The 114,442-nt window shown below is 72.7% G+C and carries 106 protein-coding genes, 1 pseudogene and 1 riboswitch (2 of these 108 only partly in view); of the genes and pseudogenes, 49 read left to right on the forward strand and 58 right to left on the reverse strand.

The genetic code is table 11. The annotated features are described in order from the left end of the window. Positions 1–839, reverse strand: partial view of a pyrroline-5-carboxylate reductase gene (gene proC, locus EDF21_RS05520; protein WP_123570540.1) — the 5' portion only. 13 nt of this gene lie to the left of the window's left edge; only the first 839 of its 852 coding nucleotides appear in the window; its start codon is at positions 837–839; the stop codon falls past the left edge of the window. A gap of 46 nt (positions 840–885) precedes the next feature. Here proC and EDF21_RS05525 point away from each other — a divergent pair, with 46 nt between their 5' ends. Then, positions 886–1,848, forward strand: coding sequence for a cation diffusion facilitator family transporter (locus tag EDF21_RS05525; protein WP_123570541.1), 963 nt, complete (start codon positions 886–888; stop codon positions 1,846–1,848). Between the two features lie 39 nt (positions 1,849–1,887). On the opposite strand, the gene EDF21_RS05530 is transcribed toward EDF21_RS05525, so the two are convergent. Next, entirely contained in the window at positions 1,888–2,334 is a 447-nt protein-coding gene (locus EDF21_RS05530; protein WP_123570838.1) for a nucleoside deaminase, read from the reverse strand. A gap of 93 nt (positions 2,335–2,427) precedes the next feature. Here EDF21_RS05530 and upp point away from each other — a divergent pair, with 93 nt between their 5' ends. From upp to EDF21_RS05555, 5 genes are all read left to right on the forward strand, one after another. After that, a complete protein-coding gene (upp, locus tag EDF21_RS05535) occupies positions 2,428–3,060 on the forward strand; it encodes a uracil phosphoribosyltransferase (RefSeq protein WP_043593011.1) in 633 nt (210 codons plus the stop codon). Between the two features lie 499 nt (positions 3,061–3,559). Continuing rightward, positions 3,560–4,336 (forward strand): winged helix-turn-helix domain-containing protein, encoded by a 777-nt coding sequence (locus tag EDF21_RS05540; RefSeq protein WP_123570542.1) that lies wholly within the window; start codon positions 3,560–3,562, stop codon positions 4,334–4,336. 311 nt (positions 4,337–4,647) lie between these two features. Beyond that, positions 4,648–5,100, forward strand: a complete 453-nt coding sequence (locus EDF21_RS05545) for a MarR family winged helix-turn-helix transcriptional regulator (protein WP_056046607.1) — start codon at positions 4,648–4,650, stop codon at positions 5,098–5,100. After that, a complete protein-coding gene (locus tag EDF21_RS05550; RefSeq protein ID WP_123570543.1) occupies positions 5,097–6,470 on the forward strand; it encodes a deoxyribodipyrimidine photo-lyase in 1,374 nt (457 codons plus the stop codon). Before EDF21_RS05545 ends, EDF21_RS05550 begins: the two co-directional genes overlap by 4 nt. Positions 6,471–6,496: 26 nt before the next feature. Beyond that, on the forward strand, positions 6,497–7,921 hold the full coding sequence (locus EDF21_RS05555) for a serine hydrolase (protein WP_158612858.1): 1,425 nt from the start codon (positions 6,497–6,499) through the stop codon (positions 7,919–7,921). A gap of 83 nt (positions 7,922–8,004) precedes the next feature. On the opposite strand, the gene EDF21_RS05560 is transcribed toward EDF21_RS05555, so the two are convergent. Together EDF21_RS05560 and EDF21_RS05565 are read right to left on the reverse strand one after the other, a co-directional pair. Continuing rightward, positions 8,005–8,937 carry a carbohydrate kinase family protein gene (locus tag EDF21_RS05560; protein WP_158612859.1) on the reverse strand — a complete coding sequence of 311 codons (933 nt, stop codon included), beginning with the start codon at positions 8,935–8,937 and terminating at the stop codon, positions 8,005–8,007. A gap of 117 nt (positions 8,938–9,054) precedes the next feature. Beyond that, positions 9,055–9,504, reverse strand: a complete 450-nt coding sequence (locus tag EDF21_RS05565; RefSeq protein ID WP_123570546.1) for a DoxX family protein — start codon at positions 9,502–9,504, stop codon at positions 9,055–9,057. Positions 9,505–9,783: 279 nt separating this feature from the next. Here EDF21_RS05565 and EDF21_RS05570 point away from each other — a divergent pair, with 279 nt between their 5' ends. Both EDF21_RS05570 and EDF21_RS05575 read left to right on the forward strand, forming a co-directional pair. Next, the gene (locus EDF21_RS05570; protein ID WP_123570547.1) at positions 9,784–10,569 is read left to right on the forward strand and encodes an NAD(P)-dependent oxidoreductase; all 786 of its coding nucleotides are present in this window, start codon (positions 9,784–9,786) and stop codon (positions 10,567–10,569) included. Between the two features lie 52 nt (positions 10,570–10,621). After that, positions 10,622–11,065: a GNAT family N-acetyltransferase gene (locus tag EDF21_RS05575; protein ID WP_123570548.1), complete on the forward strand. Its 444-nt coding sequence runs from the start codon at positions 10,622–10,624 to the stop codon at positions 11,063–11,065. A 37-nt stretch (positions 11,066–11,102) separates the two neighbouring features. On the opposite strand, the gene EDF21_RS05580 is transcribed toward EDF21_RS05575, so the two are convergent. Continuing rightward, the gene (locus EDF21_RS05580) at positions 11,103–11,573 is read right to left on the reverse strand and encodes an Lrp/AsnC family transcriptional regulator (protein WP_056046623.1); all 471 of its coding nucleotides are present in this window, start codon (positions 11,571–11,573) and stop codon (positions 11,103–11,105) included. A 170-nt stretch (positions 11,574–11,743) separates the two neighbouring features. Between EDF21_RS05580 and ald the strand changes: the two genes are divergently transcribed. The 3 genes from ald to EDF21_RS05595 all read left to right on the forward strand — a co-directional run bounded on the left by ald (position 11,744) and on the right by EDF21_RS05595 (position 14,392). After that, on the forward strand, positions 11,744–12,853 hold the full coding sequence (ald, locus tag EDF21_RS05585) for an alanine dehydrogenase (RefSeq protein WP_123570549.1): 1,110 nt from the start codon (positions 11,744–11,746) through the stop codon (positions 12,851–12,853). A 133-nt stretch (positions 12,854–12,986) separates the two neighbouring features. Beyond that, positions 12,987–13,550, forward strand: a complete 564-nt coding sequence (locus EDF21_RS05590) for a TetR family transcriptional regulator (protein ID WP_056046627.1) — start codon at positions 12,987–12,989, stop codon at positions 13,548–13,550. Between the two features lie 44 nt (positions 13,551–13,594). Further along, positions 13,595–14,392 (forward strand): dienelactone hydrolase family protein, encoded by a 798-nt coding sequence (locus tag EDF21_RS05595; protein ID WP_123570551.1) that lies wholly within the window; start codon positions 13,595–13,597, stop codon positions 14,390–14,392. Positions 14,393–14,485: 93 nt separating this feature from the next. Here EDF21_RS05595 and ribH read toward each other — a convergent pair whose 3' ends face one another. The 6 genes and pseudogenes from ribH to EDF21_RS05625 form a co-directional block, all read right to left on the reverse strand. Further along, entirely contained in the window at positions 14,486–14,986 is a 501-nt protein-coding gene (ribH, locus tag EDF21_RS05600; RefSeq protein ID WP_056046630.1) for a 6,7-dimethyl-8-ribityllumazine synthase, read from the reverse strand. 115 nt (positions 14,987–15,101) lie between these two features. Next, positions 15,102–15,672 (reverse strand): annotated as a pseudogene (gene ribB / locus EDF21_RS05605) (3,4-dihydroxy-2-butanone-4-phosphate synthase); the annotation flags it as partial. 50 nt (positions 15,673–15,722) lie between these two features. Next, positions 15,723–16,412, reverse strand: a complete 690-nt coding sequence (locus EDF21_RS05610) for a riboflavin synthase (RefSeq protein WP_056046632.1) — start codon at positions 16,410–16,412, stop codon at positions 15,723–15,725. 180 nt (positions 16,413–16,592) lie between these two features. Continuing rightward, positions 16,593–16,727, reverse strand: a riboswitch (FMN riboswitch). A 90-nt stretch (positions 16,728–16,817) separates the two neighbouring features. After that, on the reverse strand, positions 16,818–17,510 hold the full coding sequence (locus EDF21_RS05615; protein ID WP_056046634.1) for a pentapeptide repeat-containing protein: 693 nt from the start codon (positions 17,508–17,510) through the stop codon (positions 16,818–16,820). Positions 17,511–17,580: 70 nt separating this feature from the next. Beyond that, complete coding sequence (locus EDF21_RS05620) at positions 17,581–19,005, reverse strand: L-serine ammonia-lyase (protein ID WP_123570552.1); 1,425 nt, start codon at positions 19,003–19,005, stop codon at positions 17,581–17,583. Positions 19,006–19,102: 97 nt separating this feature from the next. Continuing rightward, positions 19,103–19,618: a MarR family winged helix-turn-helix transcriptional regulator gene (locus EDF21_RS05625; protein WP_123570553.1), complete on the reverse strand. Its 516-nt coding sequence runs from the start codon at positions 19,616–19,618 to the stop codon at positions 19,103–19,105. A gap of 88 nt (positions 19,619–19,706) precedes the next feature. Here EDF21_RS05625 and EDF21_RS05630 point away from each other — a divergent pair, with 88 nt between their 5' ends. Further along, a complete protein-coding gene (locus tag EDF21_RS05630; RefSeq protein ID WP_123570554.1) occupies positions 19,707–21,902 on the forward strand; it encodes an MMPL family transporter in 2,196 nt (731 codons plus the stop codon). On the opposite strand, the gene EDF21_RS05635 is transcribed toward EDF21_RS05630, so the two are convergent. Continuing rightward, on the reverse strand, positions 21,827–22,423 hold the full coding sequence (locus EDF21_RS05635) for a thermonuclease family protein (protein ID WP_123570555.1): 597 nt from the start codon (positions 22,421–22,423) through the stop codon (positions 21,827–21,829). The two genes, EDF21_RS05630 and EDF21_RS05635, sit on opposite strands and share 76 nt — an antisense overlap. Beyond that, the gene (locus tag EDF21_RS05640; protein WP_123570556.1) at positions 22,420–23,778 is read right to left on the reverse strand and encodes an MFS transporter; all 1,359 of its coding nucleotides are present in this window, start codon (positions 23,776–23,778) and stop codon (positions 22,420–22,422) included. Before EDF21_RS05640 ends, EDF21_RS05635 begins: the two co-directional genes overlap by 4 nt. Positions 23,779–23,965: 187 nt before the next feature. Between EDF21_RS05640 and EDF21_RS16835 the strand changes: the two genes are divergently transcribed. The 12 genes from EDF21_RS16835 to EDF21_RS05695 all read left to right on the forward strand — a co-directional run bounded on the left by EDF21_RS16835 (position 23,966) and on the right by EDF21_RS05695 (position 34,057). Further along, entirely contained in the window at positions 23,966–24,103 is a 138-nt protein-coding gene (locus tag EDF21_RS16835; protein ID WP_173151413.1) for a hypothetical protein, read from the forward strand. Positions 24,104–24,299: 196 nt separating this feature from the next. Continuing rightward, on the forward strand, positions 24,300–26,333 hold the full coding sequence (locus EDF21_RS05645) for a carboxypeptidase-like regulatory domain-containing protein (RefSeq protein ID WP_148053637.1): 2,034 nt from the start codon (positions 24,300–24,302) through the stop codon (positions 26,331–26,333). Positions 26,334–26,473: 140 nt separating this feature from the next. Next, on the forward strand, positions 26,474–27,460 hold the full coding sequence (locus EDF21_RS05650) for an aldo/keto reductase (RefSeq protein ID WP_123570558.1): 987 nt from the start codon (positions 26,474–26,476) through the stop codon (positions 27,458–27,460). Between the two features lie 184 nt (positions 27,461–27,644). Beyond that, positions 27,645–27,923 carry an acylphosphatase gene (locus tag EDF21_RS05655; protein WP_056046650.1) on the forward strand — a complete coding sequence of 93 codons (279 nt, stop codon included), beginning with the start codon at positions 27,645–27,647 and terminating at the stop codon, positions 27,921–27,923. A gap of 265 nt (positions 27,924–28,188) precedes the next feature. Beyond that, on the forward strand, positions 28,189–28,707 hold the full coding sequence (locus tag EDF21_RS05660; RefSeq protein ID WP_056046652.1) for a methylated-DNA--[protein]-cysteine S-methyltransferase: 519 nt from the start codon (positions 28,189–28,191) through the stop codon (positions 28,705–28,707). Position 28,708: 1 nt separating this feature from the next. Continuing rightward, complete coding sequence (locus EDF21_RS05665) at positions 28,709–29,263, forward strand: RNA polymerase sigma factor (RefSeq protein ID WP_123570559.1); 555 nt, start codon at positions 28,709–28,711, stop codon at positions 29,261–29,263. After that, a complete protein-coding gene (locus EDF21_RS05670; protein ID WP_123570560.1) occupies positions 29,260–29,886 on the forward strand; it encodes a methylated-DNA--[protein]-cysteine S-methyltransferase in 627 nt (208 codons plus the stop codon). Before EDF21_RS05665 ends, EDF21_RS05670 begins: the two co-directional genes overlap by 4 nt. Positions 29,887–29,906: 20 nt before the next feature. Further along, positions 29,907–30,587 (forward strand): DNA-3-methyladenine glycosylase I, encoded by a 681-nt coding sequence (locus EDF21_RS05675; RefSeq protein WP_370274455.1) that lies wholly within the window; start codon positions 29,907–29,909, stop codon positions 30,585–30,587. Then, on the forward strand, positions 30,584–31,546 hold the full coding sequence (locus EDF21_RS05680; RefSeq protein WP_123570841.1) for a DNA-3-methyladenine glycosylase: 963 nt from the start codon (positions 30,584–30,586) through the stop codon (positions 31,544–31,546). The genes EDF21_RS05675 and EDF21_RS05680 overlap by 4 nt, the downstream gene beginning before the upstream one ends. A gap of 35 nt (positions 31,547–31,581) precedes the next feature. After that, the gene (locus tag EDF21_RS05685) at positions 31,582–32,256 is read left to right on the forward strand and encodes a hypothetical protein (RefSeq protein WP_123570561.1); all 675 of its coding nucleotides are present in this window, start codon (positions 31,582–31,584) and stop codon (positions 32,254–32,256) included. A gap of 77 nt (positions 32,257–32,333) precedes the next feature. Then, complete coding sequence (locus tag EDF21_RS05690; protein ID WP_123570562.1) at positions 32,334–32,666, forward strand: hypothetical protein; 333 nt, start codon at positions 32,334–32,336, stop codon at positions 32,664–32,666. A gap of 104 nt (positions 32,667–32,770) precedes the next feature. Beyond that, positions 32,771–34,057, forward strand: coding sequence for a M18 family aminopeptidase (locus tag EDF21_RS05695; RefSeq protein ID WP_056047805.1), 1,287 nt, complete (start codon positions 32,771–32,773; stop codon positions 34,055–34,057). Between the two features lie 96 nt (positions 34,058–34,153). Here EDF21_RS05695 and EDF21_RS05700 read toward each other — a convergent pair whose 3' ends face one another. Further along, on the reverse strand, positions 34,154–34,771 hold the full coding sequence (locus EDF21_RS05700) for an alpha/beta hydrolase (protein WP_123570563.1): 618 nt from the start codon (positions 34,769–34,771) through the stop codon (positions 34,154–34,156). Positions 34,772–34,819: 48 nt separating this feature from the next. On the opposite strand from EDF21_RS05700, the gene EDF21_RS05705 reads away from it, so the two are divergent. Then, on the forward strand, positions 34,820–35,356 hold the full coding sequence (locus EDF21_RS05705) for a DUF1990 family protein (RefSeq protein WP_052505354.1): 537 nt from the start codon (positions 34,820–34,822) through the stop codon (positions 35,354–35,356). Between the two features lie 60 nt (positions 35,357–35,416). On the opposite strand, the gene EDF21_RS05710 is transcribed toward EDF21_RS05705, so the two are convergent. Further along, positions 35,417–36,127: an SRPBCC domain-containing protein gene (locus EDF21_RS05710; RefSeq protein WP_056046667.1), complete on the reverse strand. Its 711-nt coding sequence runs from the start codon at positions 36,125–36,127 to the stop codon at positions 35,417–35,419. A 150-nt stretch (positions 36,128–36,277) separates the two neighbouring features. Between EDF21_RS05710 and EDF21_RS05715 the strand changes: the two genes are divergently transcribed. Further along, positions 36,278–37,387: an alpha/beta fold hydrolase gene (locus EDF21_RS05715; RefSeq protein WP_123570565.1), complete on the forward strand. Its 1,110-nt coding sequence runs from the start codon at positions 36,278–36,280 to the stop codon at positions 37,385–37,387. A 93-nt stretch (positions 37,388–37,480) separates the two neighbouring features. On the opposite strand, the gene EDF21_RS05720 is transcribed toward EDF21_RS05715, so the two are convergent. The 3 genes from EDF21_RS05720 to EDF21_RS05730 all read right to left on the reverse strand — a co-directional run bounded on the left by EDF21_RS05720 (position 37,481) and on the right by EDF21_RS05730 (position 41,312). Beyond that, positions 37,481–38,761, reverse strand: coding sequence for an Nramp family divalent metal transporter (locus EDF21_RS05720; protein ID WP_123570566.1), 1,281 nt, complete (start codon positions 38,759–38,761; stop codon positions 37,481–37,483). A 219-nt stretch (positions 38,762–38,980) separates the two neighbouring features. After that, entirely contained in the window at positions 38,981–39,700 is a 720-nt protein-coding gene (locus tag EDF21_RS05725) for a hypothetical protein (RefSeq protein WP_123570567.1), read from the reverse strand. Between the two features lie 115 nt (positions 39,701–39,815). Beyond that, positions 39,816–41,312: a CvpA family protein gene (locus tag EDF21_RS05730; RefSeq protein WP_123570568.1), complete on the reverse strand. Its 1,497-nt coding sequence runs from the start codon at positions 41,310–41,312 to the stop codon at positions 39,816–39,818. Positions 41,313–41,479: 167 nt separating this feature from the next. Between EDF21_RS05730 and EDF21_RS05735 the strand changes: the two genes are divergently transcribed. The 4 genes from EDF21_RS05735 (at position 41,480) to EDF21_RS05750 (ending at position 45,319) form a co-directional block, all read left to right on the forward strand. Further along, entirely contained in the window at positions 41,480–42,403 is a 924-nt protein-coding gene (locus EDF21_RS05735) for a CoA ester lyase (protein ID WP_082460322.1), read from the forward strand. Between the two features lie 165 nt (positions 42,404–42,568). Then, positions 42,569–43,243 carry a PadR family transcriptional regulator gene (locus EDF21_RS05740; RefSeq protein WP_123570569.1) on the forward strand — a complete coding sequence of 225 codons (675 nt, stop codon included), beginning with the start codon at positions 42,569–42,571 and terminating at the stop codon, positions 43,241–43,243. A gap of 140 nt (positions 43,244–43,383) precedes the next feature. Then, entirely contained in the window at positions 43,384–44,265 is an 882-nt protein-coding gene (locus EDF21_RS05745) for a DNA/RNA non-specific endonuclease (RefSeq protein ID WP_056046674.1), read from the forward strand. A 67-nt stretch (positions 44,266–44,332) separates the two neighbouring features. After that, entirely contained in the window at positions 44,333–45,319 is a 987-nt protein-coding gene (locus EDF21_RS05750) for a hypothetical protein (protein WP_148053638.1), read from the forward strand. A 36-nt stretch (positions 45,320–45,355) separates the two neighbouring features. On the opposite strand, the gene EDF21_RS05755 is transcribed toward EDF21_RS05750, so the two are convergent. Next, positions 45,356–45,715 carry a hypothetical protein gene (locus EDF21_RS05755; RefSeq protein WP_056046678.1) on the reverse strand — a complete coding sequence of 120 codons (360 nt, stop codon included), beginning with the start codon at positions 45,713–45,715 and terminating at the stop codon, positions 45,356–45,358. Between the two features lie 221 nt (positions 45,716–45,936). On the opposite strand from EDF21_RS05755, the gene EDF21_RS05760 reads away from it, so the two are divergent. Next, entirely contained in the window at positions 45,937–46,674 is a 738-nt protein-coding gene (locus EDF21_RS05760) for a trypsin-like serine protease (RefSeq protein ID WP_123570571.1), read from the forward strand. Between the two features lie 167 nt (positions 46,675–46,841). Here EDF21_RS05760 and EDF21_RS05765 read toward each other — a convergent pair whose 3' ends face one another. From EDF21_RS05765 to EDF21_RS05775, 3 genes are all read right to left on the reverse strand, one after another. Then, positions 46,842–47,366 (reverse strand): GNAT family N-acetyltransferase, encoded by a 525-nt coding sequence (locus tag EDF21_RS05765; protein ID WP_233568366.1) that lies wholly within the window; start codon positions 47,364–47,366, stop codon positions 46,842–46,844. 28 nt (positions 47,367–47,394) lie between these two features. After that, entirely contained in the window at positions 47,395–48,759 is a 1,365-nt protein-coding gene (locus tag EDF21_RS05770; RefSeq protein WP_148053639.1) for a peptidoglycan DD-metalloendopeptidase family protein, read from the reverse strand. 353 nt (positions 48,760–49,112) lie between these two features. Further along, a complete protein-coding gene (locus EDF21_RS05775; protein ID WP_123570572.1) occupies positions 49,113–49,553 on the reverse strand; it encodes a MarR family winged helix-turn-helix transcriptional regulator in 441 nt (146 codons plus the stop codon). 107 nt (positions 49,554–49,660) lie between these two features. Here EDF21_RS05775 and EDF21_RS17015 point away from each other — a divergent pair, with 107 nt between their 5' ends. Further along, positions 49,661–50,836, forward strand: coding sequence for a hypothetical protein (locus EDF21_RS17015; protein ID WP_233568367.1), 1,176 nt, complete (start codon positions 49,661–49,663; stop codon positions 50,834–50,836). Between the two features lie 98 nt (positions 50,837–50,934). Beyond that, positions 50,935–52,212 carry an FAD-binding protein gene (locus tag EDF21_RS05780; RefSeq protein ID WP_233568368.1) on the forward strand — a complete coding sequence of 426 codons (1,278 nt, stop codon included), beginning with the start codon at positions 50,935–50,937 and terminating at the stop codon, positions 52,210–52,212. A 107-nt stretch (positions 52,213–52,319) separates the two neighbouring features. On the opposite strand, the gene EDF21_RS05785 is transcribed toward EDF21_RS05780, so the two are convergent. From EDF21_RS05785 to EDF21_RS05795, 3 genes are read right to left on the reverse strand one after another with little or no spacing between them, the layout of a single operon-like run. Then, positions 52,320–52,988, reverse strand: a complete 669-nt coding sequence (locus tag EDF21_RS05785; protein ID WP_123570843.1) for a histidine phosphatase family protein — start codon at positions 52,986–52,988, stop codon at positions 52,320–52,322. A gap of 41 nt (positions 52,989–53,029) precedes the next feature. Beyond that, a complete protein-coding gene (locus EDF21_RS05790; protein ID WP_233568369.1) occupies positions 53,030–53,749 on the reverse strand; it encodes a nucleoside/nucleotide kinase family protein in 720 nt (239 codons plus the stop codon). After that, positions 53,746–54,480, reverse strand: coding sequence for a DedA family protein (locus EDF21_RS05795; RefSeq protein WP_233568370.1), 735 nt, complete (start codon positions 54,478–54,480; stop codon positions 53,746–53,748). The genes EDF21_RS05790 and EDF21_RS05795 overlap by 4 nt, the downstream gene beginning before the upstream one ends. Before the next feature lie 164 nt (positions 54,481–54,644). On the opposite strand from EDF21_RS05795, the gene EDF21_RS05800 reads away from it, so the two are divergent. The 4 genes from EDF21_RS05800 (at position 54,645) to EDF21_RS05815 (ending at position 60,478) form a co-directional block, all read left to right on the forward strand. Next, a complete protein-coding gene (locus tag EDF21_RS05800) occupies positions 54,645–55,607 on the forward strand; it encodes an ABC transporter ATP-binding protein (protein ID WP_043593111.1) in 963 nt (320 codons plus the stop codon). After that, positions 55,604–56,482, forward strand: coding sequence for an ABC transporter permease subunit (locus EDF21_RS05805; RefSeq protein ID WP_056046690.1), 879 nt, complete (start codon positions 55,604–55,606; stop codon positions 56,480–56,482). Before EDF21_RS05800 ends, EDF21_RS05805 begins: the two co-directional genes overlap by 4 nt. A gap of 120 nt (positions 56,483–56,602) precedes the next feature. Further along, positions 56,603–58,126, forward strand: coding sequence for a DHA2 family efflux MFS transporter permease subunit (locus EDF21_RS05810; RefSeq protein ID WP_207114414.1), 1,524 nt, complete (start codon positions 56,603–56,605; stop codon positions 58,124–58,126). Positions 58,127–58,993: 867 nt separating this feature from the next. Beyond that, the gene (locus EDF21_RS05815; RefSeq protein ID WP_370274450.1) at positions 58,994–60,478 is read left to right on the forward strand and encodes an MFS transporter; all 1,485 of its coding nucleotides are present in this window, start codon (positions 58,994–58,996) and stop codon (positions 60,476–60,478) included. 197 nt (positions 60,479–60,675) lie between these two features. On the opposite strand, the gene EDF21_RS05820 is transcribed toward EDF21_RS05815, so the two are convergent. Then, positions 60,676–61,647, reverse strand: coding sequence for a glycyl-tRNA synthetase (locus EDF21_RS05820; protein WP_123570576.1), 972 nt, complete (start codon positions 61,645–61,647; stop codon positions 60,676–60,678). 452 nt (positions 61,648–62,099) lie between these two features. Beyond that, the gene (locus tag EDF21_RS05825) at positions 62,100–62,945 is read right to left on the reverse strand and encodes an NAD(P)H-hydrate epimerase (RefSeq protein ID WP_123570577.1); all 846 of its coding nucleotides are present in this window, start codon (positions 62,943–62,945) and stop codon (positions 62,100–62,102) included. Positions 62,946–63,432: 487 nt separating this feature from the next. On the opposite strand from EDF21_RS05825, the gene EDF21_RS16665 reads away from it, so the two are divergent. After that, positions 63,433–64,230, forward strand: coding sequence for an alpha/beta fold hydrolase (locus EDF21_RS16665; RefSeq protein ID WP_158612860.1), 798 nt, complete (start codon positions 63,433–63,435; stop codon positions 64,228–64,230). A gap of 175 nt (positions 64,231–64,405) precedes the next feature. Continuing rightward, complete coding sequence (locus tag EDF21_RS05835) at positions 64,406–65,917, forward strand: FAD-dependent oxidoreductase (protein ID WP_123570579.1); 1,512 nt, start codon at positions 64,406–64,408, stop codon at positions 65,915–65,917. Here the strand turns inward: EDF21_RS05835 and EDF21_RS05840 are convergent. Continuing rightward, on the reverse strand, positions 65,848–66,612 hold the full coding sequence (locus EDF21_RS05840; RefSeq protein WP_056046700.1) for a Pr6Pr family membrane protein: 765 nt from the start codon (positions 66,610–66,612) through the stop codon (positions 65,848–65,850). The genes EDF21_RS05835 and EDF21_RS05840 overlap by 70 nt on opposite strands. Before the next feature lie 174 nt (positions 66,613–66,786). After that, a complete protein-coding gene (locus EDF21_RS05845) occupies positions 66,787–67,626 on the reverse strand; it encodes an aldo/keto reductase (RefSeq protein ID WP_056046702.1) in 840 nt (279 codons plus the stop codon). Positions 67,627–67,958: 332 nt separating this feature from the next. On the opposite strand from EDF21_RS05845, the gene EDF21_RS05850 reads away from it, so the two are divergent. Then, the gene (locus EDF21_RS05850) at positions 67,959–68,237 is read left to right on the forward strand and encodes a hypothetical protein (protein WP_056046704.1); all 279 of its coding nucleotides are present in this window, start codon (positions 67,959–67,961) and stop codon (positions 68,235–68,237) included. Between the two features lie 205 nt (positions 68,238–68,442). Here EDF21_RS05850 and EDF21_RS05855 read toward each other — a convergent pair whose 3' ends face one another. From EDF21_RS05855 to EDF21_RS05875, 5 genes are all read right to left on the reverse strand, one after another. Next, positions 68,443–69,135 (reverse strand): endonuclease/exonuclease/phosphatase family protein, encoded by a 693-nt coding sequence (locus tag EDF21_RS05855; RefSeq protein ID WP_307785101.1) that lies wholly within the window; start codon positions 69,133–69,135, stop codon positions 68,443–68,445. A gap of 112 nt (positions 69,136–69,247) precedes the next feature. Next, the gene (locus EDF21_RS16670) at positions 69,248–70,954 is read right to left on the reverse strand and encodes an Ig-like domain-containing protein (RefSeq protein WP_158612861.1); all 1,707 of its coding nucleotides are present in this window, start codon (positions 70,952–70,954) and stop codon (positions 69,248–69,250) included. A gap of 676 nt (positions 70,955–71,630) precedes the next feature. Further along, on the reverse strand, positions 71,631–74,828 hold the full coding sequence (locus EDF21_RS05865; RefSeq protein WP_123570580.1) for a S8 family serine peptidase: 3,198 nt from the start codon (positions 74,826–74,828) through the stop codon (positions 71,631–71,633). Between the two features lie 229 nt (positions 74,829–75,057). Then, positions 75,058–76,365, reverse strand: a complete 1,308-nt coding sequence (locus EDF21_RS05870; RefSeq protein ID WP_148053640.1) for an esterase family protein — start codon at positions 76,363–76,365, stop codon at positions 75,058–75,060. A 109-nt stretch (positions 76,366–76,474) separates the two neighbouring features. Further along, positions 76,475–77,584: a helix-turn-helix transcriptional regulator gene (locus EDF21_RS05875; RefSeq protein ID WP_123570582.1), complete on the reverse strand. Its 1,110-nt coding sequence runs from the start codon at positions 77,582–77,584 to the stop codon at positions 76,475–76,477. 70 nt (positions 77,585–77,654) lie between these two features. Here EDF21_RS05875 and EDF21_RS05880 point away from each other — a divergent pair, with 70 nt between their 5' ends. Then, entirely contained in the window at positions 77,655–79,094 is a 1,440-nt protein-coding gene (locus EDF21_RS05880; protein WP_123570583.1) for a mannosyltransferase family protein, read from the forward strand. A gap of 168 nt (positions 79,095–79,262) precedes the next feature. On the opposite strand, the gene EDF21_RS05885 is transcribed toward EDF21_RS05880, so the two are convergent. The 5 genes from EDF21_RS05885 to EDF21_RS05905 form a co-directional block, all read right to left on the reverse strand. Beyond that, on the reverse strand, positions 79,263–80,276 hold the full coding sequence (locus EDF21_RS05885; RefSeq protein ID WP_123570846.1) for an LLM class flavin-dependent oxidoreductase: 1,014 nt from the start codon (positions 80,274–80,276) through the stop codon (positions 79,263–79,265). A 50-nt stretch (positions 80,277–80,326) separates the two neighbouring features. Then, the gene (locus tag EDF21_RS05890) at positions 80,327–81,448 is read right to left on the reverse strand and encodes a ThiF family adenylyltransferase (protein WP_082460331.1); all 1,122 of its coding nucleotides are present in this window, start codon (positions 81,446–81,448) and stop codon (positions 80,327–80,329) included. Further along, positions 81,445–83,910, reverse strand: a complete 2,466-nt coding sequence (locus EDF21_RS05895) for an ABC transporter permease (RefSeq protein ID WP_158612862.1) — start codon at positions 83,908–83,910, stop codon at positions 81,445–81,447. The genes EDF21_RS05890 and EDF21_RS05895 overlap by 4 nt, the downstream gene beginning before the upstream one ends. After that, positions 83,870–84,553 (reverse strand): ABC transporter ATP-binding protein, encoded by a 684-nt coding sequence (locus EDF21_RS05900; RefSeq protein ID WP_199736216.1) that lies wholly within the window; start codon positions 84,551–84,553, stop codon positions 83,870–83,872. The genes EDF21_RS05895 and EDF21_RS05900 overlap by 41 nt, the downstream gene beginning before the upstream one ends. 86 nt (positions 84,554–84,639) lie before the next feature. Continuing rightward, positions 84,640–85,398: a lysophospholipid acyltransferase family protein gene (locus EDF21_RS05905; RefSeq protein ID WP_158612863.1), complete on the reverse strand. Its 759-nt coding sequence runs from the start codon at positions 85,396–85,398 to the stop codon at positions 84,640–84,642. 476 nt (positions 85,399–85,874) lie between these two features. On the opposite strand from EDF21_RS05905, the gene EDF21_RS05910 reads away from it, so the two are divergent. Continuing rightward, positions 85,875–86,483 carry a response regulator transcription factor gene (locus EDF21_RS05910; protein ID WP_123570587.1) on the forward strand — a complete coding sequence of 203 codons (609 nt, stop codon included), beginning with the start codon at positions 85,875–85,877 and terminating at the stop codon, positions 86,481–86,483. Between the two features lie 158 nt (positions 86,484–86,641). Here EDF21_RS05910 and araA read toward each other — a convergent pair whose 3' ends face one another. The 7 genes from araA to chvE all read right to left on the reverse strand — a co-directional run bounded on the left by araA (position 86,642) and on the right by chvE (position 95,999). Next, the gene (araA, locus tag EDF21_RS05915) at positions 86,642–88,171 is read right to left on the reverse strand and encodes an L-arabinose isomerase (protein WP_123570588.1); all 1,530 of its coding nucleotides are present in this window, start codon (positions 88,169–88,171) and stop codon (positions 86,642–86,644) included. Next, positions 88,168–88,881: an L-ribulose-5-phosphate 4-epimerase gene (locus EDF21_RS05920; protein WP_043595113.1), complete on the reverse strand. Its 714-nt coding sequence runs from the start codon at positions 88,879–88,881 to the stop codon at positions 88,168–88,170. Before EDF21_RS05920 ends, araA begins: the two co-directional genes overlap by 4 nt. Further along, positions 88,878–90,695: a ribulokinase gene (gene araB, locus EDF21_RS05925; protein WP_123570589.1), complete on the reverse strand. Its 1,818-nt coding sequence runs from the start codon at positions 90,693–90,695 to the stop codon at positions 88,878–88,880. Before araB ends, EDF21_RS05920 begins: the two co-directional genes overlap by 4 nt. 92 nt (positions 90,696–90,787) lie before the next feature. Further along, positions 90,788–91,777: a LacI family DNA-binding transcriptional regulator gene (locus tag EDF21_RS05930; protein ID WP_056046729.1), complete on the reverse strand. Its 990-nt coding sequence runs from the start codon at positions 91,775–91,777 to the stop codon at positions 90,788–90,790. Positions 91,778–91,935: 158 nt separating this feature from the next. Next, positions 91,936–93,204, reverse strand: coding sequence for a multiple monosaccharide ABC transporter permease (gene mmsB, locus EDF21_RS05935; RefSeq protein ID WP_082452220.1), 1,269 nt, complete (start codon positions 93,202–93,204; stop codon positions 91,936–91,938). Then, positions 93,191–94,720: a multiple monosaccharide ABC transporter ATP-binding protein gene (gene mmsA / locus EDF21_RS05940; protein WP_370274456.1), complete on the reverse strand. Its 1,530-nt coding sequence runs from the start codon at positions 94,718–94,720 to the stop codon at positions 93,191–93,193. The genes mmsB and mmsA overlap by 14 nt, the downstream gene beginning before the upstream one ends. Positions 94,721–94,844: 124 nt before the next feature. After that, positions 94,845–95,999 carry a multiple monosaccharide ABC transporter substrate-binding protein gene (gene chvE / locus EDF21_RS05945; RefSeq protein WP_123570591.1) on the reverse strand — a complete coding sequence of 385 codons (1,155 nt, stop codon included), beginning with the start codon at positions 95,997–95,999 and terminating at the stop codon, positions 94,845–94,847. A gap of 468 nt (positions 96,000–96,467) precedes the next feature. Between chvE and EDF21_RS05950 the strand changes: the two genes are divergently transcribed. Further along, entirely contained in the window at positions 96,468–96,770 is a 303-nt protein-coding gene (locus EDF21_RS05950; protein ID WP_123570592.1) for a hypothetical protein, read from the forward strand. Positions 96,771–96,854: 84 nt separating this feature from the next. Here EDF21_RS05950 and EDF21_RS05955 read toward each other — a convergent pair whose 3' ends face one another. The 3 genes from EDF21_RS05955 to EDF21_RS05965 form a co-directional block, all read right to left on the reverse strand. After that, complete coding sequence (locus EDF21_RS05955; RefSeq protein ID WP_123570593.1) at positions 96,855–97,907, reverse strand: aldose 1-epimerase family protein; 1,053 nt, start codon at positions 97,905–97,907, stop codon at positions 96,855–96,857. After that, positions 97,900–99,156, reverse strand: a complete 1,257-nt coding sequence (locus tag EDF21_RS05960; RefSeq protein WP_123570594.1) for an FAD-binding protein — start codon at positions 99,154–99,156, stop codon at positions 97,900–97,902. The genes EDF21_RS05955 and EDF21_RS05960 overlap by 8 nt, the downstream gene beginning before the upstream one ends. A gap of 65 nt (positions 99,157–99,221) precedes the next feature. Continuing rightward, a complete protein-coding gene (locus EDF21_RS05965) occupies positions 99,222–100,292 on the reverse strand; it encodes an LLM class flavin-dependent oxidoreductase (protein WP_123570595.1) in 1,071 nt (356 codons plus the stop codon). Positions 100,293–100,544: 252 nt separating this feature from the next. Here EDF21_RS05965 and EDF21_RS05970 point away from each other — a divergent pair, with 252 nt between their 5' ends. Next, positions 100,545–101,024 (forward strand): hypothetical protein, encoded by a 480-nt coding sequence (locus EDF21_RS05970; RefSeq protein WP_123570596.1) that lies wholly within the window; start codon positions 100,545–100,547, stop codon positions 101,022–101,024. An 83-nt stretch (positions 101,025–101,107) separates the two neighbouring features. On the opposite strand, the gene EDF21_RS05975 is transcribed toward EDF21_RS05970, so the two are convergent. The 4 genes from EDF21_RS05975 to EDF21_RS05990 form a co-directional block, all read right to left on the reverse strand. After that, complete coding sequence (locus EDF21_RS05975; RefSeq protein ID WP_370274451.1) at positions 101,108–102,550, reverse strand: NtaA/DmoA family FMN-dependent monooxygenase; 1,443 nt, start codon at positions 102,548–102,550, stop codon at positions 101,108–101,110. Between the two features lie 187 nt (positions 102,551–102,737). Then, positions 102,738–103,373, reverse strand: a complete 636-nt coding sequence (locus EDF21_RS05980) for a hypothetical protein (RefSeq protein ID WP_123570597.1) — start codon at positions 103,371–103,373, stop codon at positions 102,738–102,740. Between the two features lie 113 nt (positions 103,374–103,486). After that, positions 103,487–104,434 (reverse strand): aldo/keto reductase, encoded by a 948-nt coding sequence (locus EDF21_RS05985; protein ID WP_123570598.1) that lies wholly within the window; start codon positions 104,432–104,434, stop codon positions 103,487–103,489. 159 nt (positions 104,435–104,593) lie between these two features. Next, positions 104,594–105,574 carry a D-isomer specific 2-hydroxyacid dehydrogenase family protein gene (locus tag EDF21_RS05990; RefSeq protein ID WP_123570599.1) on the reverse strand — a complete coding sequence of 327 codons (981 nt, stop codon included), beginning with the start codon at positions 105,572–105,574 and terminating at the stop codon, positions 104,594–104,596. Positions 105,575–106,145: 571 nt separating this feature from the next. Here EDF21_RS05990 and EDF21_RS05995 point away from each other — a divergent pair. After that, on the forward strand, positions 106,146–107,204 hold the full coding sequence (locus EDF21_RS05995) for a magnesium and cobalt transport protein CorA (protein ID WP_056046751.1): 1,059 nt from the start codon (positions 106,146–106,148) through the stop codon (positions 107,202–107,204). A 130-nt stretch (positions 107,205–107,334) separates the two neighbouring features. Here the strand turns inward: EDF21_RS05995 and EDF21_RS06000 are convergent, their stop codons facing one another. The 3 genes from EDF21_RS06000 to EDF21_RS06010 all read right to left on the reverse strand — a co-directional run bounded on the left by EDF21_RS06000 (position 107,335) and on the right by EDF21_RS06010 (position 109,013). After that, positions 107,335–107,775 carry an OsmC family peroxiredoxin gene (locus tag EDF21_RS06000; RefSeq protein ID WP_056046752.1) on the reverse strand — a complete coding sequence of 147 codons (441 nt, stop codon included), beginning with the start codon at positions 107,773–107,775 and terminating at the stop codon, positions 107,335–107,337. A gap of 87 nt (positions 107,776–107,862) precedes the next feature. Continuing rightward, positions 107,863–108,348: a MarR family winged helix-turn-helix transcriptional regulator gene (locus EDF21_RS06005; protein WP_123570600.1), complete on the reverse strand. Its 486-nt coding sequence runs from the start codon at positions 108,346–108,348 to the stop codon at positions 107,863–107,865. 89 nt (positions 108,349–108,437) lie between these two features. Continuing rightward, the gene (locus EDF21_RS06010) at positions 108,438–109,013 is read right to left on the reverse strand and encodes a CGNR zinc finger domain-containing protein (RefSeq protein WP_082460336.1); all 576 of its coding nucleotides are present in this window, start codon (positions 109,011–109,013) and stop codon (positions 108,438–108,440) included. Between the two features lie 93 nt (positions 109,014–109,106). On the opposite strand from EDF21_RS06010, the gene EDF21_RS06015 reads away from it, so the two are divergent. Next, complete coding sequence (locus EDF21_RS06015; RefSeq protein ID WP_370274452.1) at positions 109,107–110,156, forward strand: EamA family transporter; 1,050 nt, start codon at positions 109,107–109,109, stop codon at positions 110,154–110,156. Between the two features lie 53 nt (positions 110,157–110,209). Beyond that, positions 110,210–111,715 (forward strand): serine hydrolase, encoded by a 1,506-nt coding sequence (locus tag EDF21_RS06020; protein ID WP_123570601.1) that lies wholly within the window; start codon positions 110,210–110,212, stop codon positions 111,713–111,715. A gap of 48 nt (positions 111,716–111,763) precedes the next feature. On the opposite strand, the gene EDF21_RS06025 is transcribed toward EDF21_RS06020, so the two are convergent. Then, entirely contained in the window at positions 111,764–112,333 is a 570-nt protein-coding gene (locus EDF21_RS06025; RefSeq protein WP_056046758.1) for a manganese efflux pump MntP family protein, read from the reverse strand. A gap of 206 nt (positions 112,334–112,539) precedes the next feature. Further along, positions 112,540–113,469 (reverse strand): acetamidase/formamidase family protein, encoded by a 930-nt coding sequence (locus EDF21_RS06030; RefSeq protein ID WP_123570602.1) that lies wholly within the window; start codon positions 113,467–113,469, stop codon positions 112,540–112,542. A gap of 348 nt (positions 113,470–113,817) precedes the next feature. Here EDF21_RS06030 and EDF21_RS06035 point away from each other — a divergent pair, with 348 nt between their 5' ends. Together EDF21_RS06035 and EDF21_RS06040 are read left to right on the forward strand one after the other, a co-directional pair. Beyond that, a complete protein-coding gene (locus tag EDF21_RS06035; protein ID WP_123570849.1) occupies positions 113,818–114,351 on the forward strand; it encodes a transcriptional regulator in 534 nt (177 codons plus the stop codon). Next, a protein-coding gene (locus tag EDF21_RS06040; protein WP_123570603.1) for an MFS transporter crosses the window boundary here: on the forward strand, positions 114,348–114,442 show its start. It continues 1,240 nt past the right edge of the window; the window shows 95 of its 1,335 coding nt (coding positions 1–95); the start codon lies at positions 114,348–114,350; its stop codon lies beyond the right edge, outside the window. Before EDF21_RS06035 ends, EDF21_RS06040 begins: the two co-directional genes overlap by 4 nt.

Consider the following 114,442-nt stretch of genomic DNA (forward strand, 5'->3'; position numbering starts at 1 on the left):
GCGATCTCGCGGTTGCGGGCCAGGGCCGCCTGGGTCGCCCGCTCGAACAGCTCGAGCAGACCACCGTCGGCGAGTTCGGCCACGGCGCGCTCGGTCGTTCCGCCAGGGCTCGTGACACCGCGACGGAGTTCGGCGGGTGCGGCGTCGGCCGGCAGGACGTCGCTCGTCGCGAGCAGCTCGCTCGCGCCACGGAACGTGCCCTGCACCAGGGTGGCGGCCTGCGCGCGGGTGAAGCCCAACGCGACCGCCGCCTCCTGCAGTTGCTCGACGAGGTAGAAGACGTACGCGGGGCCCGAACCCGAGATCGTGCTGAGCGCGTCGATCTGCGCCTCGGGGACGACCACGACGTCGCCGACGACGGCGAAGAGCGACCGGGCCAGGGCCAGGTCGGCGTCGGTCGAGCGCGACCCGGCGCTCAGGCCGGTCACCCCGAGACCGACGTGCGACGGCGTGTTCGGCATGGAGCGCAGCACCGACACGGACTCGGGCAGCGCCGCCTCCATCGTGGCCGTCGTCACGCCGGCGGCCAGGCTCACGACGACGGCGCCCGCGTCGAGCACGGGACCGATCTCGTGCAGCAGGTCGACCACCATGTGCGGCTTCACGCCGATCAGCACCAGCCGCGCACCGACGACCGCGGAGGAGTTGGCGCTCGGGTCGGTCTCGGTGGCGAGGGAGGTGACCCCGCCGTGCCGCAGCGCGCGGGCCTTGACCTCGGTGCGGTTCGTCACCCGCACGCCCCCGTCGACGGACACCTCGGGGCGCAGCAGGCCCTGCAGGATCGCGCCGCCCATCGAGCCGGCTCCGAGAATCGCTGTGGTGGGGAGGGTGGTGACCATCCGGCCATCCTAGGATCGACCAGGACCACACGAGGGGATCGAACCGATGAGCAGTCACGGCGGCAACAAGGCGATCATCGCCGCACTCAGCGCGAACCTGGGCATCGCGGTGACGAAGTTCATCGCCTGGGCGTTCTCGGGGTCGTCGTCCATGCTCGCCGAGGGCGTCCACTCCCTGGCGGACTCGGGCAACCAGCTCCTGCTGCTGCTCGGTGGCCGCAAGGCGAAGAAGGCCGCCGACGCCGACCACCCCTTCGGCCACGGGCGCGAACGCTACGTCTACGCGTTCGTCGTCTCGATCATCCTGTTCAGCGTCGGTGGCGTGTTCTCGCTCTACGAGGGCGTCGAGAAGCTGCGCGAGCCGCACCCCCTCGAGGTGCCCTGGCTGCCCGTCCTCGTGCTCGCCATCTCGCTCGCCCTCGAGGGGTTCTCGCTGCGCACCGCGATCCGCGAGTCCCGCCCGAGCAAGGGTCAGCAGAGCTGGGTCGCGTTCGTGCGCCGGGCCAAGGCCCCCGAGCTGCCGGTCGTGCTGCTCGAGGACGCCGCCGCGCTGCTCGGCCTGTCGTTCGCCATGATCGGCGTCGTGCTCACCTGGATCACCGGTGACGGCGTCTTCGACGCGATCGGCACCCTCGCGATCGGCGTGCTGCTCGTCGCGGTGGCCGTGATCCTCGGCATCGAGACGAAGAGCCTGCTCGTCGGCGAGGGCGCCTCGGCCGAGGACGTCCAGAAGATCCGCGCCGCGATCACGGGCGGGCCCGAGGTCGAGTCGATCATCCACATGAAGACCCTCTACCTCGGTCCCGACGAGCTGCTCGTCGGCGTCAAGGTCGCGATGCCCGGCCGCACGGTGCTGGCCGACGTCGCGAGCGCCATCAACGCCGTCGAGTCGCGCATCCGCGAGGCCGTGCCGATCGCCCGCGTCATCTACGTCGAACCCGACGTCTGGGTCAAGCCGGGCCAGGTCGACCCGCCGACCGACGCGATCGTCATCCGCGCGGCCGACTGACCCGAGGAGGCGCGGATCGGCCCTCGGGGTCGGCCCGCCTCAGTGCCCCTCGACGACGCGCCGCGCGGCGAAGAAGTCGTCCAGCCGAGCCCGGCACTCGGCCTCGCGCACGCCGGCGTACACCTCGGCGCGGTGCGGGAGCCTGCGGTCGCGGACGATGTCGTAGACGCTGCCCGCGCCTCCTGCCTTGTCGTCCCAGGCCCCGTAGACGAGCCGCGGGACCCGGGCGGCGAGCAGGGCCCCGGCGCACATGGGGCACGGTTCGAGGGTGACCACGAGCGTCGTGCCGGTGAGGTGCCAGTCGCCGGTGTGCGCCGCGGCGGCCCGCAGCGCGATCACCTCGGCGTGGGCGGTCGGGTCCTGCCGCAGCTCGCGTTCGTTCCGACCGGTCGCGATGACCAGGCCGTCGGCGTCGACCACCACGGCACCGACCGGCACGTCGGCCGAGACGCGGCACGCGTCGGCCTCGGCGAGGGCGAGCGACATCCAGTCGTCGAACTCGGGCGGGACGGCGATCACGGGGCCTCTGCGGGGTCGGGACGGCTCACGGAACCGGTCGGCTCCGCTACCGTTGAGCCTATGCGAGTGCACGTAGCGGACCACCCCCTGATCACCCACAAGCTGACCGTGCTCCGCGACAAGAGCACACCCTCCCCCACCTTCCGGGCGCTGACCGAAGAACTCGTCACGCTGCTGGCCTACGAGGCCACGCGCGACGTCCGCACCAGCCCCGTCGACATCGAGACCCCGGTCGGTCCGACCACGGGTCTCGAGATCAGCCAGCCGCGACCCCTCGTCGTGCCGATCCTGCGAGCCGGCCTCGGCATGCTCGAGGGCATGACCAAGCTCGTCCCCACGGCCGAGGTCGGATTCCTCGGCATGGTGCGCGACGAAGAGACCCTCCAGCCCACGACCTACGCCGAGCGTCTGCCCGACGACCTCTCGAACCGTCAGTGCTTCGTGCTCGACCCGATGCTCGCCACCGGCGGTTCGCTCATCGCGGCGATCGACTACCTGCTCGACCGCGGCGCCGTCGACGTCACGGCGGTCTGCATCCTGGCCGCGCCCGAGGGCCTGGCCGCCGTCGAGAAGGCGATGGAGGGCCGCGACGTCCACGTCGTGCTGGGCGCCGTCGACGAGAAGCTCAACGAGCAGGGCTACATCGTGCCGGGCCTCGGCGACGCGGGCGACCGCCTCTACGGGCTCGCCTGACCCCCGTCGCCCCGACGCCCCGGACCGCGCCTCCTCGACCGCAGGAGGCGCGGTCCGGCGTTTCCGGGCCGCTCACGGTGCCGGAACGCGAACGTCGCTTGACATCGCGACGCGGGGTGTAACAAGATCGACCCCATGACTAACAGTGTGCTCACCCCGACCTCTCGTGAGGCCCTCGGGAGCACCGGCATGATGATGCCGATGCACGCTGTCATGTGTCGAATGTGTGCCTGATCCGGTCACACACCTCGCCGAGTCGAAGCTGCTGACACCGCCAGCTGAGCTCGTGACCCCACCCGGTCACTGAGCCACCGACTCCAGGATGCCCCGCGTCGCCACCCTCGACGCGCATCCCGAACGGTGCATCGCACCGACTGCTCGTGACGTACGGCACCATCGCCGGCGGGATCGAGCACCGACACACATCGAGCAGTCCCTCCGCACCCGGCGACCCGTCGGCCAGAGGGACCGCCGCCGTCACGCAAGGACCCCGCCTGTCATGTCCCTCATCCTCGACCGCCCCGTCACCGCCACCCGCACCGTCTCGCCCGCCCGTTCCGCCGCCCCGACGCCCCTCCGCGAGGTCGCGCCCGCCCTCTCGGCCGCCCCCAGCGACGCGTCCGTCGTCGCGAGTTCCGTTGCTCCCGCGGCACCTCGACCCCGCGCCGTGCCCGAGGGCACCGAGGCCCGCGGCTTCGTCCTCTACGTCGGGCTCGACGAGCTCAAGGCCGCCGCCGACGGCACCTCGCTCGGCGACGTCGTCTCGCAGATCAAGGAGCTCGTCGGACGGATCGCCCCGTCGGCCGAGACGCACGCCGCCGTGGCCCTCGCCCCCGAGGGGGCCGGCGGCCGAGACGTCGAGGTCGTCCGCCTGGCCCTGCAGGACCCGGCCGCCCTGGCGAAGCGCCGACAGGTCAGCGAGGACGACGAGCCCGGTGCCCGTGGCGGCGTCGTCGTCGACATCTCGCGCAAGCGCCTGCTGCTGGACGGCGACGTGGCTCCCCTGACCTACAAGGAGTTCGAGCTGCTGCAGTACCTCGTCCTGCGCGAGGGCCGCACCATCGAACGAGCAGAGCTGATCTCGAGCCTCTGGGCCGACGGCGACGACGAGGTGCCGAACGAACGCACCATCGACGTGCACGTCCGTCGACTGCGGTCGAAACTCGGCGCCTTCGAGGACATCGTCCGCACCGTCCGCGGGGTCGGCTACCGGTTCGACCGCCACGCGGACGTCTCGATCCGTCACGCGTCGACCCCGTCGCCCGACGTGTTCTGAGCCCCGTCCGGCACACGCGCCGGCCGCGAGGCGGCTCGGTGCGAGTTCCCAGGAATTCCTCGGGTCCACCCCTGGACCACCGTTACCGATCCGTTATAGATTGTGTCTCGCCGACGTCGTTTGCTGTGGCGGCCGAGGCGGAATGTGATTGCAGGACACTCCTGGTGCAAGGGAAGAGGGCCGGTCGCCATCGGGCGACCGGCCCTCTGTCGTGTACCCCCGGGTACACGCTCGCTCGTCGCCGCCCCCGCGCGTCGGCCCGAGGTCGGTGGCCTTTCGTAGACTCGACCTCGACGAACGTGAGGGACGACATGAGCGAGACATCGATGGCCGTGGGGGCCTGGGAAGCCCTGTTCCGGGCCCAGGTCAGCGTCATGCGTGAACTGACCGAGTGCTTCCCGACCCACGAGATCTCGTTCAACGAGTACGACGTGTTGTTCAACCTGTCCAACCAGCCCGATCGGCGGGCCCGCATCCGCGACCTGACCCGCCACCTGTTGCTGACGCAGCCGAGCATCAGCCGTCTCGTCGACCGACTGGCGTCGAAGGGCATCGTCGAGAAGGCCTCCGACCCCGGCGACGGCCGGGGCATCATCGTGACCATGACGGACGAGGGCTACGACCTCTACCGGCGCACGGCGGTCAGCCACGCCGAGGCCATCCGTCGTCGCGTGGGCGGAGCACTCGACGACGACGAACTGGCCTCGCTCGCCGATCTGTGCACCAAGCTGCGGCTCGGCACGCCGGTCGGGACGAACGCATGACCTCTCCCTCCATCGTCTGGTTGCGCGACGACCTGCGCCTCGCCGACAACCCCGCCCTCGTGGCCGCCGTCGAGCGCGGCGAGCCGGTCGTCGTCCTCTTCCTGCTCGACGACGAGACCGACGGCCTCCGCCCCCTCGGCGGGGCCTCACGCTGGTGGCTGCACCACAGCCTCGCCGCCCTCGCCGAATCGCTGCAGGCCGTCGGTGGGCGACTCACGCTGCGCCGGGGTCCCCAGGCACGCGAACTCCCCCGTCTCGTCGACGAGGTGGGCGCGGGTGCCGTCTTCTGGAACCGCCGGTACGGTCTGGCCGCCCGCGACGCCGACGCCGGGCTCAAGTCGTCGCTGCGCGAGCGTGGGCTCGACGTGCGCAGCTTCCAGGCGAACCTCATGTTCGAACCGTGGACCATCCAGACCGGGCAGGGCCAGCCCTTCAAGGTCTTCACGCCGTTCTGGCGCGCCTGCCTCGACCGACCCGAACCCCGCCACCCCGAGGCGGCCCCCGACGAGCTGCACGTCCCCCACGCGACGCCCGACAGCGACGACCTCGACTCGTGGGCGCTGCTGCCCACGACCCCCGACTGGTCGGCCGGCCTGCGCGACGCCTGGACCCCGGGCGAGGCGTCGGCCCTCGACACCCTCGAACGTTTCGCCACCGGCCACCTGGCCGACTACGGCCTGCGCGACGAGCCGGCCCAAGAGGCGACGAGCCACCTCTCGCCGCACCTCCGCTTCGGCGAGGTCAGCCCGTTCCAGGTCTGGCACCGCATGCGCGGCGACCTGGCACCCGACGCCCGAGAACAGGCCTCGGGCTTCCTGCGCGAACTCGTGTGGCGCGAGTTCAACCACACCGTCCTCTTCGCGAACCCGCACCTCGCCACGAAGAACTACCGGCCGGAGTTCGACGCGTTCCCGTGGCACGAACTCGAACCCGGCGAACTCGAGGCGTGGCAGCAGGGCACGACCGGCATCCCGCTGGTCGACGCGGGCATGCGAGAGCTGTGGACGACCGGGTACATGCACAACCGGGTGCGCATGGTCACGGCGAGCTTCCTGGTCAAGAACCTGCTGGCCGACTGGCGGGTGGGCGAGCAGTGGTTCTGGGACACCCTGGTCGACGCGGACGAGGCGAACAACCCCGCGAACTGGCAGTGGACGGCCGGCTCGGGCGCGGACGCGGCCCCGTACTTCCGCGTGTTCAACCCCGTCCTGCAGGCCGACAAGTTCGACAAGCACCGCGACTACGTGCGGCGCTGGGTCCCCGAGGTCGACACCGACTCGTACCCCGAGCCCATGGTCGACCTCAAGGCCTCCCGCCGGGCCGCGCTCGACGCCTACGAAGCCATGCGCCGCACCACGCGCACCGAATGACCCCGCCCCTCGAGAGGACCGCCTCCGTGACGACGTCATCACGACCCGACCGCACCGAACCACCCACGGGGATCGACGCCGTGTTCGCCGCACGCGCTCCCGAGCGGCGCGGCCCGAGCGCCGTGTGGGCGACCTTCGACCGTTCGGGCGTCACGCACGACGGCTCCTACGGCCAGGTCGCCCCCGGCACCGCGCCCGGTGTCGACACGGCGTACCGCATCGCCTCGTGCACGAAGAGCTTCACCGCCACAGCCCTGCTCGCCCAGCGCGACGCCGGGCTCGTGTCCCTCGACGCACCGATCACCGACTTCGTGCCCGCCTTCGCCGACGTGGCCCTGCCCACCGCCGACTCCCCCGTGCCGACCCTGCGCATGCTCCTGACCATGTCGGCCGGCTTCCCCACGGACGATCCGTGGGGCGACCGGCAAGAATCCCTCACCGACGACGGACTCGACGCCCTGCTGCGGGCCGGGCTCAGCTTCGACAGCGTGCCGGGCACCACCTTCGCCTACTCCAACCTCGGCTTCGCCCTCGTGGGCCGGGCGATCGCGGCCGTCGCCGGCAAGCCCTACCGTGAGGTCGTCGAGTCGACGATCCTCGAACCGCTCGGCCTGACGGCCACCGGCTTCGAGGCGACCGTGCGAGCGACGGGCGGCGTCGCGATCGGCCATCGCCGCACCTCCGACGGGGGTGACCCCCTGCCGTTCTCAGGCCCGGGCGCGTTCTCGCCGATCGGCGGCTTGTTCAGCACCGTGACCGACCTGGCGCGCTGGGCGCGCTGGCTGGGTTCCGCCTTCGACCCCGAGGGCCGCGGCGACCTCGACGACATCCTCTCGCGCGCCTCCCGACGCGAGATGCAACAGGTGCAGCGTTTCGTCCCCGCCCGGGTCGGGCACCCCGGCGGCTACGGGTTCGGCCTGTTCGTCGAGCACTACCCCGACCACGGCCCCGTCGCGTCGCACAGCGGGGGCTACCCCGGGTTCTCGGCCCACATGCGCTGGCAGACCGCGACCGGCCTCGGCGCGATCGGGTTCGAGAACGCGACCTACTCGAAGGTCTCCGAGCCGATCGGGCTCGCGCTCGACGGCCTGATGGCCGAGCGCCCCGACGCCCGCGTCGTCGTGCGGCCGTGGCCCGAGACGTCGGCGGCCCGCGAGGCGGTCGAGGCCGTCGTCCTCGGCGGCGCCGTACCCGACGGGTTGTTCAGCGAGAACGTCGAGGCGGACCTGCCGCTCGACCGACGCCGCGCCTCCTGGGCCGCCGCCGTCGAGTCCGTGGGCGGCTGGGACGACGACGGCGAGGCATCGCCGCCCGACGAGTCGTCCGCGCCCTCGCACGTCGTCTGGCGACGACGGGGAGTCCGGGGCGTCGTCCGGTTCGAGATCCGGCTCACCCCCGAGCGTCCGCCCCGGGTCCAGACCGTGTTGGTGAGCGCCGAGAGCGCACGGTAGCCGAGGGCTCGTCGAGCCAGGCGTCGTCAGCCGGGCCAGGCGTCGTCACGCGGGCCACGCGTCGTCACGCGAGCCCGACGCGGTCACGCGGGCGGCCGACCTCCGGCGACCCCGGCGGCCCGGGCGGCGGCACGGGATCCACTCCGACCCGAGACCCCCAGGCTGCCCGTCGTCGCCCACGCGGCGATGAACCCGGCCGAGAACGCGTCCACGAGGCCCACCGAGTCGACCCAGCGCGAGACGACCCCGTCGACCACGACCGGTTGCTGCCCCCGCGAGACCACGACGGCACCCCCGTCGTCGGCGACGATCGCGACCACGCCGACCTGCTCGGCGAGCGCCGTCGCCGAGGCGACCGGGTCGTCCAGCCCGGTGAGCTCGCGAGCGGTCTCGTCCGACGGGAAGAACAGGTCGGCTCCGTGGACGGCCGCGAGGAACGCCGGCGCCCCGAAGCGGCGGACGATCGAGGCGCTGCCCGGGGCGACCGAGACGAGCGCCCCCGCCTCCCGAGCCCGTCCCACGAGGCGTCGGAGGGCGACGGGGCTGCGGGACTGGGCGACGGTGTAGCCCGTGAAGTGCACGAGACCGGCCCCGGCGACCAGGTCGTCGGGGACGTCGTCGGGGCTCAGCGAGGCACCGGCCCCCCGATCGGTGAACATGATGCGCGACGAGCCGTCGACGGTGATGACGACCGTGCCCGTCGGGTCGTGGGCGTCGTAAGACAGACGGGCGACGACCCCCGCGTTGGCGAGCAGTTGCGCGTGGCGTTGCAGGTCGGCCGTGCCGACCCGACCGACGAACGAGACCTCGACCCCCAACGACCCGAGCCACGCCGCCGTGTTCGCCGCCGAACCCCCGGCCCGGTGCCGGATGGTGGCGGCCGTCTCGGTCCCGGTGCCGTCCTCCGGCCGGGGAGTGACGATGATGTCGTCGAGGACGTCCCCGAAGACGAGGACGGGCGACCCGGTGCGGGGTCGGCCGCCGGAGCGGCGGAAGCGGTCGCTGGCGGGGATCATCGGCATCCAGCCGACCACGGATCGGGGGCCGGGACGGGACGAGGAGGCGCAAATCACCCTCGCGGGTGCGTCACGTTCACCCGTCCCGGCCTCGCGCCCGACCCGCTCGGCCCCGACTCAGACGGTGGCGGGCAGCGGGGCCGGGGCCTCGCGACGGGCGCGCCGGCCCCGGACGACCAGGGCGTCGAGGGCGAAGCGGCCCGGCCCCGTGAGCACGACCGCGACGGAGACGACCGCCAGGACGAGGACGTACTCGAACCCACCCGTCGTCGAGTAGAAGCCGTTCGGCAGGTGGACGGCGACCAGGGCGACGACCGCCGTCACCGCCAGGAGCGCGGCGGTGACACGGGTGGCGACGCCGACCACGAGCGCGACGCCACCGGCGAGCTCGGTGACGGCCGCGACCGGGGCGGCGACCTCGGCGAGCGGGATGCCCATGCCCCCGAAGGCGCCCTGCGTCGCGGCGAGGCCGTCGACGGCGAGCTTCTGCCAGCCATGGGCGACGAACACGACCCCGAGGACGACGCGGACGAGGAGGAGGCCGAGGGACGAGAGAGCTGACGACACGAGGTGCCTTTCGGTCGGGGACGGGGTCGTGGCACGTCGTCGGGCCCCTCGCCACGGTAGGAGGTGACGCGTCACCGACCGGGGTCGTGGAGATCCCTGCCAGGCCTTCGCCAGAGCCTTGTCAGGCTCGGGTGGGGCATCCGGGGGACGCGGGGACGCGTCGCGAGGGCGGTTCGGCGGACGCGTGGCGTGCCCCGCGGGCGCTGTCGGTGGTCCCGGGCAGGATCGGGGCAGGACCACGGGACGGGCCGACGAGCCCCCGGACGAGAGGCGGCACACATGGCGACCATCGCGATCACGGGAGGCTCGGGCCGCATCGCGACCTGGGTCCGCCCTCTTCTGCTCGAGGCCGGCCACGACCTGCGGCTGCTCGACGTGGTCACGCCACCCGGCGACCTCCGACGACGAGAGACCTTCGAGCACGTCGGCGTGACCGATCTCGACTCCCTCACCGTGGCGTTCGCCGGGGCCGACCTGGTCGTCCACCTCGCGTCGCACGCCAGCGAGCGCACGTGGCACGAGATCCTCGACCTCAACGTCGAGAGCGCCTACGTGGCGCACGAGGCCGCCCGTCGGGCCGGCGTGACCCGGCTGCTCGCGGCCAGCTCGGTGCACGCCGTCGGGTTCGAACCGGGCTCGAGCGCCGCCGACCACGACGTGCCGGCCCCCCGGCCCGACACCTTCTACGGCGTCAGCAAGGTGCTGCTCGAGGCGGTGGGCAGCCTGTACGCCGACCGCTTCGGCTCGACCGTCGTGTCGGCGCGCATCATGACGGCCGAGGTCGAGCCGCACGACGTCCGCAGCCTCGGCACCTGGCTGTCCCCGGCCGACGCGACGCGGCTGATCCTGGCCACCCTGACGACGGCACCGGCCGGGCACCACGTCGTCTGGGGCGTCAGTCGCAACACCCGTCGCGTCGTGTCGCTCGCGGCGGGCGAGGCCATCGGCTACCACCCCGAGGACGACGCCGAGGCGTTCGCCGACCGCTTCGCCGGCCAGGTCCTGCCCCCCGACGCACCCGTCGGCGGGGACTTCACGACCATGCCGTTGGGCGAGACCCGGTGACCCGCCCGAGGGTGGCATCCGGTCACGCGCGCGAGGCCGATAGCGTGGCCGTGTGACCGCCACCCAGCACTCGTCGTCCGTCGCCGAGATCGACCCCGTCGTCCTCTACGAGATCCTCCGCCTCCGGGTCGACGTCTTCGTCGTCGAACAGGAGTGCCCCTACCCCGAGCTCGACGGGCGCGACCTCGAGCCGACCGCGCGCCTCCTCTGGTCCACCGACGACGACGCCCGGATCCTGGCGACGCTCCGGGTGCTGCACGACGGCGACGACCGTCGCATCGGCCGGGTGGCGACGGCGTCGTCGGCTCGCGGTCGTGGGCTCGCCGCCGACCTCATGCGGTCGGCCGTCGTCGAGTGCGACGGTCGACTGGTCCGGCTCGACGCCCAGGCCCACCTCTCGGGCTGGTACGCCCGGTTCGGCTTCGTGGTCGACGGTGACGAGTTCCTCGAGGACGGCATCCCCCACCTGCCGATGACGCTCGCCGCCACGCGCTGACGCCGGCCCCTGGCTCGGCACGGCACCGGCTGGTCGATCAGACGGTCGGGCCGGGGTGGTGGTGCTCGAAGACCAGGCTGGTCCGGGTCGAGGCGACGGCCGGGTGCGCCGAGAGGTGGTCGAGGACGAACTCGCGGACGTCGTTCGTGTCGCGGACGGCCAGGTGGATGATGAAGTCCTCGGACCCGCCCAGGAAGAACAGCTGCACCACCTGCGGCAGGGCCCGGATCTCGGCCGAGAACGCGGCGATCCGCTGCCGGGCCGACGCGAGGATCGTCACGCTGATCAGCGCCTGGAGGTCGAGTCCGAGCGCGGACAGGTCGACGTCGGCTCCGAAGCCGGCGACGACGCCGCGCTCGACGAGGGACCGGAGGCGCGCGAGACAGGTCGACGGAGCGATCCCGACCTGCGCGGCCAACGTGGCGTTGGGGGTCCGACTGTTCGCGAGCAGCAGGCGCACGAGCTGCCGGTCGATCTCGTCGAGCCGAACGTCCTTCGTCGCAGCCATGCCTCGTCCCGTCCCTCACCGTCGATCGTGCGGCCAGGCAGGGCCTGCACAGAATCTCGTGCGGAGAGCTTGGCACGCATCGGCACGAAACAGCACACTGACCTCAGTTCGGCGAACAGAGGCGTGCACCGGCCGCCCGTCGTCGAGGCCACTCCCCGAGAGGACGAACCATGCGCGTCGGCATCCCCACCGAGATCAAGAACAACGAGAACCGCGTCGCCGCGACACCGGCCGGAGTCCACGAGTTCTCCCGCCGTGGACACGACGTGATCGTGCAGGCCGGCGCCGGACGGGGGTCGGGGTTCACCGACGCCGAGTTCGTCGCCGCGGGTGCGACGGTGGTGGACGACGCGGCCGACGTCTGGGGCGAGGCCGATCTGCTGATGAAGGTCAAGGAGCCGATCGCGGCCGAGTACCCGCTCATGCGGGCGGACCAGACCCTCTTCACCTATCTGCACCTCGCGGCCTCACCCGAGTGCACCGAGGCCGTCCTCGCGTCCGGCACGACCGCGATCGCCTACGAGACGGTCCAGCGGGACGATCGCAGCCTGCCGCTGCTCTCGCCCATGAGCGAGGTCGCCGGCCGCCTCTCCACGATGGTCGGCGCCTACCACCTCATGAAGCCGATCGGGGGCACGGGCGTGCTGCTCGGCGGCGTCCCCGGCACCCCGAAGGCGAAGGTGGTGGTGATCGGCGGCGGCGTCGCCGGTGAACACGCCGCGGCGAACGCCCTCGGCCTCGGCGCCGACGTGACCGTCATCGACGTGTCACTTCCGCGCCTCCGCGCCCTCGAGGTGCAGTTCGGCGGCAGGGTGCAGACCCGCGCCTCGACGGCCTACGAGATCGGCGCCCAGGTCGCGGCCGCCGACCTGGTGATCGGTTCGGTTCTGATCCCCGGCGCACAGGCCCCCAAGCTCGTCACCGACGAGATGGTGGCGTCGATGCGTCCCGGGTCGGTGCTCGTCGACATCGCCATCGACCAGGGCGGCTGCTTCGAGGGCTCGCGCGCGACCACGCACGACGACCCGACCTTCGCCGTCCACGACAGCGTCTACTACTGCGTCGCCAACATGCCCGGCGCGGTCCCCCAGACCTCGACCCGGGCCCTGACGAACGCGACCATGCCCTATGCACTCGCCCTCGCCGACCGGGGGTGGCGTGACGCCATCGCGGCGGATGCGTCGTTGGCCCGCGGCGTCAACGCGGTCGCGGGGCAGATCACCAACGCGGGCGTCGCGGCGGCGGCCGGCGTCGACCTGGTGGACGCCCGCGCGCTCTGACCCGTCCGGCGACGCGACGGTCCACCTCCGAGACGGCGCCCTCCCGGACGCGGGGCGAACCGGTCCGGCCGGTAAGCGAAGACCTCTCTCCGAACCAGGTGGTCCGGAGAGGTGCAGCCCCTATGCTCTGGGCATGGCACGACGACCCACCCCTCCGCGGGAGCGGCTGCTCGAGGCGGCGCGGACCGAGTTCGCGGCCCGCGGCCTCGCCGGAGCCCGCGTCGACACGATCGCGCGCGACGCCGAGGCGAGCAAAGAACGGCTCTACGCCCACTTCTCGACCAAGCGCGACCTGTTCGACGCCGCCCTCGGCGAGAGCATCGGCCGCTGGGTCGCGGTCGTCCCCTTCGACGCCCACGACCTGCCGGGCTGGGCCAGCGCGCTCTACGACCACCTGGCCTCGAACCCCGACGACGCGCGCCTCCTGCTCTGGGGCCAGATCGAGGGCGTCGCGTTGCCGAGCCCCGGCGTGCTCGACCACGGTCAGCTCGAGGCGCGCCGTGACTCGGTGCGTGCGGCCCAGGACGCGGGTGACATCTCGTCCGGCTGGGACGCCGACGAGTTGCTGACCATGGTCTTCGGCGTCGTGCTGGCCTGGTTCGTCACGCCCGAGGCCACCAACCTGCACACCGGCCCGCAGCAGCGTCGGTGCGACGTCGTCCGCCAGGCCGTCGCCCGCATCGTCGACCCCGGCTGAACCGCCCCCGGCACCGTCCGACCCGCCGGGAGTAGCGTCCCCGTGTGACCACGACCGAACCCACTCCCGCCCTCTCCCCCGACCTTCAGCGCGTCCTCGACAGCGTGCCCGACCCGGGCGGCGTCACGACGTCGGACGAGGTCTACGCGGCGACCGACGTCGATCTCGAGGGGTTCCTCGCGACGCCGGCCGGCGCCTCCTCGTCCGGGCTCGTGCCCGGCGTGCTCGTGCTGCACGACTGGTTCGGCGTCGTCGACCACGTCAAGGTGCGCGCGCAGATGCTCGCGCGGCTCGGCTACGTGGCGCTGGCCGGCGACGTCTACGGGCAGGGGGTCCGCCCGTCGCCCGAGGAGGCCGCCGGCGAGGCGGGCAAGTACTACGGTGACGTCGCGCTGTTCCGGTCGCGCCTGCTCGCGAACCTCGAGCGCCTGCGCGCCGAGCCGGGCGTCGACCCGTCGCGGATCGCGGTGATGGGCTACTGCTTCGGCGGCTCGGGTGCCCTCGAGCTGGCCCGCGCGGGTGCCGACGTCGCCGGCGTCGTGTCGTTCCACGGAGGGCTCGGGACGGGGATGCCCGCCGAGAAGGGTGCCGTGACGGCCCCGCTGCTCGTCATGACGGGTGCCGCCGACCCGGTGGTGCCCGACGAGGCCGTGGTCGGCTTCGAGGACGAGATGCGCGCCGCCGAGGCACCCGACTGGCAGGTGCTGAGCTACAGCGGCGTCATGCACGCCTTCGCCGTCCCCGGGACGGACGCACCCGATCACGGGGCCCAGTACGACGCCCGCGCGGATCGTCGCTCGTGGCAGCAGCTCGAGACGTTCCTGTCCGAGGTCTTCGCCTAGGCCCGAGGGTCCCGACGGGCGCGACGGGCAGGACGCCAGACCGTCAGGAGGCGCGGTGCCGGGACGCTCGTCGCCCCGGCACCGCCTCCGTCGTCAGAACCCGGCCACGCGGGCCGTGCCGGCCCGGGCCAGGTCGCGCAACTGGACGGCCGTCGCGACGGCGGCGTGGGCGGCCTCGGCACCCTTGTCCTCCTTCGAGCCGGGGAGGCCTGCCCGGTCGAGGCCCTGCTGCTCGTCGTCGAGGGTGAGCACGCCGAACCCGACGGGCTTGCCCGTGTCGAGCGTCACCCGCAGCAGGCCCGAGGTCGCGGCGTCGGACACGTACTCGAAGTGCGGCGTGCCGCCGCGGATGATGACACCGAGGGCCACGACCGCGTCGGCCCCGGCCTCGAGCGCGGCCTTCGCGACGACGGGCAGTTCGAAGCTGCCGGGCACGCGCACGACCGTGGCCGTGGCGCCGAGGCGCTCGACCGTCGACAGCGCGCCGGCCAGCAGGCCGTCGGTGATGGTCTCGTGCCAGGTGCCGGCGACGATCGTGACACGGATTCCCGTGCCGTCGACGTCGAGTTCGGTGGGGGCGCCTTCTCCGCTCATGCGCGGTCTCCTTCGGTCGTGCGGGTGGTGGTGGTGGTATCGGCGGTGGCGTCGGTGGTCGGTGTCTCCGGCGCCGAGCCGGGTTCGTCGAGGTCGCGGTCGCCCAGCCAGGAGACGAGATCGGCGATCGTCACGACCGGCACGCCCTCGCGGGCCCCGAAGTCGAGCAGTGCCCGCAGTCGCATCATCTCGCCGTCGTCGCCCACGATCTCGCTGATGACGGCCACGGGTCGCAGCCCCGCGGCCTTCATCAGGTCGACCGAGGCCTCGGTGTGGCCGTCGCGCTCACGGACTCCGCCGTCACGGGCACGCAGCGGCAGGACGTGCCCGGGGCGGTGCAGGTCGTCGCGCACGCTGGTCGGCGACGCGAGCGTGCGGAGGGTCGTCGCCCGGTCGGAGGCGCTGATCCCTGTCGTCACGCCGGCCGCCGCGTCGACGCTGACGGTATAGGCCGTGCCCCGGGCGTCCTCGTTGTGGGCGACCATGGGCGGCAGGTCGAGTCGGTCGGCGATCTCGTTCGTCATCGGTGCGCAGACGAAACCGGAGGACACCCGGACCGTCCAGGCGATCCACTCGGCCGAGGCCAACTCGGCCGACAGGACGACGTCGCCCTCGTTCTCGCGGGACTCGTCGTCGACCACCACGACCGGGCGACCACGGCGCAGGTGCTCGAGGGCGAGCTCGATCGGGGCGAGGCGCGAGTCGACCCGCCCCTCCTCCCGGGGCGTCGACACGGTCACGGGCGCCCCGTCACGGCGGCGTCCCGCGGGTCCGCCGCGTCGGCCGGGGTGGCCGCACCGCGCGGGCCGTCGGCGTCGAGCGCGTCCAGTCGCAGCATGCGGCGCACGTGGCGGGCGAGCACGTCGGTCTCGACGTTGACGCGGTCGCCGACGGCCTTGCCGCCCAGGGTCGTCACGGCGAGCGTCTCGGGGATGAGGCTGACCTCGAACCAGCCCGGCAGCTCGCCGGGTTCGCTGATCGCGCTCACCGTGAGGCTGACGCCGTCAAGCGTCACCGACCCCTTGTCGACGAGCAGGGGCGCGAGGTCGTCGGCGAGGTCGAACCGGACCCGACGCCAGGCCTCGCCCTCTTCGATCTCGACGACCGTGGCCGTGCCGTCGACGTGGCCCTGGACGATGTGACCGCCCAGGCGGTCGCCGACGCGGGCGGCTCGTTCGAGGTTGACGGGCGTCCCGGGGCCGAACGTCCCCACGGTGCTCATGGCCAGGGTCTGCCGCATGACGTCGGCCGTGAAGGTGTCCCCCTGCTGCTCGACCACCGTCAGGCAGACGCCGCTGACCGAGATGGAGTCACCGTGCGCGGCGTCGGTCAGCACGGCGGGGCCGTGGACCGTCAGGCGGACGCTGTCCCCCTGGTCGGCGACGCGCTCGACGCGTCCGAGTTCTTCGACGAGGCCGGTGAACATCAGCGCACCACCGGGCCCGTCGGGTCGGTGGGTCGGTGCGTGCGTGCATCGGGCCCGGGCGTGGTCGCCTGCGTCGTCATGTCGTCCTCCGGTCTGCCTGGCTGTGTGCCGAGGGCTCTCCGGGGGTGCGCGACGCGAGGGTCGGCATCGGCCCGGGGGTCCGCTGAGGGACGACCGGGCCCGCGCCACCTCTCATCCGGACTATGACCGTCGGTACCGGGGTTCCACCGGTTCAACCGGCCGCCACCTCTCGGGGACGACGCGGGTCGCGGACTGTGACCGCCGGCTCAGATTTTCACTGACCCCGGAGCGCGTTGCTCTGTCGGCGACGATAGCACCGCCGCCTCGTGCGGCCCCGACGTGTTCGGCCAGGGCGTAGCCGGGCGTCGCACGGGCGGCCCGGGCTCAGCCGACGACGAGCCCGAGGTGAGCCGCCATCGTCGGGGCGAAGGTCGCCAGCTGCAGGTCGTCGATGGTCGCGCCACGAAGCCCTTCGAAACCGTCGATGCGGGAGAAGTCGCTGGTGCGCAGATCGGTGTGCGACAAGGAGGCGCGGGTCACGTCGAGCGTGCCGATGCGGCAGTCGACCAGCGCGACCCGCAGGGCCTGCACACCCCCGAGGTCGAGTTCGCCGATCGTGCAGCCCTCGATCACGACGTCGGTGAGGCGCGCCCCGCGCAGGTTGAGGAAGTCGATCTTGCCGCCGACCAGGTGCACCGACCGCAGTTCGGCGTCGAACAGCTCGGCCGACCCCCACCGGGGTCGCTCGACGCGGACGTCACGCCAGGTGCTGCGCGAGGCGGCGAACTCGGGGGCGAACGAGTCGGCCAGCACCGACTCGACCAGGCGGGCGCCCCGCAGTCGGGCCGATCCGAGCCGCGGCGACTCGAAGACGCACTCGGTGAACTCGGACCCTTCGAGGTCGCGACCGGTCAGGTCGGCGTCGACGTACCGTTCGAGCTCACGGCTGTCGCGCGGACCCAGCAGGTCGGTGCCGAGATCGACGAGCCCCCGGGGCTCGACGGGGTCGAGCCGCGGGGCGTCGGTGCCCCCCGGGGTCGCGGGGCGGGACGGCGTGGGGCGGCGCGACGGGGTCATGCGACGAGGCTAGCGGCGGGGTGCGACACGACCCGAGGAACGTCCGGGCGGGCCGCCGACGCGGACGTTCTCAGCACTCGATGACGTTGACCGCGAGCCCGGCGCGGCTGGTCTCCTTGTAGCTGTCCTTCATGTCGCGGCCGGTCTGGCGCATCGTCTCGATGACGGTGTCGAGGCTGACGACGTGGCTGCCGTCGCCGAGCAGGGCCATGCGGGTGGCGGCGACCGCCGTGCCCGCCGCGATGGCGTTGCGCTCGATGCAGGGCACCTGCACGAAGCCGCCCACGGGGTCGCAGGTGAGGCCGAGGTGGTGCTCCATGGCGATCTCGGCCGCGTTCTCGACCTGGCGGGGCGTCCCGCCGAGCAGGGCGGTCAGCGCGCCGGCGGCCATCGACGCGGCCGAGCCGACCTCGCCCTGACAACCGGCCTCGGCCCCCGAGATCGACGCGTTGCGCTTGTAGAGCGACCCGATCGCCGCCGCCGTCAGCAGGAAGGTGCGGGACAGCTCGTGATCGGTCGCACCGTGGAACCTCATGGCGTAGTAGGCGACCGCCGGGATGATGCCGGCCGCGCCGTTGGTCGGGGCGGTGACGACGCGCCCGCCGCCCGCGTTCTCTTCGTTGACGGCCATCGCGTAGGCCTGCAGCCACTGGGCCGGCAGGTCGGAGGCCAACAGCGAGGAGGCGCGGCCCTGGTCGATCGCCGAGCCGCCGAGGGCGAAGGCGGTCGCCCGCTCGTCCTGCTGGCGCAGCATGGTCGCGAACTGCCGGGCGCGTCGGGGCACCTTCATCCAGCCGGGCAGGACGCCCGTGGCCTCGAGACCCGCGTCGACGCAGGCCCGCATGGCCGCCCAGCGTGAGTCGAGCCCCACCGCGGCGTCGGCCTCGCCGTGCAGCGCGACCTCGTTGCGCCAGGCGAGGTCGGCGATCGACGCGCCTTCGGAGTCGCAGAGGCGCAGCAGGTCGTCCGCGTCGGTGAAGGCGAACGGCGCCTCGGCGGTGGGCACGGCCCGCTCGTCGTCACCGTCCCGCACGACGAAGCCCCCGCCGACCGAGAAGTAGACCTCGCGGGCGAGGCTCTCGCCGTGAGCGTCGAAGGCCTCGACGCTCATCGCGTTGGGGTGCCGGGGCATGCGCGTCAGCGGCGCCATGCGCAGGTCGTTGGGGGCGAAGGCGATCTGGCGCCGGCCGAGCAGCCGCAGGCCGCCGCCCTGCTCGACCGCCTGCTGCATGCCCGAGACGACCTCGGGGTCACAGGTCTCGGGTCGCATGCCCGCGAGGCCGGCGAGGACGGCCGACGGAGTGCCGTGGCCGAGGCCGGTGGCGGCGAGCGAGCCGTAGAGCACGGCCTCGACCCGCACGACGTCGGTCAGCCGGCCGTCGACGTCGAGACCGAGCAGGAACTCGCGGGCGGCCCTCATGGGGCCGACGGTGTGCGAGCTCGAGGGGCCGATGCCGATCGAGAAGAGATCGAGGGCCGAGACGTGGTCGGTCACGGAGAACCTGCCTTCCGGGGTCACCACGACGTTACCCGCTCCCGCCGACGCCCAGGAGGTCGGGGCCGTTCGCCACCCCGGGGAGGCGCGGCTCGCCTCAGGCGGGTCGCCCCACCTCGCGGGCCCGCTCCGCCATCGCGCCCGACATGCCCTCGAGGAACCGTCGGACGGTCTCGAGCTCGGCCTCGTCGAACTCGGCCATGACCCGGTCGCTCATCACGCCGAGCGGCCCGAAGAACGCGCCCGCGACCTCGCGGGCGCGATCCGAGTAGCGGACGAGCACCCGGCGCCGGTCGGCGTCGTCGCGGCTGCGGTGCACGTGCCCGACCTTTTCGAGGCGGTCGATGACTCCGGTCGCCGCCCCCGACGTGACGCCCAGGAGCTCGCCGAGACCGCCGGCGGTGACGGGGTCGCCGTCACGCTCGGCCTGCATGACGTGCAGCAGCGCCTCGAGGTCGATGTGGCCGAGACCGTGTCGCGAGGCGAAGGCCTGGGCGACCTTCTGGGACTCGGTGGTCAGCCGTTGCATGTGGGTGACGATCTCGTCGGCCTGCGGCGAGCGCGACGGACGGGTCGACGGGGCCGTGGGGCCCGGGTCTCTCGGGGTGGGCATGGAACCTCCTGCGTGACGAGTCTGGTCGATGCTCCTGTGATCTGCAATACTCTTAGCTCCTAAGACATTCAGCGACTGAAGGATCACCATGCGCACCCTCGCCCGCATCGTCAGCGGCCACCGCACCGCCTGGGCGGTGCTCGCCGCGACGGCCGTCGCCGTCGCCCTGCTCTTCACGGTCCTGCCGCAGAGCGAGGGCGACGCGGCCCCGCCGTCGGGCGTCCCCGACACGAGCCAGTCGGCCCAGGTGGCCGAGTTGCTCACGACCTTCCCGAGTGCCGAGACGACGGTGGGCATCCTGGTCTTCAGCCACGACGGCGACCGGCTCGACGCCGCCGACCTGACCGCCGTCGACGAGCGGGCGGCCGCCCTCGCCGAGCTCGCCACGACCCCGCAGGCCGTCCGGCCGCAGATCAGCGACGACGGCACCGCGGCGATCGTGGCCGTCCCGCTCGACGCCACGACGGTCGACGCCGACGTCGCGGGCACGGCGACGAGCCTGCGGGACGCGGCCTCGGCCGACCTGCCCGCCGGGCTGGACGCCCTGCTCACCGGGCCGATCGGGTTCCAGGACGACATCGCGAACGCCTTCGCCGGGGCCGACTTCCGGCTCCTGCTGGTCACGGTGGTCGTCGTGGCCGTGCTGCTGATCGTCACCTACCGCAGCCCCGTGCTGTGGATCGTGCCGCTGGCCGTCGTCGGTGCCGCGGACGCCCTGGCCGGCCGGGTCGCGGCCGCCGTCGCCGAACCCCTGGGCATCCCGCTCGACGCCTCGATCTCGGGCATCCTCTCGGTGCTCGTCTTCGGCGCGGGCACCAACTACGCCCTGCTGCTCGTCGCGCGTTACCGCGAAGAACTGCTGCTCGAGCCCGACCGCCATCGCGCGATGCGCACGGCCGTGACGAGCGCCGGGCCCGCCATCGCGGCCAGCGGCGGCACGGTCGCCCTGAGCCTCCTCACGCTGCTCCTCGCGTCGCTCACGGGCAACCGGGCCCTCGGTCTCGCCTGTGCGATCGGCGTCGGCGTCGCGATCGTGTTCGCCCTCGTCGCCCTGCCGGCGGCCCTGGTGGTCTGCGGTCGCGGGCTGTTCTGGCCCTTCGTGCCCCGCGCCTCCTCGTCCGGGCGCGACCGCGTGCCCGACGGGGCCGACGCGACGCGGACGGCCGACGCCACCGCAGGAGGCGCGGCGCACCACGCGGCACCGCGACGCGGCTTCTGGGACCGTCTCGGGCGCGGCGTCCGACGCCGTCCGGCCGTCGTGGCCGTGGCGTCCGTCGCGGGCATCGGCGTCCTCTGCCTCGGCCTGAGCGGCTACGCCGTCGGCCTCTCGCAGACCGACCAGCTGCTCGGCGACCCCGATTCGGTCACCGCGCAACAGGTGATCGACGGCTCGTTCTCGGCGGGGCTGACCAGCCGCACCACCGTGATCGTCCCCTCGACGGTCGCCGACGAGGCCACCGCGCTCGCGTCCGGCACGGACGGCGTCGACACGGCCACGACCGGCGAGACCGAGGGCGGACTGACGCGCGTCGACCTGCAGCTGTCCGCCGAACCCGAGAGCGACGCCGCGTTCGCCACCGTCGAGCGTCTGCGTGCCGGGTACGCCGACGCCGGCGGCGGCCTCGCCGACGCGCTCGTCGGGGGCAGCGACGCCACCGCCTACGACATGAAGGTGGCGGCGCAGGCCGACATCGACCTGATCGCGCCGATCATCCTGGCGATCGTGTTCGCCGTCCTGGCCCTGTTGCTGCGCTCGCTCGTGGCCCCCGTCCTGCTCATCGCCTCGGTGCTCGCCACGTTCTTCGCGAGCCTCGGGGCCTCGACCTGGCTGTTCCAGAACGTGCTGGGGTTCCCCGCGCTCGACACGGCGGTGACGCTGTACGCGTTCCTGTTCCTCGTCGCCCTCGGGGTGGACTACAACATCTTCCTCACCACCCGGGCCCGCGAGGAGGGCCTCGTGCACGGCACCCGCGAGGGCATGGTGCGGGCCCTGGCCTCGACCGGCGCCGTCATCACGAGTGCGGGCATCCTGCTGGCGGCCGTCTTCGCCGTCCTCGGCGTGCTGCCGGTCGTCGCCCTGACCCAGGTCGGCGTGATCGTCTGCCTCGGCGTGCTGCTCGACACCCTGGTCGTGCGCACCGTGCTGGTGCCCGCGCTCGTGTTCCTCACCGGTGACGCGTTCTGGTGGCCGAGCCGGCGTCCGTCGGTTCAGCCGCAGGCGTCCCAGAGCCCGACCCTCGACGCCTCGGCCGACGCCTCGGCCGCGACGAACCGGTCGCGGTAGCGGTACGCGTCGTCGTAGGTGTCCTCGCGCCCGTAGCCCTCGGCGACGAGCCGCTCGTTGAGCATCGTGCCGTCCGGCGACCAGACGTAGCGCAGCAGCCGGTCGTAGCGGTCGGCGTCACCCTGCGAGGCGTCGTCCTCGAGCCAGACCGTGGCCCCCTCGGGCAGGGCGGCCGTCGTGAAGGCGCTCGCCTCTGGTCCGAAGCAGTCGACCGGCGCGTCGGGCTTCACGGTCTCGGGGGTGTCCACGCCGATCAGGCGGATGCGCTCGCGCTCCCCCGCCACCAGGACGACGACGGTGTCCCCGTCGACGACCCGGTCGACCACGGCCTCGACCGCCGCGGCCGGGACGCTCGCGGGCACGGGGACCGCACCCGCGCCTCCCGGGCCGCCACCCGCCGACCCGTCGCCGAGGAGGCGCGGGAAAGCCACGAGGACGGCCCCCGCCACGAGCACCACGAGGACTCCGAGCAGCCGGCGCGGCGTGAGGCGACGACGCGACGGACGGCGACGCGCGCTCACTCGGCGAGCCGCGTGCCGCGGAGCTCGGGCAGCATCGTGGCGGCGACGGCCCCCACGACGAAGACCGCGCCGAAGACGACGAACAGGGTGGGCGGCCCCCCGAGGGCGATCAGCGGGGGCACCGACAGCGGCGCGGCGATCGAGGCGATGCGCCCGACGCCCGCGGCCCACCCCGCGCCCGTGCCCCGCAGCGGGGTGGGGTAGAGCTCGGGCGTCACGGCGTAGAGCGCCCCCCACGCGCCGAGGTTGAAGAACGACAGGGCCATGCCCGCGACGAGGATCTGCGCGACGCTGCCGCTGACCGCTCCGAAGCCGAAGAAGACGGCCGCGACGGCCGACCCGAGCAGGAAGGTCGCGAGCGTCCCCCGGCGTCCCCACTTCTCGATCAACCAGGCCGAGGCCGCGTAGCCCGGCAGCTGCGCCAGGGTGATGATCAGCACGTACCCGAACGAGCGCACGAGCGGGAACCCGGCCGCGACGAGCAACGACGGCAGCCAGACGAAGGCGCCGTAGTACGAGAAGTTGGTCATGAACCAGACCACCCAGATCGCGACCGTGCGGCGAGCCATGCCGGCACCGAAGAGCCGGCCGACGGAGGCGCGGGCCGGCTTCTCGACGACCCGCGCCTCCTCGGCGGCCACGGTCGGGGCGGCGACGCCGGCCGCCTGCTCGAAGCCGCGGACGGTGCGCTCGGCCCCGTCGTGACGCCCCTTCGACTCGAGGAAGCGCACCGACTCGGGCATCCTGAGGCGGACGAACACGGCGTAGAGCGCGGGAGCGGCACCGATCAGCAGGGCCCAGCGCCAGCCGTCGTCGCTCGTCGGGATCACGAGGTAGCCGACGAGGGCGGCCCCGATCGAGCCGACGGCCCAGAACGCCTCGAGCAGGACGACCACCCGGCCCCGGATGCGCCGGGGTGAGAACTCGCTGACGAGGGTCGACGCGACCGGCAGTTCGGAGCCCAGGCCGAGTCCGACGACGAAGCGCAGGACGAGCAGCACGCCGACCGACCAGGACAGGGCCGAGAGGCCGGTGGCGAGGCCGTAGAGCAACAGGGTCAGGGCGAAGACGGTCTTGCGGCCCAAGCGGTCGGCCAGCGAACCACCGACGGCCGCGCCGATCGCCATGCCCGCGAACCCGGCCGACGCGACCCAGGCCAGTTGTCCGGCCTGGTCGCTCCACACGGTCATCAGTTGGGCGATGACGAACGAGAGCAGGCCGACGTCGAGCGCGTCCAGGGCCCATCCGATGCCCGAGCCGGCCAACAGGCGACGGTGCTTCGAGGTGAACGGCAGCTCGTCGAGGCGCTCGCTGCGCGTCGGGGCGACCGGGGTCGAGGTGGGGACGGGGGTCATCGGGGCCTGTCGTCTCGGGGTGTCGTCGGGTCGGGCGGGTGGTCGGACACGGACTCCTCGCGTGAGGCGGACCGGGCCACTGGGCAGTGTAGGAGCCGTGAAGATGGCCGCGGCTACAGACACCGGGGCCGCGGCACCGTAGCCTCGGGCGGACCGGATCATCTCGGTCCGCGACGGAGGCACCACCATGGCAGAGAAATCAGCGAAAAAAGGCACCGCGAAGGTTGCCGTGCGCTCCTTGAAGGAGAAGCGCGCCGACAAGAAGGCCAAGGGCGCGACGGGTGGCCACTCGGAGGACATCGTCTCCAACGCCAAGAAGCGCTGACGCACGACGTCCCCGAAGGGGCGCCGACCTCCGCACCGGGTGACCGGTCGCGAGGCGGCGCCCCTTCGTCGTCCCCGGCACGCGGCGACGCCCGCGACGACGCCTCGGGTCGGTCCGGGTGTGACACGACGACCACACCTGACATAACCTCGACCTCGTGGCCCGCGATCAGGGGTGGGGCCGGAGGGACGACGACATGATCGACAGGCGCATCAGGGCATGGGCGGCGACGGGGGTGACGGTCGTCGTGGCCGGCGCGCTGGCCCTCGGGGGCGCGACCAGCGCCTCCGCCGCCGGACCGGGAGCGGTCGGCTGGGCCGACTTCACCGTCGACGGGACGGCTCGTGCCTACACGGGCACGATGACGCTCCCCGGGGACTTCCCGCAGGCGACGTTCACGTCGACCTCGCGCCAGGCGACGATCCCCAGCGGATCGAGCACGTGGCAGGGCACGGGCACGCCGGTCGGCGCCGAGTACGACTCGAGCCGCGGTCGCCCCTACCTCAACCTCCGTCCCGCCCAGGATTCGCCGACCGCGGCCGCCGCGTCGGTCACGACGTACACCTTCGACCGGGCCACCCCCGCGAGCGACTGGTCGTTCGTGCTGGGCGACGTCGACGCCGACCAGGTCACCGTGTCGGCCACCGGCGCCGACGGTGTGGCCGTGCCCGCCGACGCCCTCGGCTTCGGGAGCACGTACAACTACTGCCGCACCGCGGCCGGCGGCCCGTCGCCGTCGTGCGACGCCGCGGGACTGCGTGACGTGCCGACCTGGAACGCCGCCACGGGCGTGCTGACCGGCAACGCCACCGCGTCCGACACCGAGGGCGCCGCCGCCTGGTTCAGCCCGACCGTGCCACTGTCGACGCTGACCTTCACGTACCAGCAGCGTTCCGGGTTCCCCGTCTACCAGACGTGGTTCGTGACCAAGACCTTCACCGCGAGCGGGGTGGTGACGAACGACGGCGCGGCCTACCCCGGAGCGATCGTGACGGTCGTCGACCCGGCGACCGGTGAGGTCGTCGGCACCACCACGACGGTCGGCCCCGACGGCACCTGGTCGGTCCCCGGCCTCGTCTCGGGCACGCCCTACGAGGTCGACGTCACCACACCGGGGGACGCCGCGGATCTGCCTGCCGTGCCCTTCACGATCGCGGGCGACGACTCCCCCGGACTCGACTTCGCCTTCGCCGGCGCCGTGCCCCCGGTGGCCACCGCGCCCCTCACGGTGACGGTCGTGGAGGCCGACGGGACGCCCGTGGCCGACCGTCCGGTGAGCATCGTCGTGCCCGGCCAGATCGACCCGGTGGCGTCGGGGACGACCGGAGCCGGCGGCTCGGTCACCTTCGAGGGGCTCGACCCCGCGGCCGAGTACGACCTGGTCGACGAGGTCACGGGCATCGCCCGCGGTCCGGTCACCACGGCCTCCGGCGCGTCGATCACGCTCGACCCGACCGTCGAGATCACGACGAGCATCGTGAACCCCGACGGATCGGCACCCGCGACCGGGTCGACGGTCGACATCGTGCCGGTCGGCGAGACCGCGCCGGTGGCGAGCGTCGAGACCGGCGCGGGCGGCTCGTTCACGGCGGACGGCCTCACCCCTGGCGAACAGTACGAGGTGGTCCTCGACGAGGACGTCGACTCGGCCGTCACGATCACCGCACCCGCGACGAGCGGGACGATCCCGCCCGTGCAGATCGCGGCCCCTGCGACCGTGTCGGTCGAGGGCACCGTCGTGGACTCCGACGGCACGCCCGCCGCCGACCTCGAGCTGTCGCTGATCGAGGCGGACGCCACCGACCCCGAGCCCGTCGCCACCTCGACCACCGACGCCGCGGGCGTCTACCGGGCCGACGACCTCGTCCCCGGCACGACCTACGACGTCGTGGCCGACGGCGAGACCCTCGGGTCGTTCACGGCGCCGACCGCCGACGGGACCGTCCCGACCATCACCCTCGCCGCGCCTCCCGTGGTGACCCCCGTGCCCGACCCCGAGCCGACCCCCGACCCGACCGTCACGCCGGCTCCCGTCGTGCCGGCAGCCGGAGGCCAGGGCACGGGCGGTACGGGCACCGGCGGCACGGGCACCGGCGGCTCGGGCCGGCCGCTCGCCTACACGGGCAGCGAGCCGGGCCTGCCGCTCGGCGTCGCGGCGGCCGCCCTGGCCCTCGGCCTCGCGCTCGTCACGGGCTCGGCCGTCACCCGTCGCCGGGCGGGGTGCCGCTGACCGCGGCGACCCTCGCGGCCTGACCCCACGAGGCCGAGGAGGCGCGGTGTCCGGTCGACGGGCACCGCGCCTCCTGCGGTCCGTCGGCCCGTGGGCCGGGCATGTGCCCGCACCGGGTGCGAGGGAGTTGGCTCGGGACCATGAAGAACACCACACTCGGCCAGGTCGACGGCGGACTCGACGTCGGCCGCCTCGGCCTCGGCCTCATGGGCATGTCCGCCTTCTACACCGGCAACAGCACCGACGACGACGAGTCGGTGCGCGTCATCCACCGCGCGCTCGACGTGGGCGTCACCCTGCTCGACACCGCCGACATGTACGGCCCGCACACGAACGAGCAGCTGCTCGGCCGCGCCCTCAAGGGCCGCCGCGACCACGCCGTCGTCGCGACGAAGTTCGGCAACGTGACCGACCCCGAGGCCCGCGCCGAACGCACGGTCGACGGTCGCCCCGAGTACGTCCGCCGGTCGGTCGACGGCTCGCTGAAGCGCCTCGGCATCGACCACATCGACCTCTACTACCAGCACCGCGTCGACCCGCTCGTGCCCATCGAGGAGACCGTGGGCGCCATGGGCGAGCTCGTCACGGCCGGCAAGGTGAGGTTCCTCGGGCTGTCCGAGGCGGCGCCCGAGACGATCCGCCGTGCCCACGCGACGCACCCGATCACCGCCCTCCAGACCGAGTGGTCGCTGTGGAGCCGTGAGCCCGAGGCCGAGATCCTGCCGACCGTCCGCGAGCTCGGCATCGGCTTCGTGCCCTACTCGCCGCTCGGTCGGGGGTTCCTCACGGGCACCATCCGCTCGGTGGACGAGCTCGCCGAGGACGACTTCCGCCGGTTCGCTCCCCGCTTCTCGGGCGACAACCTGCAGGCCAACGTCCGCATCGTGCAGCAGGTCGACGAGGTCGCCCGGGCCGTCGGCGCCACGCCGGGTCAGGTCGCGCTCGCCTGGCTGCTCGCCAAGGGCGAGGGCATCGTGCCGATCCCGGGCACGAAGCGCCGCGCCTACCTCGACGAGAACGTCGCGGCCGACGACGTGGTGCTCGACGCCGAGCAGGTGCACCAGCTCGACGACGTGGCCGCGCCGAAGGGTGCCCGCTACGCCGACATGTCCACGGTCGACAAGTAGCGAGGCGACCGGCGTCGGCTCGGCCGTCGCCCTGCGTGAGCCGTCGCTCCGCCACCCCGCCACCCCGCCACGAAATGAACATCCCGCCATCTTTTCTCGTGGCGGGATGTTCACTTCGTGGCGGGCTGAGACGTCCGGGCGCGGAACGAGGGCGAGCCCGAGGAGGCGCGGGTACGGTCGAGCGATGGACGACGTGATCAGACGCCGGGCCCTCGTGCACGGTTCGGTGCAGGGCGTGGGTTTCCGTTTCTCGACCGAGGGCGAGGCGGACCGACTGGACGTCGGCGGCTTCGTCCGCAACCTGCCCGACGGGACCGTCGAGGTCGAGGTCGAGGGACGGCCCGACCGGGTGGCGCTGCTGCTCGAATGGCTGGACGAGGGACCTCGTGGGGCCCGGGTCGACCGGGTCGAGGTGAGCGAGATCACCCCCGTGGGCGAGAGCGAGTTCAGCACGCGCCACTAGCCCGACCGGCGATCGGAACGGGGCCCGGCGGCCGGAGACGAGAGACCCGGCCCGGACGCTCGCACACACCCGACAGTGTGGAGTGCCCGGACCGGGCGTTCAAGGGTACCTGCTCGACGGCCCGGCCCGATCACCCGGACCGGTTCGGTCGGACCGTCCGGCCCGGTCGGCCCGGGGCGTCCGATCTCGTCGACCGGTGACCTCACATCCGGTGCCGCTGCCGCGTCTACGGGGTGGATACCATCGCCGAGAGCCAGGAGGCACCGTGAGCGTCCACACCAGCGTCGACACCCCCGTCGGCCCGTTGACCGTCGTCGGGGGCGAGACGGGCCTCGTCGGCCTCTACTTCGACGAGCACCGCCACCTGCCCGATCCGACCGGCTTCGGCCCGGTCTCGCGGGACGGCGTCGGCCTGAGCGACTTCGCCGAGGTCGGGCGCCAGCTCGGCGAGTACTTCGGCGGCGAGCGGCGCTCCTTCGACCTCCCGCTGGCACCGCGCGGCAACGACTTCCAGGTGCGGGTGTGGACGCTCCTCCGCGACATCCCCTTCGGCGAGACCCGCAGCTACGGTCAGCTCGCGACCGCACTCGGCGGCGTCGGCCTGGCCCGCGCGGTCGGCGCCGCCAACGGGCTCAACCCGTTGAGCATCGTCGTGCCGTGCCACCGCGTGGTCGGCTCGGGCGGGGCCCTGGTCGGCTACGCCGGCGGGCTCGACCGCAAACGGTTCCTGCTCGGGCTGGAGGCCGACCAGCCGTCGGGCCCCGACTCCGGTCGGCTGTTCTGACGTGGAACCCTTCGAGCGCGTGGTCGCCCGGCACGGTCGCACGGTCTGGCGCGTCTGCCGGGCCGTGCTCGACGAGCACGACACCGACGACGCCTGGAGCGAGACGTTCGTGGCGGCCCTCGTCGCGTATCCGTCGCTCCCCGCGTCGACGAACCTCGAGGCGTGGCTGGTGACCATAGCGCACCGCAAGGCGATCGACGTGCTGCGGGCACGGGAGCGTCGCCCCCGCCCGGTCGAGACGGTGCCCGAACCGCCGCCCGCGCCTCCTCACGACGAGACCGTCGCGCGCGCGGACGAGCTCGACGGGGCGCTGCGCACCCTGCCGCCGGGCCAGCGGCGTGCCGTGGTCTACCACCACCTCGTCGGGCTCTCGCACCGCGAGGTCGCCGAGCTGACCGGCATCAGCGCGGACGCGGCCCGGCGTGCGTCCGCCGACGGCATCGCGGCGCTGCGGCGGCTGCTGGCCGACCCCGCGACGCCTCGCGCGACCGGCGCCTCCGTCCGGGCCGCCGGTCGCGCCTCCTCCCCGTCCCCCGAGCCGAAGGGCATCCGATGACCGCCTCCCCCATCGACGCGTCGACCGACCCCGGCGACCTGCTGACCGGCCTCGACCCGACCGACGAGCGACTCGCCGCGCTGCACGCCCGCTTCGCCGAGACCGCCCTCGGCGTCGGGGCGGTCGACGTGGCGTACCGCACCCTCGACTCCCCCGTCGGCCTCCTGCTCGTCTGCGCCACCGACGTGGGCGTGCTGCGGGTGGCCTTCGAGATCGAGGGGCACGACACGGTGCTCGACCGCCTCGCCTCGACGGTCAGCCCGCGCATCGTCGAGGCGCCGTCACGGCTCGACACCGTGGCACGCGAGCTCGACGAGTACTTCCGCGGCGAGCGCCGCGCGTTCGACCTGCCGCTCGACCGGCGCCTGTCGACGGGGTTCCAGCGGACGGTGCTCAAGCACCTGCCCGACATCGGCTACGGGTCGACGGCGAGCTACGCCGCGGTGGCGCTGGCCTCGGGCAGTCCTCGCGCGGTGCGGGCCGTCGGCACGGCCTGCGCCACCAACCCCCTGCCGCTCGTCGTCCCCTGCCACCGGGTGGTGCGGAGCGACGGGTCCTCGGGCAACTACCGTGGGGGCATGGCGGCCAAGCAGATCCTGATCGACCTCGAGGCGGGGGCGTGAGCGACGCGGTGACCTCCGGCGTGACGGCGTCCGACCCGGGAGCGGTGCCGTCGGACGTGGCGGGCGCGGGCGTCGTGGTCGGTGACGACGGGCTGGCCCGGCCGGTCTGGGCGTCGACCGATCCGCTGTTGCGCGAGTACTACGACACCGAGTGGGGGCTGCCGGTCCGGGACGAGCGGGGCCTTTTCGAGCGGCTGAGCCTCGAGGCGTTCCAGTCGGGGCTGTCGTGGGCGACGATCTTGCGCAAGCGTCCGGCGTTCCGGAGCGCGTTCTCCGACTTCGACCCCGAGGTCGTCGCCCGCTTCGACGACGAGGACCGGGCACGGCTGATGGCCGACGCGGGCATCGTCCGCAACCGACTCAAGGTCGACGCGACGATCCGCAACGCGCGGGCGACGCTCGACCTGAGGGCCGACGGCGGCCTGGTCGACTTCGTCTGGTCGTTCCGGCCGGCCGAGACACCCCGGCCCCGCACGATGGCCGAGGTGCCGACGACGTCGCCGGAGTCGCTCGCCCTCTCGCGGGCACTCAAGGCGAAGGGGTTCACCTTCGTGGGGCCGACCACCATGCACGCGCTGATGGAGGCCGCGGGCATCGTCGACACGCACCTCGTCGACAGCCACCGCCGCGGGTCGTCCGGGGTGTGGGGCGACGACGGCCGGCCGGTGCCGGACGGCGGCCCCCGGGCGGCCGGGTCGTGACCGCGGACTCGCCCGACGGGGCGGCACCCGACGGGGCGGCACCGGTCGGGGCGGTACCGCACGGGGCGCCCGCGCGCTTCGTCGTCGAACCCGTCGGCGCCTGGGACCACGCGCACGCCGTGGGATTGCTGGCGGCGCACAGCGTGCCGGGGGCCGAAGCCACCGACGTCGCCGCGGCCACGCACGCGCGACTGGTCGAGCTGGGCACGGGAGCCGAGCGCGCCTCCCACCGTCTCGACCTGTCGTTCGCGGCCACCGGGGTCGACGTGACGGTGACCGGGCCCGACGGCGTGCTGCCGACGGAGGCGACGGTCGACGAGGCACGACGCGTCGTGCGGACGTGGCTCGACCTCGACACCGACCTCGACGACGTCGAGCGGGGCTTCGCCGACGACCCCGTGCTCGGGCCGCTCGTCGCGGCGCGTCCGGGCATCCGCGTGACGGGCAACCCCGACGGGTTCGAGACGGCCGTGATGACGGTGCTCGGGCAGCAGGTCTCGCTCGCCGCGGCGCGCACCTTCACCGGGCGGCTCGTCGCGGCCCATGGCGAACCCGTCGCGGGGACGGGCCTGACGCGGTTCCCCCGCGCCGACCGCCTGGCGGCCGCCGACGTCGACGAGCTGCGGGCCGCGGTCGGGGTGACGAACAGTCGCGCGCGGACGATCCACGCCCTGGCCGAGGTCGTCGCCGACGGACTCGTCATCGCCCCCGACGTCGACCACGCCGACGCCCGCCGACGCCTGCTCGCCGTGCCCGGCATCGGCCCGTGGACCGTCGAGTACCTGGCCGTGCGCGCCCTCGGCGACCGCGACGCCTGGCCGGCGGGCGACCTCGTGCTGCGGCGCGTGATGGGCGGCCTGACGACGAAGGAGGCCGAGGTCGCCGGGGCACCGTGGTCGCCCTGGCGCGCCTACGCCCTGTTCCACCTCTGGGCCGCGGTGCTGCCGACCGCGCCGTGAGGCGCCCGGCCGCCGGAATGCTCGATACTCGTCCGGTGGACATCGACGGCACCCTCGACATCGTCAGCGCGCATCGCGCCGCGGACGAGATCGAGGAGGCGCGGGTCCTGTTGCGAGCGCTGGCCGAGCAGGCGCCCCGGGATCTGATGGTCCGGATGGCCCTGACGGACTTCGCCCGGGCGGAAGGCCATGTCGACCAGGCGGCCCGGTGGGGCATCGTGATCGACGGCTACACGACCGCCCACGAACGCCGGGTGTTCTGGCGCGTGATGACCGGCATCACGACCCTCAACCGTCTCCGCACCTATCTGCGACTCGAACCGGGTGCCGACCTGCCCCGCGATCTCGTGGCCATGTTGCCGCCGCACCTCGGCGGCACGCATGTCGACGGGTTCTACCGAGCACGCTGGGATGACGACACACGCCCGACACTCAAGGGGTTGGGGGACGCGGCGCTCCTGCCCATGTGGATCAGCACGCCTGTCCCGGCCGTCGCGGCAGGACTGTCCGAGTGGCAGCGCGATTCTCCGTCCCCGGCACTGGCCGTCGTCGCTGCCGCCCTCGCCCTCGTGAGCACGGCGGCGATCGTCGGCTGGATCGCCTACGGCGTCCGCAACCGCACCGTCGGACTCCCGCTCGTCGCCGTGGGCCTGCTCGTCGCCGGCGTCTGGTTCGCCCTCCACGCGACCTCCCTTCCCGTGCCCGAGTGACGGGCGCCGAACACCGTGGATCGGGGGCGTCTACCGTTCCACTCCCCGACATTTCCTCCACGACTAGAGCGGCCAGCATGAACACCGACGACGACCGACCCGACGACCAGGCTGCGGTCGAGGCCGCCGCGATCGAGACGCACCGGGCCGCCCACGGCACGGGCCCGACCGACACGCAGGGCGAACCCGCCGCATCGGGCGACGCGACGCCGGACGGCGACGTCACGCAGCCGCTCGGCGGCAGCCACTCGGGCGAGGACGGCTACGTCGCCGTGAGCCCCGGGGGCGTCTCGGGCGAGCAGGACGCCGCCTTGACCGTCGACGACGAGGACCCGCACTCGGCCGACCCCGAGGCGAACGCCCACCGCGGCGACATCGGCGCGAACCGCGGCGGCAGCGGCGGCCGCTGACCCGTGTGAGACCCCGGGAGCGCGCCGAGACCCACGTGCGCGAGCAGGGGCCTCGGCCCCTTCGTGAGGTCTCGGCGGCGACCGGGTGGTGCATGCTGGTGGGGATGACTGACACGCGCCCCCACCTCGACGACTTCGCCCGCTTCATCCAGGCCTCGCCCTCGTCCTTCCACGCCGCGGCCGAGGCCGCCCGCCGGCTCGACGACGCCGGGTTCACCGCCCTCGACGAGACCGCCGAGTGGCCCTCGGGCCCGGGCCGTCGCTACGTCGTGCGCGACGGCGCGGTCATCGCCTGGATCGAGCCGGCCACCGCGACGGCCACGACGCCGTTCCGCGTCGTCGGAGCGCACACCGACTCCCCCGGCTTCAAGCTGAAGCCCAAGCCGACGACCGGCACCCGCGGCTGGCTGCAGGCCGGCGTCGAGGTCTACGGCGGTCCGCTGTTCAACTCGTGGCTCGACCGCGACCTCGAGTTCGCCGGCCGACTGGTCACCCGCAGCGGCGAGACGCACCTGGTGCGCACCGGGCCGCTGCTGCGCTTCCCGCAGCTCGCCGTCCACCTCGACCGGGGCGTCAACGCCGAGGGCCTGAAGCTCGACCCCCAGCGCCACCTGAACCCCGTGGTCGGGGCGGGGCCGCTCGACGAGGCCGACGTCCTCGGCCACCTCGCCGGGTTGGCCGGGCTGACCGGAGCCGACGTGACCGGGTACGACGTGGTCGTGGCCGACACCGCGCCTCCTGCGGTCCTGGGGATGTCGGGCGAGCTCTTCGCCGCCGGGCGCATGGACAACCTGTCGTCGACCCACGCCGGTCTCGTCGCACTGGTCGAGACGGCGACCTCGGGCGTCGAACTCGACCACGTCGCCGTGTTCGCGGCGTTCGACCACGAAGAGGTCGGTTCGGCCACCCCGTCGGGTGCAGCCGGGCCGCTGCTCGAGGACGTCCTGGCCCGGGTCTCGGCCGGTCTCGGGGCGACGACGACCGATCACCGCCGGGCACTCGCCGGGTCGTGGTGCCTGAGCGCGGACGCCGGGCACGCGGTGCACCCGAACTACCCCGAGCGGCACGACCCGGTCAACCAGCCGGTCGTCAACCGCGGGCCACTGCTCAAGATCAACGCGAACCAGCGCTACGCCACCGACGGGCTCGGGGCGGCCGAGTGGTCACGGGCGTGCGAGCAGGCGGGTGTGCCGTTCCAGGAGTTCGTCTCGAACAACTCGGTGCCCTGCGGCTCGACCATCGGACCGATCACCGCGACGCGGCTCGGCATCCGGACGATCGACGTCGGCATCCCGTTGCTCGGCATGCACTCGGCCCGCGAGTTGTGCGGAGCCGACGACCCGGCCTACCTGTCACGCGCCGCCGCCGCCTTCCTCGCGCCAGACGCGTAGGCCCGGCGCGGGCCCGATCCGCAGGCCCGGCGCGGGTCCGATCCGCAGGCCCGACGCGGAGGCGCTGCGCGACCGTCGGGCACCGCGCACGGCGGATCAGCCGAAGGCCTCCGCCGCCGGTGCCCCGAGCGCCCAGGCCAGGATCGCCGGCCACTCGCCGTAGCCCGAGTCGGGGGTGAGGTGACCGCCTCGGGGCACGACGACGACCGGGGCGTCGACCCGCGCCTCCCAGGTGTCGACCGGGCCGAGCGGCAGCCACTCGTCGTCGTCCCCGGCGACGACGACCGACTCGTCGTCGCCCCCGAGCGCGAGCCGCCGCCCGTCGAACAGCTCCCCGGCCACGAACGCGTGGATCGGCTGGCCGACGATCAGCTCGGGCGACGGAGGCGCGACCAGCGCGACCCGGTCGGCGGACGGAGGCGCGACGCCGGCCTGCAGCCTCAACCAGAGCAGGCACGAGAGGCTGTGGCACAGCACCGTCACCGGACGGCCCGCGGGCAGGGCGGCCCGTTCGTGTCGCACCGCGGCGTCCCAGGCGGCGGGCGTGGGCTCGTCGGCGTCGGGCAGCTGCGGGTAGCGCACCACGTGTCCGCGGGCCTCGAGCTCGCCGGCGAGCCAGCGCTGCCAGTGCCCCTCGGGACGATGGTTCTGCCAGCCGTGCAAGATCAGGAAGGCCGTGGGCGGGGTCGGCGTCGGGGCGGTCGCGTCGGTCACGGTCCGATCATGCCCCGACCCGGCGTCCTCACGTGGCAGGGTCGACCCATGACGTCACACCCGTACCGCGCCCGGTTCGGCGACGGCTACGCCTTCGAGGGCGAGCCCACCCTCGACGGTCCGCCGCCGACCGGATTCCACGTGACGACGCGCAGTCGGGTGATCGGCCACGGCCGGGCCGCCTTCGAGGCCGCAGGGGACGCCGTGCTGCACTGGCAGGTGCACCGCGGCTCGGGCTTCGTGCCCCTCGAGGTGCCCGTCCGCGTGGCCGTCGGTGCGACGAGCGTCTGGGGCGTGACCCTCGGCCCCGTGCACCCACCGGTCGCCTGCCGGGTGTTCGCCGTCGTCCGGTCCGCCACCGAGATCGGCTTCGGACACGCCGCCCTGGTCGGCCACCCGCAGCGCGGCTGGGAGAGCTACCGCGTGCACCACCACGACGACGACCGCGTCACCCTCGACATCCGCGTCGTCTGGCTCCCCGCCGCGTGGTGGATGCGGGCCGCCGGGCCGGCGTCCGCACTCGCCCTCTCGCTGATCCTGCGGCGCAACCTCCGCGCCCTCGACGTCGTCGTGGCCTCCGCCTGACGGCACCGCGCCCTCACCGGACGGCCCGGTCACCCCTCCGTGGGGACGAGGAGGCGCGGCTCACGAGAACAGGTCGTCGAGCCACCTCTGCCAGGCCGACCCGGTCGCGGCGGCGTCGGCCCCGTCGGCGAAGTCGTGGACGCTGACGCTCACCCCGGCCCCCCAGGCCTCCCGCCCGAAGACGCGGACGAGCGCGCTCGCGGTCCGCAGCCCCACGAAGGACGCCGTGCGGTACGAGAGTCCCGCGGCGACCGGACCGACGCCGGGCAGGTCGACCACGACGGCGTCACCGACCTCGACGTCGTCGGCCAGGTCGAGGGCCTGCAGCACCCGGGCGGCCGATCCCGCCGCCCGCGACGACTCCGGGGCGTCGACGCTCGTGAACGTGGCCTCCCGCCCCGTGAACCATGCGACGTACTCGGCGAGGGTGTGCAGGTAGAAGTCGGTGTGCTCCTCGACGCCGGGCACCTGCCCCTCGTCGAAGACGCTCGAGTGCCGGTAGGTCAGCCGGGTCGCCTCCTCGGTGTCGTCGCCTGCCGCGAGGGCGAAGTCGAGCTCGTTGAACCAGCCGCCCTCGCCCTCCATGCGGTTGGCGTAGTGGCGACCCGGTCGCCAGGCCGTGACCACCGCACCCGGCCCGGCCGCGCCTCCCACCCGGGGTTCGACCTCACCGGGCCAGAGCCACCCGCCGGTGCCCGTGGTGACGGCGTCGAAGACCACGGCGGGAGGCGCGGCGAGGGTGACGGTCCGGACGATGTCGGCAGCGGGCACGATGACTCTTCTCTCGTCGAGGCGGGTGGGTCGAGGCGGTGGGGCGGAGGCGGTGCGCCGCGGGCGGGACCCGGCGGGGTCAGCCTGCCACCGGGGACCCCGCCCGCGCCACCGTCCCGGGCTCCGAGCCCACCGTGCCACACTGATCCGATGACCCCTCGACGTCGCCACGCCGGTTCGCCACGGCGTTCGGCCGCCCGCGACGCCTCGCGAGCGGGGGACGTCGACACGACCGTCACCGTGCGTCGCGTCGAGCGGGGCGACCTCTACGTGCGGGTCAACACGATCGGCGACACGGGCGAGCGTCCGTTCGTCCTCGTGCCGGGCATCGGCGTCTCGTCCGACTACTTCGAGCGCCTCGCGCCGAACCTCAACGAGTTCGGCCCCGTGCACGCTCTCGACCTGCCGGGCTTCGCCGGGGTGCCGCACCCGGGTCACGCCCTGAGCATCCGCGAGTACGCCGACCTCGTCGGCACCGCCATCGACGAACTGGGACTCCACGACCCGGTCGTCGTCGGGCACTCGATGGGCACGCAGATCGTCGTCGACCTCGCCGCGCGCCGACCCGACCTGTCGACCGTCGTGCTGATCGGGCCGGTGATCGATCCGGCCCATCGACACGTGCTCGAGCAGGCGGTGCGGTTCGCCCGGGCCGCCTGGCACGAGCCCGGCCGGGTGAAGTTCCTGGCCCTGAGCGCCTACGTGCTCTGCGGGGTGCGTTGGTTCTCCCGCATCCTGCCGAAGATGATGACGTACCCGATCGAGCGGCACCTGCCGCAGATCGCCGCCGACACCCTGGTCATCCGGGGCGAGCACGACGCCGTCGCCCCACGCGAGTGGGTGCGCCGCGTCGGCGAACTGCTGCCCTCGTCCCGCCTGTGGGAGATGCCCGGGGCCGCCCACTCCGTCATGCACGCCCACGCCGAAGAGGTCGCCAAGCTCTGCGTCGAGCACGCCCAGCAGCCGATCCGGCACGACGAGGGCGTCGAGCTGCACCACTACGTCGACGCGGGGGACGGCGACGAGAGCGACGACTTCAGCCCCAGCCCGGCCAACTTCGTGAAGGCCGTGGGGGCGCGCCTGCGTTCGACCGCGGCGACCATGCGCGGTGACGACGAGGCCCTCGCGAAGGCCAAGACGGACCACGCCGAGTCGATGCAGGCGGCGTTCGACCGTCGCCAGGCCGAGAAGGCCGCGGCCGGCGCCGACCCCGACGACGGCCCGCACATCGAACCCACGACCGGCGGCGCCGACCGCTGACGGTGCGGCTCGTCCCGGCCGCGCCGGGCCGGGCCGGGGCGGGTCGGGTCGGGTCGGGAACGCAGGAGGCGCGGGTCGCCTCGCCGCCGCCCCTCACGCCCCCGAGACGGTCAGCCCGATCAGCACGAGGTTGAGGGCCACGACGACGACCACGGCCACCCAACCGGCGATCCGCGTCCCGACGGCGTTGACTCCCGTGCCCATGAGCGACCGGTCGCTCGTCGCGACGACGAGGGGCACGAGGGCGAAGGCGATGCCGAAGCTCAGCACGACCTGGCTGAGCACGAGCAACCACGTCGGGCTGATGCCCGTCGCGAGCAGCACGAGGGCCGGGATCAACGTGACGACCCGGCGCACCATGAGCGGCACCTGCACGTGCAGCAGGCCCTTCATGATCTCGGCGCCCGCCATCGCCCCGATCGACGTGGACGCGAGACCCGACGCGAGGAGGCCGACGGCGAACAGGACGCCGATCACCGGCCCGAGCGCCGCCGCGATGGCCCGCTGGGCCCCGGGGATCGTATCGGTGCCGTCCTGACCCGACAGGGTCGAGGCCGCGAGCACGAGCATGGCGATGTTGACGCCGCCGGCGACGAGCAACGCCAGCACGACGTCCCACCGGGTGGCCTTCAGCACGCGGGCACGGTCCGCCCCCTCGGCCACGACGCCGTGGTGGTCGCGGGTGAGCGCGGAGTGCAGGTAGACCGCGTGCGGCATGACCGTCGCGCCGAGCATCGACGCGGCGAGCAGCACCGCCGTGCTGTCCTCGAAGCGGGGCACGAGACCGGCGAGCATGCCTCCGGCCGACGGCGGGGCGAAGAGCAGCCCCGCGCAGAAGCCGAGCGTGAGGACGGCGAGCAGGGCGATGACGACGGTCTGGAAGACTCGCCCGCTGCGGTACCTCGTGAGCAGCAGCAGGCCGAGCGAGACGAGGCCGGTGATCAGACCCCCGACGACCAGCGGCACCCCGAAGAGCAGCTGGAGCGCAAGGGCTCCCCCGATGATCTCGGCGACGTCGGTCGCGGCCGCCACCAGCTCGGCCTGACCCCAGTACGCCAGCCGGAGGGGCCGACGACGGAGGCGCGTGCCCATCACCTCGGGCAGCGACCGACCCGTGACGATGCCGAGCTTCGCCGACAGGTACTGGACGAGCACCGCGATGGCGTTCGCGAGGACGAGCACCCAGAGGAGCGTGTACTGGTAAGCCGCCCCGGCCGTGAGGTTGGCGGCGACGTTGCCGGGGTCGACGTACGCGATCGCGGCGACGAACGCCGGGCCGAGCAGGGTGCCGCGCGGTCGGGCGTGCACGACCTGCGGGGCACGGCCGTCACGGGGGTGGTCGGCGTCGGCACGGCGGGTGTCGGACGAGCTCATGCCTCGACCCTAGCAAGGTTTCGGTACGCCGAAACCTTGGTGTGAGACCTCCGTAACCCGCCCGCAAGCCGCACGCCGCGCCCGCACACCGAACGCCGCGCCCGAACGCCGAGAACCCCGTTCACGAAGACGAACCACGATTGATCGGGGTTCTTCTTCGCGAACGGGGTTCTTCTCGGTGATCGGCTACGTGCCCGATCGGTCGAGCGGGGGTGTCGCTTATTCGGTGGCGACGGTGATCTTCGCGACGCCGACGAGCATCTCGTCCTGGACGGCGTCGGTCTTGAAGGTCTGGTTCAGCAGGGCGGCGGCGTCGGGGCTGACGTGGACCGTGGTGCCCTCGAGGACGGCGTTCGAACCTTCCATCTGGATGGGCTTGAGCGTGCCACCGTAGAGGTTGAAGAGGTAGGCGTCTTCGGCGGCGACGGTGCCGTTGGCGGTGACGGTGCCGTAGAGCTTGCTCTCGCCCGGGTCGATGCGGAAGTCGGTGAGTTCGACGACGGTGCCGTCGGCCGAGGTCAGCGACAGGCCGGAGCCGTCGTGGTCGATCTCGCCCTGGACGTAAGGTCGCACGTCGCTGTCGGGGCCGTAGTAGTCGACGTTGCCACCCGTGATGGGGAACGCGAAGGTGCCGTCGGTGAAGGTCGCGGTGCCCACGACGCCGGGGGTCAGGCCCAGGCTCGTGAGGGCCTCGACGAAGGACGCGTCCACGGCGACCTGCGTGTCGACGCCGTTCGACAGATCCGAGATGGACGCCTCGGGCAGCATGCTCTCGCCGGGGCCGGGTTCACGGGTCTGGTTGACGGGGTGCGTCGGGGCCGTGTTGTTGCTCTCGGAGTCCGAGGTCGAGGCGCAGGCCGCGAGCGAGAACACGAGGGCTCCGGTGGCGACGACGCCGAGGACGCCTCGACCGAGGGAGGAACGGAAGGGGGTGCGCATGAATGGTCCTTGTCTGTGCTGCCCGGTGGGGTTGATCGGTGTTCGACGCCCGGGCCGCGTCGGATGGGGCGAGGGGGCGAGGGGGCGACCCGGCCGGGACGCCCCCTCGCGGCGCTCAGTCCTCTTCGGAGAAGAAGCGGTCGACCTTGCGGTGGTACCGCTGACCCAGCAGGCCACCGAGGACGGCACCTGCGAAGCTCAGGACGACGACGAGGCCGAGGCCGATGAGACCGGCGAGGGACGACGACTGCAGGTCGTCCATCGAGGGCACGAACGGGTTCGGCGACGACGAGTCTCCGGTCTGGGTGCCGACGACGCCGACGACGATCGCCAGGACGATCGTGATGACCAGACCCCAGAGCCAGGTCGCGAGCCCCTGCTTGAAGCCGCTGAAGCGGGCGATGCGCGACGCCGTGTAACCACCGATGAGGTACCCGAAGAAGATGATCGCGAGCACCACGATGCCCGAGGTCAGCGCGAGCACGTCGGCGTTGTCGGTCGTGAAGCTGCGCAGGTCGGCCATGGCGGTCGAACCGGATGCGACCCCGCCCCAGGCCGCGAGGACGCCGCCGAAGATCGTGATCATGACGAGGCCGAAGCCCGTCGCGGCGAACCAGCCGAGCAGGCCGGCGCCGAAGCGGATGCCGCCGAACTCCTCTTTCTGCTGGGCGAGCAGCTCACGGCGCACCGACACGTGGTCGATGCCCGAGTCCTTGATGAGGGGGTAGGCGTGGGAGCCGGTGTCGCGGCCCGCGGCGGCTCCTGCGGCCGCGCCTCCGGCTGCCGCCGCGGTGGGCGCGACGGCGGTGGGGGCGTCCTGACCGAACGAGGGCTGACGCTCGGCCGCGGCGCGGTCGGTGGCGTCGCGTTCGGCGTCCGAGCGGTCGTCGACCCACCCGTCGTGCGAGGACGAGGAGGCGCCGGTCGCCGCGGTCGCGGACGCCGCGGTGGCCGTGTCGTCCCCTCGGTCACCGGTGGCGGGCTCGCCGGCGCGGGCGGCCTCGGCCGCACGGAGGGCCTCGTCGTCGTGCAGCGGACGGCGCGTGCCGTCCGAGGAGGCGGACCAGGCCCGCTGGGCGGGTTCGGTCGGCGCCACCATGGGCACCGCCTCGGTGGGACGGCCGGTCGAGGCCGCGTCGCGGTCGGACTCCGAGAGGACCTCGGTGTCGCGGCGGTCGGCGTCGGTCGACGCGTCGGCGTCGGCGCGCTGGTCGGACCCGGTGTCGCCGGGGACGTACTCGGCGGGCACCGAATCGGGCAGCGCCTCCTCGTCGGACGACGCGGGAGCCTCGTGGGCCTCCGGGCCGGACGCGTCGGTGGTGGCGGGGGCCTCGGCGACGACCGGGCGGTCCTCGGCGTCGGCGACGGGGGCCTGCTGCGTCGGGGCGTCGGACCCGAAGTCGACGGCGGGCTGCTGCTGCGTCGGGGCGTCGCCGCCGAAGTCGACGGCCGGGGGCTGCTGGGTCGGGACCTCGGAGCCGTACGGCACCTCGGTCGGCTCGACCGTCTCGCCGGTCTCGTCGGACCGCGGGGCGTCGTTCGTGTCGCCGTGCTGGGGATCGCGTCCCTCGTGGTCGGGGCGGTCGCGCCGCGGATCGTTCGCGTCGGTCATGGCTCACTCCTGTCGGTGGGGTCGTTCCCTGGATCTGTGATCCGCCTGAACGTTACGCCCGAACGGCACCCCGGGCCGGGAGCCCCCGCCCGCACCCGCGGGACTCACGGGCGCGGACGAGCCGGTAGCGTGGACCGGACCGCCGAGCGACGAAGGACGACGACGTCATGACCGACACCAGCCAGACCCCCTCCGACCCGACCGCGACGGCCTCCGGCGCGACCGACTCCGCGGCGACGGGCCGCCGGGCCGCGGCGGCCGCCCGCACGCGACCGAAGGCAGACATCGCCCGTTCGTGGCTGCTCGTGCCGGGCACCGCCCCCGACCGTTTCGACTCGGCCCAGGCGTCCCGCGCCGACCAGATCGTCCTCGACATCGAGGACGCGGTCGACCCGGCCCGCAAGCCCGCCGCTCGCGACGACGTCGTCGCCTGGCTCACGGGCGGCGGCGAGGCCTGGGTGCGCATCAACGACCGCTCGACCGACTTCTGGTCCGACGACGTCGACGCCCTGATGGGCCTGCCCGGACTGCACGGCGTCATGCTCGCCAAGACCGAGGCGCCCGAACACGTCACCGAGACCTTCGACCGACTCGGAGGCGCGGTGCCGGTGCTCGCGCTCGTCGAGTCGGCCCTCGGCATCGAGGAGAGCCCCGCCATCGCCAAGGCCCGCGGGGCGTTCCGCCTCGCGTTCGGAAGCGGCGACTACCGCCGCGACACCGGCACGAGCGCCGACGACCTGGCCATGGCCTACCCCCGCTCCCGCCTCGTCGTGGCGAGCCGCATCGGCGGGCTGCCCGGCCCGATCGACGGCCCGACGGTGGGCAGCAGCCACCCCGTCCTGCGGGAGCAATCCGGGGTCGCGGTCGCCCTCGGCCTCACCGGCAAGCTCTGCCTCGACGTCGAGCAGCTGCCCGTGATCAACGAGGTCATCAGCCCCACGCCGTCCGACGTCGCCTGGGCCCAGGACTTCCTCGCCGACTTCGAGGGACGCGGCCGGGTCATCCGAGACGGCAGCGACCTGCCCCGCCTGGGCCGGGCCCAGAAGATCGAGAAGCTCGCCTCGGCGTTCGGGGTGCAAGCCGCGAACTGACGGCTCGACGGAAGGAGGCGCGTCCCACTCGGGACGCGCCTCCTTTCTTTCTGCCCGGATGTCCGCCGGACCGTTGACAGACGATAGTAACCGACATATCTTTGACACATCGCGACAGGACGTCGCGACCTCGATCTCTTCCCCCCGACCCGAGAGGAGTACCCCATGGGTACCGACTTCACCACCGAGAACCACGGCGACCCCCGTCGCCGGCACCACGACTCCCCCGACGCCCGGCACGACCCGATCGGCCGCGGCGAGGGTCACGGCCGCTTCGGCCGTCCGTTCGGCCGCGGGTTCCGCCCCGGTCCGGGCTTCGGCGGCTTCGGCCCCGGTTTCGGCCCCGGCGGCCCGGGCTTCGGTCCCGGCGGTTTCGGACCGGGCCGCGGAGGACGCGGCCGGGCACGACGCGGCGACGTGCGCCTCGCGATCCTCTCGCTGCTGTCCGACACCCCGTCGAACGGCTACGGCCTGATCAAGGCGATCGCCGAGCGCACCGACGGCACGTGGAAGCCCAGCCCCGGCTCGGTCTACCCCACGCTGCAGCAACTCGTCGACGAAGAGCTCATCTCGTCCGACGAGGCCGCGACCAAGAGCGTCTTCACGCTGACCGACGCAGGCCGGGCCTACGTGGCCGAACACGCCGACGAGATCGAGAGGGCCTGGGCCGCCACGGCGGACGACGCGAGCGACACCGACCGCGAGTTCCAGACCAGCCTCATGAAGCTCATGGGCGTCGTCAAGCAGTTCCACCACGACGGCAGCGACGCCCAGCGGGCCGCCGCCACCGCCAAGCTCGACGAGGCACGCCGCGCGCTCTACACGATCCTGGCCGACTGAGCCCCGGCGGGCCGAGGCTCGGCCGACCGAGCCCCGGCCGGCCCTCCTCCGGTGGGCCGTCCTCCGGTGGCGGCCGGACCGATGTCCGGGGTCGTGGGCATGATGGGCCCACGAGCACGACGACCCCGCCGGAGGCGCGCATGAGCACCGCAGACGACCGCACCACCGCGAGCACCGCCGACCTCGGGCGCGCCGGGTACGACCCGTCATTCCTCACGGTCGACGTGCCCCTGCCGGCCGTCCACGCCACCGTCCGCGAGCTGCCCTACGTCCACTTCACGGTGCTGCTCGACCCCGTCCGGCGGTTGGCCGCCCTGACGGCCGTCAACATCGACGGGTCGTCGCTGGTCGACCTCGGCCGGGGCGACGACTGGCACCTCGACGAGCGCGTGCCCGACGACGAGCAGACGGGTCCCGAGGTGTACGCCTCCAACGACCTCGACCGGGGGCACCTCGTGCGTCGGCGCGACCCGGTCTGGGGCGAGCGTGCCGTCGCGGCCGCGGCGAACGTCGACACCTTCAGCTTCACCAACGCCGCACCCCAGGCCGCCGAGTTCAACCAGTCGAAAGAACTGTGGCTCGGCCTCGAGGACCAGGTGCTGCAGTACGCCTCCACGCATCGGCAGCGGCTGACGGTCTTCACGGCGCCCGTGCTGCTCGACGACGACGCGCCCTACCGCGGCATCCGCCTGCCCCGTCGGTTCTTCAAGGTCGCGGCCTGGACGACCTCCGACGGCGGTTCGTTGCGCAGCGCGGCGTACCTGCTCGACCAGTCCCCCGAACTCGACGGCGTCGACCTCGAGGCGGCCTTCGCCCGCGCGCACGAGCAGGGCGACCCGCCGCCCCTCGGGCCGTACCGCACCTACCAGGTGCCCGTCCGCGACATCGCCGAGATGACCGGTTTCGACCTCGCCCAACTCGCCGAGGCCGACACGCTCCGGCCCGTGCCCACGATCGAGCCGCCGGACGGCATCCGCGCGGGGTGGGTGCCGCTCACGTCGGTCGACCAGCTGTCGTTCTGACCGCCAGGCGACGCGGCCCCGGCTCGTCCAGGCGGCTCGCATCGGGCCGTGCCAGCATTCTCGGGCCATGGCACCGAACGACCGAGATCCCGTCGACCCCACAGACGCCCCGTCACCCCTGCCGCCCGAGATGCCGCGCAGCCTGACGGTGCTGCGTGACGAGGACGCGCCGCCGGTCCGGGCCACACCCTGGCGAGAGGTCCGGGTGGACTTCCTGGTGCCGACCACCTCGACCGGTGCGGCCCGCGGCGTCCGGCACCTGCTCGACGAACCCGAACTGCACTTCTCACCCGGGCTGCGCCAGGGGACGCTCGCCCTGATGCCCCGACGGTCGGCACTCCTCCGCGTCGTGCTCGCGTGGGAGTGGTCGGTCGAGGCGGCGTCCTTCGCCGTGCACTTCTTCGAGCCCGAGCCCTTCTCGTCCGACGAACGAGACGCCCTCGAGGCCTGGTTGCGGGCGACGGCGCGACGGTTGCAGCTGTTCGACGGCGCCCTCGCGCGTGCCGTCGCCCGGGTCGACCACGACGTGGTCCGAGGCGTCGACACGAGCTCTCCCGAGGCGTCGCTGGCCGGCGCCTCCGCTGCGGCCCGGGCGGCAGCCCCTGCGGCCGCGGGTTCGCCTGACCCGGGCCCGGTCAGGGGCCGTCCGGTGCCCGACGACTCCGACCCGGTCGACCTCGCGGCGGCCGGGCCCGCCGCCACGACGATGCGGACGGCCACCCTCGGGACGAGACTCGCCTCCCCCGCCGTCGGCGCCGCCCACCCCGTGGTCGACGTCACCCTGCCGGACGCGAGCGACCCCGGCTGGGAGGTCTTCGTCGACGCCCTGAGCCGCCAGACCCTCGGTTACCGTCGCACCCTCGACGACGGCGGCAGCGCCTACGCGTTCACCTACCTCGTGGCCGACGACGTCGACGACGTCACGCCCGACGACCTGGTCGACTGGCACGACCAACACATCCAGCGGCAACTGCTCGTCGAGGACGCCCGCCAGGCGTACGTGCACCTGCTCGCCGGGCTCGAGCCGCCCGTCTCGGTGCAGTACACGGTCTGACCGACGCGGCGCGCGCCTCCCGGGCAAGCAGTCGGGTCAGGGGGCGACGTCGACGATGGCGACGAAGCGGGTGCCGACGCCGTCGACCTCGGCGCGCACGACGCCCGGCTCGGGCTCGGGCAACTCGTCCGCACCGTGGTCGTCGCAGCTGAGGTAGGTGTACTCGGGCCACCACTTCTTGGGGCGAGCCGCCTCGTGGTAGCCGCAGACGACGCACTCCAGTTCGACCCAGACCGGCTTGCCCGTGCGGTTCGCCCGGGACTGCACAAGCCAGGCCGGCGGCGTCCGCTCGATCGCGACGAGTTCGTCGACCGTCATCTTCGGCGGCAGGCCGTGGCGCTTGGCCATCTCGAGCGGGATGTCCAGTCGCAGGGCGGCGTCTCGTCGCGTGATCACCCGCACACGCTACCCGTCCGCCCCCACCCCTCGCGAGCACCGGCGCTGTTGCCACGCGCAACACCCGCCGTCAAGTCGGCCAGAGTGCCGACTTGCCCCCGAACGAGGGCCAGGCGGAAGCTCGACCCAGGCGGCACGTGTCCGATCCACCCGGTCGGTCGATCACCGGACCGCCCGGCAGGCACCACCCGACACGCACCACACGAACCAAGGGGAACCACATGAAGACCTCCGTCGCCGCCGCCCTCACCGCCGCAGCCCTCGTCGTCGGATCGCTCGGGGTCTCGACCTCGGCCGTCGCCGCCGGGCCCGTCGACACCATCCGCTCGACGGACGTCGTCGGCGGCGAGAAGGCTCCCACGACGCCGTGGGCCGTGCAGCTGGTCTTCCGGACCGGCGGCACCGCGAGCTACGCCTGCACCGGCGAGCAGATCAACGCCAGCTGGGTGCTGACCGCCCGCCACTGCATCGACGGCGTCACCTCGATGCAGGTGTACCACTCGAACAGCACGACGAACCCGGGCACCGCGATCGCCGTCGACCGCGTCGCCGCCGCCCCCGCGGGCGACATCGCGCTCGTGCACCTCGGCCAGTCGAAGGCGCTCGGCAGCTACCCGACGCTGAACCTCGGGTTCCAGGCGACGTCGTCGGGCAGCGGCACGATCATGGGCTACGGCCTGCGCGCGAACTCGGTGCAGTCCGACGGCCTGTACCAGGCGACGGTGGGCCTGACCGGCCGCAGCACCGACGCCTACGGCGGGGCCGCACAGCACCTGACCGGCACCACCGGCGCGGCGAACCACGGCGACTCGGGTGGCCCCCTGATCGTGGGCGGCCAGATCGTGGCCGTCTGCTCCACCGGCGACGAGGCCGACCCGGGCGCGAACACCCGCGCCGGCTCGAACTACGCCGTGCTGTCGCAGAGCGCGACCTGGATCCGCTCGACCGCCGGCCTCTAGTCCGCGACCTCGGGCGGCTCCGCCGGCGACGGGCGGCCTCGGACGGAAGACCCGTACGGACACGCCCGCCCACGGAACGCAGGAGGCGCGCCCCGGTCACGCGACCGGGGCGAGCCTCCGTCGTCGTGTCGACCCGCGCCTCCTCGGGGGGCGTCGGCCGCCGGACGTCAGGCGATCGGCTTCTCGAAGCAGATCGACTGCGGGATAGTCGTGACGTAGGGCTCGTAGGTCGGGATGCGGGTGAAGCCGATCTTCTCGTAGAGGGCGACGGCGTCGGGCTGACGGTCCCCGGTCTGCAGGATGAGTCGGCGGGCACCGCCCTCTCGGGCGACCGCCTCGAGCTCGGCCATCAGCAGCCGGCCGATGCCGCGGCCACGCTGACCGTCCGCGACGATCACCCGCTTGACCTCCCATTCGCCGTCCCGGCTCTGCACGAGGGCGTGGCCGACGGGCGCGCCGCCGTCGGCACCGTCGTCGACGACCACCAGCACGGTGGCCAGCACGTTCGACGGGTGCACCGTGAGGGCGGCGTTCCGGGCCTCGACGACCTCGTCGGGTTCGACGACGTCTCGGTGGTAGCGGACGGTCATCTCGGCGTCCATGGCGTCGCGCAGGGCGACGGCACGGGGATCGTCGAAGGCGACGCGTTCGAGATGCAGCGGGGGCAGGGCAGAGGGAGCGGTGTTCGTCACCAGACGATTCTGCCCCCTCGTGGGGTGCCTAGAGTCGCACGCCCCGCGCGGCCATGAACGGCACGGGGTTGGTCGAGGCGCCGCCGACGCGGGTCTCGAAGTGGAGGTGGCAGCCGGTCGAGTTGCCGGTCGAACCGACGAGCGCGATCAACTGGCCCGCGACGACGCTCTGCCCGCGGGACACCTTGATGCCCCCGTTGACGATGTGGCCGTACGCGGTCGAGACGCCGCCGCCGTGGCTGACCTGGATGTAGTTGCCGTAGCCGCCGGTCAGGCCCGCGAAGGTGACCGTCCCGGAGGTCGCCGCGTAGATCGGGCTGTTGCAGCCGGGGGCCAGGTCGATGCCGTCGTGCATGCGGTACACGCCGGTCACGGGGTTCACGCGCATGCCGTAGCCGCTCGACATGTACCCCGCGCTGGGGCGCACCCAGCCCGAGCCGCTCGAGGCGCCGCCACCGCCGGACGAACCGCCGCCGGCGGACGGGGCGGGCGCGGGTGCGGAGGGCGTCGAGGGTCGGGCAGCGGCGGCCGCGGCAGCCGCGGCGCGCTGCTGACGGAGCGCCTCGGCCTGGCGGGCGGCCTCGGCGGCGGCGGCGGCCTTGCGGGCCTCTTCGGCCTGACGCGCGACCTCGACGCCGGTGGCGTAGTCGGCCTCGGTCTGCAGGCTCTGGTCTTGCAGCACGGCGAGCTGGCCCTGGAGGCGCGACTCGTTCTCCTGCTGGGCGGCGACGGCGGCCGCGGCGGCGTCGGACGCGGCCTGGGCCTCGTCCATCGAGACCTGGGCGGCTCCCTGCAACTTCACGAGCGCGTCCGAGGCGACCTTGGCCTGGTCGGACAGCGACTGGGCCACGTTGCGGTCGTTCACGGCCTGCTGACGGATGCCGTCGGTCTGCTCGGTGAGCTTGCTCATCGCGCCGAGGCGGTACAGCAGGTCGTCGGCCTGCTCGGTGTCGCCCACGAGCTGCGACGAGACGTCACCGCCACCGGTGCGGGCGAGCTGGGCCGAGACCTGACCGGCGCGCTGTTCGCTGGCGTCGGCCACCGCAGCCTTCTCGTCGGCCTGCGACTGCAGTTCGGCGAGCTTGGCGGCACCGGCGTCGGCATCGGCCTGGGCCTGCTCGAACTCGGCACCGAGACGCTCGGCCTCGGCCTGGGCGGTGGTGGCGTCGCTCGCGAGCTGGTCGAGCAGCCCCTGGATGCGGCTGACCTCGGATGCCTTCGCCGACTCGCTCGACCGGGCCGCCTGGACGTCGTCCCACGTCGGGTACGAGGCGGCCTGTGCGGGCGAGCCCCCGAGCACCGCGCCCGACGCGACGAGCGTGAGGCTGAGCAGCACCGTCGCCACGGCGGCGGCGACGCCCTGACGGCGGGGCAGGGACACGGGCGAAGTCACGGAGGAGCACCTATCTGTGGTCGGTCCTGAGCCCGCTGGACGCGCCGGATCGACGGTCGTCGGGGGTGGGGAACCCGCTCAGCCTACGGGCGGAACCGGGAAGGGTAAACCCGCACCTCAGGGTTTCTCGTCATCGGCATGTCCCCAGTCAGGGGTTCACAGGGGGATGCACGACATGACTCCAGTCACATCCGTCACACGATCTGTACCCCGATCGACGAGGAGGCGCGGGTCGGCGACAGCCGTCGCCCACGACGACGGGCATCGCCGTTCCGGGCCGGGCCGGGCCGGGCCGGGCCGGGCCGGCCATCGGGCACCCGGCACCGGGCACGGGCGCCGAGCCGCCAGGCGGGTCAGTCGACGAAGGCCGAGTTCAGACGGTGGAGCGCCGCGGCGAGCGCGTCGACCTCGGCGGCCGTCCATCCCTCGAGCCGGTCGGCCAGTGCGGACCGGTTGGCGTCGACCGATCGGGCGAGCAGGTCACGACCACGGGCGGTCAGCGTGAGCGCCTGGCCGCGGCGACCCTCGACCGCGGCCCCCGCGCCGGGCTCGACCAGGCCCAGCTCGACGAGTCCGCCGAGCTGGCGCGAGACGGTCGAGCGGTTCAGCCCGAAGTCGGCGGCGATGTCGGTGGCGCGGCAGCCGGGGTGGGTGGCGATGAAGGTGACGAGCGAGTGCTCGACGAACGACAGCGGGGCACTCTTGTGCCGCGCACGGGCGACGGCCCGTCGGGACACGGTCTCGAGCTCCGAGTAGACCGTGTCGATTCCTCGCTGCCCCCGCTGGTCCGTCACGGGATCAGCCTAACGGCGGGTGGTCGGGAACACCGAGGGGGTCGTTTGTGTTGCATAATGCAACTGTAGACCGACGGGCAACGGCGCCCCCGACCACGAGGAGCCCCGTGACGACCACCGACCTGACCCTGCACCGCCCGGACGACGGCGCACGCCCCGACCACGACCCGTTCCGCGCCGACGCGCTCCGGGACCGGGACGACCGACCCGACCCGCGCCTCCACCGGGGTCACCAGCACGCCGGGCCCGCGACCGCGCGCCGCCCGCGTCCCGACGCAGCGGCCTGGCGGTCCCTCGGCCTGCACGTGCTCATCCCGCTCTTCCTGGCCACCGGCATGGCCCTCGCCTACCTCGGCGCCTTCGGCCACCCGACCCCCCACCACGTGCCCGTCGCCGTCGTGGGCAGCTCGGCCCAGAGCGAGGTCTTCGCCCAACAGCTCAACGACGCCGACCCGGACGCCCTCGACGTGCGCACCGTCGCCGACGCCGACGCGGCGCGCAGGCTCATCACCGACCGCGAGATCTCGGGTGCGTTCGAGGTGGGCGCCACCGACGCGACGCTGTACGTCTCGTCCGCGGCGTCGGACACGACCGCGAGCGTCCTGCAGAAGGTGTTCGGTCCGGTCGCCTACCGACTCGGGCTGCCCCTGAAGGTCGACGACGTCGTCCCGAGCGGCGAGGGCGACCCGACCGGACAGGGCCTGTTCTTCCTGCTCGTCGCCCTGAGCGTCGGCGCGTACGCGAGTGCCGCAGCCATCTCGGCGGCGAGCGCCCGGCTGGGACTCGGCTCGCGCCTCCTCGCCGGGGTCGTCACGGCGGCCGTGATCGCGGCGATCGGCACCGTCGTGGTCGGCCCCGTCTACGGCATCGTCACGACCGGCCTCTGGGGCGTCGCCCTCGTCAGCTGGTTGTACGTGACCGCCGTCGTCGTGATCGGCATCGGCCTGCACCCCCTGTTCCGCCACTGGACGACGCCGGCCCTGACCATGCTCTTCGTCATGCTGAACTTCACCAGCTCGGGCGGAGTCTTCTCGTCGCAGCTCGTGCCGCCCTTCTTCGGCGCGTTGGGCGCCTTCTGGAACGGCTCGGCCTGGCTGCACGCCACGCAGTCGATCGTGTACTTCCCCGGCCAGGGATGGGGCCGGGCCGGTCTGACGCTCGCACTCTGGCTGGCCGCGGGGCTCGCCCTCGCCGGACTCACCCACCTCTGGAGCGTGCGCCGCACCCGGCTCGCGAACGAGCGCGTGGTCGTCCGCGAGGACGAGGAGGGCATCGCCGCCTGAGCCGCGGGGCGTCGGGGACGCCGGGGACGCCGGGCGCGGCGGTGACGCGTGCGACACCGGGCGCCGGGCCCGCCGGGGACGCGTGCGAGACTCGACCGGTGACGACGACGCACGAGACCCTCCGGCCACCCCGACGCGACGAGCGCAACTGGGCCGACAGCTTCAGCTACGGGGCGACCCGGGTCGTGCAGCCGACCACGATCGACGAGCTGAGCGAGCTGGTCGCCGGGGCCCCGCGCATCCGGGCCCTGGGCACGCGCCACTCCTTCAGCGACGTGGCCGACGGACCGGGGTTGTTGGTCTCGACCACGGCGTTGCCCGCCGACCCGGTGATCTCGGACGACGGTCACGGCGTCACCGTCGGAGCCGGCACGAACTACGCCGTCGTCGCGCAGCACCTCGACCGACACGGACTCGCCCTGCTGAACATGGGCTCGCTGCCGCACATCTCGGTGGGTGGCGCGATCGCGACCGGCACCCACGGCTCGGGACTCGGCCTCGGGAGCCTGTCCAGCGCGGTGTCGGCCCTCGAGATCGTCGGGCCCGACGGGTCGCTCCGGACCGTGCGTCGTGGGCAGCCGGGCTTCGACGGCAGCGTCGTGGCCCTGGGCGCCCTCGGCGTGGTGGTCAGGGTGACCCTCGACGTCCAGCCCGGGTTCCGCATGCGACAGGACACCTACGTCGACCTGCCCTGGTCGAGCGTCGACGACCACCTCATGGACGTCATGGGAGCCGGGTACAGCGTCAGCTTCTTCCACGAGTTCGACCACCGCATCCGCGAGGTGCTGGTCAAGTCGCGCGTGCCCGAGGGCCTCGCCGACGTGTCGATGCCCCGTGACCTGTGGGGCGCCCGCCCCGCCCCCGTCGACGAGCACGCGGAGGTCACCGGCACGAAGTCGACGCCCATGGACGGCAGCGTGGGGTCGTGGGCCGACCGGTTGCCGCATTTCCGCATCGACGCCACCCCGTCCGTGGGTTCCGAACTGCAGAGCGAACACTTCGTCGCCCTCGAGGACGGTGCGGCCGCCCTCCGCGCCGTACGACGCCTCGGCGACGAGCTACGCCCGCACCTGCACACCTGCGAGACCCGCACCGTCGCGGGCGACCCGCTCTGGTTGAGCCCGACACCACAGGACAGCCTGGGCATCGCCTTCACCTGGAAGAAGCACCCCGCCGAGGTCGCGGCCTTGATCCCCCGGGTCGAGGAGGCGCTGGCCCCGTTCACCCCGCGCCCCCACTGGGGCAAGCTGTCGGCCCTGCCGCACGCGGCGATCGTCGCGGCCTACCCGAGACTGGCGGATTTCGCCGACCTCGTGCGCGAGATCGACCCCGAGGGCAAGTTCGGCGGCCCGGCCGTGGAGCGCCTGCTCGCCTAGCCGGGACGGCGTGGAGCGCCTGCGCGCCTAGGCGCGACAGGTGGTCGACGGGTCGGGCCTGGAATCCGGCCTCGGGTCGGGCACCGGATCGGGCCTGGGGTCGGGCTTCAGTAGGACTCGCCGGTGGGGTCCGCCGCCTCGAGGTCGAGCAGCTCGGCCCCGCCGACGGGCAGGCCCTGCCAGGTCTGCAGGCGCCAGCCGGCATCGATGCTGCCCTCGAGGGTGACGACCCCCGTGTTCTCGAGCAGGTGCTGACGGATGAACTCGTCGTCGGCGTTGACCGCCCGCGAGCCGACCCAGGCCCGGATGGCCGCACCGTGACTGACGGCCGCGACCGTCTCGTGCCCGTCGCCCTCGGCCCCGGCGATCAGGTCGGCCAACGCGGCGTCGTACCGCGCGTAGAACTCGTGCCCGTCCTCGGAACCGGGCACCCGGACGTCGAGGTCGCCCGACGCCCAGGAGAAGACGCAGCCGACGTAGGCCGTGACCGCCTCGGTGTCGTGTCGGCCTTCGAGGTCGCCCGCCTTCACCTCGCGCAACCCGTCGAGCACCGTCGGCGCGAGGCCCCGGGCGGCGGCCAGGGGAGCCGCGGTGAGCTGCGTCCGCACGAGCGTGCTGACGGCGAGGGCACCGATCGTCTCGTCGGCGAGAGCGGCGGGCAGAGCCTCGGCCTGCCGTCGACCGAGGTCGGTGAGCCCGACGCCGGGCGCGACGGTGCCGAGGACCCCCTCGACGTTGTCGGGGGTCTGACCGTGGCGGATCAACAACAGGCGCATGATCGTCAACCCTACGGTGGACCCCCGACACCGGCGGTCGGTCAGGCGTCGGGCCAGAGGCGACCGGCGTCCACGACGACGTCGGCCCGGGCGCGGGTGGCCCGCACGAGCCGGGCGTTCGCCTCGTCGGGACCCGCGGCCCAGGCCTCGGCGGCTCCGGGCGTCATGCCGAAGCGGACGTGACGGGCGACGAGCCAGCGCCGTCGCCGCTCGGCCGGGGTGTCGACGAACCACACCTCGTCGAACGTCGCGCGCACCGCGGGCCAGGGCGTGAGCTCGGCCAGCAGGTAGTTCCCCTCGCTGACCACGACCTCGACGGACGGATCGACCTCGACCGCGCCGCCGATCGACTCCTCGACGCCCCGGACGTACTCGGGTGCCCACACCGTCCCCGACCGGGACCGCAGCCGCTCGAGCAGGGCGAGGTAGCCGTCGGCGTCGAAGGTGTCGATCGCGCCCTTGCGGTCGAGGCGGCCGAGCCGGGCCAGGGTGGCGCCCGCGAGGTGGAACCCGTCCATCGGCACGACCACGGCCCTCACCCCGACCCGCGTGAGCCCCTCGACGACGGCCGCGGCGACCGTGCTCTTGCCGCCGCCGGGCTCGCCGGCGACGCCGATCAGGGTGCGGACGGACGTCGGGGCGGGACCGCCGGGGGACGCGAGGCCCGCGGAGGAGCCGCGCCGCGCCTCCTGCGTCCGGGCGTGGACCGCCAGGGCTCGGGCGACGAGGTCCTCGACCGAACCGAGCGGCGTACCGGTCACTCGGGGCGGCCGGCCGAGCCCGGACCGGTGCCCGAGTCGTCGCCGACGTCCGCGGTCCGCAGCTCGGTGAGGGCCGCCTCACGCCGCGACCGGCGCCAGGCGAGCAGGGCGTGCAGGGCGATGGGCACGACCGACAGCACGACGAGCACGACCGCCAGCACGTCGATGTGGTCGCGGATGAACGGGATGCCGCCGAGCAGCGAGCCGAGCACCGTCATGCCCACGGCCCAGAGGAAGGCGCCGGTCACGTTGAAGAGCAGGAACCTGCGGTACCGGTAGCCCGCGGTCCCCGCGGCCAGCGGGACGTAGGTGCGGACGATCGGGACGAACCGACCGAGGATCAGGCTCGTGCCGCCGTACTTCGCGAAGAAGGCCTCCGCACGCTCGAGGTAGGCCGTCTTCAGGATGCGGGCGTCGTCCTTGAACAGGCGTCGGCCGAAGCGGTTGCCGAGGAAGTAGCCCACCTGGTCGCCGAGGACCGCGGCGACGAAGGCGCAGAGGGCGATCACCCAGACCTGCAGCCCCAGCGCCTCGTGCAGCACGCCGGCGGTGAAGAGCAGGGAGTCGCCGGGCAGGAACGGGAACAGCACGCCCGACTCGATGAAGACCATCAGCGAGATGCCGGCGAGGGCCCAGGGCCCCAGGGCGGGCAGCAGCTCGTCCGGGTTGAACAGGACGAACCCCCCGCCGGTGGAGGCGGGCAGGGCGGCGAGCAGGGTGTCGGCGATCACGAGGGACGACTGTAACGGGTCGACCCCGGGACGCGGCGTCCACCGAGCGGACCACTCGCGCATCCACCGGTCTCGGCCGGGCGGGGGATGCCCCCGGGCGCACCGCGCCCCTAGCCTGGGGCGATGCGGACACCCCTCAGCATGCCGACGACAGGACGCACGCGATGATCGAAGCCCGGAACCTCACCAAGATCTACGGAGACAAGCGCGCGCTCGACGACGCCACCTTCACGGTCCGACCCGGTCTCGTCACCGGGTTCCTCGGCCCGAACGGCGCCGGCAAGTCCACCACCATGCGCATGATCGTCGGGCTCGACCGCCCCACCAGCGGCAGCGTCACGGTCAACGGCAAGCGGTTCGCCGACCACGCGGCCCCCCTGCACGAGGTCGGCGTCCTGCTCGACGCCAAGGCCGTGCACACCGGTCGCAGCGCCCACGACCACCTGCTCGCCATGGGCGCCACGCACGGCATCGGCAAGAAGCGCGTCGACGAGGTGATCGCCCTGACCGGCCTCGAGTCGGTCGCGAAGAAGCGCGTCGGCGGGTTCTCACTCGGCATGGGCCAGCGCCTCGGCATCGCCGCCGCGCTGCTCGGCGACCCGGCCACCGTCATCCTCGACGAGCCCGTCAACGGCCTCGACCCCGAGGGCGTCGTCTGGGTGCGCACCCTGGCCCGCTTCCTCGCGAGCGAGGGCCGCACCGTGTTCCTCTCGTCGCACCTGATGAGCGAGATGGCCCAGACCGCCGACCACCTCATCGTGCTCGGGCGCGGCAAGGTGCTCGCCGACTCCCCCATCTCGGACGTCATCTCGCAGGCGTCGGGCGACGCCGTGCGCGTGCGCAGCCCGCACGCCGACCACCTCGTCTCGCTGCTGCAGGGGCCGGACGTCGCCGTCACGGCCGTCGAACCCGGCGTGGTCGAGCTGCGCGGCATCACCGCCGAGCGGGTCGGCGACCTCGCCGCCTCGTCCGGCGTCGTGCTGCACGAGCTCACCCCGCTGGTCCGCTCGCTCGAGGACGCGTACATGACCCTCACGCAGGACTCCGTCGAATACCACGCAGGAGGCGCGGCGCGAGGCAGCCACGTCGCCCCCGACACGCAGACCCCCCAGGGAGCGACCCGATGACCGCCACGACCCCCACCCGTCACCGCGACCGACCCGTGCGCCCGACCTCGAAGCTCACCTTCGGCGGCGTGCTGCGCAGCGAGGTCATCAAACTGCGCACGCTGCGCTCGACCTGGTGGTGCCTGGCGATCATGGTCGTCATCATCGTCGGCTTCGGTGCCCTCTTCGCCCTGAGCGCGGGCCTGTTCCAGGCCGGCGAGGCCAGCACCGAGCAACAACAGCAGATCGTCGCGCAGTCCGTCTCGGTCGGCGTGGTGTTCGGCCAGCTCGTCGCGTCGATCCTGGGCGCTCTCGTCATCACCGGTGAATTCGGCACGGGCATGATCCGGTCGACCTTCGCCACGGTGCCCAAGCGCCTGCCCGCGGTCGTCGCCAAGCTCGTCGTCGTCGCGCTCACGCTCTTCGTGGTGTCGCTGGTCGCCCTCGTCCTGACCCTGCTGATCAACAGCGCGATCCTGCCGTCGAACGACATCACGGTCGACTTCGGCGACGGTGCCCTCTGGCGCAGCGTGGTCGGAGCCGCGGCCTCGATCGCCTTCATCGGCATGATCGCCTTCTCGCTCGGGGCGATCATCCGCAACGGCGCCGGTGCCATCGCGGCCTCGGTCGGCCTGGTCTTCGTGCTGCCGATCATCGTGCAGATCTTCACGGCGTTCGTCGACGCCGCCTGGGTCTACACACTGGCCGAGATCATCCCGCCGAACGCCGCCGCCCGGCTCTACGACTACGTCGTCTCCGGCCAGTCGGCCATGGCCCTGCCGAGCCCCGACGGGGCCCTCGTCCTCGAGCCGTGGAGCGCCCTGCTGGTGCTCGTCGGCTGGGTCGTCGTGCTCTTCGGTCTGGCGCTCGCGCTCGTGAAGCGACGCGACGTCTGACCGACGGGCACCGCGCCTCCTCGGGGTGACGGCGACGCGATCGGACGGATCGGGAAGAACCGGACCGTCTCGTACGTTCGGTCGCACAGGCACACCGCCGTCACCTCCGAGGAGCCCCATTTGAGCATCGACCCCTCTCCCCCGACGACCGTCGGCGACAGCCGAGCCGGCGAGAGCCGAACCGGCGACACCGCGACGACGGGCGCCGACGGCGACCAGGCCGGCACCGAGGCGCGCAACAAGCTCGTCATCGGGCTACTGCTCGTGTCGGCCTTCGTCGTGATCCTCAACGAGACGATCATGGGCGTCGCCCTGCCGAGCCTCACCCGCGACCTCGACATCACCGTCACGGCGGGCCAGTGGCTGACCACGGGCTTCATGCTCACCATGGCCGTCGTCATCCCGATCACGGGCTTCCTGCTGCAGCGCTTCAACACCCGCCCGGTGTTCATCACCGCGATGAGCCTCTTCAGCCTCGGGACGGCCATCTCGGCGATCGCTCCCGGCTTCGGCGTGCTGCTGCTCGGCCGCGTCGTGCAGGCCTCGGGCACGGCGATCATGATGCCGCTGCTGATGACCACCGTGCTCACCCTCGTGCCGCCGGCCACGCGCGGCCGCACGATGGGCAACATCTCGATCGTCATCTCGGTCGCACCGGCCATCGGCCCGACGATCTCGGGCGTCATCCTGAGCGTGCTCGAGTGGCGCTTCATGTTCATCCTCGTGCTGCCGATCGCCCTCGTGGCGCTCGCGCTCGGTGCCGCCCGCGTCAAGAACGTCACCACGCCGAAGAAGGTGCCCCTCGACGTCACCTCGGTGATCCTGTCGGCCTTCGCCTTCGGTGGCATCGTCTTCGGGCTCAGCTCGATCGGCGAAGGGGCCGAGGCCGCCGTCCCCGCCTGGGTGCCGCTGGCCGTCGGCGTCGTCGCGCTCGTCGCGTTCGTGCTGCGTCAGCGCTCGCTGCAGCGTCGCGACCGCGCCCTGCTCGACCTGCGCACGTTCTCGTCGCGCACCTTCACGATCTCGGCGTCGGTGCTCGGCGTCGGCATGATCGCCCTCTTCGGCACCCTGATCGTCCTGCCGATCTACCTGCAGAACGTGCACGGCCTCGACCCGCTCGCCACCGGGCTGCTGCTGCTGCCCGGCGGCCTCGTCCAGGGCCTGCTGTCGCCCGTCGTGGGACGCCTGTTCGACAAGTACGGTCCGACCGTGCTGCTCGTGCCCGGCACCACCCTGGTCAGCGCGGTGCTGTGGTTCATGTCCACGGTGTCCGAGTCCACCCCGATCCCGATGGTCCTCGCCGCCCACGTCGCCCTCAGCATCGGCCTGGCCTTCATGTTCACGCCGCTGTTCACCTCGGGCCTCGGGTCGCTGCCGTCGAACCTGTACTCGCACGGCAGCGCGATCGTCGGCACGGTGCAGCAGCTGGCCGGCGCCGCCGGCACCGCCGTGTTCGTCACCGTGATGACCCTGGCCGCCACCGCGGCGGCCAGCCAGTCCGGTGCCGGAGCCGCCGCCACGGGAGCCGGCGTGCGCGCCGCGTTCCTGGTCGGCGCGATCATCTCGGTGTTCGCCGTCGTGGGGTCGTTCTTCGTCCGGCGCCCGCCGGTCGTCGAGGGCGCCGAGCCGGTCGTCGCGCACTAGCCTGCGCGCGTCGCGCGTCGCGCGTCGCGCGTCGCGTGGCGCGCGTTGGGCGTGAGCTCGTCGCGTGGCGCGTGGCGAGACGTGCGTCGGCGCTCCGCACATCCTCGCTGGCGAGCTGCCGATGGTCACGGCCTCCCCCTCGGGGAAGCGCCAGCCGTCGGCAGCTCGTCGTCGTGTCAGCCGTCCGTGAGGTCGTGGACCATCGCGCAACCGACGGCCTGCTCCGCGTGATCCCGTCCCCCGACTGCCCCATGGCGCGGCGGTGCGGCCTGCACCACCCACGCCTCCTCAACCCCTGCGGATTCGGTGTGGGTGCGGGTGCGGGCAACTCCTGTCCCGCGGTGCGCCCCGCCTTCAGGTCCCCGTATTCTCCGCCTGCGCCCCCTCGCGAGTCCTGCGTTGCCGACACGCTCCTCCTCAACCCCTCCGGGTGCGGGTGCGGGTGCAGGTGCAGGTGCAGGCAATTCCTGTCCCGGGGTGCGCCCTCCCTGCGGGTCCCTGTCTTCTCGGCCCGGGCCCCCTCGCGAGTCCTGCGTTGCCGACACGCGCCTCCTCGGCGGTCATGCATCGCCGTCACGCGCCTCCTCTTCCCCTGCAGGCGCGGGTGGGGCTGCGGGTGCGGGTGCGGGTGCGGGTGCGGGCAACTCCTGTCTCGGGCTGCGCCCCACTTCCGGGCCCCTGTCTTCTCGGCCCGCGCCTCCTCAGGAGTCCTGCGTTGGCGACACGCGCCTCCTCGGGTACCTGCTTCCTCGGCGTGCGGGCCGACGCGGACACGGGCTCCGAGCGCGAGTAGCGTCCGGGCACGTGCAGATGATGCAGACTTGCAGGCTGCGCACCCGTCGTCACGCATCCCCGGGAGGCCGACCCATGACAAGCTCACCCACCACCTCGTCGAACGGCGGCCCGGGCGGAGGCACGCGCAGCCTCGTCCCGGCCCGGATGGACCGTCTGCCGTGGACGAGGTTCCACTGGTCGATCGTCGTGGGCCTGGGGTTCTCCTGGGTGCTCGACGGGCTCGAGATCCAGATCGTCGCTTCTGCCGGGTTCCAGGCGGACCTCGGGCTCACCGCCGCCGAGGTCGGGCTGCTGGGCACGATCTACCTCGTCGGCCAGGTCTTCGGGGCCCTCATCTTCGGGCGGATGGCCGACAGCCTCGGCCGCAAGAAGCTGTTCATCCTGACCCTGGCGATCTACCTCGTGGCGAGCGCCATCGCGGGACTGTCGCCGAACTTCGTCTTCCTGGCCGTGTTCCGGTTCTTCGCCGGTGCAGGGATCGGCGGGGAGTACGCCGCCATCAACTCGGCGATCGACGAACTCATCCCGTCGAAGTACCGCGGACGAGTCGACATCGCGATCAACGGGACGTACTGGGGCGGCGCGGCCCTGGGCGCGACGGCCAACATCTTCTTGCTCGACCCCGACCTGTTCGCCGAGAACGTGGGCTGGCGCATCGGGTTCTTCATCGGGCCGGTACTCGGCCTCGCGATCATCTACCTGCGCCGCCACATCCCGGAGAGCCCGCGGTGGCTGATGACGCACGGACGCGAGAAGGAGGCCGAGGCGACGGTCGACGACATCGAGGCCCGCGTCGAGAAGGACAAGGGCACCGACCACCTCACCGCCGTGTCGGACGACCAGGCCATCGAGGTGGTCGCGGCGGGGCGGATCGGGTTCGGCACCATCATCCGCACCCTGGTACACGACTACCCGAAGCGAACCTTCGTCGGCGCCGCGATGATGATCACGCAGTCGTTCCTCTACAACGCGATCTTCTTCACCTACGCACTCGTGCTGCAGAACTTCTACGGCACGAGCCCCAGCAGCACGCAGTACTTCTTCCTGATCTTCGCCGTGGGAAACCTGCTCGGGCCGCTGGTGCTGGGGCCGCTGTTCGACAGCTGGGGTCGACGTCAGATGATCTTCCTGACGTACGCCGTGTCGGCGGCGGTGCTCGCCGTGTCGGCGATCCTGTTCCAGGCGGACGTGCTGAACGCCGCGACTCAGACCGCGTTCTGGAGCGTCTCGTTCTTCTTCGCCTCGGCAGGCGCGTCGTCGGCCTACCTGACGGTGAGCGAGATCTTCCCGCTCGAGCTACGGAGTCAGGTCATCGGCTACTTCTTCGCCCTCGGACAGATCGTCGGCGCCGTCGCTCCGAGCCTCTACGGCGCCCTCATCGGCGACGGGAGCGACCGGGGTCCCCTCACGGGCGGGTACTTCCTGGGCGCCGGCGTCATGCTGGTCGGCGGTGTCATCGCGCTCATCTTCGGCGTCGACGCGGCTCGCAAGTCGCTCGAGACGATCACCACTCCGCTGTCGGTCGTCCCCTCGTCGAAGCAGTCGCCGCGGAGCTGAGTTGCACTGGCCGCGCGGGCGGGGTGGCTGCACCGAGCCGCCGGGCGGCTTGGCCAGGCCGGGCGGCGGGCCGTGCCGGGCGGCTTGGCCAGGCCGGGCGGCTTGGCCAGGCCGTGCCGCGGGCCATGCCTCGCGACCGGCTTGGCCCGGCCGTGCGGCTCGATGAAGGCCAGCGGGACGGGCCCCGAGCTCCACCGTTAGATCCCCCCGATCGGGAACTCCTGACCGGCGCTCCGTCGCGGAATCGCCAGCCGCCACGATCTGCGACCCTGGGGTCCGAGCACTCGCGGCAACGAGGAGTTGACGACATCCTCGACGCGACGGGGGCCACCCGCCGTGAAGATCAGCGCATCGATCGCCTCGGCCGTCGACCGCCACCTGTTCTTCACCATCATGGCGCTCGCCCGGAACGGCACCCGCCCCTCACGGGCGATGTCGGCGTCCTTGACCCGGTCCTCGTCGAAACGCCGTTCATGGTGTGCTCGTCCATCGGTCTCGAAGCCGATGATGCCGTCGACGACCATGTCGATGATCTTGTTCGTCCCCGAGACAGGGATCTGACGCACGACGTGGCGTCCCGCGCGTCGGAGTCTCGTTCCGGCGGCGCTCTCGAGGATGCTCTCCGCGCCTCCTTCACTCCATGCGACGAGGCCGGCAGCGTCCATGCTCTTGCGGGACAACACCTCGGCGGCGTCGTCATCGTCCTGGACGATGCCGGCCTCCCTCGCCCAGTCGACGAGGATCACCGCGTCCTCGAAGGATGGCGCCTCGACGACCGCCCGTGCCAGGGCGTCGCGAGGATCGACCGCCCAGGTCGATCCTCGGCAACTCAGGTCGACGGGGTCCCAGACGACACGGACCCCTCGACGCCTCCGGAGGCGCGAGGCCGTCAACGGAACCGACACGGTGACGGGCGGTCGGCGCGACGACCACGACCACGCCCCGAGCAGGTGGAGGGCGGACGCTCCCGTGAGCCGGCCACCGACCGCCACCGCGACGAACCGGGGGTCATGGGGCGACCACGTGGAGTACCACCCCCGCCGGGGCCGGACGACGCTGCGGGAACGCGCGGCGACGGTGAGGTGTCGGTCGGTCGCGCCGTGGGCGACGAGGTCGCGTTTGTGGAGCAGGCCTCCGGCGGACGAGACCAGTTCGGCGATCGTGGTCATGTCACGAGCGTGTCGGAATCGCGGGAGCCGTCACCTCCGCACGACTCGCACCGGGGACGCACGGCGGCGGCTGGCCCCTGGGGACGAGACGACGCCGAACCGGTGAGACCTTCTCCGCGGTCGGGAACGGCCTGCCGTCGCCAACTCCTGTCTCCTGCCCAGACCCAAGGTGGTGTGAGGGTTCCGGCCGGGTGGCGATGCCCTGGGGGCAGGAGTTGCCGACCGTGCTGGTGCGGTGTCGGGAACTCCTGCATCGGGCGTCGGCGTCGTGACGGAGGCGCGAGGGTTCCGCCTCGGGAAGCCGACAGCCCGGAGTTGCCGACCGGGACAGACCCTTGGCGGTGACAGCAAGCGGAACGGGACAGGACACGACGGGACGAGACGGAAGGGGGCAGTAGACGGACGGGACAGGGGCGGCACGAGGCGAGGCGGGGGCTCGGGCCGGGCGGCGATCAGGGAGTCGTGACCGCCGGGGGCATGCGCGCGAGGTCCGGCCCGATGCCGATGTCGATGAGCACGACGCGCCCGGCCCGCGCCGCCCCCGGGCCCAGGACGAGCCCGACCTTGTGGCCGCCGAACGTGACGGTGACGTCCGCGGGCAGCACGTATGGCGGATCGGGGAGGGCCCCGTCGTCCACCCCGATGCCGCTCGGAACGTCGACCGCGATCACTCGTGGTGCGGGTTCCGTGGCGCCACCGTCCGCGGCCGCACCTCCGGCCGGGGAAGTCCCTGCGTCCCTCCTCGTCCCCGATGCCGCAGCCGCTTCCGCACCCGCACCCGCACCCGCACCCGCACCTGCACCCCATGTCGCACCAGTGACCACCGGCAGCACCGCCCGCACCACCCGCAGCGAATCCCCCCGAAGCCCCGCACCGTTCGAGCCCGTCCCGACCAGTCCGTCGAGCAGCGCGTCGTACGCGGGCAGAACCCCCGCCACGACCGCAGCATCGCACCAGGCTTCGACGTCGTCGAGCACGGCCCCTGCCGCGAGCGCCGCGGCCAGGGCGGCCTCGTGTACCCGTGACCCCACGGACACGACCGTCACCGCGCCGCCCTGTGGCACGAGCTCGCGGGCGAGCGACTCCCCGGCGTAGAGCGCGTCACCGCCGTTGTTGCCGCTTCCGACGAGCAGCAGGATGCGGCCCGCACGACCGTCCCGGGAGGACGAGGAGGCGCGCAACACGTCGCGCACGACGTCCGCGAGACCGTCGGCCGCCCGCCTCATCAAGGGTTCGCCCGCCTCCAGGTGTGGGCGCTCCGCCTCACGGATCTGTGCCGCCGTCCAAGCCTCGACCATGCGTCCACCCTCCTCCCCTCGACCGCCGGACGACCGGGCCGCCCACCCCGGTCCGCCACGGCGCCGGGCCCCGCCGTGCCGCACCGCGCCGAGGAGGACCTGCTCGTGCGGCACCGGCCGAGTCGGTAACTCCGGGCCTGTGACGCGCAGGCGGCCGAGGGCGCCGCCCACGGGAGGCACGGGCGGCACGAGGGAGGAGTTGCCGACATCGCGCGCCACTCGGCACCTCGGTCGACCCGACCGCGAGCCGACCCGAGTCGACCGTCACGCGACCAGAACGGCACGACGAGCGGGAGGCGCAGCGGGCACGACGAGCGGGACGTGCAGCGGGCACGACGCGCGAGACGCGCGCAGCGAGCGGGACCCGCGCAGCGAGCGGGACGCGCAACGGGCGCGACGCGCGAGACGCGCGCAGCGAGCAGAACGAGCACAGCGAGCACTACGACCACAACCGTCACGAGCTGTGCGGCGCTGCCAGACTGTCGGGATGCGTGCGACCACCCCGAACCCCGTCGACGGCACCGAGATCGCCTACGAGGTCGACGGGGACGGGCCGCCGCTCCTGCTCGTGCACGGCTCGGGCCTCTCGCGCGGCACCTGGCGGGGGCTCGGCTACCTCCGGGACCTGCAGCGCGACTTCACGGTGGTCGCGCTCGACATGCGCGGCCACGGCAAGAGCGGCAAGCCCCACGACCCCGAGTCGTACACGATGGACCTGCACCGTGGTGACGTCGGCGCCGTGCTCGACGCCACGGGCCTCGAGCCCGCGCACTACGTCGGTTACTCGTTCGGCGCCCGCATCGGGCTGTCCGTCGCGGCGCACGAGCCCCGGCGCCTCCGGACGCTGACCACGATCGGTGGCAGCTGGGCCCCGATGAACGGCAACATCGGCGCGACCTTCACGCCCGACTGGCACGACGCCCTGACGACGGGTGGCATGGCCCGCTTCGTCGACCGCTGGGGCGAGACGATCGGCCGTCCGATCGATCCCGAGACCCGTCTGGCCTTCATGCAGGACGATCCGATCGCCCTGGCCGCCTTCTTCACCGCGGCCGAGACGGGTGGCGGCCTGACGGTCCCCCAGCTCGACTCGGTCGAGGTCCCCACCCTCCTGCTGGCCGGCACGCGGGACGTCGACCGCCATCGCGAGTCCCAGGAGGCCGCCCGCCGGATGCCAGCAGCCGTCTTCTACTCGCTCGTCGGCCAGGACCACGCCTCGTCGCTGCTCCCCGTCGACCAGGTGACCGACCTGCTGCGCACCTTCCTCGAGACCGTCGACGCCTGAGGCCCGCCCCGACGGGTCGTCGACCCGGAGGCGCGGCGCCGGAACGCAGAACGCGACCCGGAGGCGCGGTCCCCTAACGCAGGACGCGACCAGGAGGCGCGGTGCCGGTGCGCAGGACGCCACGGGACGACCCCGGCGAGCGCCGGTGCGCGACGACTGCGAGAATGGACGCACCATGGGCATCAGTCGGCGAGCGTTCTTGACGGGATCGGTCTCGGGGGCCGCGATCCTCGTGCTGTCGGCCTGCACGACGGACTCCCCCGCGCCGACGGCCAGCCCCACCCCGTCCGCCACGCCGACCCCCACGCCGACGCCGACCCCGTCGGGCACAGTCGCCCCCGCCGCCTTCCGCCGCAGCTCGTGGGCCGACGATCCGTACTCCCTCGGGGCGACGAGCCACCTCACCCCCGGCACCTCCGACGCCGACCGCCGGTTGCTCGGCACCCCGCTCGACGACCGCCTCTTCTTCGCCGGAGAAGCCGTCGCCTCGACGATGGGCGGCACGGTCTACGGTGCACGCCAGTCGGGCTTCGACGTCGCGGCGCAGGTCGCCGAGGTCGCCGCGGCCGACGAGCGCATCGCCGTGATCGGCGCCGGCATCGCGGGCGCGACCGCGGCGCGGTCCCTCGTCGACCGGGGCTACGACGTCGTGGTCGTCGAGGCCCGCGGCCGGGTCGGCGGCCGGGTGCACAGCGTGCACGACGACGACTGGCCCTACCCGGTCGAACTCGGCGTCGGCCTGCTCGAGGGCCCCGGGTCGGTGGCCCTCCAGGCTGCACTCGCCCTCGCCCGCGTCCGCACCCGGCCGCTCGACGACACCGTCGAGGTCCGGATGTCCGACGGTGCGGTCGACTCCCTCGGCGACGCCGCCGACCGTCTCGACCGGGCCGCGTCCTGGGCCGCGGGGCGCTCCACCACGACCGACGCCGACTCCGGCACGAGCGTCGCCGACGCCCTCTCCGGCTCGGGGGCCGACGAGGTCTCGGCCCTGCCCGGTCCGGACGGGGTCTCGGACGCCGACCGTCTCGCGCTCGTGCTCGACGACCTCCTCCCGGCCCGCTGGGGGGCCGGGGCCGACGACCTCGCCGCCTCGGCCCTCGGCGACGACCCCGCGGGCGACCTGCTGCCCACCGGCGCCTCCGTGGTGACGGGTGGCCTGTCGGGCTTCGTCGCGGGCCTGCTCGACGGCCTCGACGTGCTCCGCGACAGCAACGTCGTCCGCGTGCAGTACGGCGACCAGGGCGTGGGGCTGAGGCTCGCGACCGGCGAGTCGCTCTCGGTCGACCGCGCCGTGTCGACCATCCCCCTGGGCGTGCTGAAGACCGGCGTGCCCGAGTTCTCACCCGACCTGCCGTCCACCCACACGGACGCGATCGAGGCCCTCGGCGTCGGCACGCGCGAGGTGCTCTGGCTGCGCTTCGACGAGGCCTTCTGGTCCACCCAGGCCACGGTCTGGGCCGTGCTCGACGACGACGCCCCCTACCGGCTCTTCGTCAACCTCATGCCGGCGACCGGCGCGCCCGTGCTCGTCGCGCTGACGGGTGGCGACGCGGCGGCCGAGGTCGCCGGCCTCGACGACGACGCGGCGGTGGCCTCGGCGATGCAGAGCCTGGCACCCTACCTCGACCTCGTGGCCGCCGGGTCCCCCGCGCCCACCGACGAGCCGACGGCCGACCCGACGTCCTGACCCGCGCCTCCTCGTCCGTCGACCGCAGGAGGCGCGGTGCCCGTCGCCGACGCCGGCCCGCCACCCTGGCGTGCCCGCGCGTGCGGCCGCACGTGGCTCAGCGCGACGAGCCCCACGAGCACCCCGACGATCGTGCCCAGGGCGATGCCGTTGTACAGCAGGAACTCGCCCGGCCAGGTGACCTGCGCCGGGTCGAGGAAGAAGTACGGGTACCAGCCGACGTCGGCGCCCCGGACGATCGTGAACACGCCCCACACGAGCGGGAAGACCAGCACCACCGAGAGCACCCGCCACCGCACCCGCGGCCGGTCGGGGCCGAACACCCAGTCCACGAGCACGAACGTCGGGATCACGAAGTGCAGCAGCTGGCTCGACCAGGGCACCTCGATGCGGTAGTCGTGACTCGCCGACTCGGCGACGATGATGCCGAACACGATGCCCGACACGATCACGTAGGTGCTGACCAGGGCGTGGACTCCTGCGAACCAGCCGGGCTCCTGTCGCCCGCGCAACGACACGACGCCCGCGAAGGCGAGCACCACGACGTTCGCCATGTTGCTCTGCTGCGTGAAGTAGCTGAAGTAGTTGATCGAGCTGAAGGTGCTGAAACCGAGCACGTAGACGAAGTCGGCGACGAGGGCGACCACGCCGACGGCGGCCGCGAGCAGGCGTAGGACGCCGACGATCCGTCGCACCGTGTCACGCCCTCCGGATCTGGTCGGCTGTGGTCGGGGGAAACGTCGATCGTACTAGGCGCCCGCGCGACGCCTCGACGTGCGGAGGCCGGGCCCGCTCGTCGTGACGACGTGCGGACCCGGCCTCGGTGCCTCGGCGTCGCGACCGAGCGCGACGCCGTGCCGATCAGGCGATCAGCTGGGGATGTAGTTGAACTCGTCCGGGTTCGGACCGGTGCGCTCGTCCTTGTTCAGGGCGGTGATGGCGGCCACGTCGGCGTCGGTCAGCTCGAAGTCGAAGAGATCGAAGTTCTCTTCCACGCGCGAGCGCGTGACCGACTTCGGGAAGACGATGTCGCCACGCTGGATGTGCCAGCGCAGCGTCACCTGCGCGGTCGTCTTGCCGACGCGCTCGGCGATCTCGGTGATGGTCTCGTCCTTGAGGACGCCGCCCTGGGCGATGGGCGACCAGGCCTCGGTGTGGATGCCCTTCGAGACGCCGAACTCGCGCAGCGCGTCCTGGGTCAGGTAGGGGTGCACCTCGATCTGGTTGACGACCGGGACGACCGAGCCCTCGTCGAGGACGCGCTCGAGGTGGGGCTGCTGGAAGTTCGAGACGCCGATGGACTTCGCGCGGCCGCTGGCGTAGATCTCTTCGAGGGCCTTCCAGGTCTCGACGTAGTCGACGTCGATGCCGGGCAGCGGCCAGTGGATGAGGAACAGGTCGACGTAGTCCTGCTTCAGCGCGTCGAGCGTGCCGTCGAACGCCTTCAGCGCGTCGTCACGCTTGTGGAAGCCGTTGTTGAGCTTCGAGGTGACGAAGATCTCGCTGCGGTCGATGCCGCTCTCGGCGATCGCCTCGCCGACGCCCGCCTCGTTGCCGTACATCTCGGCGGTGTCGATGTGGCGGTAACCGACCTCGAACGCGGTGAGGGTGGCGTCCTTGGTCTCGGCCGGGTCGACCTGGTAGACGCCGAACCCGAGCTGAGGGATCTGGATTCCGTTGTTCAGGGTGATGGTGGGGATCGTGGTCATGTGTAGAGCCAACCACTCACCCCCGTCGAACCTTCCGAGGAAACACTGGTGGACGTACCCCGGGCGTGTTACTGTGGTGAGTCGCTTGGGCCCCTCTTCTCAGAAGTGCCCCGTGCGGTGACGACCGAGTCCACACCGGTGCACCGCCCGAACAGCCTCGCGAGACGACCTCGCCGGATGCGCACGATGACCACCGATCATCGTTGCCCTACTTCTCCGGCCGCCGTCACCGCAGGCCCGACCACCGCCGTCAGGCGGACCACGAGCGCCCATCCGGCATCTCGTGCCACGGATTCTGTCGCAACACAGAGCACACATCGAAATCGAGCATCATGAACGACATCATCAGCATCACCGGCACGGTCACGACCGCGCCCACCCTCACCACCGCCCGCCTCGTCGAGTTCGTCGTCGTCGACGACCGCGGCACCCAGTTCGCCGTCCGCGCCTGGCGCGACGACGTCACCGCCGCCGTGCGCGTCGGTGCGTCGGTCGTCGTCGACGGAGCGGCCGGCTGGGTCATCCCCGGTCGCAGCTGGCGCCACGAGCCCAGCCGCACCATCGTGCAGGCCTCGTCGGTCGAGACCCGCGAGCTCGCCCTGGCCGCCTAGGCCCCGGCGGCGCCTGCGGGCGCGACGACCCGAGGAGGCGCGGTGAGGCTGTCGGCCGCACCGCGCCTCCTGCGGTTCCCGGCCCCGAGGAGGCGCGGTGAGGCTGTCGGCCGCACCGCGCCTCCTGCGGTTCCCGGCACCACGACGAGGGGCCCGGCCACCGAGGACGTGGCCGGGCCCGTCGTCGTGTGCGGAACCCGCGAGGTCAGAGCCCCCGGGCGCGGACCAGGATCGGACGGTGGTCGCTGATGCCGGCCGGCAGGGTGACGACGTCCTCGATCTTGAGGTCGTAGCTCGTCGCGAAGTCGAAGTGGCCCTTGACGTACTTGTAGCCGAGGTAGGTCGGGGTCGAACTGCGGGTCAGCACGAAGCCGTCGCGCTCGATGTGCTTGCGGAGACCGCCGTGGAACCACGGGTAGTTGAAGTCGCCCACCATGAGCATCGGCACGCCGGGCGCCAGCGCACGCATGAGGCGGTGCGCCGACTCGACCTGCTTCTTCCGCAGGGCGTTCGTGGCGGTGAGCGGGGCGGCGTGGAACGAGCCGATCAGCACGTCACGTCCGCTCTGCCGGTCGGCCAGGTGCATGGCCAGGAGACGCTCGTGCGCCGGCGACATCACCCGGTCGTGCATCGACTTCTTCAGCGCGTAGACGTTCGTCCCCAGCAACTCGAAGCGCGAACGGCGGTAGTAGGCCGCCAGCCCGAGACGGTTGTTGTGCGTCGACGCCGCGAGGGCGAACTCGCCGAACTCGTCGGGGATGTCCTTCGTGTCGGCCTCTTGCAGGCAGAGCACGTCGGCGTCGTTGTCCTCGGCGAGCGACCGGATCTCGCCCTTGGCCGTGTGCTCGCGAAGGTTGTAGCTGACGACGCGCATCGTGTGTCCGTTGTCTTCTGTCACGAGTAGCGAACCTAGTCCACGTCTGTTTCGGTGAGGTGCAGGTTGGACGAAAGGGGGGTGCCGGGTGAGGCGGACGTCGTGTCCGCCGCACCCGGCACCCCCTGACGGTCGACTACTCGCCGCGGTGGCTGCGGTCGGCGTCACCGGTCAGCGCCGCGCGGGCCGCACGACGACGGGCCGAGACGACGAGCGCTGCACCGAGCAGGGTCAGCAGTGCGGCCAACGTGACCGGACCGGCCAGCTCGGCCCCGGTGAAGGCGAGACCGGTGGTCGCTGCCGCGGCGGCGGGCCGAGGCGTCGACGCGGCCGGGGCGGTCGGGCCCGCCGCGGGGGCGGCGAGCGCGGCCGGGGTCGTCGTCGGGGCGGACGTCGGCGTGGTGGTCGTGCCGGTCGCGCCGGAGACGCGGGCGAACCAGGCGTTCGAGGACGTCACGGCCTGACCCGACTCGATGCCCCGCGCCGTCACGGTGCCGACGTCGTGGTGGTCGGTGGTGCCGGCCATGACACCCGCGAGGGCGGCGGTGCAGTCGAACGAGGCGCCGACCGCGAGCGGGCCGGCCCAGGTGACACCGGTGGACGGTCCGCCCAGGGCACTGAAGTCGCAGCTCAGGCCCGTGACGGTGCCGTTGGCGACGACCGCGTCCGAGACCGAGACGTCGGCGAGCGCGTCGGCACCGGTGTTCGTCACCCGATAGGCCAGCGAGGCGGTCCCGTCGGAGAGCACGACGGCGGCGTCGGCGGTGTCGGCCGCGTGGCCCGCGGCGTCGCCCTTCGTGATGGTCACGGCGGAGACGGGGACGTCACCGCTGCCCACACCCCCGGCGGAGGCCTGGACCTTCGAGGCCGTGACCCGGCTGCCGGCGGCGACACCGGCCCGGACGGTCGATGCCGTCGCGGCGTTGGTGAAGGTCTGCGGGTCGGTGGCGGTGCCGGTGGGAGCGGCGAGACTCACGGCGACGGCGGCACGGTACTGCGCGGTCCGCGTCTGCGCGCCCCACGAGACCGTGTACCCGGAGGTGGTGCAGTCGAACGAGGCCGGGGTCACGGCGACCGGGGCGGCCAGCGAACCGTCGGCCTTGGTGCGGATCTCGGTGAACACGGCGGTGTCGCAGTCGAACGACCACGCCTCGCCGGCGGGGACCGAGTCACCGACGGTGGCCGAGTCGAACGGCCCCATCGGCGTGTTCACGCTCCAGACGAGGAAGTCGTCGCCCACGAGGCGACCCTGGTCCGCACGGGTGTAGGTGCCGAACTTCGTCACGACGTCCGAGCCGCGCAGCACACCGGTCGGAGTGACGACGGTGGTGAAGTCGCGACCGTCGTTCGTGGTCGACGTGAAGGGGGTGGGCACGCCCGACGGGGTGGTGCGTCCCTCGAAGTCGGACGTGACGAAGGCCTGGCCGCTGACGTTGAGGTGGTCCTCGGCGTAGGCGGTCATCGTGAAGGTGACCACGGACGGGCGCGTCCCGACGACGGCCGCGTCGGCCACGACCGCACCGGTGGCGGGGTCGCGGAGCGCGAAGTCGGTGGGCAGGTTCTTCAGGTGCTCGCTGAGCGTCAGCGTGAAGGTGTCCCCGGCGAGGGTGTCGTCAGGCACCTGCCACGCGATCGTCGTCGTGAGCTGGGAACCCTGCTTCGGCGTGGTCGGGGTGACCGTCACGTTCGTGATGGCACCGTCGATCTCGGCGGCCCGGGCCGGAGCCGCGGTGCCGGTGAGGGCGGCGGTGCCGGCCAGGGCGAGGGTGGCGAGCAGCGCGGCGGACAGGCGCAGGGCCCTCCGCCCGCGACGGGGAGACCCCGCGAGGGTGAGCGAATGCATGGTGGTGCCTTTTTCGGGTAGGGCAGACGCGCGCCTCGACCTGTTCCCCCGGTGCCGTGTTCGGGTACGGCGCCAGGGTCGGGTGAACGGGGATCGTCACGTCTCGGGTGACACCCAAACTAGGGCCGGCGTGCCGACCGTGTCCACCATCGGGGGGACAGATCACCCGGACGAGGAACGGGCGACGAGGGTGGCGCCCGCGCGACGGACGTTCCGCGGTGCTCCGTGCGCCGTGCGCCAAGCGCCGTGCGCCGTGCGCGGTTCGTCGTGCCCGGTGCACCGTGCGCCAAAGGCCCTGCTCGGTGGGCGGTGCGCGGTGCTCGGTTCGTCGGCAAATCCTGCACCCTGCCCGACACCCGCCCCGACTCCCCCGCAGGCGAACGCCACCGCAGCACGAGCCAGGAGTTACCGACACGGACGGCCCCGGTCGGCAACTCCTGCACGCTGACCGACACCGGCCCCGACTCCCCCGCTGGCGAACGCCACCGCAGCACGAGCCAGGAGTTGCCGACACCACGCGGGCGGGGTAGGCGGGGCGGGAGAAGGCGGGGCGGGAGGAGGCGGGGCGGGCGGGGGTGGGGACGCGAGGAGGCGGTGGTCGCCCTCCCGAGGGAAGGTGACCACCGCCTCCGGGTGGCTCAGGCCGTCAGGCCGTCAGGCCGTCAGGCCGCGGGTGCTACCCGCGCCAGGGGAACCAGCCGTGGAAGAGGTCGCCGAGGGCGTTCCAGATCCACTGCAGGATGTCACCGAGGCTCCAGCCGCCGGGGTGTCCGGGCTGACCGGGGTGGCCGGGCTGGCCCGGGCCGGGCCCAGGGTCGGTGGGCGTCTCGGGCTCTTCTCCCGAGGCGACCGTGAGATAGGTGACCTGTCCGGTGTCGCCGTACACGACGCGGCCGAGGAAGGTCTGCTCGTAGGGCAGGCCCGTCCAGGACGCGGTCAGCGTCGCCGTCTCGCCCAGCCCTGCGGAGAGGGTGGCCGGGTCGACCGCGAAGCCCCCGACGGCCGTCGCCGGGTCGAGCAGGTACGACGTCAGCGTGTAGTCGAGCTGTCCGGCACCGCTGTAGAAGTCGACCAGCAGGACGTACTCGCCCGCCGCGGGGGCGTCGAGGTCGATCTGCTCGTCCGCCGAACCGGTGGCCGAGGACGCCGCGAGCCGGTCGGGCGCACCGTCCGCACCAGCCGTGTAGAGGAGCAGGTCGAGGTCCGCGGTGTCGTCGGCGCTGTCGAGCACGAAGCGCGCGTGGCTGGTGCCCTCGGCGACCGTGACCGGCGTCTCGGCCGCCGCGGTGCCTGCCGCGCCCGAGCCGGTCGTGACCTGCCCGGCGGCGAGGCCCTCGGTGGTGAGCGGCAGCTCGAGGGTGTCGCCCGCCGTGACGTCGAACGCCTTCTCGCCCGTGGCGCCCTCGCCGGCCACCTCGGCCGGTGCCTGCAGCTGGACGGGGCGCACCGCGAGCGGGCTGCGCACGTCGTGGGTCCCGTCGGACCAGGTGAGGTAGCCGGTGGCGAACTGGTCGAGCTCCGCCGTCGTCCGGGTGAAGGTGACCGTGTAGTCCTGCTCCTCGCCCGCGGCGCCGAAGGTCAACGTCGAGGGTTCGACCGTCGCCGTCACGCCGTCCATCTCGATCGGGGCGACCGTGTAGGTCCCCGCCCCGGTCGAGGTGACGGTGCGCGTGACCTGGGCGGTGCCGGCCAGCGAGCCGACGCTGATCGACGGCAGGTTGAGCGACGAGTCCGTGCCCTCGACGGTGTCGATCGAGTCGACGTAGGCCTGCCAGTCGGCCGGACCGTTCTCGTAGAGCAGCCCGGGTTCGAGGAACGCGGTCGGGTCGACGTGGCCGGCGCCCTGGGCGAAGACGTCCCGGCTCGGAGCACCGTCCTCACCGACGAGGTCGTAGGCGGTCGTCATCATGGCCGACTTGACCTCGTCCGGGGTCCAGTCGGGGTGGACGTCCTTCGAGAGGTAGAGCGCGGCCAGACCGGCGATGTGGGGGGACGACATCGACGTGCCCGAGAGGAACTCGTACGTGCCGGGCTCGCCCTGCGCGTTGGCACCGTCGGCGAGGATCGCCACGCCGGGGGCCGAGATGTCGGGCTTCAGCAGGTTGCCGCCGTCGGCCGTCACCGGGCCGCGCGACGAGAAGCCGGCGATCTGGGGGGTGGCGGGCTCGGGCAGTGCGCCCGGGTTGCCGTCGAGCAGGGTGACGGTGGCACCTTCGGTGTCGGCGTACGCGTGGACCGCGTCGTAGTCGTCGGCGTTGAGGTGGACCGTGGGGACGGCGTGTTCGTCGAGGTCGACCGAGCTGCTCGTCGGGTTGACCAGCACCGTGCCGATGCCGCCGGCGCGCTCGACCTCGGCCGACTTGGCCGTGCGGTCGTAGACGCCGCGGTCGCAGAGCACGATCGTGCCGGCGGCCTTCGCCGGGTCGAGCGTGCCCGGTGCGCAGAGGGTCACCGCGGTGGCGTCGGCGCCGGCGGCCGCGACGGCGGTCGACGAGACGAAGTCGCCCGTCAGGCCGTCGGTGCCGGTCGGCACGGTGATCGAGCCGCCCAGGTAGTCGGTGCCGTCGGCGGTCTGCACCGTCGCGCTGTAGCTGGGGATGGTCGACGCCGCGACCGTGGTGATCCACGGTGCCGCGTTGTCGGCGGTGGTCGCGGTCGGGCCGTCGTTGCCCGCCGAGGCCGCCACGAAGACGCCGGCCGAGGCCGCGCCGAGGAACGCCTGGTCGGTGGCCGAGAAGGTGCTCGTGGCCCCGCCTCCGCCGATCGAGTAGTTGATGACGTCGACGCCGTCGGTGACCGCGGCCTCGATGGCGGCGATCAGGTCGAGCGTGGCGCAGCCGTCGTCGTCGGTGGCGACGCGGTCGGGGCCGTCCCAGCAGACCTTGTAGGCCGCGATCTTGGCGGCCGGGGCAACGCCCGACACGGTGCCGAACGAACGGTCGCCGATGGTGGCCTCGACGTCGGCGTTGCCCGCGGCGGTCGACGCCGTGTGCGAGCCGTGGCCGTTGCCGTCGCGGGGAGAGAGGTACTCGCCCTGCTCCTCGGTGCCGATGTTGCCGACGCCGAAGCCGTCGACGAAGTAGCGCGCACCGATCAGCTTCGTGTTGCAGTCGCCCGCGTCGAACTGCACGCCGGTCTGGCACACGCCGGTGAAGGTGCCGCCGTCGCCCTTGGCGAAGACGGTCCGGTCGCCGTCGAGGTGGGGTTCGGTATCGCTGGCCGACCCCAGGGGGTCACCGGCGAACGAGGCGTTGCCCGCCGCGATGCCCGAGTCGATGATGCCGACGACGACTCCTTCGCCGGCCTTCTCGCGTCCGCCGATGGCGTCCCAGACGCCACCGTTCCCCTCGGCGTCGCCCAGGCCGAGGAACTCGGTCGACGGCGTCGCCTGCAGCTTGAGCAGCTCGTTCTTCGAGACGGCGGCGACCGAGGGGTCGCTCGCGAGCTCGGCGGCCTGGGCGGCCGTGAGGTCGGCCGCGAAGGCGTTGGTCGTGATGGCGTAGCTCGCCTGGACGGTGGCGCCGGCCGCCGCCGCGACGTCCTGCTGGACGCCCTTCAGGTGCTCGGCGTAGTCCTGCACGGGAGCGCTCTGCGCGTCGAGGTCGCTGCCCTCGGGCACCGCGGTGCGGGCGAGGCCCGGCTGCCCGCCCTCGTAGGTCGCGGCCGCCGGCTCGCGCAACGTGACGATGTACTTGCCGTCGGAGAACTGACTGTCGCCCACGACGGCCGGACCGTCCGCGGCGAAGGAGGCGGTGGCCGGCACCGCGACGAGGCCCGCGGCGACGACGCCGGTGGCGAGGAGGGTGGCGAAGCCGCCACGGAGTCGGGTGCGGGGCGGAGCGGTCGGCCTGCGTCGGCCGGATGGTGTGATCACGGATCGCCTTTCGATGCACGTCGTTCGGGACGTGCTGTCGGTGGTGCGCCGCAGCCCCGGGCCGCGGTCGATCCATAAGAACTACCTGTGAATGTCGGTGACCCTCTAGTAGGGGCCATGGCCGAAACCGGCCACTGACCGGCTTCGGCCACAGAGTTCACACGAGGAGGCGCGGGCGGGGCACCGACGTCGTCCCCCCTTCGGCGGACGGTCGCCTCGCCGCGCCTCCCTACCGCGTCGTCAGCCCGAGCCGCGCCGCCGCCCAGGCCGTCCCCGCGCCGAGCCCGCGCGACGCCGTCGACCAGTCGTGGCCGCTGCCGGGCACGACGTGGCGGGTGACGTCCATGCCCGCGGCCCGGGCCGCCGCCGCCACGACGGGCATCACGGGCCCGTAGCGCGAGTCGGTCCCGCCGACGGCGAAGAACCCGGCACTGTCGGCGTAGGGGGCCCGGGCGGCCAGCACGGCGAGCGGCTGGGCGGCGTCGTAGGCCGCCCGGTCGCCGGCGAAGCCGCGCTCGACCGTCGCCCGTGCTCCCCCGTCCAGCAGTGGTCCCCGCTGCCCCGAGACGTCGACGAACGAGGCGAAGAGCTCGGGGTGGCCCGCCGCCAGCTGGAGCGAACAGGTGCCGCCCTCCGAGAAGCCCGACACGGCCCACGCACGACCGGGCGCCTGGACCGAGAGGCGGCTCGTGATCCACCGGAGCACGTCGACCGTCAGGTAGGTCTCGCTGTGACCGAGGGGTCCGTCGACGCACATCGGGTTGTTGGTCGGCCGCTCGAGCTGGTCGGGCATCACGACGATCGGCGCGAGGCCGTGATGCGTGCGGGCGAGGGCGTCGAGGGTCTCGACCATCCGTCCGGCGTCGACGAGGTTCTCCGGGGCGGCGCCGGGACCCTGTCCGGACAGGACGACGTCGACGGGCAGGGGCGGCGGATCGGCCACGAGGGCGGCGGGCGGCAGGTACACCAGGGCGTCCCGCGCGTCGAAGTGGGACGCCGTGCCCGGGATGGCGACGCTGCCGAGCCGTCCGCGGGACGGCAGGTCGGCGGGTGCCCGCCAGGTGCGTCCCAGGTCCGGGGCCGCCGGGGTCGACGTCCGTCCGGCCCGCACGGCCGCCCCCTGCGCGACCGGGACGACGAGCGGCGAGACGTCCGACACGCCGAGCAGGGCCCCCACGGTCGGGAAGAGCCCGCTGTCGCGGTCGATCGCGAGGCCCGTGGCGAGGGCCGTCACGACGATCGTCGAGGCCGCGAGGACCCGCCGCCCCGCGCCTCCGCGCACCACGCCGACCACGGCCGCGCCGACCACCGCCAGCAGGGCCCCGACCCAGAGACGGTCGACCCAGGTGGGCGGGACGTCGAGGACGTCCTCGACGTCTCCGAGCCACCACGTGAGCAGAGCGCCGAGGCCGGCCCCCAGCGCGGCGGCTGCGGCGACCCATCGCCACCAGGTGCGGGCCCCACGCGGACGGCGCACCGTCGAGACCACGAGCGCCCCGGCCACGGCGTACACCGCGGCGAGGGTGCCCGCGGACATCAGGGAGAGCCTCAGCACGAGGGCTCCGCACGGGGAGGATCGATCACGTCCGGGACGCTATCGAGGCGACTCGATGGGTGAGCCGTGAGAGGCCTGGGCGTCGGCTGACTCAGACCCAGCCGCGGCGCGCGGCCTCGACTCCGGCGTGGAACCGGTTGCTCGCGCCGAGCTCGTCGAAGAGGGCGTGCAGGCGCCGCCGGAGCGTGCGGGACGAGATGCCGAGCTGACCCGCGATCACCTCGTCGGTCGCCCCCGCCGCCACGAGGGCGAGGAGGTCGCGCTCGGCGGGGGTGGGGGGTCGCATCGCGAGTCGCGCCTCCTGGTCCCGCGACGGCACCGTGGCTCCCGACGTCGCCGCCACGGCCGTCGTCGACGACGACGCCAGTCGCGCGGCCACCGCGGCCCAGTCGACCGCGGCGCCACCGGCCCCCGGGGTGCCCGGCACGGGCAACGCGCTGCGCCAACGGGCCTCGAACAGGTCGTGGAGGGCGGCGACGAGCGGCTCGGACTCGGTCACGAGGGCCTCGGGCCGGTCGGGGTCGTGCCCGATCGAGACGAGGGCGACCCGGCGGTCGGCGACGGCGAGCTTGACCGGCAGGTCGTGCGTGATGCGGGCCTCCTCCCCGTGGGCGCCGAGGCGGTGGACGCCCTGCCAGCTGCCGTCGGCCGAGATGCTGGCGACCGTGTAGACCGCCCGCCACCGCACGCCGCGCCCGAGGGCGACCCGCTGGGTGGACTCGTTCGACGCGACCACGTAGGGCGGACGGTCAAAGGCGACGAAGTCGGTGGTCGCCCGGTGCTCCAGCCTCGAGTACCAGTCCCCCACGGCCGCGTGCCCGACGACCACCCGCGTGAGTTCGTCGGCGTCGTGCGGGCGGCGGCCCTCGTCGAACAGCGCTCCCAGCTCGGGCACGGCCGCGCGCACCTCGACGAGCGCGTCGGCACGCGCGGCGACGACGGCCGGCACGGCCACGCGCGGGTCGACCGCGCCGTAGCCCTCGCCCCCCGCCGAGCGCTGGACGAGCCCGAGCGAACGGAGGCGCTCCAGGGCGGCCAGGGCCGTCGCCTCGTCGAGGTGCACGGCCCGTGCCACGGCCTGGGGCGTCGGCCCGGCCGTCGCTCCCGCGGCGTCCGCCAGCCCGGCCCCGGCGACGACGTGACGGTAGACCGCGACGGCCACGTCGTCGATCCCGAGGGCGGCGAAGGACGGAAGGGGCACGGGACGATCTTGCCCCGTCACAGCCGACTCTTGGTAGCGTCGTCCAGATGACCGGACACGGGGCGGGGCGGTGAGCCGCGAGACGATCGCGTCGCCCTCGGCGGCGAGGCTGCGCCGACCCGGTTTCTCGATCGGTCTCGCCGACCGGTTCTCGGGCAGCTGGCGCAGCGTGCTGGTCGTCTACCTCGCGTCGCGGCTGTTCTCGACGAGCGTCCTCTTCGCCGTCTACGAGGTCGCGAAACTCGCCGGTGCGACCTTCATCACCCCCGGCAGCGACCGCAGCTTCCTCGACTTCACCTCGTCGTGGGACGCCGACCGGTACCGCACCATCGCGCTGCACGGCTATCCCTCGACCCTGCCGACCGACGCGGCCGGCGAGGTGCTGCCGAACGAGTGGGCGTTCCTGCCGGTCTTCCCGTACCTCTGCCACCTGCTGATGGTCGCCACGGGCATGGACTTCGTCGTCGCCGCCCCTCTGCTCGCCACCGTCTTCGGTGCGGCTGCGGCCGTCGTCCTCCACCGCCTGCTCGTGACGAAGGTCGGACACACCGGCGCCCTCTGGGCCGTGCTGCTGTTCTGCTTCGGGCCGATGGCGTTCGTCATGTCGGTCGGCTACGCCGAGAGCCTTTTCCTCCTGCTGATGTTCGGCGGCCTGCTCGCCATGCAGCGGCGGAACTACCCGCTCGTGGCGGTGGCGGGCATCGTCGCCTCGTTCGTCCGACCCGGGGCACTCGCCCTCGCGTTGGCGCTCGGCATCCACCTGATCGTGCGCTGGCACACCGAACGGGAGCGTCCCGAGGCCCGGCCGTCGGCTGTGTCCGGGGGGCATGCCTCTGCCGCGACCGCCGCCGCCGCGACGACCGGGGCGGCGAGGCGGCCTGCCGCAGACGCCCGGACGCGACGGATCGCCGGGATCGGCACCGCGCCTCCTGCGCTCTCCCTCGCCGCCCGCTCGTCGGTCCGCCGCGCCTGGGCCGGTCTGCGGGAGTTCGTCGTCGGCGGCCGGATGCCGCCCCGTGAACTGACGACGATCGTCGTGGCGGGGCTCGCGATGGCCGCGGCCGGACTCGCGTGGCCGGTCGTCGCGCACGTGGTCACGGGCCAGTCCGACGCCTACCTCGAGACCGAGATGGCCTGGTGGGTGGACTACGTCGGCCGCCCGGTGTTCGTGCCGTTGACCCCGTGGTTCCTCCTCGCCGGGCGGTGGCTGGGCATCGGGGGCATCGTGCTCGTGCTGGCCATCATCGCGTCGTTCACGTTCTGGGTGACCCGACGCTCGACGCTGCGGCTCGGTCACGAGGTCGTCGCGTTCACCGCGGGGTTCTTCGCCTACCTCGTCGCGGTGTTCCTGCCCCAGCAGAGCCTGTTCCGCCTGCTCATGCCCCTCAGCCCCCTGCTCGGCACGCCCGCGATCTCGTCGCGACCGTGGGTGCGGCGCTCGATGCTGCTCGGCGGGGCCGCGCTGCAGCCCGTCGCCGTCGTGTTCGTCTTCCTCTTCACCGCGCCGTAGCCGCCGCGGCCTGGCCGCCGCGGCGTCACCACCGCCGCGTCGCCACCGGCTGCCCCGACGGAGACACCGCCGAGCGGACAACACACCGTCGCACTTCTCGGTGTCTCGTCCACTCGGCGGTGTCCGGCGGGAGGGGCGCTGCGCGTCTCGCCCGGAGGCGCCGGCGGGCTACGCGGCGGCGGGGGCCAGTTGCATCGCGTCGGCGAGGAGCGCGACCGACCGGAGGCGCGCCTCCGTCGACGAGGCCGAGTGCGCGACGATCAGCTCGTCGGCCTGGGCGGTGCGGGCGAACTGCTCCATGTACTCGCGTGCGTCGCCGGGCGTGCCGACGGCGGTGTAGGTCGTCATGGTCTGGACGTGCTGCCCCACCGGGGTGCGCAGCATGTGGTCGAGCTCGTCGTCGCCGAACTCGCGGGTGGGGTCGATCTGCCCGCTCTGGCGCAGCAGCATCATGAGGCGCTGACGCTTGACGGCGGCGAACTCCGTGTCGGCGTCGTCCGCGTCGTCGGAGACGATCGCGTTGACGGCGGCGAGCACGTACGGCTCGCTCAGCTGGGTCGACGGCTGGAACTCGCGGCGGTAGGCCGAGACGGCGTCCACCAGGTCACCGGGGGCGAAGTGCGAGGCGAAGGCGTAGGGCAGACCGAGGGCGGCGGCGAGCTTGGCGCCGAACAGCGACGAACCGAGGATGTACAGCGGCACGTTCGTGCCCGCACCGGGGACGGCCTGGACGCCGGCGACGCGCGACTCCCCCGCGAGGAACGCCTGCAGTTCGACGACGTCCTGCGGGAAGTGCTCGGACGACGAGGGGTCGCGGCGCATGGCGCGGAACGTCGCCTGGTCGCTGCCGGGGGCTCGGCCGAGGCCGAGGTCGATGCGCCCCGGGTGCAGGGTCTCGAGGGTGCCGAACTGCTCGGCGATGGCGAGCGGCGAGTGGTTCGGGAGCATGACGCCGCCCGAGCCGAGGCGGATGGTCGAGGTCTGGCTCGCGATGTGGGCGATCAACACCGACGTCGCGCTCGAGGCGATGGAGGCCATGTTGTGGTGCTCGGCGTACCAGACCCGCCGGTACCCACTCGCCTCGGCCTGCTGCGCCAGGGCCACGGAGGCCGCGAAGCTCTCGCGCACGGTCTGGCCGGGTGCGACGGGGGCGAGGTCGAGGATCGAGAGGGGAATGCTCATGCGGGGGTGAACAACGACGGTCGTCGCCGTATGCCCGGTCTCGGCGATCGTCAGGTCGAACCGGTCGTCTCGGACGATGGAACGCATCCGCATTCGAGACGTGGTGGGATCGGACGCCAGACGCTGTCGAAACTGGCGAGATCGACCTCGCGGACACCTCCGGCGAGTGCCGGTGGTGCCCCGAGCAGTATCCTGAGCGCCTCCCATGCCGTCATGTTCCCCACCACGCCGGCCAACGGGGCGGCTGAGCCGCCGGGCGAAGAACCCTTCAGAGTTCGCGCGGCACGTCCGTGATCGTCGGCTGTCGCGGCACGGATGCACGACCAGCACGTCGTTCGGCCGGGCAGGACGGTGACACCCGGCACCCCGAGCAGGGCGCCGTACGCGCCTCCGACGATGTGCGGGACACCGACCGCGGTGCTCGCCGTCGCCACGACGTCGGCCACGACGGGCACCGAGGGCTGGTCTGCGCAACTCACGACGAGATCGGCACCCGAGAGCAGGGTCGCGAGCTGTTCCGCGGTGTCCACCCGAGTGCGCCAGACGTCGACGGTGATGTCCGCGTCGATCTCGGCGACTCGCTCTGCGGCTGCGTCGACCTTGACTCGTCCGATGTCTCCGGAATCGAAGAGCACCTGCCGGTTCAGATTGGAGAGTTCGACGACGTCGGGATCGATGAGCACGAGCCTTCCCACCCCAGCCGCGGCCAGCGATTGGACGACCCACGAACCAGCACCACCGACGCCGACCACGACCACGCACGCACCGGTGAGCCGGCTCTGGATCGTCGAGGCGTCGTGTCCTCGAGCGACTGCGGACAGTTCATCGGCCGAGATCATCTCGTCGAACAGCTGCAGCTGACGCGAATGCCTCGTGGCACGGTCGGTGGAAGATGCCTCCGACGCCAGGAAGCGTTCGGATTCGAGGACCTCCAGCACGTCCTCGAGCGCTCCGCGATCAAGCAAGGAAAGCGTCTGGGCGAGCTGCACTGGCGTGCGAGTCCCATCGAGCAGCGGGACGAGGTCCGCCACCCAGGGCTCGACGGAGAAGGTCGACACGACCCGCTCGTACGTTGCCCTGAACTGCAGGCGACCGTCTGCGAGCTGGACGACGATGATGCTGTCTCGCAGACGGGGGCGGGCGGCTGAGCCCGTTCTCGCGTCAGCGCTCATGACGTGCCCCTCAGAATCGTCAGGGGCTCCGTGCGGGAGGCCCGCAGGACCGGCCCCACGGCGGCGATGGCGAGAGCGATCGCCGTCACGCCGACGATTCCCGCGATCGTCACGGGATCGACCACCGGGTCGACCCCCACGCCGAGGAGCCTCGAGACGATCCGCGTCCCGAGTGCTCCCCCGAACGAGCCGAGGAGCAGTCCTGCACTCAGCGACGCCACGGCGATCACGGTGGCGTCCCAGGCGACGAGGGCACCGACGCCGCGACGTCGGCACCCCACGGTGCGGAGCACGGCGAGTTCATCACGCCGCGATTCGACGTCGAGGCTCAGCGTGCTGCTGGCCCCCAGGGCCCCGAGGGCCAGAGTCACCGTCACCGCTGCGAAGAGTCCTGCCGTGAGGGCTGCCGTCTCGGAGGCTGCACGATCCCTCGTCGCCTCGGCGGTGATGACGTCGACACCGGGGACTCCGACCACCTGCGCGGCGACGCGGTCTGACAAGTCGGCGACATCGACCCCTCCGTCTGCCGACACGTCCCACCGAGAGACCCCCGTGACACCGAGTTCGCCCGCCGTCCTGCGGTCGATGACGACCTGTTGCCCCGTGGCCACCGAGGTGAAGAGCCCGACGACTTCGAGGGGCACCTGGGTCCCCCCGGCCGACACGACGACCTCATCACCCGGGGCCACCGTCAGGGACTCGGCGACCCCCCTCGGCAGAGCGATGCCCCCACCGGCCCTCAGCAACTCGACACCTCTCGATCCGCCACCGGCGGACCACGCGAGCCCCGACACGTCGAACCAGGTCTCGGGGTCGATCGCCTGGAACGGCACGTCGAGTTCGGCGGACGCCGACAGGACGGTGGCTTCACCGGACACCGACCGCGCGACGTCCCGAACGCCGTCGACGACGACGATCGGCTCGGCGTCGTCCGACAAGGGCACGACCGACGTGACTTGCACGTCGGCCCCGAACTGCCGATCGATCTGTTCCCCTGTCGCGGAGGCGACGGCACCGACGCAGGTGCCGAGCGACACCGCACCGAAGACCACCAGGGTGAGAGCCCCGGTCACCGTCGACCTGCCGCGGGTCGGTCGGCGACGCGCCAGGTCGGCGGCCCACTGGAGCCTGGCCGCGAACGCCGCCAGGGGCGCGATCGCGAGGCGGGAGAGGGCCACCGCACAGACCGCCAGGGCGACCAGGCCCAGAGCGTCGAGGACGGCGCCTGCGTCGAGGGGCCAGATCACCAGCCCCGAGACCGATGCGACCACGGCGACCGCGACGGCTCGTCGCCGTGAGCACGATCCGGGCGAACCGTCTGCGGGTTCGACGCCCCTCACGACGAACGCCGGCGGAATTCGACGGACGTCGGCGACGGCTCGTCGGGCCCCGAGCGTGGCGGAGGTCGCTCCCGCGAGGACGCCGAGACCGACCGAGAGGGTGAGGGTCGGAAGAGACGGAGCCTCCCCGTCCATCCGACTCATCACCACCGCAGCGCCGGCGACGCCGACCGCGACGCCCACGACCGTTCCGGCCGCTGCGACGATGGCGATCTCGGCGCCGACCGACGAGACCAACCACCGTGTGGACGCGCCCGTGGCCCGCAGCACACCGTAGGTACGGCGCCGTGCTCGGACGGCAGCCGTGCTCGCCAGTGAACCGAGCAGTGCCGACACGGCGAGGGCGACCAGAGCGAGCCCTGCCATCACCGCCGTCACGGCCGTTTCGATGGGCCCGAGGCCGTCGGCCACGGCCGACGTGTCCTGGAAGACGGCTCCGGACGGGAGCGCCGCTCGGTGTTCTGCTGCCCAGGTGGACGCGACTGCAGGATCGAGTTCGAGGTCGAGACGGGTGAGGTCACCCTGGAGCCCGAACGCCCTCTGGACGACCTCGAGGTCGGTGAAGAGGTTGTCCCGGGCGAAGACACCCAACAAGCGGGGGTCGACGAGCCCCACCACGTCGAACGAGCGGACGCCCGAGGGAGTCGTCATCGACATTCGACTCCCCAGGGAGGCGCCCATGCGGTCTGCGACATCTGTCGGCACCAGGACCTCGTCCGAGCCCGGTCGAGGAGCTCGACCGTCGGTGACCACCTGGGAGGCGAGTGAGTCCGGCCCGGCCGGGGCCCCGGTCAGGAGGAGGGTCTCCGCCTCACCCGTCGCGCCGACCGCGACCGTCTCTCGACTCAGGGTGGGGAGCGACGACACGACTCCGGGATCGGCGGCGAGTGCGTCCACGAGACCCTCGTCGACGAACTCACGATCCACCTCGGGGACGATGCCCACGTCCCCGAACGTGAGCAACGAATCGATTCCGTCGACGACCGTCTGGCGCGCCGTCAGTCCGGTGACGAGTGAGGCCGTGAGAAGGGCGACCCCCAAGGCTGCCGTGAGGGCGGTGAGTCCTGCCCGCCGCCGTCCGTCAGCGATGTTCCGCCAACCAAGCGCGAACGCGTTCTTCATGGGCCCTCCCCTCGACGCTGTCGATCGTGGCCGCCGGTGTGAAGCGTTCGTCGGCGATGACTCGGCCGTCTCGCAGGACGATGATCCTGTCGGCGATGCAGGCGGTCTCGAGGTCATGGGTGACCACCACGACCGCTGACGCCTGGTCGTCGACGACCATGCCCCGGAGCAGCCTCAGGACATCCCGTGAGGTCGCACTGTCGAGCGCGCCGGTCGGCTCGTCGGCGAGGACGAGAGACGGACGGGAGAAGAGCGCTCGAGCCAGGGCCACACGCTGGGCCTCTCCGCCCGACAAGGTGGCCGGACGGGCCGATCCGAGACCGTCGAGGCCGAGTTCGTCGAGCAGCGCGTGCGCTCGATCCGCCCATGCCGAGCGGCGTCTTCCCGCGACGAGTGACGTGAGCGCGACATTCTCGAGCACCGACAGGGTCGGGACGAGGTGGGAGTCCTGGAAGACGAATCCGATGCGATCTCTTCGCAGGACGGTGCGCTCCGCCTCGGAGAGGGAAGAAAGTGTCATTCCGTCGAAGACGATCTGACCGTGATCGGGCGTGTCGAGAGCACCGACCATCTGCACCAGAGTCGACTTGCCCGAGCCGGAGCGACCGACGATCGCGATGATCTCGCCCTCGTGAAGGTCCAACGAGACACGGTCGACGGCGGGCGGTCTCCCACCTCGGCTCTCGAAGAGCCGTGACACTTCTCGGATCTCGACGAGCGGAACCGTGCTCATGCCGCCGACTCCGTCCGCATCAGATCGAAGTCGGTCCACATCTCCCAGTCGCCGGCGCGGCCGTCGAGGATGAGCCTCTCGATGAGTCGCCACAACGCGACCGTCGACCCCTGGACCTCGACGTCATCTGTCGGGGCGGGAATCGCCGGGTGGATCGTCAGGACGAAGTGAGCTTCTCCCGTCCGGTCGAGGTGCATCGGCAGCATGGCTGCGCCCGCGGCACGACTCATGAGGGCCGGCCCCTGCGGTGCGACGACGGAAGCCCCCAGGAATGGGACGACGGTGTGGTGACGGCCTCGGCCTCTGGGATCGTATTCGGGGAACATTGCGAAGACGAGCCCGTCCTTGAGCGCTCGGAGCCCCTTTCGGAAGGTCGCGTCGTCGTCGATGGCGAACGCGTCGACATCGAGAGAGGGAAACGCCCGATCCCGGAGCTCGTCGAAGTTCATCCTGTTGAAGACGAAGCGCGTGGGGTGTCGGTGCGCGATGATCGGCGGGACGACGTAGGACGCCCCGAAGTGCAGGGGCAAGGCCAGGGCGCCACGGCCGTGCTCCCTCGCCTCCTCGAGGTGCTCGCCGCCACGAACCTCGACGACCTCGTCCAGCCGAGCTCGGTCGTCGAGCCACAGCGTGACGAACGTCGACTCGAATTGCATCCGAGGCCCGTAGTCGCCATATCGCCCCGCTGCAGCGTCGATGTCGACGGAGGCGAGACCTGGCAAGCCCCCCATGGCGGCACGGGCCTTGGCCGCCATGCCGGCGCTCGTGTCGGACGGGTCGGGGATCGAGTCGTAGGCGGGCAGGTCGAACCGGGCGATGTCGTTCATGAGTCGCCACGCGGCAGCGGGCCCGGCGGCGCGGAGCGCCGACCAAAGACGTTCGTATCGGACGACCTCGAAGAGGGTGAAGATGGGAAGGGACATGTCGACTTTCGGGAGATGCGGTCACCGGACTGACGGGGAAGGCGGACCGCCCGATGGGCGGCCCGCCCCGGATGTCAGGTGCAGAGGCATCCGCCGTTGCAGCGTGCTGCGCTACCCGGCTTGAGCGTCGTGCTCTCGGTTTTCTTCATGCGTTCCCTCCTCCCACGTCGAGTCGACGAGACACCTCCGAGTCTCGGCATCGGCAGCTCGACTCGAAAGTCACGGCCGTCACGAAGTCACCACGCATCCGTCATGTCGACGTCATGAGACATACTGGTCGCGAAGTCTTTGACGAGTAGGGGGATGCCATGTCGACCGACGGGCCGATCGACGTGTGCGTGGTCGCCGACGAGGTGCTGACGCGGTCGGCGATCGAGGCGTGCATCCGTGTGACGCCGGGGCTGAAAGCTGTCGCGATCCACGATTCCGCGAAGCCCTGCTCCGAACCAGGGCCACCCCCGCGGAGCGTGCTGGTCATCGACGCCGACGACCACCCCGACGGCGTGGACGCCGCCCGGCGACTGCGCGAGGGGCACGACGCCGTCGTCGTCCTGGGTCGCCGCTTGCCCGCCGTGCTCGTCCGTCAGATCGTCCAGTCGGGCATCGACGCGGTCGTCTCGAAGCGGGCGAGCATCGACGAACTCCTCGCCGTCGTCCGGCGAACGGCTGCCGGAGAAGACCACGTCGACCCGAGGTTGGCGGCCACGGTCCTCCGCGCCGAGGCGTGCCCGCTCACGGCACGCGAGCGTGACGTCCTGCGCCTCGTCGACCGGTCGCTCTCGACCAGACGGTGCGCCGCCGAGCTGCACCTCGCCGAGGGCACGGTGCGCAACCTGATCTCGTCCGCCGTCCGCAAGGTCGGGGCGCCCGACCGCGGACGGGCCGCCTCGGACGCGCGAGATCTCGGTTGGATCTAGACCCGCGCCTCCTCGGGGCAGACGCGGTCGAGCAGGCCCGGCCATCGCGACGACGAATGGTCCCGCACCGTCGTTCGCCGTGGGGCGGAGGACGATCCGGGACCACTCGATGCGCGAGCCGCGCGAACCGCGCGAACCGCGCGAGCCGGCCGCGAGGCCTACAGGCCGCGGGCGAGGCGGTGGTACGCGGCGTTCCAGGCGACCTCGTGACGGAAGTCGCGGATGCGGGTGTCCTCGTCGATCACGAGCAGCTCGGTCTCGACGATGCGGGCGAGGTCCTCGAAGGCCTCGAGCCCGACCGCGGTCGACATGACCGTGTGGTGGGCGGCGCCGGCCGTCAGCCACGCCTCGGCCGACACGGCGAACGACGGACGGGGCTTCCACACCGCGCGCCCCACCGGGAGGTTCGGCAGGTCCTCGTCGGGGTCGACCACGTCGACCACGTTGACCGTCAGGCGGAAGCGGTCGCGCACGTCGCTCATCGCGACGACGACGGCCGGGCCGGGGTCGGCGGAGAAGACCAGGCGCACCGGGTCGTCCTTGCCGCCGATGCCGAGCGCGTGCACCTCGAGGGAGGCGCGCCCCGACGTCAGCGCCGGGCTGACCTCGAGCATGTGCGCCCCGAGGATCTTCTCCTCGCCGGGCACCAGGTGGTACGTGTAGTCCTCCATCAAGGAGGCGCCACCCGGCAGCCCGGCGCCCATCACGTTGGCCGCACGCACCAGCACCGAGGTCTTCCAGTCACCCTCGGCACCGAAGCCGTAGCCCTCGGCCATCAGGCGCTGGACCGCGAGGCCGGGCAGCTGCTTGAGTGCACCCAGGTCTTCGAAGTTCGTCGTGAAGGCGCTGAACCCGCCCTCTTCGAGGAACGAGCGCAGACCGATCTCGATCGCCGCACCGTCTCGCAGCGACTGGTGACGCTCGCCGCCCGCCCGCAGCGCGGGGACCACGTCGTACTCCGCCTCGTACACCGCGACGAGCTCGTCGATCGCCGTCTCGGACGCCGCGGCGACGGCCTCGGCCAGTTCGTTGACGCCCCAGGTGTTGACCTGGACGCCGAAGGCCAGCTCGGCCTCGGTCTTGTCACCCTCGGTCACGCCGACGAAGCGCATGTTGTCGCCGAAGCGTGCCAGCTTGAGCGAGCGCATGGCCGAGGCGCCCGCGGCGGCGCGCATCCAGGTGCCGACCTGCTGCTGCACGCGCGGGTCGCTGACGTGGCCGACGACGGTCTTGCGGGGCACCCCGAGACGGGTCTGCATGTAGCCGAACTCGCGGTCGCCGTGGGCGGCCTGGTTGAGGTTCATGAAGTCGAAGTCGATGTCGGCCCAGGGCAGCGCGACGTTGGCCTGCGTGTGCAGGTGCAGCAGCGGCTTGCGCAGGGCGTCGAGGCCGCCGATCCACATCTTGGCCGGGCTGAAGGTGTGCATCCAGGCCGTGACGCCGATGACCGAGTCGTCGAGGTTCGCCTCGAGCATCGTGCGACGGATCGCGTCGGCGTCGGTCAGGACGGGCTTCCAGACGAGGCGCACGGGCACGTCGGAGGCGGCGGCGAGTTCGTCGGCGATGGCACGCGACTGGTCGGCGACCTGCTGGAGCGTCTCTTCGCCGTAGAGGCCCTGGCTGCCGGTGAGGAACCAGACCTCGCGCGAGGCGAGGAAGGCGGTGGGGTCGAGGGTGTCGTTCGTCACTTCAGTTCTCCTGCGGGTGCTTGTCCATAGACGTTCTGGTACCGGTCGAAGAGGGCGTCGATGCTCTCTGCCGGGATGGGGATGGGTTCGCCGAGCTGGCGGGTGATGTGGACGGTGCGGGCCACGTCCTCGGTCATGACGGCGGCCTTGACCGCGTCGCGGGCGTCCTTGCCGATCGTGAAGACGCCGTGGTTCTGCATCAGCACGGCCCGACTGCGGTGCCCCTCGAGCGTCGCGACGATGCCGCGGCCGATCGAGTCGTCGCCGATGATCGCGAACGGCCCCACGGGGATCTCGCCGCCGAACTCGTCGGCCATCGCCGTGATCACGCACGGGATCGCCTCGCCGCGCGCGGCCCAGGCCGTGGCGTAGGTCGAGTGCGTGTGCACGACTCCGCCGACGTGCGGCATGGTGCGGTAGACGTAGGCGTGGGCGGCGGTGTCGCTGGACGGACTGCGGTCGCTGCCCGGCGTGCCCTCGACCACGGTGCCGTCGAGGCGGCAGAGGATCTGGTTCTCGGCCGTGAGGTCGTCGTAGAGCACCCCGCTGGGCTTGATCACGAAGAGGTCGGTGCCGGGCACGCGACCCGACACGTTGCCGCCCGTCCAGACGACGAGCCCGTAGCGCACGAGCTCGGCGTGCAGGGTGGCGACGTCTTCTCGGGTGGCGTCGATGGCCGCCTGCGTCGAGCGGTCGATCCAGCCGGTCATGCGGTCACCTGCGCGTCGCTCGTGGCGGAGGCGGTGGCGTCCTGCTCGACGGCATCCGTGCCTCCACCGCCCTCGGTCGTCGCCGAGGGAGCCGAGGAGGCGCGGGTCGCCTCGCGACGCATCGCGCGCAGGCGGTGCATCACGTCGTTGCCGCCCCGACCGAACCAGTCGTGCAGCAGGAGGTACTCGGCGTACAACGCGTCGTAGGCGTCGGCGGCGGCCTCGTCGGGGACGTAGGTCGCCCGGTCGACGCTGCCCATGGCCTCGGCCGCGGCGCGGATGTCGGCGTAGGCGCCCGCGGCGACGGCGGCGTGGATGGCCGACCCGAGGGCCGGGCCCTGCTCGCTCGTGATGGTCGAGATCGGCAGGCGCAGCACGTCGCTGTAGGTCTGCATGAGGTGGGCGTTCTTGAGCAGACCGCCGGCGGCGATGAACTCGGTGACCGGCACGCCCGACTCCTCGAAGGCCTGGACGATGCGGCGCGTGCCGAACGCCGTGGCCTCGAGCAAGGCCCGGTAGCCCTCTTCGGGCGTCGTGCTGAGCGTCTGGCCGACGATGACGCCGCTGAGCTCGTGGTCGACGAGCACCGAACGGTTGCCGCTGTGCCAGTCGAGGGCCACGAGGCCATGGGCCCCGACGGGCTGCTCGTAGGCGAGGTCGGTGAGGTGCTGGTGCACGCTCTTGCCTTCCGCCGCGGCGTCGTCGACCGACGACTGCGGCACCTGGTTCTTCACGTACCAGGCGAAGATGTCGCCGACGCCGGACTGGCCTGCCTCGTAGCCGTAGAGGCCGTCGACGATGCCACCGTCGACGACGCCGCACATGCCGGGCACCTCGGCGAGCTTGTCGCCGTTCATCACGTGGCAGGTGCTCGTGCCCATGATGGCGACCATCTGACCCGGCTGGGTCGCCTTGGCGGCCGGGGCCGTGACGTGCGCGTCGACGTTGCCGACGGCCACGGCGATGCCCTCGGGCAGTCCGGTCCAGCCGGCGGCCTCGGCCGTCAGCGTGCCCGCGACGTCGCCCAGGGCGCCGATCTCGTGCACGACCTTAGTCTCGGCGAAGTCGGCGAAGTCGGGGTTGAGGGCGGCGAGGAACTCGCGGCTGGGGTACTCGCCGTCCTGGTAGATGCCCTTGTACCCGGCGGTGCAGGCGTTGCGCACGTAGCGGCCGCTGAGCTGCCAGACGATCCAGTCGGCGGCCTCGACCCAGTGCTCGGTCGCGGCGTAGACCTCGGGGTCCTCTTCGAGCAGCTGCAGCCCCTTGGCGAACTCCCACTCGCTCGAGATGAGCCCGCCGTACCGGGGCAGCCACGACTCGCCACGCGACGCGGCCAACTCGTTGATGCGGTCGGCCTGGCCCTGCGCGGCGTGGTGACGCCACAGCTTGACGAACGCGTGCGGGCGGTCGGCGAAGCGGTCGAGCTCGTTGAGCGGGGTGCCGTCGGCGGTGGTCGGCACCATGGTGCAGGCCGTGAAGTCGGTGCCGATGCCGACGACCGCGGCGGGGTCGACGCCCGACGCGCGGAGGGCCTCGGGAACGGCGTTCTTCAGCACGTCGACGTAGTCGGACGGCACCTGCAGGGCCCAGTCGGCGGGGAGGCGCTCGCCCGTTCCGGGCAGCGTGCGGTCGACCACCGCGTGCGGGTACTCGAACGTGGCGCTGGCCAGTTCGGCGCCGTCACGCACGCGCACGACGACCGCGCGGCCGCTGAGCGTGCCGTAGTCGACGCCGACGACGTACGTCTCGGCCGAGGCGCCGGCGGGGTCGGGAGCCGCGGGCGACGGGTCGGAGGGGATGGCGGTCTCAGCCATGGAACGTCCTTGTCCTGATGCGAAAGTGAGCGCTCACATTCTCACATGAGCGAGTGGGACCGTGCAATCTCGCACGGGCGGGTCGGGGTCGGTCAGCGGGCCGGGGCCGCCGTCGAGCGGCGGACGACGAGCTCGGGGTCGAGTGCCGCCACGGGCGCTTCGTCGCCGGCGAGCACGGCCTCGACGGTCGTCATGAGTCGGCGCCCGAGCGCCTCGAAGTCCTGTCGCACGGTGGTCAGCGGCGGGACGAAGTGTTCGGCCTCGGGGATGTCGTCGAAGCCGACGATGCTCACGTCGCGCGGCACGACCCGACCGGCGTCGACGTACGCGTGCACGACGCCGAGCGCCATCTGGTCGTTGCCGCAGAACACGGCCGTGACGTCGTCGCGCCCGGCCAGCTCTCGGCCGATGCGATGACCGGAGCCCGGGGTCCAGTCGCCGCGCAGCAGCACCGTCGAGTCGACGCCGAGCCGTTCACAGGCCTCGCGCCAGCCCCGCTCGCGGTCGCGACCGTCCATCCACCCGTCGGGCCCCGCGACGTGGGCGATGCGGCGGTGACCGAGCGAGACGAGGTGCTCGACGGCCGCCTCGGCCCCGGCGGCCTGGTCGAACGAGACCGTGTGGTGGCCGTCCTCGGCCTCGCTGTCGGCGGTGACCAGCGGCACCGACACCCCGGAACGCCGCAGCACCTCGAGGGCCTCGGCGTCGGGAGCGATGAGCACGATGGCCGCCACGTTCTGGCCCACCAAGGAGTCGAGGGCCTGCCGCATGCCCTGCCGGTCGTCGACGTCGAGGGTGGCCATCGACACCTGGTACCCGGCTCGTCGGGCGGCACCGTTGAAGCCGTGCATCGTGCTCGACGGCCCGTAGAACGGGAACCCCGTGCTGATCACGCCGAGCGACCTCGTCTTGCGGCTGGCCAGCGCCCTGGCGGTGAGGCTCGGCCGGTAGTGGAGCTCGTCGATGGCGACGTCGACCTTGGCCTTGGTGGCGGGACGGACCGTCGGGTCGCCGTTGACGACCCGCGAGACGGTCTGGTGCGAGACGCCGGCTGCGGCCGCGACGTCGAAGAGGGTTGCCACGAGGTGATCCTAGTTCGGTTCGGTTTTCGGGACGGTGGCGTCGTGTGCGGCCGGCCCGCGCCTCCTGCGGTCTGGTCGGTGCCCGCCGGGGGCGGGGAGACGAGGAGGCGCGGCTCCCGTGACCGGGAACCGCGCCTCTCGCGGATGGTGGCGCCTAGTTACTTGCCGGACGAGGCGGCGCGACGCTTGTTGAAGACGTCGAACGCGACCGCGGCGAGCAGCACGAGGCCCTTGATCAGGGACTGGTACTCGGTGCCGACACCGAGGATCGACAGGCCGTTGTTCAGGATGCCGATGATCAGACCACCGATGATCGCGCCGGTGACCGTACCGATGCCGCCCGTGACGGCGGCGCCACCGATGAACACGGCCGCGATGGCGTCGAGTTCGAACCCGCTGCCGGCGCTGGACGCCGCGAGGTTCAGTTGGGCCGTGAAGACGACGCCGGCGAGAGCGGCGATGACGCCCATGTTGACGAAGAGCAGGAACGTGACGCGCTTGGTCTTGACGCCCGACAGCTCGGCGGCGTGCACGTTGCCACCGATCGCGTAGACGTGACGACCGAAGACCGAGTTCTTCATCACGGTCGAGTAGACGACGACGAGCACGGCGAGGATGACCAGCACGATCGGGGTGCCCGAGTAGCTGGCGAGCAGGAACCCGACGTACATGACGAGGGCGACGGTGAAGACGAGCTTGGTGACGAACCACAGGAAGGGCTCGTCCTCGAGCTGGTACTTGCGACGCGTCGCCCGGCCACGGAGACCGGTGCCGATCAGGGCGATCGAGGCCACAGCGCCGAGGATCAGCGTCAGCGGCTCGTACCCGGTCGTGCCGAAGGCGGGCAGGAAGCCCGAACCGATGTCACGGAACCCCTGGGGGAACGACGAGATCTGCGTGCTCTGCAGCGCGATCTGGGCGGCACCACGGAACGCGAGCATGCCGGCCAGGGTGACGATGAACGCCGGGATCCCGAAGTAGGCGATCCAGAAGCCCTGCCAGGCCCCGACCAGGGCACCGAGCACGAGGCAGAGCACCACGGCGAGCGGCCAGGGCAGGCCCCACTGCGTGATCATCACGCCGGCCATCGCACCCGTGAAGGCGACGATGGACCCGACCGAGAGGTCGATGTGGCCGGCGATGATGACCATCACCATGCCGATGGCCAGGATCAGGATGTAGCTGTTCTGGACGACCAGGTTCGACACGTTGATCGGTGCCAGGGTGATGCCGTTCGTGGTGATCTGGAAGAACAGCACGATGACGATCAGCGCGATGAACAGGCCGATCTGGCGCAGCTGACCGCCGAGGTACGAGACGGCACTCGTGATCGGGTTGCCGCCCGAACCGGACTGCGGCTGACGGGAGGTGGGCGACCCGCCCGTGGGCTTCGGGTCGGTGGCCTGGGTGGGGCTAGGCGCGCTCATTGACGGGGCTCTCTCGTTCGAGGGTCATGTACTTCAGGAGGAATTCGGGGGTCGCCTCGGCGATCGGCACGTCGGCCGTGATGCGCCCCTCCGAGAGGGTGTAGATGCGGTCGCAGATGCCGAGCAGTTCGGGCAGCTCGGACGAGATGACGATGACGCCCTTGCCCGCGTCCGCGAGCTGGTTGATGATCGTGTAGATCTCGTACTTGGCGCCGACGTCGATGCCGCGGGTGGGCTCGTCGAGGATGAGCACGTCGGGGTCGGCGTACATCCACTTGGACAGCACGACCTTCTGCTGGTTGCCGCCCGAGAGCTTTCCGGTGACGGCGGCCACGGTGGGCGCCTTGATGTTCATGCTCTTGCGGAAGCGCTCGGCGACCGTGCTTTCTTCGGACCGGTTGACGAAGCCCCAGTTCGCGAGCTTGCCGAGCGCCGAACCAGAGACGTTGCGGGTGATGTCGTCGATCAGGTTGAGACCGTACTTCTTGCGGTCCTCCGTCGCGTAGGCGATGCCGGCCGCGATGGCCTTGCTGACCGTCGACGTGTCGACCTTCTCACCGCGCTTGTAGACGGTGCCCGAGATGCCGGTGCCGTAGCTCTTGCCGAAGACGCTCATCGCGAGCTCGGTGCGTCCGGCACCCATCAGCCCGGCGATGCCGACGATCTCGCCGGCCTTGACGGTGAGGTTGGCCTGGTGGATGATCTCGCGCGTCGCGTCCAGGGGGTGGTGGACGGTCCAGTCCTCGATGCGGAGCAGCTCGGCGCCGACCTTCGACTCGTGGGCCGGGTACCGGCTCTCGAGGTCACGGCCGACCATGCCCTTGATGATGCGGTCCTCCGACACCTCGCCGGCGTGCATGTCGAGGGTCTCGATGGTCTTGCCGTCGCGGATGATCGTCACCTTGTCGGCGATCGCCTTGATCTCGTTGAGCTTGTGGCTGATGATGATCGACGTGATGCCCTGCCCCTGCAGGCTCTTGATGAGGTCGAGCAGGTGGGCCGAGTCGTCGTCGTTCAGGGCGGCGGTGGGCTCGTCGAGGATGAGGATCTTCACGCGCTTCGAGAGCGCCTTGGCGATCTCGACCAGCTGCTGCTTGCCGACTCCGATGTCGACCACCTTGGTGATCGGGTTGTCGCGCAGGCCGACGCGGGCCAGGAGGCCGGCGGCGTCGAGGTTGGTCTTGTTCCAGTCGATGAAGCCGCCCTTGGACTGCTCGTTGCCGAGGAAGATGTTCTCGGCGATCGAGAGGAACGGGCTGAGTGCGAGCTCTTGGTGGATGATGACGACGCCCGCAGCCTCGGAGTCGTTGATGTTCTTGAAGTCGACGGGCTGACCGTCGAGCAGGATCTGGCCGTCGAACGAGCCGTGCGGGTAGACGCCCGAGAGCACCTTCATGAGCGTCGACTTGCCGGCGCCGTTCTCGCCGCAGATCGCGTGGACCTGGCCGCGCTCGACCTCGAGCGTGACGTCCTGCAGGGCCTTGACGCCGGGGAACGTCTTGGTGATCTCCCGCATCTCGAGGATCGTGTTCGCCACGTGTTCCTTCTTCCGTGTGTCGGGTGGGTGCCGCTGGGGAGCAGGGAAGCGAGGAGGCGCTGGTCGGCGACCGGCGCCTCCTCGGTTCTCGCAGGGGAGGGACCTACTTGAGGTCGGCCTCGGTGTAGTAGCCGCTGTCGACCAGGACCTCTTTGTAGTTGTCCTTGGTGACGATGGTCGGCTGGAACAGGAAGGTCGGGACGACCTTCTCACCGTTGTCGTACGTCTTGTCGTCGTTCGTCTCGGGCGTCTTGCCGGTGAGCAGGTCGTCGGCCATGATCACGGACTGGTCGGCGAGCTGACGGGTGTCCTTGTAGATGGTCGAGTACTGCTGACCCTCGATGATCGACTTGACCGAAGCGGCCTCGGCGTCCTGACCGGTGATGATCGGCAGGGCGTCACTGGCGTAGCCGGCACCCTCGAGCGCCGAGATGATGCCGATCGAGATGCCGTCGTAGGGCGAGAGCACGCCGTCGAGCTTGGTGCCGCCCGAGTAGGTCGAGGCGATCAGGTTCTGCATGCGCGCCTTGGCGGTGGCGGGGTCCCACTGCTGCGTGGCGGCCTGGGTGAACTGGTCCTGACCGGAGCCGATCGTCAGCGAACCGTCTTCGATGTAGGGCTTGAGGGTGTCCATCGCGCCGTTGAAGAAGAAGGTCGCGTTGTTGTCGTCGGGGCTGCCGGCGAAGACCTCGATGGTCTTGGGCGAGGCGCCGTCGACCTTCTTGCCGTCGGCGTCGGCGAGGCCGAGACCGGTCAGGAGGCTGGTGCCCTGGTCGACGCCGACCTTGTAGTTGTCGAACGAGACGTAGTAGTCGACGTTCTCGTTGCCCGTCAGCAGGCGGTCGTACGAGATGACCTTGATGCCGGCCTTGGCGGCCGAGTCGAGCTGGTCGCTGAGCGAGCCACCGTCGATCGAGGCGACGATGAGGACCTTCGCGCCCTTGGTGATCATGTTGCTGATCTGCTGGACCTGCTGGGGGATCTTGTTGTCGGCGTACTCGAGGTCGACCTTGTAGCCCTTGTCCTCGAGGGCGCTCTTGACGGCGTCGCCGTCCTTGATCCAGCGCTCGGACACCTTGGTGGGCATCGCGACGCCGACCAGCGCACCGGCGTTGTCGCCGCTGCTGCTGCCGCCGGCGTCACCGCCGCGTCCGCCGCCGCCGCCGGAGCAGGCGGCCAGGGAGAATGCCATGCCGACGGCGACGATGCCGACGAGGAGCTTTTTCTTCACGGTTGTTCCATTCGTGTCAGGTGTCATCTCGACGGCGTCGTCGATGACGGGTGATGGTGCTGTGAGGGGATCTCTGTGGTGCGGGCGCTCGACGGCTCGGGTGGCCGGGGACGCGCCGGGCCGACGGGTGCGCGAGGCCTGCCCGTCGGGGCTGAGGGGACGTCAGGCCGGGGCGACCGCGAGGAGGCGCGGGGCGGGCGACGTGCGGACGGCCCGGTGGGCGGCCGGGCGGCGGAGGGAGGAGCTGTTCACGGTTGACCTCTTCGTCAGAAAACGTGTGGCTGGGGTGTCGCGGAGTGGAGCGGGATGGCCCGTCACGAGGACGGTCGAGCGCTGACCTGAGAATGTGAGCGCTCACATCGGTGGTGCTGGGCAATACTGAACGAGGTCCAGGTGCTTGTCAAGTCGGTTCGTGCCCGGCGTGTCGCGACATGATTTACACGTTCGCCACACGCCGTTCACGCGCGTGAGCGGTCGTCACGTCACAGTGTGCGCATGATCACCGCGACCGCGACCGTCCACACGGCGTACGACGCCGCCGGCCTGTTCTGGTTGTCGCGCCGCCTGCTCGCCGAGCACCGGACCGCGAAGGTCGAGGTGGGCCAGTACCTCGTGCAGCTCGCCGACGCCGGGACCGTGCTGCTCACCGAGCTGCCCGAGGCCCTGCGGTTCGACGTCGTCGTCCGGGACGAGCTGACGGCACGCCGCACGCGCCGGGCGCTCGAGGCCGCCCTCGAACGCTGCCTGCCCGGCACGGTGTCGGCCATGACCTGGCAGACCGAACCCGTCGCCGTCTGAGGGCGGCCCGGCGCGACACCCCCGAACCAGCGCGACGCCCCGGGTTCGCGGGGTGTCGTGCTGGTTCGGGGGTGTCGGGCCGCGCTAGAACGCGGTGATGGTCCAGCTCGCCGTGTGGGCCTCGCCCGGGGCGAGCAGCACGAGGTCGTCACCCGAGTTGAAGGCGTCCGGCGGGCAGGTCATCGGCTCGACGGCCAAACCGACGCGGTCGTTCTCGGGTTCGGGGCGGTCGGCGGTGTGGACCTGCACCCAGGGCAGCTCGGTCCCCCACGACATGGTGACGCCGTGGCCGTCGCGCGCGGTCACCGTGGCGGTGACCCGCGCCTCCTGAGCGGGGCCCCCACCGGCGTCGCCGTCAGGGGTGCCGAACGCGAGGTCGGTGAAGGCGTGGTCGACGAACAGGTCGCCGACCGGGTGCCCGTCGCGGAAGTCGAAGCCGTCACGGTCACCGACGGGCCGCGTGCCGACGGGGACCAGGCGGTCGTCGGTCACCTCGAGGTAGCTCGCGGCGGGCAGCGTGAACGACCAGTCGTCGACGCGACCCTCGCCGGCGACGAGGTAGGGGTGCGGCGCGGTGCCGTAGGGGGCGACGCCCGTGCCCGCGTTGCGGGCCGTGACCGTCGTGGTGAGCCCGTCGTCGGTCAGCTCGTAGACGACCGACAGCGCCAGCCGCCACGGGTAGCCGTCGCTCGGCACGAGCACGAACGAGGCCGAGGCCCGCGCGGCCTGGGCCTGGTCGATGGTCCAGTCGGCCCAGTGGGCCAGGCCGTGCAGGGCGTGGCCGCGCTCGACCTCGTTCAGGGGCAGCTGGTGTTCGACCCCGTCGCGCCCGTAGCGTCCGTCGGCCACGCGGTTGGGCCACGGGGCGAGCAGGGCCCCGCGGAAGCCCGGCCGCACCTCGTCGGCGGCGAACGGCACGACCAGGTCGCGGCCCTCGAACGTGAGCGTGCGCAGCGTGGCCCCGACCCCGGCGATCTCGGCCCGGTAGCCGTCCCGCTCGAGCACGACCTGCGCGCCGGAGACCGGCACCGGCGACGTGACGAGGCGAGCGGTCGGCGGCGCCCCCGGTGCGGGCTCGACGACGGGGGGCACGGTTCCATGCGGCGGAACGGGGGCGACGGGGGTGGGCTCAGACATGCGCGGGCTCTCCGAGGACGGACGCGGACAGGAACGGGTTGCGGAAGCGGCCCCCGGGGTCGACCGACGCGACGTGGGCGGCGAAGTCGCCGAGACGCGGGAACACCCGGCGCAGCTCGGCATGCGTGGCGGTCGAGACCTTGCCCCAGTGCGGGCGGGCGTCGAACGCGCCGAGCACCCGCTCGATCTCGGGAAGGACGGCGAGCACCTCGTCCGGGCGGCGGTGCCAGGTGAAGTGGAAGGCCACGCTCTGACGTCCGCCGCTCGGGCTGATCCAGGCGTCGTCCGGGGCGATCGTGCGGATCTCGCTGACCATGAGCACGTCGGCGAAGGTGTGCGCGATGCCACGGAGCCCCTCGATCGCGGCCGCGGCGTGCTCGGCGGGGATCAGGAACTCGCTCTGGATCTCTTCGCCGGCGCTCGGCGTGAAGTCGAAGCGGAAGTGCGGCAGGCGTTCGAGCCACGGGCCGGCCACGCCGCCCTGCTGCGTGACAGCAGCGGTCTCGGCCCCGGGGATCATGTGCGTGGTCGCGTCGGCCCGCACGGCACCGAGGTCGCGGAGGTCGAGACCGACCGCGTCGCCGACCCGGTGCTTGGACCAGACCTGGTCGACCCCCGCGCCGTCGTACCGCGTGAAGAAGCTCAGGCTGTACGCGCCGGCGAGCACGGCGTCGAGGTGCTCGAGGGCGGCCGCCCACGGCAGGTCCTCGTGGATGGTCTGCTCGACGTCGAAGGTCGGCACGGTGTCGAGTTCGAGGCTCGTGACGACGCCGACGGCGCCGAGCGAGACGACGGAGGCGCCGAACGCGTCGTCACCGCGGCGGACGGTCTCGAGGCTGCCGTCCGCGCGGACGAGCTCGACGGCGCGGACGCCGGCCGAGAGGGCGGGATTGCGCACGCCGGAACCGTGCGTGCCGGTCTGGACCGCTCCGGCGACCGAGATGTGGGGCAGCGAGGCGAGGTTGTGCAGGGCGAGGCCGCGACGCTGCAGCTCGCCCGCGAGGGCGGCGTGCGTCGTGCCCGCGCCGACGCGGACGGTGCCGGCGGCCGAGTCGACCTCGACCGGGGTGTCGAGCGCGTCGAGCGAGACGAGGACGCCGTCGGTGTCGGCGACCCGGTTGAACGAGTGGCGCGAGCCCAGGGCCTTGACCCGACGGCTGCCGGTGACGACGTCCCGCAGCTCGTCGATGCTCGTGGGGCGACGCAGGTCGGTCGTCGAGTACTCGACGTTGGCGGCCCAGTTCTGCATGGAGACTCCTTCGGCTCGGGGTGCTGCGTCGAGTCTAGGCGAGCCCCACCGCCGGGAGTGAGCGCTCACTCGCCTCGGGCGGCGGCCTGCCAGCCGAGCAGCGGGCCGAGGCGCTCGGCGGCGTCGGTCAGCACCTGCGTGTACTCGGCGAGTCCGAAGTCGAACGGCAGCTCGACGATCAGGTCGTCGACCTCGCGCATCGCGGCGTTCTCGTGCAGCTGCTCGGCGATCCACTCGGACGGGCCGACGAGGTCGCGGTCGAACATCATGCCGCGGGGTCCGTGGGCCACGGTGGTGCGGTCGCGACGGGAGGACGCGTAGGCCTCGTACGCCGCACGCTGCTCGGCGGTGGCCGTGTCGGTGGGCAGGACGACCGCGCCCTTGGCGACCCGCGCCTCCGGACCCGAGGGGTGGACCGCACGGAAGGCGCGGATCTGCTCGAGCTGCGACGCCGCGAAGCGGGTCGGCTCGATCGGCCCGGGCGCGCCCGCGAAGCTGACGTTGCTGATCAGCATGCCGAGGCCCTGGCGACCCGCCCACTCGGCCGACCGGGGGCTGCCCGCGCCGTACCAGACACGGTCGGCGAGGCCGGGGCTCTGCGGCTGCACCCGCCCGGTGAAGACCTCGATGCCCTCGGTGCCCTCGAACGCGCTGACCTGCTCGCCCCGGACGAGCGAGAGGAACTTCTCGACCCGGCCGTACGAGAAGTCCTGGTGGTCGGCGGCGTCCCCGTAGAGGTGCGGCCCGACCTCGTCGTAGGCGCGGGGCTCGCCGACGCTGACGCCGAGCTGCAGCCGGCCGCGCGAGAGCACGTCGACCGTGCCCCAGTCCTCGGCGAGACGGAACGGGTTCTCCCAGCCGAGCGGCATCACGGCCGTGCCGAGGGTCAGGCGCGAGGTGCGCTGCGCCGCGGCCGAGAGGAACGCGACGGGCGACGAGATGCCGAACTGCAGGTGCCGCGTGCGGGTCCAGCCGCCGTCGAGCCCCAGCGCCTCGGCCCGCTCGAACAACTCGAGCCCCTGCTCGAGTCCGACGGTCGGGTCGTCGCCCTCGAAGGCGCCGATGGTGAGGAAGCCGAGACGACGCAACGGCCTCGCGGCGGCGGACGGAGCGGGCGACGAGGAGGCGGTGGTCACCCGTCGAGCCTAGCCAGACGACCCGGGGTCGCCGGGCCGGGCCCCCGGCCCTCGTCCCCCCGTGCGACATCCCCGGACGGCGTCCCCCGGGGTGCGTCCCCCGCATTGGGGACCGGCCCACCCCCGTACTGGGTGCCTGTGCCCCGTTGTCCCCCACCCCGGAGTGCGGTTCGCTGGACGGAGCCGTTCGAGGGTCACGTCGACGACGACACGACCACGCACGCCACCACGACTCCAGGGGAACAGAACACGATGGACACCGCAGAGCCCGACACCGGACGCCCGGGCACGAACGACCCCTCGGACGCGGCGCTCGTCCTCGACCCCACCGCGACCGTGGGCACCGTCCGGACCACGCCGGCGCGCCCGGCCCGCATCCGCCGCGAACGCGCCACCCGTCTGCGTCGCCCCGCCACCTTCGTGCTGTCCTGGCTCGACCTGCCCAACGACGGCAGCGACCCCACCCTGCCCCTCGGCACGTGCCTCGTGCTGCGCACGGTCGGCCGGCCGGCGCGGGACGTGCTCGTCGACCTGCCCGGCGGCCCCGTCCGGGGTCGCGACAAGCTGCGCCCCGGGGCCCCCCTCGGCATCGCCACCCCCGTCGAGCTCGACGCTCTGGTCGCCCTCGGCACCGTCTTCGTCGAGTGGTCGGACGCTCACGGTGTCAGCCGGACCACGTGGCTCCGCGTCCCACCGGTCCCGGCTCGGTACCGCAGCCCCGCCGCCCACTGACCACGTCGACGCGTCCGCCCCGGACCGGGACGTCCCCGGGAGGGACGTGAGCGACGCGCCGACGCGCGCCGCCCCTCCCGGGCTCAGCGCCGGTAGGCCGCCGCCGGGTGCGTCGCGGGGAGCCGGGGTCCGCCGCCGGTCAACCGCTCGCGCAGCGTCTCACCGGGCACGTACGCCTCGCGCAGTCGACCACGACGACGCAGCTCGGGCACGACCAGCTCGACGAAGTCGGTCAGCGTGTCGAACGAGTGGTACTGGCGCAGGTTGATGCCGTCGATGCCCTCGTCGTCGAGCCAGCGCTCGACGGCGTCCGCGACGACGGTCGGGGTGCCGGCGACGAAGAACGTGCCGCCCCAGGCCTCGTCGACCGAGTCGATCAGCTGCCCCACCGTGATGTCGAGCGGCAGCGCGGCGGCTCCCGGGTGGTCGAGCCGGCCCTCGGCCTCGAGCGCCTCGCGCACGGTCCGGTCGCGGGGGTGCGCCGGGGCGTCGAAGGGGATGCTGCGGTGGACCAGCTTGCCCTGCTCGCTGGCGAACGAGCGGTAGAGCGCCAGCTTCTCGGCGACGACCTCGTCCGTCTCGCCCGTGATCACGCCGGCCTGCACGATGAACGACACGTCGTCGGCGGAACGTCCGGCCGCGACCGCCGCCTCGCGCGTGGCCGCGCCGACCGCCCTGACGGCGGGGCCGCCGGTGAAGACGACCTCGGCGTTGCGGGCCGCCTGCTCGACGCCCTTCGGCGACGCCGTCGCGAGGAAGAGCACGGGCGTGCGCTGCGGCGACGGCTCGCTGAGGTGCGGGCCGGCGACGCGGAAGTGCTCGCCGACGTGGTCGATCGCGTGCACCTTGGCGGGGTCGGTGTAGACGCCGGAGCCGGGCTCGAGCCCGTCGGCGGTGGGGTCGGCGACGACGGCGTCGTCCTCCCACGAGCCCTCCCACAGCTTGTAGAGCACGTCGAGGTACTCGGCGGCGCGGGCGTAGCGCTCGGCCTTGGGGATCTCGGTGTCGAGGCCGAAGTTGCGGGCGGCGTTCGGCAGGTACGACGTCACGACGTTCCAGCCGACGCGCCCCTTCGTGAGGTGGTCGAGGGTCGACATCCGCCGTGCGAACGCGAAGGGCGGCTCGTAGCTCGTCGAGAAGGTGATGCCGAAGCCGAGGTGCTCGGTCACCGCGGCCATGGCCGGCACGACCATCATCGGGTCGTTGTTGGGCGCCTGGATGCCCTCGAGCAGGGCCGGTGCCGGGCTGTCACCGAACACGTCGTAGGCACCGAGCACGTCGGCGATGAAGATCGCGTCGAAGCCGCCACGCTCGGCCAGGCGGGCCAGCTCGAGCCAGTACGCCAGGTCTTTGTACTCGCTGCGGTGGTTGTGCGGCAGCCGCCAGAGACCGTGCGTGATGTGCCCGACGCAGTTCATCTCGAAGAGGTTGAGGATCAGCTTCTTCTTCGGGGCGGGGTTCCCGGCGTCGACGGCGGCGGGGACGGTGGCGGACGGCTCGGGCGCGGGGGTGTCTGCGGTGCTCACGCGTCCTACTGTGCCGCACCGCGCCTCCTCGTCCACCGGGCGGTGACGCCGTGTCGCCCGAGGGGAGAACCGGGCGGCACCACACCGCGCCGCGTCCCGTGCACGACACCGCGACGAGACGAGGTGTGGTGCACGAAACGCGGTGCGGTGCGGTGCGGTGCGGTGCGGTGCGGTGCGGCGCGGCGGGTCAGCGCTCGCGGATCGTGGTCGTCACGTCGACGAGGCTGGGATCGGCGGGTGCCGAGCCGAAGCCGAACCGCACGGGCGGGTCGAGCGGGGCCAGCGGCCCGAGGGCGCGACCATCGAGACGGGCGTCGACCGCGACGATGCGCCGGGCCAGCGTCACGCCGTAGTACTCGCGACGACCTCCACCGGCCGTGCCCGCCGTGCGGGCACCCCGGACGATCAATCGGGCCACCGGGTCGATCAGCGTGAGCCAGCCGGGGCGGGTCGCGAACGCCCGGGGCACGAGCCGCAGCAGCCAGCCGAGCGCGGACACGGGCCCGATCTCGAGCGACAGGTCGAGGACGTCGCCGCCCGCGTCGTCGGGGCCGGCCGAGACCCGGAGCGTCCGGTCGACGCCGCGCCACGACACGGGCTGCACGCGCACCTCGTCGAACGTGTAGGTCGACGAGACGTAGTCGGCCACGGCCTGCGACGGCGCCAGCAGCGTGCGGTGGCCGTCCGCACCCTCGACCATCACGTCGACGAAGCGGCCGAGCGGCGAACGGTCCCACAACCCGACGACGACGCGCGTGCCGGACTCCGTGCCGAAGCCGGCGATGCGTCCGTGGAACCGCTGGTCGGGGGTCGCTCTGCTCATCGCTCGACCGTACGCCGACGGTGCTGCACGCACCGCGCCTCCGGGTCCGTCGCTCCCCCGCTCGTCGCGGGCCGAGGCGGACCCGGAGGCGCGGGTCGTCGGTTCGGGAGGCGCTACTCGGCCACGCGGGCCGAGACGGTCTCGAGGGCGGCGAGCTCGTCGGCGCTGAGGGCCACGCTCGCGCTGGCCAGCAACGCGGGCAGCTGCTCGAGGGTGCGGGCGCTGGCGATCGGGGCGACGACGCGGGGCTGCGCCTGCAGCCAGGCGAGGGCGATCGTGGCGATCTCGACCTCGTGGGCGCTCGCGATGTCGCGAAGGGCGGCCACGACGTCGAGCCCCTCGTCGCTGAAGTAGCCCTCGACGTTGCCGCTGCGGGCCCCGGCGATGTCGTCACGGCTCTGGTACTTGCCGGTGAGGAAGCCCGCGGCGAGCGAGAAGTAGGGCGTCACGCCGAGCTGGTTCAGGGCGGCGAGCGGAGCCAGGTCGCGCTCGTAGGACTTGCGGGTCACGAGGTTGTAGTGCGGCTGCAGGGCGACCGGGGCCGCGAAGCCCTCGCGGCGCGCGATCTCGACCCACTCGGTGATGCGCTCGGGCGAGAAGTTCGAGATGCCGACGTGCCGCACCTTGCCGGCCTTCTGCAGCGCGTCGAAGGCGCCGAGGGTCTCGGCGAGGTCGTCGCCGGTGTCGAAGTGCGCCCAGTACAGGTCGATGTGGTCGGTCTGCAGGCGGGTCAACGAGGCGTCGGCCGCGGCGGCGACGTTGGCGGCGCCGAGCCCGGGGAACTCGGGGTGCTGGCTGACCTTGGTGCCGAGCACGATCTGGTCGCGACGCGAGGCACCACCCTGGGCGAGCCAGGTGCCGATGACCGTCTCGGACTCACCGCCCGAGTTGCCGTCGGCCCAGGCCGAGTAGACGTCGGCCGTGTCGACGAAGTTGCCGCCGCCAGCGACGAAGGCGTCGAGCACCGAGTGCGACTCGGCCTCGTCGCTGGTCCAGCCGAAGGTGTTGCCGCCGAGGGCGAGGGGGAAGACGTCGAGGTCGGATGTTCCGATGAGGGGCATGCGGGGGTTCCTTTCGCGAACGTCGCGTCGGGTCGGCGCGGCGACTACCCAGGTCTAACGCGTGCGGCGCGGGTTCGTTCCCAGGTCCGCGGCGTCGCCGGGTGTGCGGCGTCCTCAGGTGCGCTGGCTCCCAGGTCCGCGGCGTTCCCGTGTGCGCGCTCAGTACCCCTGCTCGACGTCGACGACGCCCTCGGGGTCCCCGCCCTCGGCGAGCGCGCGGATGTTCGCCTCGACCCGGGCCTGGAACAGCGGCTCGGTCATGTCGTTCGTGTTCGCCTGGTGCGGGGTGATGAGCGCACGGGGCTCGGCCCACAGGGGGTGACCGTCGGGTAGCGGCTCGGGGTCGACCACGTCGAGGCCCGCGGCCCCGATCCGCCCTTCGGCGAGTGCCGTCACGAGGGCGTCCGTGTCGACGAGCGGGCCGCGGGCGATGTTGACGAGCACGGCCGTGTCCTTCATGGCGGCGAACTCGGCGGCACCGAGCAGGCTGCGGGTGCCGCCGGTGAGGGCCGCGGCGACCACGACGACGTCGCTCGTCGGCAGCACCTCCGCCAGGCGGTCGACCGTGATCGTCCGGGCGGCGCCCGGCACGGCCTCGTCGGTGCGGCGCACCATCGTCACCTCGACGTCGAACGGCTGCAGCAGCCGCAGCAGCTCGGTGCCGATGCCGCCGGCCCCGACGATGGTGACGGACGCGCCGTTCAGCGAGATGCCGCGCTGCTCACGCTCCCACGAGGAGGCGCGGGCCCTGATCTGGAGGGAGCGCAGCGTCGCCAGCGTCAGCGCCAGGGCGTGCTCGGCCACTGGTGCGCTGTACGCGCCCTTGGCACTGGTGAAGACGAGGCCGTCGCGGGCGGTGGCCTGCATGGTCTCGACGTAGGCGTCGACCCCGGCGCTCGGCAGCTGGACGACGCGGACGCGGGGGTGCTCATCGATCGCCGCGCGCAGGGCGTCCTGGTCGACGCGGCCACCGAGGACGATCATGTCGGTCTCGTCGCCGAGCTCGACCAGGCGGGCGTCGGTCGCGGCCACCGCCCTCGTCGCGGGGGCGACGCCCCAGGCGTCTCCGGACGACGCCTCGGAGTCGGCGGTGGCGGAGGCGGAGGCGGAGGGCAGGACGGTGACGGCGACGGTGCTCATCGCTCCACCGTATCGATCCGGTCACGAAAGCGACTCAGGCTCGTGTCCGCGTCGAGCCGGTGGCAGAGTGACGCCGTCTGCAGGTCGCGAAACCCGATCGTGGACGCGGGAGGCACGGGTCAACGGCGACACGCGCCTCCTTCCCCTCACCCCGACCCGTCGCTCCCGTCGCACGACGGTCGACGGTCGCGGCCCCCGGGGGTACGCTGTCCCACGGCCCAGGCGGGCCCACGGCCCCACCGGGCCCGGCGGCAGCACGACGGAAGGCAGGTGAGCGGCGATGGCTGGTGACAGTACTGGCGCCCCGCGGCATCACTCCGTGATCGCGCCGTCCGCCCCGCTCGTCTGAGCAGCGGGCCCGACCGACCACGAGCGAGGCCCACGGGCACCGACGTCTCCTGTCGACGCACGTCGTCGACGACCCGACACCCCGGTGTCGTCTCGTCGCCCGTGTGCGTCGCCCCGGCCCCCACCGCACACCCGCCGTCCGCACGGCTGTCGTGACCACCACCGGTACGACATCGTCCCTCGACGGACGGTCGTCGCACCCCGAACGGCAGGAGCGCAGACCATGGCACTCATCGACAACGGCATCTACGTCGCGGGACACCGCACCGACAGCCCGGCGAACCTCGACGAGACGTTCGAGCTGCTGCACGAACACCAGGGCATGGCCTGGATCGGGCTGTACCGCGCCGACCCCGACGAGGTGCGCTCGATCGCGCAGGAGTTCGAGCTGCACCCGCTCGCCGTGGAGGACGCACTCAAGGGCCACCAGCGCGCGAAGCTCGAGCGCTTCGGCGAGACCCTCTTCGTCGTGCTGCGGTCGGCCCGCTACCTGGACGCCGAGGAGACGGTCGAGTTCGGCGAGGTGCACGTGTTCGTCGGTCCGGGCTTCGTCATCACGATCCGGCACGCCGAGAACCCCGACCTGGGTCGGGTGCGGCGCCGCCTCGAGTCGAACCCCGAGCTGCTCGCCCTCGGACCCGAGGCCGTCCTCTACGCCGTGCTCGACCAGGTGGTCGACGGCTACGGCCCGGTCGTCGCCGGCATCGAGAAGGACATCGACGAGATCGAGGACGAACTCTTCGGCGGCGACCCCGAGGTCTCACGGCGCATCTACGAACTGCTGCGCGAGGTGATCAGCTTCCAGCGCGCGACGAGCCCGCTGCGGGGGATGCTCGAGAACCTGCTGCGCGGGTCGGACAAGTACGGCGTCGACGTCGAGTTGCAGCGCTCGCTGCGCGACGTGCTCGACCACGTGTTGCGCATCGGCGAGCGCGCCGACACGTTCCGCGCCCTGCTCGAGAACGCGCTGACCGTGCACTCGACGCTCGTCACCCAGGCGCAGAACGATGAGATGCGGCGCCTGTCCGAGGCCGGGCTCGCCCAGAACGAGGAGACCCGGCGCCTGTCGGAGGTCGGCCTGCAGCAGAACGACGAGGTCAAGAAGATCTCGGGCTGGGCGGCCATCCTGTTCGCCCCGACCCTGGTCGGCGGCGTCTACGGCATGAACTTCGACCACATGCCCGAGTTGCACTGGCAGTTCGGCTACCCCATGGCGGTCGCCGCCATGGTCGCGGTCGGCGCGAGCATCTGGGGCGTCTTCAAGTGGAAGAAGTGGCTCTGACGCCGTCGCACCGGTGACGCCGTCGGGCCGGTGACGCCGTCGAGCCGGTGACGCAGCGAACGCAGGAGGCGCGGGTCGGGTGACCCGCGCCTCCTGCGTCCACGAGGCGGTGCGGTGCTGCGGTCGGGGCCTAGGCCTCGAGCGCGGCGTCGAGCGTGATCTCGACGCCGGTGAGGGCCTTGGAGACCGGGCACGTCTCTTTGGCGTTCTGGGCGGCCTCGAGGAAGCCGGCCTCGTCGATGCCGGAGACCTCGCCGCGGACGGTGAGGGCGATGCCGGTGAGCTTGAAGCCGCCGGCCGAGTCCGGGCCGAGCGAGACGTCGGCCTTGACGTCGAGCGCCTCGACGGTGCCGCCGGCCTGGCCGAGGACGGCCGAGAACTGCATGGCGTAGCAGGCCGAGTGGGCCGCGGCGAGCAGCTCTTCGGGGCTGGTGGAGCCGTTGGCGTCGTCGGCGGCACGCTTGGGGAACGAGACGTCGTAGGTGCCGAGCTTCGAGCTCGAGAGCTCGACCTGGCCTTCGCCGGTCTCGAGGCTGCCGTTCCAGGCGGTGCGTGAGGTGCGAGTGGGCATGTGGTGCCTTCTTTCGTGGAGGGGGCCGACGTCGGGGTCGGCCCGGGTGGGGTGTTCGGGGGTGTTCTGGTCGGTCGGTGAGGCGGGTCAGAGGTGCTGGTCGGTGAGGGCGGCCGTGTTCGCCCGGACGGCGGCGGCGAGCGCGGCGATGTCGGCTCGGAGCGTCTGCAGGTCGGTCAGCTCGAGACCGGTGGCGCCGCAGATCTGGTCGGCGAAGCCGGCGGCCTGCTCACGGAGCGCGACCCCGGCGTCGGTCAGGGCGACGTCGACGGTGCGCTCGTCGAAGGTCGAGCGCGTGCGCGTGACCAGGCCGTGGGCCTCGAGCCGCTTGAGCAGGGGCGACAACGTGCCCGACTCGAGCTGCAGCTGGTGGCCGAGCTCGGAGACCGTCGTCGGGCCGCCCTGCCAGAGGACCAGCAGCACGAGGTACTGCGGGTAGGTGAGACCGAGCGGCGCGAGCAGGTCGCGGTAGCGCGCCGTGACGGCACGCGAGGCGTTGTAGAGCGCGAAGCAGATCTGCTCGTCGAGCACGGGCGCCGGGCCCGGGGTCGTCGTGTCGGCTGCTGTCGTCATGTCGGCGACTGTAGCACGTCGTGCACGATTTGGTCGTGCACAACCAATGGCCCCCCGCGTGACGCGGGACGGGCGGCGACGAACCCGCCTCAGTCGACGTCGAACCCGCCTCGGTCGACGTCGGCCCGGCGTTCCCGGAAGGCGATCATGTTGACGCGGTTGCCGCAGCGGACGCTGCAGAACCGCTTGGACCCGTTGCGCGACAGGTCGACGAAGACCCCGTCGCAGTCCTCGGCGGCACAGGCCCGCAGCCGGCCGGTCTCGTCGGTGCGGATGACGTCGACCAGCGCCAGGGCCGACTCGACGCGGATGCGGTCGGCGAGGGGCGCGTCGTCGCTCGTCGCGTGCAGGTGCCAGTCGAGGGCGTCGTGTCGTACGAGCCGGGGCGACGAGACGCTGTCGGCCAGCATGCGGTTGACCTCGGCGGCGAGCAGATCGCGCTCGAGCGTCCAGATGCGTCGCAGTTCGGCCCGGACGCCCTGCACCGAGGCCAGTTCGGCGTCGTCCCGGTCGAAGCGGCCCGAGAAGGCGAACGAGTCGAGCAGGGCCGTCAGCTCGGCACGGGTCGAGAGCTCGTCGCCACCGGACCGACTCGCGCCGGCACCGGTGTTGACCAGGGCGACGTTGAACTCGAGGACATCTTCGGTGTCAGGGGCGAAATGCAAGTTGACTCCTTGTCAAAGGCGGTCCTACGCTCGCCACAGAGACGGCGCGTCAGCACCCATTGTGCACGACGGCCCTGACACCAAGGAGTCCTCGTGAGCACCGGTGCGACCACGACCACGATCGCGACGACGCCCCTCGCCGCGGGGCGCCCCGCCTCGACCACCGCCGGCCTGCTCGTCGCCCTGCTGGCCGCCGCCTCGTTCGGCTTCTCGGGCCCGTTCGTCAAGCCGTTGCTCGAGTCGGGCTGGAGTCCCGTGGCCGCCGTCACGGTCCGCGCCCTGATCGGCGGGGTCGTCCTCGCCCCCGTCGCCCTCGTCGCCCTCCGTGGCCGCCTGGGTCCGATCTGGCGTGCCCGGTGGCGCGTGCTCGGCATGGCGGTGGTCGGCGTCGCCGGCACCCAGGTCTTCTACTTCGCCGCGGTGGTGCGCATCCCGGTCGGCACGGCGATCCTGGTCGAGTACCTCGCTCCGCTGCTGCTCGTCGGCGTGGCCTGGGCGACCTCGCGACGCGTCCCGCAGGCCGTCGTGCTCGTGGGCTCCGTGATCGCCTTCGCGGGCCTCCTGCTGGTCGTCGCCCCGAGCGGAGGCGTGGCCCTCGACCCCGTCGGGCTCGCCCTGGCGGGGGCGGCGATGGTCTGCTGCGCCGCCTACTTCGTGCTCGCCGCCCGGCCGAGCGGCGACCTGCCCCCGGTCGCCCTGGCGGCCTCGGGCCTGCTCGTCGGCGCCGGGCTGCTGGGACTGCTGGGACTGACCGGCCTCGTGCCGTTCACGACCTCCGCGGCCGACGTGCCCCTGTTCGACGCGATCGTGCCGTGGTGGGTGCCGATGCTCGTGGTCGGCGTCGTCGCCACCGCGGTCGCGTACGCCACGAGCATCACGGCGAGCAGCATGCTCGGCTCCCGCCTGGCGTCGTTCGTCGGCCTGCTCGAGGTGGCGGCCGCCGCGCTCTACGCCTGGCTGCTGCTCGGCGAGGCCTTGACCCCGCTGCAACTCGGCGGCGGCCTGCTGATCGTGGTCGGCATCGGCTTCGTCCGGGCCGAACGCACCCGCGAGGCCGTGGTCGTGGCCGACGCCGTGGCCGAGACGCCCCTCGGCGACGCGGTGGCCGAGCCGCCCGTCGTCGACACGACCCGCGCCTCCTGACCCTCTCGACCCGACCTGACCCGCGCCTCCGGGGCCGGGCATAGGGTCGGGGGGTGACTCCGACGACGCTGCCGCGCAGCACGCCCTCCGCCCAGAACGTCGACGCGGCGGGCATCGCCGCGTTCGTCGACGCCCTCGAGACCACGGCCGGCGTCGAGCCGCACAGCATCATGCTGCTGCGCCACGGACAGGTCGTCGCCGAGGGCTGGTGGGCTCCGTACTCGGCCGACCGCGCCCACCTGCTCTACTCGCTGAGCAAGAGCTTCACGTCGTCGGCCGTCGGGTTCGCCGTGGCCGAGGGCCTGATGGGGCTCGACGACACCGTGCTCGGCCACTTCCCCGAACTCGACGACGAGGTCACCGACCCGCGCAGCCGCTCGATGCTCGTGCGCCACGTGCTCGCGATGGCCAGCGGGCACCGCGCCGAGACCCTCGACCGTGCGCTCGCCGTCGACCCGGTCGACGTCGTCCGGGGCTTCCTGCTCACGCCGCCCGACGACGAGCCCGGCACCGTCTTCGCCTACAACCAGCCCTGCACCTTCGCCGCCGGCGCGATCGTGCAGCGCGTCACGGGCCAGCCGCTGAGCGAGTACCTGCGACCACGCCTGCTCGACCCGCTCGGCATCGGCGAGGTCGGGTGGCAGAGCGACGCGTCCGGCCGCGAGCTCGGCTTCAGCGGACTGCACGCCACCACCCACGCGATCGCCGCCCTCGGCCAGCTGTACCTGCAGCAGGGCGAGTGGGACGGCGTGCAGCTGCTGCCGCGCGAGTGGGTCGCCGAGGCCACGCGCTCGCACGTCTCGAACGCGGGCGAGTCGAACCCCGACTGGGCGCAGGGCTACGGGTTCCAGTTCTGGATGGCCCGCCACGGCTACCGCGGCGACGGCGCCTACGGACAGTTCGCCGTCGTGTTGCCCGAACACGACGTCGTGCTCGCCCTGACCGGCCAGTCGCTCGACATGCAGGCCGTGCTCGACGCGGCGTGGGCGCACCTGCTGCCCGCCTTCGGGACGGACGCGGCGCGCGTCGGCGACGCCCCGGCCGACGCCGCCCTGGCGTCCCGCCTCGCCGACCTGGCACTGCCCGGGGTGGCCGGTCCCACCGAGCACGACGCCGCACCCGTCCGGCCGGCGGACGAGGAGGCGCGGGACGGTGAGCAGGACTCCCCCGGCACCGACCGGCTCGTGTCGTTCACCGCGGCCGACGGCAACGACCAGCCCGACCTCACCCTGGTCGACCTGCACGCCGCGACCGACGCCGCGACGACGCTCACCCTCGTCGAGGGCGACTCCCGCCTCGTGGTCCGGGTCGAGGCCGAGGACTGGGTCGTCACCGACGACTCGGTCGGCGGGGCCGGCTCAGGCGCCGGCTCCGCCGCGCCGGTCGCCGCGAGTGCCACCCGGTCGGCCGACCTGCTGCACGTCGACCTCGTCTTCCTCGAGACGCCGCACCGCTTGCACCTCACGCTCGACGAGTCGGACGGGACCTTCACGGCCCTGTGGGAGACCCAGCCGCTGCACGCACCCGCGCTGGCGCAGCTGCGCATGCCGCGCGACTGACGCGACCCGCGCCTCCGAGGCGCCGACACGGCTGGGCCGGCGCAGGACTCAGCCGAGGACGCCCGTGTGCTCGAGCACGATGTTCACGCCGATGAGGATGAGGATCACGCCACCGGCGATCTCGGCCGGCTTGCCGAACCTCGCACCCACCCGACGCCCGACCAGCACTCCGACGAAGGTCAGGACGGTGGTGGTCACACCGATCAGCAGGATCGCCCAGCCGATCGAGACCGGCAGGAACGCCAGGGTCACCCCGACCGCGAGGGCGTCGATGCTCGTGGCGATCGCGAGCACGGCGAGTTCGCGGAGGTTCAGCCGGTCGGTGTCCTTCTCGTCGTCCTCGCCCGACGAGAACGCCTCGTAGAGCATCTTGCCGCCGATCAGGGCGAGCAGGCCGAAGGCGACCCAGTGGTCGAACGGCGCGATGTACTGCGCGAACGTCGAGCCGAGCAGCCAGCCCAGCAGCGGCATCAACGCCTGGAACGCGCCGAACGTCACGGCGATGACGACGGCATGACGAGCGTTGAACCGCGTCATGTGCAGGCCCTTGCCGAGGGCGACGGCGAAGGCGTCGGCGGAGACGCCCAGCGCGATGAGGAAGAGGGCCCAGAACGACATGGGGGCAGCGCCTTTCGAGACGGTCGGGTGGAGACACCGCTGTCTCGGAACCTGACGATCCTGCCATGCCCGCCGCGCCTCCTCGGCCGGAAAATCCCTGATCAGAGGTATTCGGCGCGCCGAATCCGTGGTGTCGGCGAACCGTCGCGCGGGGCGTCGCGCGCCGAACGCCTCCCCCGGTCGACGGTCAGGAGGCGCGGCGCGGCTCAGGCGGGGACGAGCACGTCGCGGGGCAGCACGGCGTGCACGCCCCAGGTGCGGTTGGCGACCTGGGTGACGCGCAGGTCGACGACCGTGCTGGCGAAGGCCAGCGCCGTGGCGGCGTCGAGCGAGTAGAGCTGACGCATCCACTCGACCATCGCGGCGAGCGCGTCGCCGCTGGCGACGTTGAGGTCGGCGTCGAAGCCGAAGGTGATGCGCGCCTCGGGGGTCTCGGCGTGGATCGTCGAGAGCGGGCGGTCCGTGGCGAGGCCGATCCGCGCCTCCGTCGTCATGCCGGTCTCGATCGCGGTGCCACCGACCTCGCCGTCGCCCTGGGCCGCGTGCCCGTCGCCGAGGTAGAGCAGGGCGTCGTCGACCGCCACCGGCAGCCAGAGGGTCGTGCCCGCGACGAGGTCGCGGCAGTCGATGTTGCCGCCCACGGAGGTGCGGGGCGGGATGGTCGAGTGCTCTCCGGCCTCGGCGGGGGCGAGTCCCATGACGCCGAGGAAGGGCGCGATCGGTCGACGCAGGCCCCGGCTCTCGGTCGCCGTGCCGGCGTCGCGGTCGATGCTCCAGAGCAGCCAGGCGGCCTCGGCGTCGACCAGGCCGAGGTGGCGGGTGATCGGGGTGTCGGCGGCCGCGGCGACCGTGAAGCCCCAGTCGTCGGGGGTGAGCGCGAGCAGGTCGAGCTGGAGCATGTCGCCCGGCCGGGCCCCGCGAACGGCGATCGGACCGGTCAGGGCGTGACCCCGCCGCGTCGGGAACAGGTACGGGGTGACCTCGCCGGGCACGGTCTGCGGCTCGAGGTGGCCCGAGGCGTCGAGCGAGCGCACGACGACCGTGTCACCGGGGTCGATCGTCAGCACGGGGGCGTGGTCGCGCGAGAAGACCTCGTGGGCGGTGTCGGTGCGGGGGTCGAGGCGGTGGGTCGTCATCGTCCGAGCGTAGGCCGCGACGCCGACACCGACACCCCGCCGGACGTGCCGCGCCCAGGGGCCGTCGGTACGATGGAGCCCTGTTCCGCCCAGACCCCGCCCCACCTGCTCACAGAGAGACCGACGCCCCCATGGTCCTGTTCTTCCACGTCCTCATCATCGCCATCTCGGTCGTCGGTGCCGGCCTCATCTCGGCCGCTCTCGTGGGGCTCGCGACCTCGAAGTAGCGCGCACCCCCTCGGCGTCGCTCACCCGGATGGAGGTCGTCGACCATCCGGCACGAGGTGGCGCAGCCGACCCCCAAAGACCCGTTTGACGGTCGGACGCGTCGGCCTGCACGATGGCGACATGTCCGCACTCGACGAACTCCGCGCCACGGCCCACCCGATCCGCCTGCGCCTCCTGTCGCTCCTGACCGGCGTCGCGATGAGCGCCGCCGAGGCCGGTCGCGAGCTCGGGCTGTCGCAGGCGACGGCGAGCTACCACCTGCGCGTACTCGAGCGCGTGGGTCTCGTCGAGGTCGTCGAGGTGGTCACGATCCGCGGCGGCGAGGCCAAGCGCTACCGGCACCTGTCGTCGGCGCAGCCGTTCCCCGTCGTCCCCCCCTCCGTCGAGGGGACCCACGACGACACCGACGCCGAACGCGCCCGCTACGTCGACGCCCTGGCCGACGAGCTGCGTCGCCGCTCCCCGCGGCGGGCCGATGGCCCCCAGATCTCGACCGACGCCGAGCTCTGGGTCGACCCCGAGACCTGGCAGCGGGTCGTGCGCCACGTGGGTCACGCCTCCGCCCTCCTGCACGCCGCCGCGCAGCGCCCCCGGACGCCCGGCACGAACCCGGTGTCGATGACGGCCGCCCTGTTCCCGATGAGGCGACCGTGACCGGGGACGCAGGAGGCGCCTCCTCGGTCCCCCGGGCCCCTCACGACCGCCGGGGTCCCCTCGCGCACGGCCCGTTCCGCTGGCTGCTCGC

The sequence above is a fragment of the Frigoribacterium sp. PhB118 genome, assembly GCF_003751725.1.
GTDB lineage: Bacteria > Actinomycetota > Actinomycetes > Actinomycetales > Microbacteriaceae > Frigoribacterium.

Coding starts and splice junctions, on each gene's coding strand:
- EDF21_RS05740 (WP_123570569.1), top strand. CDS start 42,569: ATGGGTACCGACTTCACCACCGAGAACCACGGCGACCCCCGTCGCCGG.
- EDF21_RS05540 (WP_123570542.1), top strand. CDS start 3,560: ATGTCCCTCATCCTCGACCGCCCCGTCACCGCCACCCGCACCGTCTCG.
- EDF21_RS05950 (WP_123570592.1), top strand. CDS start 96,468: ATGATCACCGCGACCGCGACCGTCCACACGGCGTACGACGCCGCCGGC.
- chvE (WP_123570591.1), bottom strand. CDS start 95,999: ATGACACCTGACACGAATGGAACAACCGTGAAGAAAAAGCTCCTCGTC.
- EDF21_RS05870 (WP_148053640.1), bottom strand. CDS start 76,365: ATGTCCGCGGGCACCCTCGCCGCGGTGTACGCCGTGGCCGGGGCGCTC.
- EDF21_RS05800 (WP_043593111.1), top strand. CDS start 54,645: ATGATCGAAGCCCGGAACCTCACCAAGATCTACGGAGACAAGCGCGCG.
- EDF21_RS05560 (WP_158612859.1), bottom strand. CDS start 8,937: ATGATCCCCGCCAGCGACCGCTTCCGCCGCTCCGGCGGCCGACCCCGC.
- EDF21_RS05825 (WP_123570577.1), bottom strand. CDS start 62,945: ATGGTCGAGGCTTGGACGGCGGCACAGATCCGTGAGGCGGAGCGCCCA.
- EDF21_RS05905 (WP_158612863.1), bottom strand. CDS start 85,398: ATGGCGGCCAAGGCCCGTGCCGCCATGGGGGGCTTGCCAGGTCTCGCC.
- EDF21_RS05655 (WP_056046650.1), top strand. CDS start 27,645: ATGGACGACGTGATCAGACGCCGGGCCCTCGTGCACGGTTCGGTGCAG.
- EDF21_RS05995 (WP_056046751.1), top strand. CDS start 106,146: ATGGCACTCATCGACAACGGCATCTACGTCGCGGGACACCGCACCGAC.
- EDF21_RS05960 (WP_123570594.1), bottom strand. CDS start 99,156: ATGCAGAACTGGGCCGCCAACGTCGAGTACTCGACGACCGACCTGCGT.
- EDF21_RS05705 (WP_052505354.1), top strand. CDS start 34,820: ATGACGTCACACCCGTACCGCGCCCGGTTCGGCGACGGCTACGCCTTC.
- mmsB (WP_082452220.1), bottom strand. CDS start 93,204: ATGAGCGCGCCTAGCCCCACCCAGGCCACCGACCCGAAGCCCACGGGC.
- EDF21_RS05735 (WP_082460322.1), top strand. CDS start 41,480: ATGACCGACACCAGCCAGACCCCCTCCGACCCGACCGCGACGGCCTCC.
- EDF21_RS05650 (WP_123570558.1), top strand. CDS start 26,474: ATGAAGAACACCACACTCGGCCAGGTCGACGGCGGACTCGACGTCGGC.
- EDF21_RS05805 (WP_056046690.1), top strand. CDS start 55,604: ATGACCGCCACGACCCCCACCCGTCACCGCGACCGACCCGTGCGCCCG.
- EDF21_RS05670 (WP_123570560.1), top strand. CDS start 29,260: ATGACCGCCTCCCCCATCGACGCGTCGACCGACCCCGGCGACCTGCTG.
- EDF21_RS05980 (WP_123570597.1), bottom strand. CDS start 103,373: ATGAGCAGAGCGACCCCCGACCAGCGGTTCCACGGACGCATCGCCGGC.
- EDF21_RS05895 (WP_158612862.1), bottom strand. CDS start 83,910: ATGAAGAACGCGTTCGCGCTTGGTTGGCGGAACATCGCTGACGGACGG.
- EDF21_RS06000 (WP_056046752.1), bottom strand. CDS start 107,775: ATGCCCACTCGCACCTCACGCACCGCCTGGAACGGCAGCCTCGAGACC.
- EDF21_RS05570 (WP_123570547.1), top strand. CDS start 9,784: ATGGCGACCATCGCGATCACGGGAGGCTCGGGCCGCATCGCGACCTGG.
- EDF21_RS05640 (WP_123570556.1), bottom strand. CDS start 23,778: ATGACCCCCGTCCCCACCTCGACCCCGGTCGCCCCGACGCGCAGCGAG.
- upp (WP_043593011.1), top strand. CDS start 2,428: ATGCGAGTGCACGTAGCGGACCACCCCCTGATCACCCACAAGCTGACC.
- EDF21_RS16835 (WP_173151413.1), top strand. CDS start 23,966: ATGGCAGAGAAATCAGCGAAAAAAGGCACCGCGAAGGTTGCCGTGCGC.
- EDF21_RS06025 (WP_056046758.1), bottom strand. CDS start 112,333: ATGTCGTTCTGGGCCCTCTTCCTCATCGCGCTGGGCGTCTCCGCCGAC.
- EDF21_RS05990 (WP_123570599.1), bottom strand. CDS start 105,574: ATGAGCACCGTCGCCGTCACCGTCCTGCCCTCCGCCTCCGCCTCCGCC.
- EDF21_RS06030 (WP_123570602.1), bottom strand. CDS start 113,469: ATGACGACCCACCGCCTCGACCCCCGCACCGACACCGCCCACGAGGTC.
- EDF21_RS05745 (WP_056046674.1), top strand. CDS start 43,384: ATGAGCACCGCAGACGACCGCACCACCGCGAGCACCGCCGACCTCGGG.
- EDF21_RS05835 (WP_123570579.1), top strand. CDS start 64,406: ATGGGCATCAGTCGGCGAGCGTTCTTGACGGGATCGGTCTCGGGGGCC.
- EDF21_RS05820 (WP_123570576.1), bottom strand. CDS start 61,647: ATGACCACGATCGCCGAACTGGTCTCGTCCGCCGGAGGCCTGCTCCAC.
- EDF21_RS05890 (WP_082460331.1), bottom strand. CDS start 81,448: ATGAGCGCTGACGCGAGAACGGGCTCAGCCGCCCGCCCCCGTCTGCGA.
- EDF21_RS05970 (WP_123570596.1), top strand. CDS start 100,545: ATGGACACCGCAGAGCCCGACACCGGACGCCCGGGCACGAACGACCCC.
- EDF21_RS06035 (WP_123570849.1), top strand. CDS start 113,818: ATGTCCGCACTCGACGAACTCCGCGCCACGGCCCACCCGATCCGCCTG.
- EDF21_RS05610 (WP_056046632.1), bottom strand. CDS start 16,412: ATGTTCACCGGCCTCGTCGAAGAACTCGGACGCGTCGAGCGCGTCGCC.
- EDF21_RS05720 (WP_123570566.1), bottom strand. CDS start 38,761: ATGAGCTCGTCCGACACCCGCCGTGCCGACGCCGACCACCCCCGTGAC.
- EDF21_RS05920 (WP_043595113.1), bottom strand. CDS start 88,881: ATGACCGGCTGGATCGACCGCTCGACGCAGGCGGCCATCGACGCCACC.
- EDF21_RS05690 (WP_123570562.1), top strand. CDS start 32,334: ATGAACACCGACGACGACCGACCCGACGACCAGGCTGCGGTCGAGGCC.
- EDF21_RS05885 (WP_123570846.1), bottom strand. CDS start 80,276: ATGAGCATTCCCCTCTCGATCCTCGACCTCGCCCCCGTCGCACCCGGC.
- EDF21_RS05715 (WP_123570565.1), top strand. CDS start 36,278: ATGACCCCTCGACGTCGCCACGCCGGTTCGCCACGGCGTTCGGCCGCC.
- EDF21_RS05530 (WP_123570838.1), bottom strand. CDS start 2,334: ATGTCGCTCGCCCTCGCCGAGGCCGACGCGTGCCGCGTCTCGGCCGAC.
- EDF21_RS05730 (WP_123570568.1), bottom strand. CDS start 41,312: ATGACCGACGCGAACGATCCGCGGCGCGACCGCCCCGACCACGAGGGA.
- EDF21_RS05750 (WP_148053638.1), top strand. CDS start 44,333: ATGGCACCGAACGACCGAGATCCCGTCGACCCCACAGACGCCCCGTCA.
- EDF21_RS05550 (WP_123570543.1), top strand. CDS start 5,097: ATGACCTCTCCCTCCATCGTCTGGTTGCGCGACGACCTGCGCCTCGCC.
- EDF21_RS05785 (WP_123570843.1), bottom strand. CDS start 52,988: ATGCGCCTGTTGTTGATCCGCCACGGTCAGACCCCCGACAACGTCGAG.
- araB (WP_123570589.1), bottom strand. CDS start 90,695: ATGGCTGAGACCGCCATCCCCTCCGACCCGTCGCCCGCGGCTCCCGAC.
- ribH (WP_056046630.1), bottom strand. CDS start 14,986: ATGAGCGGAGAAGGCGCCCCCACCGAACTCGACGTCGACGGCACGGGA.
- EDF21_RS05695 (WP_056047805.1), top strand. CDS start 32,771: ATGACTGACACGCGCCCCCACCTCGACGACTTCGCCCGCTTCATCCAG.
- EDF21_RS05625 (WP_123570553.1), bottom strand. CDS start 19,618: ATGCCCACCCCGAGAGACCCGGGCCCCACGGCCCCGTCGACCCGTCCG.
- EDF21_RS05580 (WP_056046623.1), bottom strand. CDS start 11,573: ATGGCTGCGACGAAGGACGTTCGGCTCGACGAGATCGACCGGCAGCTC.
- EDF21_RS05545 (WP_056046607.1), top strand. CDS start 4,648: ATGAGCGAGACATCGATGGCCGTGGGGGCCTGGGAAGCCCTGTTCCGG.
- mmsA (WP_370274456.1), bottom strand. CDS start 94,720: ATGCGGGAGATCACCAAGACGTTCCCCGGCGTCAAGGCCCTGCAGGAC.
- EDF21_RS05590 (WP_056046627.1), top strand. CDS start 12,987: ATGGCACGACGACCCACCCCTCCGCGGGAGCGGCTGCTCGAGGCGGCG.
- EDF21_RS05760 (WP_123570571.1), top strand. CDS start 45,937: ATGAAGACCTCCGTCGCCGCCGCCCTCACCGCCGCAGCCCTCGTCGTC.
- EDF21_RS05615 (WP_056046634.1), bottom strand. CDS start 17,510: ATGACCCCGTCGCGCCGCCCCACGCCGTCCCGCCCCGCGACCCCGGGG.
- EDF21_RS16665 (WP_158612860.1), top strand. CDS start 63,433: ATGCGTGCGACCACCCCGAACCCCGTCGACGGCACCGAGATCGCCTAC.
- EDF21_RS05645 (WP_148053637.1), top strand. CDS start 24,300: ATGATCGACAGGCGCATCAGGGCATGGGCGGCGACGGGGGTGACGGTC.
- EDF21_RS05845 (WP_056046702.1), bottom strand. CDS start 67,626: ATGACCACGATCCCCACCATCACCCTGAACAACGGAATCCAGATCCCT.
- EDF21_RS05525 (WP_123570541.1), top strand. CDS start 886: ATGAGCAGTCACGGCGGCAACAAGGCGATCATCGCCGCACTCAGCGCG.
- EDF21_RS05850 (WP_056046704.1), top strand. CDS start 67,959: ATGAACGACATCATCAGCATCACCGGCACGGTCACGACCGCGCCCACC.
- EDF21_RS16670 (WP_158612861.1), bottom strand. CDS start 70,954: ATGCATTCGCTCACCCTCGCGGGGTCTCCCCGTCGCGGGCGGAGGGCC.
- EDF21_RS05815 (WP_370274450.1), top strand. CDS start 58,994: ATGACAAGCTCACCCACCACCTCGTCGAACGGCGGCCCGGGCGGAGGC.
- EDF21_RS05955 (WP_123570593.1), bottom strand. CDS start 97,907: ATGTCTGAGCCCACCCCCGTCGCCCCCGTTCCGCCGCATGGAACCGTG.
- EDF21_RS05985 (WP_123570598.1), bottom strand. CDS start 104,434: ATGCCCCTCATCGGAACATCCGACCTCGACGTCTTCCCCCTCGCCCTC.
- ald (WP_123570549.1), top strand. CDS start 11,744: ATGCGCGTCGGCATCCCCACCGAGATCAAGAACAACGAGAACCGCGTC.
- EDF21_RS05725 (WP_123570567.1), bottom strand. CDS start 39,700: ATGCGCACCCCCTTCCGTTCCTCCCTCGGTCGAGGCGTCCTCGGCGTC.
- EDF21_RS05630 (WP_123570554.1), top strand. CDS start 19,707: ATGCGCACCCTCGCCCGCATCGTCAGCGGCCACCGCACCGCCTGGGCG.
- EDF21_RS05910 (WP_123570587.1), top strand. CDS start 85,875: ATGTCGACCGACGGGCCGATCGACGTGTGCGTGGTCGCCGACGAGGTG.
- EDF21_RS06005 (WP_123570600.1), bottom strand. CDS start 108,348: ATGACGACAGCAGCCGACACGACGACCCCGGGCCCGGCGCCCGTGCTC.